Here is a 114274-nt window from a genome sequence, read left to right as displayed (position 1 = left end):
TGATCGAGACCGAGCCGGACGGGAACTCGCGGCAGGCCGCGCGCTCGAAGGCGGCCGGAGCCTCGAAGAGCCGCCCGCCGGACCCGGCCACGACCGGATCGACCACGAGGCGCAACTCGTCCAGCAGACCGCGGGCGAGCAGGCCGCGCACCAGGGTCGGGCTGCCGGTGACCAGGAGCGTGCCGTCCAGCCCGGTCACCTCGTCGAGGCCGGAGAGCGGCGTCGAGTTCGCCCACTCCAGCCGGACGTCCGACGAGGTGACGACGTACTTCTGGAAGGCGTTCATGCGGTCGGCCATCGCGCCGTCCGCCGTCGGCCAGTAGGCGGCGTGGTCCTCGTAGGTGCGGCGGCCGACCAGCAGGGCGTCCGCCTCGTCCATACCCGCCATGACGGCGCCGTCGACCTCGTCGTCGTGGAAAGGACCGTGCCACTTCTCCGGGCCTTCGACGACGCCGTCGAGCGTGCTGAACAGTTCCGCGACGATCTTCCTCATGACGCTGCTCCTTCGAGAACGGGGGCCTGAGCCGGGACTTCGGCGGGGCCGGGGACGGGCAGATGCCGGAGCGTCCGCGCGACGAGCACGGCCACGGCGGCCAGCAGGACCGCGCAGACCAGCGCGATCACGTGCAGTTCGGTGGTGAACGCCGCGCGCGCCTCGGCGACGCCCGACCCGTGCGCGACGGCGTGGGCGAGGCCGTCCCGGGCGGCGGACGGCAGGCCGGGCGCGGCCCGGTACACGATCGTGCCGACGCTGCCGAGCAGGGCGACGCCGAGGGCGGAGCCGAGCTCGCTGCCGGTCTGCGACAGCCCTGCCGCCGACCCGGCCCGCTCGGGCGGCAGTGAGCCGAGGACGATGGTGGTGCCGACGCTGATGAGGGGGCCGCTGCCCAGGCAGGTGACGGCGAACCCGGCGGCCAGCGCCGTCGCGTCCGCCGCCGTCGCCACGGCGAGGAACCCCGCGACCGTGACGGCCATCCCGCCCGGCAGCAGCAGCCCCGGCCGGACGCGGCGGCCGAGCAGCGGCGCGGCCTGGAAGGACGCCATCGCCGCGAGCATGCCGGGCAGCATCACCGCCCCCGTCTCCAGCGGCGACAGGCCGTCCACCAGCTGGAAGTGCTGCGCGATGAACGTCATGGCGCCGCCGGACACCAGGGGGAAGACGGTCAGCGCCGCCATGACGACCGCGAAGACCCGGCCGCCGAACAGCGAGACGTCCAGCAGCGGGTCGGGCAGGCGGCGCTGGCGGCGGACGAACAGCACCCCCGCCGCGACCCCGGCGGGCAGCGCGGCGGCCGGCAGCGGGTGCGGCCCGTGCGCGGCCAGCTCCTTGAGCCCGTAGACGACGGGCAGGATCGTCGCCAGCGACAGCAGGACGCTGGCCGCGTCGAGCCGTCCGCCCGAGAGGTCGCGGTGCTCGGGCAGCAGGAACGGGCCGGCCAGCAGCAGCGGGACCATCGCGGGCACGCCGAGCAGCAGCACCGAGCCCCACCAGAAGTGGTCGAGCAGAAGCCCGCCCGCCAGTGGCCCGACGATGGCGCCGAGCGTGAAGCAGCCCGCCCACACGCCGATCGCGCTCGCCCGCTGCCGGGGATCCGCGAACATCGTCGTGATCATGCCGAGGGTGCACGGGGTGAGCGCGGCCCCGGCGACGCCGAGCACGGCGCGCGCCGCGATCAGCGCGGCCGGGCTCGCGGCGGACGCGGCCAGGCACGAGGCGATCCCGAACGCGGCGGCGCCGGCCAGCAGCAGCCGCCGGCGGCCGATCCGGTCGCCGAGCGCGCCCATCGTCACGAGGAACCCGGCGACCATGAACCCGTACACATCCATGATCCACAGCTGCTCGGTGCCGCTCGCTCCGAGGGCGATGCTCAGCTCCGGCAGCGCCATGATCATGACGAACATGTCCACCGAGACCAGCAGCGCCGGCAGGGCGAGGACGGCCAGCGCGATCCATTCGCGGCGTCCGGCGCGGGGCGGGGTCATCGGGCGCTCCCCTCGTCGGCGGGGATCTGGTCGACGGGGACGCCGGCGGCCCGCAGGCGCCCGGCGTAGGCGCGCCCGTCGTCGTCCGGGCCGGTGACGACGGTGGCGTCGGCGACCCCGGCCAGGTCGGGCGCGAACCCTTCGGGCAGCCGGGGGCGCACGAGGATCTGGCGTTCCAGCGGCGGCCAGCCCTCGTCGCGGGCCAGCAGGGCGAGCCCGGCGGCGATGGCCGCCCCGGCTCCCCGCCCCGCGACGACGAGGCGCGCGGGCGCGGCACCGAGTTCGGCGGCATGGTCGGCGGCCCAGCCGAGCGCGGCGGCCGCGTCGTCCAGCGCGCCGGGCCGGGCGGCGTCGAGTTCCGGGGAGAGGGCGACGGCGTGCGGGCCGAGGCCGTCCGGTGTCCCGTCGAAGTGCAGCAACAGGCGCGTGTCGTCCGTACCGGACCAGCGCACACCGGCCCTCAGTGGCCCGGACGCGCCGCGCAGGTGGATGTCCACCCGTTTCGTCGTGGTCATGGCATCGACCGTGGCAGCGCGGCCTGTCCTGAGGGAAAGGCCGTTCGTGCATGACGGTCGTGCGTGAACGGCATCACCACGGCGGGCGCGGCCCGGCGACAATGGCGGCATGCCGGACGACACCCCACCGCGCGTGCTCAGGCTGCCCCAGGCGCCCGACGCGATCGAGCTGCGCCATCTGCGCGCGTTCGTCGCCGTCGCCGAGGAGCTGAACTTCGGCCGCGCCGCCGGGCGCCTGTACCTGTCGCAGCCCGCGCTGAGCCGCCAGATCCAGGGCCTGGAACGCCTGGTCGGCTGCGACCTGCTGAACCGCTCGACGCACCGGGTGGAGCTGACCCTCGCCGGCGAGGCCCTGCTCGACCGGGCGAGGACCCTGCTGGCCGGCGTGGACGACGCGATCGCGACCACCCGCTCGATCGGCGGCGAGGCGTCCGGCCGCGCGGGCAGGCTGTGGCAGCCGATCGCCGACCGCAACCGCCTCGGCGGCGACCTCGGGGAGATGGGTTCCGAGTACGAGACCATGCTCGCCGGGTTCGAGCCGCCGCCGGGGGTCGCGGTCAGGCCGGTGAAGGCGGGCGGCGTCCCGGCCCTGCGGCTGGCGCCGCCGGACGCCTCACCGTCGCGCGTCCTCCACCTGCACGGGGGCGGCTTCGTGATGGGCTCGGCGTACGGGTACCGGCCCCTGGCGGGGGCGCTCGCGGCGGCCGCCGGGTGCGAGGTGGTCGTCCCGGACTACCGGCTCGCGCCGGAGTTCCCCTTCCCGGCGGCCCTGGACGACGCGGCGGGCGCCTACCTCTGGCTGCTCGAAACGACACCGCCCGAGCAGATCGTGATCGCCGCCGACTCCTCGGGGGCGAGCCTGGCCCTGTCCCTGCTGCTCGCGCTGAAGGACCGGCGCCTCCCCCTGCCCGGCGGCGCCGCCCTGTTCTGCCCGTGGATCGACCTGGCCTGCACGGTCCTCGAAGAGGAGCCGGCCGGCCCCCAGCCCGTGGTGACCGGCCGCGTGATGCGCCAGTGCGTCGAGCACTACCTCGCGGGGCACACCCTGGACGACCCGCTGGTGAACCCGCTGGCCCGCCCGGACCACCTGCGGGGCCTGCCGCCCCTGCTGGTCCAGGCGGGCACGGGCGACCACCTCGTCGGCCAGGCCCGCCGCCTGGCGGAGGAGGCCTGCGAGCAGGACGTGGACGCGCGCCTGGAGCTCTACCCGGTGGCCACCCACGGCTTCCACCTCTTCTGGACGTTCCTCCCAGAGGCGGCCCGAGCCCTGGACCAGGCAGGACGCTTCATCCGCGACGTCACCACGCCGTCCGCCCAACACCGAACGGGCTCCTGAAGAGGGCCGCTCCTGGCCGGCGCCGGGCGATCGTCACCGCTTCAGCAGGGTCCGCATCGTGGCGATCTCGGCGGTCTGGGAGGAGACGATGTTCCCGGCCAACTGCTGGGCGGGCGGGAACTGCCCGGACGACCGTTCGATCCCGGCCATCGCCACGGCGCCCTCGTGATGCTCGATCATCATCTTCAGGAACGCCTTGTCGAACGCCTCGCCCCTGGCCGCCCCCAGCTCCTTCATGTCCTTCTCGCTCATCATGCCGTCCGTGCCGCCGTGGTGCATGCCGCCCATGCCGCCCGGCGGGGGAACCGGGGCGTCCCAGCTCTTCAGCCACGCGCCGAGCTGCTGGATCTCCGGTGCCTGCGCCTTCTTGATGTCGGCGGCCAGGGCCTTCACCTGCGCCGACGAGGCGCGGGTGGCGGCGAGGCCGGCCATCTCGATCGCCTGCCGGTGATGCGGGATCATCATCTGGGCGAACATGACGTCCTGGCCGTTGTGCGGTCCGGCCTGCCCGCCGCCCGGCGACGCCGAGTGGCCTGGCATGGAGTGAGAGGGCATGGGGTGGCCCGTCGAGCCGCCGTTGTCGTCGCCGTCGCCACAGGCGGCCAGCGCGATCGCCAGGGCCGGGACGGTGAGGAGCGCGAACGCTCGCTTCATGGTGGTGAGCCTTCCGTGTCGAGTGCTGTGATCGGTGGTCGGCGGCGGCGCCCGCTCTCGGGCGCCGCTGGACCTGTCACAGCCTCAGCACGCTCAATCGGTGCAGGGACGGTCTCGGCGGCGGCCGTCCGACCAGCAGGATCCGGGTCCGTGTCAGCCTCGACACGGCCACCGGCGGTGTCCTCCGCAGGCACAGCGTGAGAAGAGCCGTGACGAGCACGAGCAGCGTCAGCATGGCCAGGCAGACCTGGCCGCCGGGATGGTCCGAGTGGCGGTCGGAGTGATGGTCGCCGGACCGGTCGCCCTGGGGCGGGCGGTGCCCCGTCACCGCTCCGGTGACGGGGGCCGCGTGCCCGGCGGCCATGGACGGCAGCGGAACGCCGCTCATCTCGACCGGGCTCGACGTGGCTTGGAAGCCGTGCATCGCCAGCAGACCGAGAAGCACGAACAGGCCGGACGCAAGCCGGAGGACGTCGCGGCGCAACGACCGCCTCAGCCGTCCCGCCCGCCGTCCGGTGTTCGCGCCGTCCCGTCCAGGGCGGCCGCCGACGTGCGTTCTCATCCCGGAGACCTGGGTGGCGAAGGGTGATCGGCCGTCGGCGGCCGGGCGCCGGGCAGCATCTCGGGGGTCAGGCGACATCTCGGGGGTCAGGCGACACGGACTCCGCCGGCGAACGGGCGGCCGGCGAGGGGGGCGATCTTGACGACGTCGCCGGTCTGCGGCGCGTGGACCATGTTGCCGTTGCCGATGTACATGCCCATGTGGTGCAGGTCGCTGTGGAAGAACACCAGGTCGCCGGGCTTGAGCTGGCTCATGCTCACGTGGGTCCCGGCGTTGTACTGGCTGCCGGTGTAGTGGCCGAGGGTGATGCCGACCTGCGCGTAGGCGTACAGGGTCAGGCCGGAGCAGTCGAAGCCCTTGATGTTGGCGCCCTGCGCGGTGCCGTAGCTCGGGCCGGACGCGGTGCCGCCGCCCCAGGAGTAGGGCACGCCCTGCTGGGCCAGGGCGGCCCGGACGGCCGTCATCGCCTTGGCCGAGGCTCCGCCGGAGCTGAGGTTGGGGATGGAGCCGGGCCGCGCGCCCGCGGTCTTGAAGGTGCCGAGCTGCTTCTCGACCTTCTTGAGCTTGACCTGGAGTTCCCGGCGCTTCTTCTTCGCCTCGCCGGTGAGCGCGCGCACCTGGGCGGCGCGCTGCTCGGCGGCCTTGCGGGACCGGTCGGCGCCCTGCATCACCTGGAGCATCTGCGTGATGCGGGTGTCGTTCTGCTTGGCGAAGTAGTTGAGGGTGGCCGACTGGTCCAGGACGGCCTGCGGGTCGGAGGACGAGGCGAAGGTGATGGCCGGGTCCGCCGGGCCGTTCTTGTAGCTGTCCGCGGCGATCTTCGCCATGCGTTCGCGTGCCTCGTCCAATGCCTGCTTCTGGCGCAGGGCGCTGCCCTTGGCGAGTTTCGCGGCGTGCTCGGCCTGCTTGAGGCGTTCGCGCAGGCCGTTGTACTGCTCGCTGAGCTTCTCGGCCTCGTCGGCGAGCTTCTCCTGTTGCGCGGTCAGTTGCTTGCGCGTCGGCTTGGGCTCGGCGTGGGCGGGCGCGGGCGCGAGGAGCCCGGCGGACAGCGCGAGGGCGGCCGTCCATGCCGTGCCGGTGCGGATCCTGCGGCGGGCTGTCGTTCGGGGGCCGGCAGCTCGTCGCTGCATGCGGTGTCCTCTCCTGTACCGCCTACCGGGTCAGCTGACGGGTTCGGGCCGGAGTCGCCCTACCGTCCTGGTGGGACGGATTCACCCCTGAAGATCGGGTCCCCGGTTCCCCGGACGGAGCCGTCCGCGGGATTCGGCGCGGTCGCCGGCCGTCCCCGGCGGGGACGTCGGACCGTGACCTCCTACGGAGCGTAGGAGGTTTACGGTCGGTTCGCCACCGAAGCGGAGGATTTCCCCAAAAGCCACATACCGCCTCAGCACGTCGCGGCGAGCTCGGCGATCGCCACGGCCCCGGCCAGGAGCGGCGCGGCCACCGCCGCCACCACGAAGAGACCCGCCGCGAGCCGGACGGCGCGCCGCGGCCTCGCCCGAGCGGCGCCCTCCAACCGCAGCACCCGCTCCATCAGCGCACCGGCGGCCAGCGCGCCCGCGGCCCCGAGCGCCCCCGCGACGGCGGGCGCCGCCGAAAGCCGGCACAGCGCGCCGACCAGCGGCTGCGTGCCGTGGGCGCGGACCGCGGCGTCGTCCGCGGCCATCTCCAGCAGCAGCGGCAGCCGCGCCTTCGCGCGCCGGACGGTCGGCAGCCACGGCAGCATGGCGTGGACCAGGTCAACGGCCAGCAGGAGCACGTGGTGGCGCTGGCGCAGGTGCGCCCGCTCATGCGCCAGGACGGCGCCGAGCTCTTCGGCGCTGAGCACCTGCTGGGCCCCGGTGCTGACCACGATCGCGCGGTGCCGGGACGGCAGCGAGTACGCCACGGCCACGGGGTGGTCGAGGACGAGGACGTCCGGGTGGCGGCGGTCCTCGCGGGCGACCAGCCGCAGCATCTCCCGGTGCCGCCGGCGGTGGCGCACGGCCCGGCCGAGCCTCGGCAGGCCGCGGGCGAGCACGGCGGTGCAGGCCGCGACGAGGACGGCGGTCGCGACGGCCGCGGCGGCGGTGGCGATCCGGCCGTGGTGGGGCAGGCAGTCGCGCAGCCGGGACAGGAATCCGTGGCCCGGGCCCGGCGGCGCGAGCAGCGCCGCCGCCGCGATCCCCGCCGCGGCGATGCACGTTCCGGCGAGAGCGGCCGCCCAGCAGGCGACGGCCGTCCCGGGGCCGACGGCCGAGCGCCTGAGGAGATCCAGAACGGGCCCCGCCGCGCACCCCAGCACGACCACCGAAACGACCAGGCCGGTCACCAGGACGATCACGCGGTCACGCGTCCTCGCCGGCGGTCCGCCGCCGCAGGGCGTCCAGGAGGTGCCGGGCGTCCTCCGGCGGGACGCTCTCGGCGAACCTCACCAGGATGGCGCCGTGGTCCGCGGCCTCGCTCAACGCGTCCAGCATCAGCTCGACCGCGTACTCCTCCCGCGGCCGCGTCGGGCCGTAGCGGAAGGCCGGGCCGTCCTGCGTGCGCCGGAGGAGGCCCTTCTGCGCCAGGCGTTCGGCCACGGTCTGCACGGTGTTGTAGGCCAGCGCCTTCTCCGCGTCCTCGTTCAGCTCGGCCAGCAGTTCACGGACCCGCAGCGGACGGGGGGCCGCCCAGAGCACGTCCATGATGGAGCGTTCGAGCGATCCTCCGAGTGCGGACACGCGGTCACCTCCGTCCCGCCCACATTCTGCCGGACGTCTCCCGCGAACCGGCCCCCTGGAGCGGGGTTTCTCCAGCGTGAGCGGGGCCCCGGCGGCCGGGCATCCACCAGTTGGCCCTGCCGCACAGCTCCATCACCGCGGGGACGAGGACCATCCGGACGACGGTGGCGTCGACGAACACGGCGACGGCCATGCCGAGCCCGATCTGCTTGACCGAGACGTCGGGGCCGAGCAGGGACGTCGAGAAGACGGCGATCATGATCGCGGCCGCGGCGGTGATGACCTTGGCGGTGCGCGCCAGGCCGCGGGTGACGGCCGTCCGGGTGTCGCCGGTGCGCTCGTACTCCTCCCGGACCCGCGAGATCAGGAAGACCTCGTAGTCCATGGACAGGCCGAACAGGAGCGGGAACATCATCATCGGTACCCAGGTGGTGATCGGCATGGCGGTGGGGAAACCGAGGGCCGAGCCGAGCCACCCCCACTGGACGACCGCGACCAGCACGCCGTAGGCGGCGCCGATCGACAGCAGGTTCATCACCGCGGCCTGCAGCACGATCGTGACCGACCGGACCAGCGCGACCAGCAGCGCCAGGGACAGGGCGACGACGACCGCGATCATCAGGGGCAGGCGGGAGCCGACCTCCTCGGCGATGTCGATCGCGCCGGCGTTCGGGCCGCCCACCTGGACACCGCCGCCGCCCGGCGCCCCGGGCAGGACGTCGTCGCGCAGCCGGTGCACCAGATCCGCGGTCGCCTCGTCCTGGGCGCCGCTCTCGGGGAAGGCCATGAACGTGGCCGCCCGCCCGTCCTTACTGATCCGGGGCGGTGTGACGGAGGCGATGCCCTCGGTCCGGCCGACCGCGTCGACGACGGGACGCAGATCCGCGTCCGCGGACCCGACCCGCGCGGCGAAGATCAGGGGCGCGCCGTAGCCGGGCCCGAAGCCCTCGGAGAGAATCGTGTACGAGGTGTGGCTGCTCCGGTCGTGCGGCTGGACGCTCGCGTCGGGCAGGCTCAGCCGCATCGACAGCACGGGGGCGGCCAGCACCAGCAGGCCCGCCCCCGCCAGGACCGCGGCGGCCAGCGGCCTGCGCTGCACCACGGCGGCCCAGCGCTCGGCGGGGGCACGGCGCTCGCGGGAACGCGGGCGGGACGCGCGGCGCGGCAGCCGCAGCGAGTCGATCCGGCGACCGGTGAAGCCCAGGAGCGCCGGCAGCAGCGTCACCGCGGCGACCATCGTGACCAGCACCGTCACCGACGCGGCGATGGCCACGCCGGTCATCAGCCGCTGCCCCATGACGACCAGTCCGAGCAGCGCGATCACCACGGTCGTGCCGGCGAACAGCACGGCGCGTCCGGCGGTGGCGATGGCCTTGGCCGTGGCGCCCTCGGGGTCGTCGCCGTCCTGCTGGGCCTCCCGGTAGCGGGTCACGATGAACAGCGCGTAGTCGATGCCGATGCCGAGGCCGACCAGCGCGGCGACGAGGACCGTGAAGTCCGGCGCGGGGACGAGGTGCCCCACCAGCTTGATCAGGGCGATGCCGCCGAGGATCGCCGTCAGTGCCGTCGCGATCGGCAGGCCCATCGCGACCAGCGAACCGAAGGAGACGAACAGGATCACCGCCGCGGTCAGGAGGCCCACGCCCTCGGCCGGGCCCTGCGGGGCGTCTCGGCCTTCTCCGCCCGCTCACCGCCCAGCCCCAGTGTCACGCCGTCGCCGGAGGCGTCCTTGACCGCGGCCACCAGCGGCTCGACGTCGGACCTCTTCGCCTCCTCGTCGGTCAGGGGGATGGTCGTCCGGGCGATGCGGCGATCCCGCGTCACCAGGCTCCCGTCCTGGTACGGCGAGGTCACCGGCCCGGTCACCGGCGAGGCGTCCAGATCGGCGATGACCTTCTCGATCCGCTGCCGGGCGGCGGGGTCGTCGATCCCCTTCGCCGCCCTGACCGCGAGGGTCAGGGTGTCGCCCCGCCGGTCGGGGAAGTGCGCCTCGATCAGCTTCTGCGCCTTGGCGGATCCGGAGTCTCCGCCGGAGAAGTCGTTGTCGGACGGGGCACCGTAGCCGAAGCCTGCGAACGCCACGGCGAGCACGCCGACGAGCCAGGCCAGGAGGACCAGTCGGCGGCGCCGGTGGCAGAAGCGGGCCAGCGCCGCGAGGGCGCCGTCCGGTCGAGGGGGTACGGAGTGATCGCTCATGGCGGCGATCGTCGCGCCGGCGGGGCGGCCGCCGCGTCTGACGGCGGACGGCGGTGCCTACGCGTTCGGGCGTACGCCGTGCCGGGGTCCGCTACACCTGACGGAGGAGCGGGTCGCGCGCCTGAGCGCAGGAGCGTCCGCGCACCGCGACAGTAGGATCCCGGCATGGAACGCCGTACCGGGACGTTCTCCCTGCGCGCGGCGACGCACGACACGCTGCTCGCGCTCCTCGTCACCGTGATGCAGGTCCAGGGAACGGTCGCCCGTGTCGCCGCCGAAGGGGCGACACGGCCGCTCGCCGACCTGGGAGACCTCGGATACGCGCTGCTGGTGGTGAGCGGCCTGGCCGTGGCCGTCCGCCGCCGCCGGCCGGTGCCGGTGTTCGCCGTCACCGCTCTCGCCAGCCTGGCGTACTACGGTCTCGGCTTCCCCGACGGACCCGGCTGGCTCGCGCTCTTCGTCTCCCTGTACACCCTCGTGGCCTACGGCGACGGACGCCGGTCACTGGTGATCGCCGGTGCGGGGATCAGCGTGCTGGCCGCCGTCTGGCTGTACACGGCGGCCGACATCGAGCCGCGCGCCGCCATCGGCTGGGTGTTCTTCCGCGTCGGCGCGTCGGTCATGAGCGCGGCTCTCGGCGAGTCCGTCCGGTCCCGCCGGGTGATCGCGGCCGACGCCGAGAAGCGCGCGGAACTGGCCGAACGGACCCGCGAGGAAGAAGCTCGGGCGCGCGTGGACGCCGAACGCCTCCGGATCGCCCGCGAGGTCCACGACACCGTCGCCCACGCGGTGGCGATCATCAACGTGCAGTCCGGGGTCACCGCGCACGTGCTCGACAAGCGTCCGGAGCAGGCGCGCGAAGCGCTGCGGACCATCGAGCAGACCAGTTCGCGGGCGCTGCGGGAGATGCGGGCCGTCCTCGGCGTCCTGCGCGACGACGGCGACGGCCGCGCACCGCACCCCGGCCTGGACCAGATCGCCGAGCTGACCGCCAAGGCCCGCGAAGCCGGGCTGGACGTCACGCTGGAGGCGTCCCCTCCCGCGGCGCCGCTGCCGAGCGCGGTGGGCAACGCCGCCTACCGGATCCTCCAGGAGTCGGTCACCAACGTGATCCGCCACGTCGGCCCCACCCGGGTGACGGTCGCGCTGACTCCCGGGACCGACGCCCTGGAGATCCGCGTGACCGACGAGGGCCGCCGCACCGCGAACGGCGGCGCGACCGCCCCGGGCGACCCCGGCCACGGGATCCTGGGCATGCGCGAGCGCTGCCGGCTGCTCGGCGGCGAGTTCGACGCCGGCCCGACTCCGGGCGGGGGGTTCGAGGTGACGGCACGGCTCCCCCTCGCACCGACCGGGCCGCGACGGGAGGCGGCACCTTGAGCGCGCCGTCCACGGCGCCGATCAAGGTGCTGCTCGCCGACGACGAGGGGCTCGTGCGGTCCGGGTTCGCGCTGCTCATCGACGTCGAGGACGACATCGCCGTGGTCGCGGAGGCGACCGACGGCCTCCAGGCCGTCGAGATGGCCCGCGCCACCCGCCCCGACGTCGTCCTGATGGACATCCGCATGCCGAGGCTGGACGGCATCCAGGCCACGGCGCGGATCACCGCGATGCGCGGGCTGGAGGACGTCCGGGTCCTCATCCTCACCACCTACGACACCGACGCCTACGTCTTCGAGGCACTGCAGGCCGGGGCCAGCGGCTTCCTGCTGAAGGACGCCGGGCCGGCGGAGCTCCTGCACGCCATCCGGGTGGTCGCCGCCGGAGAGGCCCTGCTCGCACCGCGCATCACCAGGCGCCTCATCAGCAAGTTCACCGCGTGGCACACGGTGTCCGCGAACGCGCGGGACCGGCTCGCGCCGCTCACCGACCGCGAGCGGGAGGTGCTGGCCCTGATCGCACGGGGGCTGAGCAACCAGGAGATCGGCGCCGAACTGTTCATCAGCCCGGCCACCGCGCGCACCCACGTCAGCCGCACGATGACGAAACTCGGAGCGCGCGACCGCGCCCAGCTTGTCGTCATCGCCTACCAGACGGGCCTGGCAACCCCCGACGCATGACGACGAGCGGCGGAGAACGACGCCGGGCACGGCCGCGGTCGCCCGGTCCGCCGCGGCCGGAAACCGTATGGGAGTATCCCCATCAGATGGGTCTCTGGTCGGTGGTGCGCTGGGTGCGTGCGGCAGGCTTCGCCGCCGCGTGCGCCGGCCTCGCCGCGCTCGGGCACCTGGCCGGCGGCGGCGGCTTCGACCGGTCCGCGACGCTGGTCGGCTTCCTTCTCGTCCTCGGTCCCGCGCTGGCGCTGACCGGCCGGGAGCGGACCTTCGCGTCGATCGTGCCCGCCACCGCCGCTTCGCAGGTCGTCCTGCACGTCCTGCTCATGCGCGCCGCCGGGCATCCTCTGGTGGCGGCTCGCCCGGACACCGCCGCCATGGACGGCGGCGGGGAACCGATGGCCCACAGCGGCGTTCCCGGCCTGGGCATGCTGCTCATGCACGCGGTGAGCGTGCTGGTCACGTCCGCTTGGCTGGAGTGGGGCGAGGCGCGGCTGTGCGCCCTCGTGCGGGTCCTGGCCGGCTGGGTCCTGCGTCCACTGGTGTTCCTGCTCGTGTTCGCGGCCGGACGCTCCCCCGGCGTCCGGCGGCCCGTACCGCGCGGTCGCGCCGATGAGCGGGCCCCGGTTCAGGCCGTCCTCCGGTACGCCGTGGCCCGTCGTGGGCCTCCCGGGGTCGGGAACGCCCTGGGCGCCACCGCGTGATCCGTGACTTTCTGATCTGAGCGCTCTCAGGGCGACGCATGTCGCCGGGCTCGGCACGACGCCGCCCGGATGTCTTTTCGCATCCCTCCGAGGAGTCGTCGACGACTCCGGCTGGAAAGAGAGCATGCTCATGAACCGTCCCCTTCCCTTGCGCGCCCTCGCGGCGGCGATGTCCGCCGCGCTCACGACGGTGCCGGCCGCCGCCTGCGGCGAGTCCCCCGCCGACGCCGGTTCCGGTGCGGCGTCCGTGACCGGACCGGCGCGCAGGACGTCCTATCCCCTGTCGTTCGACAACTGCGGGACCAAGGTCAGCTTCACCCGGCCGCCGCGGCGGGTGCTGATCCTCAACGGCACCTCGGTCGGCGAGGTGGAGAGCTTCCTGACGCTCGGGCTGGAGAAGAGCGTCCTGGCCAACGCCCAGACCTACGGCGTGTCCGACGACCCGTCCATGATCGCCCGGATCCGGGCCCTGCCGACCGGCGGGCTGACGATGAACAGGAACTTCGACGTCCCCGCCGAGCAGGTGCTGAGGCTCAAGCCCGACCTCGTGGTCTCCACCTGGTCAGGCGGGTTCGACGCCAAGCGCGGATTCGCCACCCGGGAGCAGCTCGCCGCCGCGGGGATCACGTCGCTGGTCAACCCGGTCAACTGCGCCAACGGAAAACCGGACGCCACCCAGGCCGAGAAGAGGGCGTACAGGGCCCAGTCGATCAACTCCTCGCTGGAGTTCATGGCGCTGCTCGGCCGGATCTTCGACGTCCAGCAGCGCGCCCTCGCGGTGGTCTCCGGTCTGCGCGCCCGCGTCGAGGCCGTGCGCGCGAGGACGGCCGGCAGACCCGCCCGGAAGGTCGTCATCGCCTACCCGGGCATGTCCATGATGAACGCCAACGGCCTGCCCGCGGTGATGACGGGAGGCGTCTACGACGACGTCATCAAGGCGGCCGGAGGGGTCAACGCGTTCTCCGGGCGCGGTGAGGACGCCACCCGAACCCTCAACAAGGAGCAGCTCGCCACCGCGCAGGTGGACGTCCTGGTGGTCGGGCTGTTCACCCCGGAGGAGAAGGGCGACGCCGAGGCCGCGAAGCTGTTCGCCGCCTACCCGCGGTGGAACGCCGCCAAGACGCGGACGTACACGGTCGTGTCCGACAGCGTCTACCTCGGCCCCCTCAACGCCCTGGGCGTCGAGAAGATCGCCAAGGTGATCGGCGATGCCTGACACCCTGACCCGCGAGGCGCCGGCCCGCGCCCGCGGGCCGCACCTCGTCTCCGGTGCCGGGACGGGTCTCCTGCTGGCCGTGCTCGGCACCGCCCTGGTCGCGTCCATGGTGCTCGGGATCTCGGTGGGCTCGGTGAACCTCCCGTTCGGGAAGGTGTGGAGCGTCCTGTGGGCCCATCTGTCCGGGCGGGGCGACACCGCCGACCCGCTGCTCGGCCAGGTCGTCTGGGACATCCGCACACCCCGCGTGCTGCTGGCGGCGCTGGCCGGCGCGGGCCTGTCCGTCGCGGGCGCCGCGCTCCAGGCGCTGGTCCGCAACCCGCTCGCCGACCCCTACGTCCTCGGCGTCTCCTCCGCGGCCTCCCTCGGGGCCGTGCTCGTGCCGGCGCTCGGCGGCACCGCGCTCGGCGGCGCGGCCGGCGCGCTGGGCGTGACCGGTGCCGCCTTCGGCGCCGCGCTGCTGTCGGCGCTGCTGGTGTACCTGCTGGCCCAGCGCGCGGGACGGCTGCTGGACTCGTGGCTGGTGCTGACCGGCGTCGCCGTCGGGTACCTGTGCACCGCCGCGACGACGTTCGTCCAGCTCCAGCTCAACCCGACCGAACTGCAGGGGATGATGTTCTGGCTGATGGGCAGCGTGGCCGGCGCCACCTGGACCGATCTCGGCCTTCCCACCGCGCTGATCGCGGCCTGCCTGGCCTACCTGATGCTCCAGGCACGTCCGCTCAACGCGCTCCTGGCCGGGGAGGACGCGGCGACGGGGATCGGCGTTCCGGTCGCGGCGCTGCGCGTCACGCTGCTGCTGATCGGCTCGCTGCTCACGGCCACGGTGGTGAGCGTCGTGGGCGGCATCGGGTTCATCGGCCTGATGGTCCCGCACATGGCCCGGTTCGTGGTCGGCTCCGACCATCGCCGCGTCCTGCCCGTGGCGCTGCTGGCCGGGGCGGTGTTCATGGTGCTGGTGGATCTGGCGGCCCGGATCGCCGACCGTCCCAACGAACTGCCGGTCGGGGTCTTCACCACGGGGCTCGGCGTCCCGTTCTTCCTCTTCCTGCTGCGCCGCCGCGCCTCCGGAGGCACCCATGCGCCTTGACCTGCACGGCGTGAGCGTCCGGATCGACGCCCGCCCCATCGTCGCCGACGTGCACCTGAGCGCGGGATCGGGCGAGTTCGTGGCGCTGGTCGGTCCGAACGGCAGCGGCAAGTCCACCCTGCTGAGGACGGTGTACCGGTCGCTGCGACCGTCCGGCGGCGTCGTCCGTCTCGGCGGCGAGGACCTGTGGCGGATGTCGCCCCGGCGGGCCGCGCGGCGCCGCGCCGTCCTGCCGCAGCACGGCGAGGTCGGCGGCGACTTCTCGGTCGCGGAGGCCGTCGCCGTCGGCCGGACGGCGCACCGGCGCCCGCTCGACCGCGAGAGCGGGGCCGACCGCTCGGCGATCGCGGACGCGCTGAAGCGGGTCGGCATGGACTGGGCCGCCGACCGGCCGGTGTCGACCCTCTCGGGAGGAGAGCGGCAGCGCGTGCTGCTGGCCCGTGCCCTCGCGCAGGAGGCCCCGCTGCTGATCCTGGACGAACCCACCAACCACCTCGACGCCGGCGCGCAGTTCGCCCTGCTCGACCTGATCCGCTCACTCGGGCTCACCCTGCTGGCGGCCCTGCACGACCTGGACCACGCCGCCGCCTACGCCGACCAGGTCGTCGTGCTGCGCGACGGCGTGGTGGCCGGGCACGGCCCGCCCCTTGAGGTGCTGACACCCGAGTTCATCCAGGACGTGTTCGGAGTACGCGCGCACATCGGCCCGCATCCCCTCACCGGCCGTCCCCACATCGCCTTGGCCTCACCCGAGCCCTTCAGCACGCCAGGAGGTCCGTGATGGCCCGTTAGCCCGAAGACCGACGCGCGCCCATCGCCGCAGCGGTCGGGATGCTCGGCCGCCCCCTCGTCGTCCCCGCCCGGCGGGGGTACCGGGCCCCGCGCCGCGGGATCGGATCAGCTCGTCGGGGACGGGGGGCGCGGGGTGAAGCGTACGAAGGGGATCTGCCGGCCGACCTGGCGGTAGTCCTCGACGCCGCCGTCGACGGCGAAGCCCATGAGCCTGCAGAGCCGGCGCGCGGCGGTCGGGTGGCGGGGGGCGTACCGGGCCATGATCTCGCCGCCCTCGCCGGTCGGGATCGGGGAGGCGGTCGCCTGGACGCGCCTCCCGCCGATCTGGAGGGTGACGTCCGGGTTCGCCGTGACGTTGCGGTACCAGTCCGCTCGGGGGCCGAAACCGGAGGCGGCCACGTAGCCGTGCGCGTCCTTCTGGACGACCTCGATGACGGCCTGGCGCGGCAGGCCCGAGACGCGGCCGGTGTGCGTGAGCAGCATGACGCGGCGTCCCAGCAGCGGCCCGAGCCCCAGACGGTACAGCCGGATCGGCAGCCGCCACAGCAGGCGGTGCAGTCCGGCCGGCGGAGCGGGCCTGTCGATGATCTCCATGTTCAGTCCTTCACCAGGTCGGGGCCGGGGCGTCGGGAACGCTCATGCCCGGCCCTCCAGCAGGTCGGACGCCGCGGACAGGGCGTCGCCGACCGGGAGGTCGCCGTCGATCATGTAGTGCAGCATCACCCCGTCGATCGCCGCGGTGATCAGGGTGGCCGCGCCGGACAGGCGTCCCCGCGGCCAGTCCGGGTGCAGCGCCCGGAGGCGGTCCGCGATCCGCGCGCGGGCCTGCCGGAGCTCGTCGCGCAGCACCGCGCCCAGCGCGGGATCGCGCATCGCGCCCACGATGAGCTCGGCGGCCAGCCGTGACCCCGGCTCGTCGGCCGGGGCCTGGGCCAGCAGGTTCCGCATCGTCTCCAGCGCCGCGCGCTCGTCCGGCGCCGCCAGGAGCTCGGCGACCATGGGCCCGACGATCAGGTCCGTGGCCTGCCGGAAGATCGCCGCGTGCAGCCCGGCCAGCCCGCCGAAGTGGTAGTGGATCAGGCCCGGGTTGGTCCCGGCGCGCTCGGCCACCGCGCGGGTGGAGACGCCCGGCCAGCCCTCCAGGTCCAGCAGCGCGATCCCGGCGTCCACCAGCTGCCGCCGCCGGCGGTCCCCGCGCGCCGAATTTGGTCGATTGGCCAAGTTGGTCACTTGGCCAAGTTAGCACGGCGGGGCGGCTCCGGCCGGGACGTGGAAAGCCCGCCGCTGAAGGCGCGGCTCGCGCCCGTCCCCGGCCTGGACACGTGGCGGCAGTGGGTCGCCGAGTGGGACGCTGCTCCCGGCTCCCACACGCTCCGCTGCCGCGCCACCGACGGGACCGGTCACACGCAGCCCGGACACCGCGCCCCGCCGTTCCCGGACGGTGCCACGGGGTGGCATTCGGTGGTGGTCACCGTGGCCTGAACCGTCCGTCCCCTGCCTGCGACCAGCCCCAGCACCGCGACCGATCGACATCCGGTCCGCCGGAAGTTTCCGACAAAGGAGTTCACCGTGTACCGCAACCGCATCGTCGCCGGCGTCCTCGCCGCGACCGCCCTCGCCACCGGCGCGACGGCCTGCTCCGGCGACGACAAGGACGACGCCGCGGCGGCCCCGGCCGGATCGTCCGCGCCGGCGGCCTCGCCGAGCGGCGTGCCGGGGGCCGGCATACCGTTCGGGCCCGCGTGCTCGGCCGTCCCGGCGTCCGGCAAGGGCAGCTTCCAGGGCATGTCCACCGACCCGGTCGCGACCGCCGCGTCCAGCAACCCGATGCTGTCCACGCTGGTCGGCGCCGTGAAGAAGGCCGGCCTGGTCGACACGCTCAACGGGTCGAAGAGCCTCACGGTGTTCGCGCCCACCAACGACGCGTTCAAGAAGATCCCGAAGGCGACGCTCGACAAGGCCATGGCGGACAAGAAGACGCTGACGAGCATCCTCACCTACCACGTGATCGGCCGGCGGGTCTCGCCGGCCGGGCTGGGGACGGGCGACTTCAAGACGCTGAACGGCGCCATGCTCAAGAGCAGCGGCTCGGGCGACTCCTACACGGTCGGCGAGGACGCGAACGTCGTCTGCGGCAACGTCCAGACCGCCAACGCGACCGTCTACATCATCGACAGCGTCCTCATGCCGCCCAAGTGACCCCGTCTCACGGCCGGGACCCGGGCATCGCCAGGGTCACCGGCCGTGCGGGGCGCGGCCGGGCCAGGGTCTCGCCGTGGAGGAGATCTCGACGGTCGCCTTTCAGGAGGCGTCCTGGCGCGCGTTCGGGACCAAGGGGGAAGGCGGCGCACCGGCCTGGTCGGCGGCGACCTTCGCGAAGGCGTGCCGGAGCGTAGGGCTGATCACGATGTGCGCGTCGAGGCCCGTGCGTTGCAGGATCCGGTGGCACACCGGGCTCGGGCGGCTGAGGACCAGCCGGCCCCGCCGGGCCGTGACGGTCTTCCAGAGTCCCACCAGAGCCCCCAGGCCGGAGGAATCGCAGAACGCCACATCCTGGAGATCGAGGATGATCCGCCAAGCGGCCGACGCGTGAGAAAGCACATGTTCCCGGAAGGCGTCCGCCGTGAGGTAATCGATTTCACCTTCGACGCGTACGAGAATGCAGGTGTCGCGGTTCTCGACGCGTATTCGGAGTCTGTCGTGAGGGTCGCGCCACAGCCGAAGCGACGTGTGATTCCCGTCTTGTACCGCGTCCATCACCAGACTCGACCTCCTGTCGAGGCGAAGCTACCCCGGAACGCCGAGGGCATTCATGGGCGCCGATCATGAGGCGCCGATCACGCGGCTGACCTGGTCGTTCTCCCGCCGGACGGCGGCCCGCGGAGGAAGCGGAACGAATCTTTGCCTTTCGGCAACTGTCTTGTTGTGGTTAGGGTGGCGGTGAGGACGAGGTCCTCGTTCGGCGGCTCAGCTGAGGAAGGAAGTGGTCCCGCCGCAGGCTGCGACGTGATGGAACTGACCCAAGGCACAGACGGCGCTCAGCGCGTTCTCGACCCGGCGCTGGGACCCGGTCCGTATCCCGCGCTCGCCGTGAATCCGAGCGGTACCGTCATCCGGCTCAATGACGCGGCGCGCCTCCTGCTCGGCATGAATCCGGGCGCCCTCCTGGACGACGCGGCGCCCGCCTGGCTGGCCGACGCGCACCATGCGGTGACCGGCGCCCCCCTCTCCGATGTGACCGAGGCCGATCTGTCGCAGCCGGGCATCTCGCGCCCGGTCGCGCACGGCTCGATCGGCGACCGGGCCTTCGAGGCCCACGGCGTGCCCGACGAGAGCCACGGCGCCCCCGACACTCCGCCGGGCCCCGGGCCGGGGACGGTCTGGTGGCTGTTCGACGTCACCGCGCACCGGCGGCTGGAGCGAGAGCTCGCCGACGAGCGGGAACGCACGGCCTTCCTGGCGGAGGCGTCCAGCCAGTTGCTGGCGTCGCTGAACTTGGAACGGTGCATGGAGGTGACCGTCCACCTGGCGGCGCGCTACCTCGCCGACGCCGCCCTGGTGATCGCGCCCGGTTCCGGGCGCGCCCACCCCGTCTCCTACTGCGGCCCTGACGGCCAGGTGGACCATCAGGAGCTCGTCGTGGACCCCGCGGAGGTGCCGGGGCTCGCGGAGGCGATGCAGGGGTTCCCTCCGATGCCGTCCCGCTGGCTCGACCCGGCGGCCGCGCCTCCCTGGATCCTCCGCGCCGATCTGGGCGACCTCGCCGCGATGGTGGTGACCGCGCTTCCGGGGCACGGTGTGCCCGCGGGGGCGCTGGTGCTGCTCCGGCGCGGCGGGCGGCACGCGTTCTCCGACGGCGAGGAGATGATCGCCCGCCTGTTCGCGGCACGGGCCGGAGCGGCGATGTCGGCCGCCCGCGTGTACGCCGAGCAGGCGTCCATCACCGAGACGCTGATGCGCGAACTGCTGCCGCCGCGCACCCGGGAGCTGGGCGAGGTGGAGCTGGCGGCCCGCTACCGGCCGTCGGGCGCCGGAGAGCGCGTCGGAGGCGACTTCTACGATCTGCACCCCGCGGCCGAGGGCTCCGACCCGGAGCAGGAGTCGCTGGTCGTGCTCGGCGACGTGTGCGGCAAGGGCCTGGAGGCCGCCGTGCTCACCGGCAAGATCCGCAACACGCTCCGGGCGCTGCTCCCGCTGGCCGACGACCACAAGCGGGTGCTGGAACTGCTGAACGGGACGCTGCTGAACAGCGAGTCCACCCGCTTCGTGACCCTCGTGCTGGCCTCGGTGCGGCGGGAGGGCGGTCATGTGCGGCTGCGCCTGACGAGCGCGGGCCACACCCGCCCGCTGATCGTGCGGGCCGGCGGGGAGGTCGAGACCGCCGACACGGGCGGGTCGCTGATCGGAGTGCTGGACAAGATCACTTCTACGACCGCCACCGTGCTGCTGGAGCCCGGCGACACGTGCCTGCTCTACACCGACGGCATCACCGAGGCCTTCGGCGGCCCGCTGGGCGACGAGATGTTCGGCGACGAGCGGCTGAGCGGCGAGCTCGCCCACTGCGGGGGCATGCCCCCGGAGGCCCTCGTCGAGCGGGTGCACATGCTCGCCTCCGAATGGGTGGGCACCGGCAAGCACGACGACATGGCCGTGGTCGCCATCACCGCCCCCCGGCGCTTCCACCTGAGCGCCGTAGGGGGGCAGGGGCCGGGGAGGTTCACCGCGTGAACGGAACCACGGAGCACCAAGGGCCTTCCTCCGAGCTCGCCACGGCGACGGACGGACTCTGGGACGCCGTCATCGCGGGCGACGAGTACGCCGCCGCCGACGCCGTCACGACCGCGCTCGACCGGGGGGCGGACGCCGAGACCGTCCTACTGGAGATCATCGCGCCGCTCCAGGCCCGGGTGGGCCGGGAGTGGGCGGCGAACCGGCTCACGGTCGCGCAGGAGCACACCGCGACGGCGATCAACGAACGGTCGATCGCGGCGCTGGCGCACCATCCGGCGGTGCGCAAGGCCCTGGAACGGCATGGCGAGAGGCCGCGCGGCCGGGTGGCGGTCGCGTGCATCGACGGGGAGTGGCACGCGCTGCCGGCGCGGATCCTGGCCGAGGTGCTGCGGCTGCGCGGCTGGCAGGTCGACTACCTCGGCGCCCAGGTGCCGACCCCGCACCTGATCGCCCACGTGCACCGGACGAACCCGGCCGTGGTGGCGCTGTCATCCTCGATCGCCACCCGGCTGCCCTCCGCGCACGCCGCCGTCACCGCCTGCCAGGCGACCGGAACCCCCGTCCTGGTGGGCGGCGCCGCGTACGGGCCGGACGGCCGGTACGCCGCCCTGCTCGGCGCCGACGGCTGGGCCCCCGACGCCCGCTCCGCCGCCGACCGGCTGGCGGAGGGGCCGCTGGGCAAGCCGCCGCCCGTCCGCCAGGTCGTCGACGACCTGCCGCACCTGGCCGACCAGGAGTACACGCAGATCACCCGGACCGCGCGCGGGCTCGTGCGGTACGTGGTGACCGAGCTGCCGGCCCGCTTCCCGGCGATGGCGGACTACACCGACCGGCAGCGCCGCCACACCGCCGAGGACATCGCCCACATCGTCGACTTCCTCGGGGCCGCCCTCTATGTGGACGACCCCGAGCTGTTCACCGGGTTCATCGGCTGGACGGCGGGCATCCTCGCCGCGCGCGGCGTGCCCGCCCGCAGCCTCCTGCCGGGCCTGGATCTGCTGGCCGAGCAACTCGTCGACTATCCACGGGCCACGGACCTGCTCTCCCGCGCCCGCGACACCCTCCGGCACCCACTGCCGGAAGCCGCCGCCGAAGGAAGGAATGCTTGACTTCCTCCTCCGCCTATAGGCGGGAGGTTCCAGCGGTCGCCCGCCGGTCTTCCTGCTTCGCCGACGACCGCCTCGTCCGGGAGGAGTCCCGTTGAGGTCTTACGCCGTCTCCACAGGCGGATGCCGCCAGCCCGGCGGCCAGGATGTTGCGTGCGGCGTTCACGTCGCGGTCATGCACGGCGCCGCACTCGCACGTCCACTCGCGGACATTGAGCGGCAGCGTCCCGCGGACCGTGCCGCAGGTCCCGCACAGCTTGGAGGAGGGGAACCAGCGGTCGACCACGACCAGGTCGCGGCCATACCAGGCGCACTTGTACTCCAGCATCGTGCGCAGCTCGGCCCACGCCGCGTCCGAGATGGCGCGTGCGAGCTTGCGGTTCTTCACGAGGTTGCGGACGGTGAGGTCTTCGATCACGACCGTTTGGTTCTCACGGACGAGACGGGTCGACAGCTTGTGCAGGAAGTCGCGGCGCCGGTCGGCGATCCGCGCGTGCACGCGGGCGACCTTGCGGCGGGCCTTGTCCCGGTTCGCCGACCCCGCGGCTTTGCGCGACAGGTTCCGCTGCGCCTTGACCAGCCGGGCGCGCTCACGGCGTTCGTGCCGGGGATTGGCGATCTTCTCCCCGGTGGACAGGGTCGAAATCGTCGCATCGGTGGGGTAGAAGCGGTACCTGAACGCCCGCCTGACCTGCCGCGCCATACCCCACGTTCTAGCAGCCTCGGCGCTGACCAACCCGACGAACGCCCAAACGCCCGGCTTGCCTGTTCTGCTCCCCGGAGCCCGTTCCCTGCCCGGCCTGAGGACCGGGGCACCCACGGAGGAATTTGATGACCGCCTTTGTTCCCGATACTCCGCTGCGCGTCGTCGCCACCCTCTCCGGGACGCACGCGCTGCGGATCGAGATTGAGGGTGATCTGGACTTCTACACCGCCGACACGCTGGTGGCCACCGTCCGGACGCAGATGGAGGACAACCCCGACGTCCGCGAGCTGGAGCTCGCCTGCGGCGGGATGGGCCTGTGCGACTCGGCGGGCCTGGCCGCGCTGCTGATGGTCCGCCGCCGGACGTCCGCGGCCGGCGTCCACCTCGTGCTGACCGGCCGGAGCGCGCGGCTCGACCGGCTCCTGGACGTCACGGGGACGCTGCACCACCTCACCGGCGACCCGGCCGAGACGGCCAAGGACCAGGTGCGGGGGCAGGACCAGGAGCAGGAACTGCCCCGGCAGTGACCTCCTGACGACCGCCGGAACTCCGGACTAGGTTCTGTTCAGGTAGGCGAGGACGGCGAGGACGCGGCGGTTGCCGTCGCCGTCGTCGGGAATGCCGAGCTTGCCGAACATGGAGGTCGTGTACTTGCTGATGGCGCTCTCGCTGAGGAAGAGGCGGCGGCCGATGGCCTGGTTGGACAGCCCCTCCGCCATGAGGCCCAGCACGGACCGCTCGCGGTCGGTGAGCCGGTCGAGGCTCCGGTCCGCGGGCCCGCCGGTCAGCAGCCTCGCGATGACGGCCGGGTCCATGGCGGTCCCGCCGGCCGCGACGCGCTCCAGGGCGCCGATGAACTGGTCGGCGTCGAACACGCTCTCCTTGAGCAGGTAGCCGACGCCGCCGGAGCCGTCGCCCAGCAGCTCGCGGGCGTACAGCTGCTCGACGTGCTGGGACAGGATGAGGACCGGCAGCCCGGGCGTCTCGCGGCGGGCGGCCAGGGCCGCGCGCAGGCCCTCGTCCGACTGGTCCGGCGGCATGCGAACGTCGATCACGGACACGTCCGGACGCCACGTCCGCAGCGCGTCGAGCGTCTCGGGCCCGGTGGACGCCGTGGCCACCACCTCGTGCCCGCACGCCTCGATCAGGCGGACCATCCCGTCGCGCAGGAGGTAGAGGTCCTCGGCTACAACGATGCGCATGGCACCGCCATCGTCGCACGGGTCGGGCCGCCCGGCGGGCTGGTGATCTCCAGCGTGCCGTCGAAGACCGCCAGGCGGCGGCGCAGGCCCGCGAGCCCGCCTCCGTCCCGGGGCTCGGCCCCGCCCCGGCCGTCGTCCTCGACCTCGATGGCGATGCCCGCGTCGTCCTGGACGATCGACACCTTCGCGCGGGCGGCCCGTGCGTGCCTGACCGCGTTGGTGAGCAGCTCGGCGACTCCGAAGTACAGGGCCGATTCGATCGGCGGGTCCAGGCGGGGCCGGGCACCGGCGCCGACGGCCACCTCCAGGGGGAGGTCCAGGGCGAGGGCGCGGACGGCGTCGAGGAGCCCGCGCTCGGTGAGCACCGGCGGGCTGATGCCCTGGATCAGCTCGCGCAGCTCGGTGATCGACGTGGCCGCGTCGACCCGTGCTTCGCGCATCACCGCCTTCGCGCGGCGGGGGTCGGTCTCCATCAGCTTCTCCGCCGTCGCGAGGGAGAGCCCGAGCGAGACGAGGCGGGCCTGCGCCCCGTCGTGCAGGTCGCGCTCGATCCGGCGGATCTCGGCGGCCTGCGCGACCGTGGTGTCGGCGCGCTGGGCCGTCAGCTCCCGCACGCGGTCCGCCATCACCATCGCGGGCGAGGGGCGAAGGAAGCGTGCCGCCACCGGCGCGAGCGGCCGCCAGGCGTACGGGGCGGCGGCGACGGCCGCGACCAGGCCCAGAGCCCCGGCGAGGCGCGGGACGGGCCCCGGCCGGCCCAGCCCCAGGACCACCAGGGCCAAGGCGGCCGGCGGGAGGGCCGCGACCACGCCCGCGGTGAACGGCGCGATTCCGATGAACCGCAGGTCACGCCAGTTGGCGGGGTCCTTCCACCGGATCCTCCACTTCTGGTCCATCAGGGCGTCGCGGCGAGTGCGCTCGTAACCGAAGCCGTTCCACCAGTACCCGGTGGACAGCTGCATCACCGGGCCGGGCCGCCGGTACCCGGGCGGGATCACGGTGCCCGTCCAGCGCGCGACGAGGAGGCGGACCGTCCAGCAGAGCGGACGGGCCAGGACGAGTGTTCCCGCACAGATCAGCACGAACGGCGCGACCCATGACCACGGGTTCGCCGCGCCCCAGAAGATCCCCAGCGCCACGGCGGCGGCCCACAGGGCCGGGACGGTCATGCAGATGACGGTCACGACGCATGCCCGCACGAATCCCACACCGGCACGCACCGCCCATGCACCCGCCTGTCGCATGTTTCTCCCTCTCGGTTCTCGTTGGCGCTTCCACTGTGCACCGTCCAGAGCCCGCGTCCGTCCTGGTGAGACCAGGAGTGGGTCTAGCCCCACCCCTCTGTAGGCCCAGGCCGACACGCCAGGCTCCCGGGGTGGCCGGGACGCGGCGTCAGGTGGGCGAATGCGGCGCGGCAGAGGTGTTCGGGGGGCGGGTGACATCCGCGAGTGCTTCGCCGGTGGTCGTCCGGTAGTAGAGGACGGAGCGTCCGGCGCGGCGGCGGTCGATCAGGCGGGCGTCGAAGAGGACCCGGAGGTGGCGGCCGACCGAGCCGAGGCCCTGGCCGGTCAGCGCCACGAGCTGCGTGGTGCTCAGCGGCGTGGCGAGCAGGGCGAGGACCCGGGCGCGGCCCGGGCCGAGGAGGCGTTCGAGCGCCTCGGGGACGGCGGCCTCGCCCGCGCCCGCCAGCGGGGCCGAGCAGGGGTAGACGATCGCGTACCGGTCGGGGTCCGGCTCCTCCCAGGCCACCCAGCCTCCGCGCGGCGTGACCGGGACGAACAGCAGCCGGGCGCCGGAGATGTCGTGCGGCGGGTAGTCGTGGACGTTGATCTGGAGGCGGCCGTCGCCGAGCCAGCGCATCCCGGGGCGCATGTCGTCGAGCGCGGCGGCCCAGCCGCCCTGGCTCAGCTGCCCGGCGCGCGCGACGGCGTCGGCCTCGATGACGCGGCGGCGGCGCTCCCAGTCCGGCTCGACGGTGTGCGTCCACACCCACTCCAGCAGGCCGGCGATCCGCTCGGGCGCGTCGGGGCGGCGCAGCTCGGCGGGCAGCGGGCCGCCGAACGAGACCTCCAGGTCGGCGTGCGCCCGTTCGGGCGGGGTCCGGCGGACGACGGCGAGTTCCTCGGGGAACGGCGGCGAGCCCACGCCCGGGTGCGGCGGCGTCAGGAAGTCGGCGATCCACCTGGTCCTGGTGCCGAGGGCGGCGTCCAGCAGCGCGGCGGTGACCGGGTCGCCCCGCAGCATGCGCCGGTAGGCGGGCAGGTGGACGTCGAGCCAGGCCCGCTCGCCCGGGTGCGCGGCGGCGTTCTTCTCCAGGAGCTTCACGCAGGCGGTGGTCTCCGCGAGGGCCGAGATCACGAACCGCCCGCTCGCGAGCGTGTCCGCGTTGACCAGCCACACACCCATGTTTCGCCTCCCTGCGAAACATTACCGGCCGCCCGGCGGCGGCCCCGAGTCTGTCGATCATGCGCACCTATCGGGATCTCTTCCGCGCCCCGGAGTACACGCCGCTCTTCGCGTCGTTCACGGTCCAGGCGTCCGCCCAGACGGTCAGCGGCCTGGCGCTCGGCACGCTGGTGTACGACGCGACCCGCTCGCCGCTGCTGTCGGCGCTGAGCATGTTCGGCGGCTCGTTCGCCCAGATGGCCGGTGCGCTGACGCTGCTGTCGGCCGCCGACCGCCTGCCGCCGAGGACCGCGCTCGCCTGCATGGCGCTGCTCTTCGGCGCGGGGACGGCCGTCCTGGCGGTTCCCGGCCTTCCGCTGGCGGCGCTGTTCGCCATCGTGCTGGGCCTCGGCCTGGTCGCCTCGCTCGGTAGCGGCGTCCGCTACGGCCTGCTGAGCGAGATCCTGCCCGAGGAGGGCTACCTCCTCGGGCGCTCGATCCTGAACATGGCGGTGGGAACGACGCAGATCTGCGGCTTCGCCGTCGGCGGCGTCCTCGTCGTCGCGCTCTCGCCGCGGGGCACCCTGCTCGCCGGCGCCGCGCTCTACCTGCTCACCGCGGTGGTGGCGGTCACCGGCCTGAGCCGCCGCCCGCCCCGGGCCGCCGGGCGCCCGAGCCCGGCGGAGACCTGGCGCACCAACGTGCGGCTGCTCTCCTCGGCCCCGCGCCGCTGCGCCTACCTGGCGATGTGGGTGCCGAACGGCCTGATCGTCGGCTGCGAGGCCCTCTTCGTCTCCTACTCCCCGCATCACGCGGGGCTACTGCTCGCCGTGGGGGCCGTCGGCATGCTGGTCGGCGACACCGTGACGGGCCGGTTCGTCCCGCCGCGCCTGCGCGAGCGCCTCGGCCCGCCCCTGCGGCTCCTGCTGGCGGCCCCCTACCTGCTGTTCGCCGTGGACCCGCCGCTCCCCCTCGGCGCGGCCGCCGTCCTCCTGGCCTCCGTGGGCTATGCGGCGACGCTGCTGTTGCAGGAGCGCCTCATGGCGCTGACCCCGGTCTCCCTGCACGGGCACGCGCTGGGCCTGCACGCGTCCGGGATGCTCACGATGCAGGGCGTCGGCGCGGCGCTGGCGGGCGGGGTGGCCCAGGCGACGTCGCCCACCGCCGCCATGGCGACCATGGCCGCCGCCTCGGTGGCCGTCACCCTCGCCCTGGCCCCGGGGCTCCGTCCCCTTCCCGCGCTCCGGCCCGCGACCTGAGCGCCGACGCGGCCGGACGGCACGGGATCTCCACACGATCCGCACACGACGGACGCCACCGGCGCGGCGGCGCGGCGTCCAATGAGACATGCGCGTGAAGATGATCCTCCCGGCCCTGACCGAGGCGACCTCGCCGTTCTTCCGTCCGATCAAGTACTCGCTGTTCCCGCCGCTCGGGCTGGCCACGCTCGCCGGGTACCTCGACCCGGACGACGAGGTGACGGTGACCGACGAGCACGTGCAGAAGGTCGACACCTCCGACGAGCCCGACCTCGTGGTGATCCAGGTCTACATCACCTCCGCGCGGCGGGCCTACGAGCTGGCCGACCTGTACCGCGCCCGGGGCGTCCACGTCTGCCTGGGCGGTCTGCACGTCACCTCGCTCCCGGACGAGGCGGCCCGGCACGCCGACACGATCTTCTGCGGGCCCGGCGAGGACACCTGGCCCCGCTTCCTCGCCGACCTGCGCGCCGGGCGCCCGGCGGCCCGCTACGACTCGTCCGAGCGGACGCTCGCCGCGCTGCCGCCGATCCGCCGCGACCTCATCGCCCGCGAGCGCTACCTCGTCCCGAACTCGATCGTGGTCTCGCGCGGCTGCCCGCACGTGTGCGACTTCTGCTATAAGGAGGCGTTCTTCGAGGGCGGCAAGTCGTTCTACACCCAGACCGTCGACGCGGCGCTCGCCGAGATCGACCGGCTGCCGGGGCGGCACCTGTACTTCCTGGACGACCACCTGTTCGGCAACGCCCGGTTCGCGTCCGCGCTGTTCGACGGGATGCGCGGGATGGGACGGCTCTGGCAGGCGGCCGGGACGGTGAAGGCGGTGCTGAACCCCGGGCTCCTGGAGAAGGCCGTCGAGTCCGGGCTGCGGAGCCTGTTCGTCGGCTTCGAGACCGTCAACGCCGGGAACCTCACCGAGCAGCGCAAATGGCAGAACATCGACCGCGACTACGGCGCGGTGGTCCGCCGGCTGCGCGACAACGGCGTGATGGTCAACGGCAGCTTCGTGTTCGGGATGGACGAGGACGACCCGTCGGTGTTCGACCGCACCGTCGAGTGGGCCGTCGGCCAGGGGATCGAGACGGCCACCTTCCACATCCTGACCCCTTATCCCGGCACGCGCCTCTACGGCCGCATGGCCAAGGCCGACCGCCTCCTGCACTCGGACTGGGACCGGTACGACACCCGCACGGTCGTCTTCAAGCCCGCCAAGATGACCGCCCGGCAGCTTGAGGACGGCTACTGGCGCGCCTACCGCGACTTCTACCGCTGGGGTTCGATCCTGCGCGGCGCCGCGACCAAGCCGACGCTGCGCGGCAAGGCCAGGCACGCCGCCTACGCCGGCGGCTGGAAGAAGTTCGAGCCCGCCTGGGACCTGGTCATCCGCGCGAAGCGGGCGGGCCGCGCGCTGCCGCTGCTGGAATCGGTCCTGTCCGGCTTCGGCAGCCGTCCGGCCGGTTCCGAACCCGGCCGGGAGCCGGAGCCGGTTTCCGTATCCTGATCCCTTCGCCTGGAAGGGCGACGTCCGCGCGCCGCCCGCTCCCCGCACAACGCGGGGGACGGGTTTTGCAGGTTTCCTACAACTACAGCGGCGCAGCGTGCGTTGTCGGCGGCATGGCGCCGCCGCCCTCTGGGCGGAAAGGTGAATGTGTCCGGGTGCGCCGTGCCCCGGGAGCCGCACATCGTCTGGCAGCTCACGTCGTCCAACGGCGCACATCGTCTACAGGAGGGCTCGGTCGGGTGTTCAGTCGTGTCGCCATCGTGAACCGGGGTGAGGCCGCGATGCGGCTCATCCACGCCGTACGGGACATCGCCGCGGAGAGCGGGACGCGGATCGAGACCGTCGCCCTGTACACCGATGTCGACCGGACGGCCACCTTCGTCCGCGAAGCGGACCTGGCCCACGACCTCGGGCCCGCGTCCGCCCGGCCGTACCTGGACCTGGAGGTCCTGGAGCGCGCGCTGGTGGAGACCGGCGCCGACGCCGCGTGGGTCGGCTGGGGCTTCGTCGCGGAGGACCCGGCGTTCGCGGAACTGTGCGACCGGATCGGGGTGACCTTCGTCGGGCCGAGCGCGGAGGCCATGCGCCGGCTCGGCGACAAGATCGGCGCGAAGCTGATCGCCGAGGAGGTCGGCGTCCCGGTGGCGCCGTGGAGCCGCGGCGCGGTCGAGACCCTGGACGAGGCGGTCGCGGCGGCGGCGCGGATCGGCTACCCGCTGATGCTCAAGGCGACCGCGGGCGGCGGCGGGCGCGGCATCCGCGTGATCACCAGCGAGGCCGAGCTGGCCGACGCCTACGAGCGCACCAGCCAGGAGGCGGCGCGGGCGTTCGGCAGCGGCGTCGTGTTCCTGGAGCGCCTGGTCACCGGCGCCCGGCACGTCGAGGTCCAGGTCATCGCGGACGGGGAGAGCGCGTGGGCGCTCGGCGTGCGCGACTGCTCGGTGCAGCGCCGCAACCAGAAGATCATCGAGGAGTCGGCGTCGCCGGTGCTCGGCGCCGAGCAGACCGCCGAGCTCAGGGCGTCGGCCGAGCGGCTCGCCGTCGCGGTCGGGTACCGCGGCGCGGCGACCGTCGAGTTCCTCTACCACCCCGGCGACCGCATGTTCGCGTTCCTGGAGGTCAACACCCGCCTCCAGGTCGAGCACCCGATCACCGAGTCCACCACCGGGATCGACCTGGTCAAGGCGCAGCTGCACGTGGCCTCCGGCGGACGGCTCGAAGGCGCGCCGCCGGCGGAGCGCGGGCACGCGATCGAGGCGCGGCTGAACGCCGAGGACCCCGACCGCGACTTCGCCCCCTCGCCGGGCCGCATCGCCCGGCTGGACCTGCCCGCCGGGCCGGGCATCCGGGTGGACACCGGTGTCAGCGAGGGCGACACGATCCCCGCCGACTTCGACTCGATGATCGCCAAGATCATCGCCTACGGCCGCGACCGGGACGAGGCGCTCGGCCGGCTGCGCCGCGCGATGACCCAGACCACGGTGATCATCGAGGGCGGCGCGACGAACAAGAGCTTCGTGCTCGACCTGCTCGACCGGCCCGAGGTGATCGACGCGAGCGCCGACACCGGCTGGATCGACCGCGTCCGCGCCGAGGGCGACCTCGTCACCCACCGGCACTCCGCCGTCGCGCTCGCGGCCGCCGCCATCGAGGCCTACGAGGAGGCGGAGGGCGCCGAGCGGCGGCGCCTGCTGTCGACGGCGTCCGGCGGGCGCCCGCAGGCGCGGCACGAGAGCGGCCGGCCGCTGGACCTCAAGCTGCGCGGCGCCGGCTACCGGGTGCGGGTGGCCCGGGTCGGCGCGGACCGGTTCCGCGTCGCCGTCGAGGCGGGCGGCGAGGTCCGCACCGCCGACGTCGAACTCGAACGCTTCGACCGGCACCTCGGCCAGATCACCGTCAACGGCGCCCGGTACCGCCTGCTCACCGGCACCCACGGGCCGGTCCACTTCGTCGAGGTGGACGGCGTGGCGCACCGGGTCAGCCGCGACGAGGGCGGCGTCGTCCGCTCGCCGGCGCCCGCGCTGGTCGTCGCCACGCCCCTGGAGGTCGGCGCCGAGGTCGAGGCGGGCGCGCCGGTGCTGGTCCTGGAGAGCATGAAGATGGAGACGGTGCTGCGGGCGCCGTTCAGGGCGCGGCTGAAGGAGTGCGTCGTCACCGTCGGCAGCCAGGTGGAGACGGGTGCGCCGCTGCTGCGGCTGGAGCCGCTCGCCGACGAGGCGGAGGTCGCGGATGTCGCGGCGGCCGGGACGGTCGAGCTGGACCTGCCCGCCGCGCCCGGGGCCGTCCCGGCCCGCAGGCGCGCCGCGCGCGGCCAGGAGGACCTGCGCAGCCTCCTGCTCGGCTTCGACGTCGACCCGCACGACGAGCGCCGGACCCTGGACGACTACCTCGCCGCGCGCCGGGCCGCCGCCGCGGACGGGCACCGGCCGATGGCCGAGGAGCTCGGGCTCATCGACGTGTTCGCCGACCTCGCCGAGCTGAGCCGCAACCGGCCGGCGGGCGGCGACGGCACCGACGGCGGCCACGTGCACAGCGCCCGCGAGTACTTCCACACCTACCTGCAGAGCCTCGACGTCGAGCGGGCCGGGCTGCCCCAGGCGTTCCAGGCCAAGCTCGCCAAGGCGCTCGGCCACTACGGCGTCACCGACCTGGAGCGCTCCCCCGAGCTCGAGGCGGCGGTGTTCCGGATCTTCCTGGCCCAGCAGCGGGCGTCCGCCGACGCCTCGGTCGTCGCGACGCTGCTGCGCGAGTGGCTGGGCGAGCCGCCGCCGGACGAGGCGCAGCGCGAGTCCGCCGGGCTCGCGCTGGAGCGGCTGGTGGCCGCGACCCAGGTCCGGTTCCCCGTGGTCTACGACCTGGCGTGCGGCGTGGTGTTCGCCTGGTTCGCCCAGCCGCTGCTGCGCCGCAACCGCGCCGCCGTCTACGCCCGCGTCCGCCGCAACCTGCGGCACCTGGACGCGCACCCGGACGCGCCGGAGCGCGACGAGCTCATCGCCGAGATGGTGCGCAGCACCGAGCCGCTGGTGCGGCTGCTCGGCCAGCGGCTCGTCCGCGGCAACCGCAACAACGCCGTGATGCTGGAGGTGCTCACCCGGCGGTACTACGGGAACAAGGACCTCACCGGCGTCCGCACCCGGGAGGCCGGCGGCTGCGCGTTCGTGGTCGCCGAGCACGCGGGCTCGCGCCTGGTCTCCTCCGCGGTGAGCTTCGACGCGCTCGGCGGCGCGCTGCGCGGCCTCGCCGAGCTGGCGGCCGGCGACGAGGCCGTCGACGCCGACATCTACCTGTCCTGGGAGCGGCAGCCGGAGGACTTCGACGCGATGGCCGCCGCGCTGCAGGAGGCCGTCAGCGCGCACCCGCTGCCGCCGCAGGTCCGCAGGCTCACCGCCACCGTCGCGGGCAGCAGCGGCGCGGTGATGCACCACCACTTCACGTTCCGCCCGGCGGAGGGCGGCGGGACGGATGAGCGGAGCGATCCGGGGGGTGTGGGGGGTCGTCCCCCCACAGGGGGCATGGCCGAGGAGCGGCTGATCCGCGGCCTGCACCCGTTCATCGCGCAGCGGATGCAGATGGAGCGGCTGCACAAGTTCGACCTCACCCGGCTGCCGTCCTCGGACGAGGAGGTCTACCTCTTCCAGTGCGTGGCGCGCGACAACCCGTCCGACGACCGGCTCGTCGCGTTCGCGCAGGTGCGCGACCTCACCGCGCTGCGCGACGGCGACGGCAGGCTGCGCTCGCTGCCGACGGCCGAGTACACCCTCGCCACCTGCCTGGACTCGATCCGCCGGGCGCAGGCGCGGCGGCCGTCCAAGAAGCGCTTCCCGACCAACCGCATCGTGATCTACGTCTGGCCGACGAGCGACCTCACCCGCGCCGAGCTGCAGCGGCTCGCGGGCCGCATGCTGCCGACGGCGGCGGGCGCCGGGCTGGAGGAGGTCCTGCTCATCGCGCGGCAGCGCGACCCGCGGACGGGCGAGCCGGTCAAGGTCGCCGTCCGGGTCTCCTTCGACGCCACGGGCGGCACCCGGCTGACCGTCGGCGCGCCGTCGGACGCGCCGGTCGAGCCGCTGGACGGCTACCGGCAGAAGGTGCTGCGGGCGAGCAGCCGCAACACCGTGTACCCGTACGAGCTGACGGACCTGCTCGGCGACTTCGTCGAGCACGACCTCGACGACGACCACGCCCTGGTGCCGGTGGACCGGCCGAAGGGGCGCAACAGCGCGGCGATCGTCGCGGGCGTCGTCACCAAGCGGACCCGGCGGCACCCGCAGGGCGTCACCCGGGTCGTGCTGCTCGGCGACCCGACCAAGTCGCTCGGCGCGCTGTCGGAGCCCGAGTGCCGCCGCGTGATCGCCGCGCTGGACCTGGCCGAGCGGATGCGGGTGCCGCTGGAGTGGTACGCGCTGTCCTCGGGCGCCCGGGTCTCGATGGACTCGGGCACGGAGAACATGGACTGGGTGGCAGCGGCGCTCAAGCGGATCGTCGAGTTCACCCAGGACGGCGGCGAGATCAACGTCGTCGTCGCGGGCATCAACGTCGGCGCCCAGCCGTACTGGAACGCCGAGGCGACGATGCTCATGCACACCAAGGGCGTCCTGATCATGACGCCGGACTCGGCGATGGTGCTCACCGGCAAGCAGGCGCTCGACTTCTCCGGCGGCGTCTCGGCCGAGGACAACTTCGGCATCGGCGGCTACGACCGGGTGATGGGGCCGAACGGGCAGGCGCAGTACTGGGCGCCGAACCTCATCGCCGCGCGGGACGTCCTGATGTCGCACTACGACCACACCTACGTCGCGCCCGGGGAGCCGGGGCCGCGCGGCGCCGGCACGACCGACCCCGTCGACCGCGACGTCTCCGCCTTCCCGCACGTCCTGGAGGGCAGCGAGTTCACCACGGTCGGCGAGATCTTCTCCGCCGCGGCGAACCCGGACCGCAAGAAGCCGTTCGACATCCGGACCGTGATGCGGGCGCTGTCCGACCAGGACCACCCGGTGCTGGAGCGCTGGGCGGGCATGGCCGACGCTGAGACCGCGGTGGTGCAGGACGTGCACCTCGGCGGCATGCCGGTGTGCCTGCTCGGCATCGAGTCGCAGTCGGTGCCGCGGCGCGGCTTCCCGCCCACCGACGGCCCGGACGCCTACACCGCGGGCACGCTGTTCCCGAAGTCGTCCAAGAAGGCCGCGCGGGCGATCAACGCGGCCAGCGGCAACCGGCCGCTGGTGGTGCTGGCGAACCTGTCGGGCTTCGACGGCTCGCCGGAGTCGATGCGCCAGCTCCAGCTGGAGTACGGGGCCGAGATCGGCCGCGCGATCGTCAACTTCCGCGGCCCCATCGTGTTCTGCGTGATCTCCCGGTACCACGGCGGCGCGTTCGTGGTGTTCTCCAAGACGCTGAACCCGAACATGACCGTGCTCGCGCTGGAGGGCTCGTTCGCGTCGGTGCTCGGCGGCGCCCCGGCCGCCGCGGCGGTGTTCGCCGCCGACGTCAACGCCCGGACCGCCGCCGACCCGCGGGTGCGGGACCTGGAGGCCCGCGTCGCGGCGTCCTCGGGCCCCGGCCGCGCCGCGCTGACGGCGGAGCTGGACGAGCTGCGCGCGACGGTCCGCACGGAGAAGCTCGGCGAGGTGGCAGCGGAGTTCGACCGCGTGCACGACATCCGGCGCGCGGTCGAGGTCGGCTCCGTCGACGCCGTCATCCGCGCCGCGGAGATGCGCCCGCGGATCATCGAGGCCATCGAGGCCCGTCGGGGGTGACCCCGCGCCGCCGGGGACCGGCCGGCCCCCGCACCGTCAGCGGTGCGGGGGCGCGGCCGTCTCGGGCGTCACCAAGATCATGGCCAGGTGCGGCTAGGAGATCCAGCCGTTGGCCTGCGCCCGGTCGAGGACCTCGTCGGCCTCGCGGGTGTCGAGCATCTCCAGACCGCGGACGGCCCAGAACCGCAGCGACGCGTCGGGGCTCTCCAGCTGGCCGCGGAACACCTCCAGCGCCTCCGGCGACCGGGCCTCGGCGATCAGTTCGAGCAGCCAGCAGCGCAGGCCGGGGTCGTCCCGCTCCGCCGCGAACTCCGCGATCAGCTCGCCGACGTAGGCGTCGGCGTGCTCGCGCAGGAAGTCGAAGGCGTCCTCCCGGACCCGCGGCTCCCTCGTCCGCATGAACTGCATGGCCTGATCGAAACGCCGCCGCGACATGCGCCGACCCTATGACCGCCTCCCGACAGAACGCACCCCGGCGAACGCGCCGGGCCGCGGGTCAGCGGATGCCCTTCCAGAGGTCGGACAGGAGGGCGGACAGGTTCTGGATCGTGTCGCCGTGCCGCTCGGCGAGGGCCTGCTCGTGCGCGCGGGCCAGCGCCTCCAGCCGCTCCAGCTTGGCGCGGCCCAGGTCGGAGACGTGCACCGACACCCGGCGGCGGTCCCGGCTGGAGTGGGACCGGTAGAGGCAGGCGGAGTCGACCAGGGCGTCCACGAGCCGGGTCAGGGTGGGGTGCGGGATCTCGACGATGAGCGCCAGCTCGCCCATCGAGACGTCGTCGGCCTCGGCGAGGGCGCGCAGCACCCGCCACTGCTCGACCGTCGCGCCCTCCTCGTCCAGGCGGGCGCCGAGGTCGCGGGCCAGGGCCCGCTGCGTTCGGGTGAGCAGGTCGACGAGTTCGGTCTCCGCCGTGCGCGCCGCCGCGCCGTGCCGCTCGACCACCCGGTGCCTCCCTCGCCAGCCGCCCGTGGGGAGAGCATACTTGGCCTGGTCATGAAGGGTTCGGCGGTCATGCGCGCGGTGGTGCGGGACGGCACGGGGTTGCTGGTCACCGGGCCTGACCCCGCGGTGCTGCGGCTCGGGCTGCTGCTGCCGCTGTCGGGACCGCTCGGCCTGACCGGGCCGTCCGGGCTGAGCGCCGCGTGCCTGGCCGCGACCGAGGTCAACGCCTCCGGCGGGGCGGCGGGACGGGCCGTCGAGCTGGTGCCGGTGGACGCCGGGCGGGCGCCGGGCGCGGTGGCGGGCGAGGCCCGGTTCCTCGCCGACGCCGGGCTCGTCCAGGCGTTCGTCGGGTTCCACACGAGCGACGTGCACCGGGGCCTGGAGGCGGCGCTCGCCGGGCAGGTGCCGTACGTGTTCACGCCGCCGCACGAGGGCGGGCCGCGGCGGCAGGGCGTGGTGCTGCTCGGCGACTCGCCGGAGCGGCAGCTCGGCTCCGCGCTGCGCTGGCTGAGCACGCGGCTGAGGCTGCGGCGGTGGGCGCTGGTGGGCAGCGACTACATCTGGCCGCGGGCGGTGCACCGGACGGCGGCGCGGCTCGTCCGGTCGGCGGGCGGCGAGGTGGTGCTGGACCGGCTCGTCCCCTTCCCGTGGGCGGCCGGGGACGACCCGGAGGCCCTCTTCGAGGAGGTCGTGCACGCGCTGGCGCGGACGCGCGCGGAGGCGATCCTGCTCAGCCTGGTCGGCCGGGACCTCGCCGTGTTCAACCGGGTGTTCGCCGCCTCGCGGCTGTCCGCCGGGGTGGTCCGGCTGTCGGGGGCGCTGGAGGAGAACGTCCTGCTGGCCGCCGGCGGAGACGACACCGGTGAGCTGTACTCGGCGATGCGGTCGTTCGCCGGGCAGGGGGACGAGCGGCAGCTCGCGCTGGCCGAGCGGTACCGGACGGTGTTCGGCGAGGTCGCCCCCGTCCTCGACGCCTACGCGGAGGGCTGCTACGACGGCGTCCACCTGCTGGCGGCGCTGGCCGCCGCGGGCATGCTGACCGCGCGGCACGGGCGGCCGGCCTCGGCGCGGCTGCTGGCGGGCGCCGACCCCGTCGCGCGGGGCGCCTGGTCGGCCGCGCCGCTCGGCCCGCCGCGCCCGGAGGGCTACCTGGCCAGGGCGGACGGCCTGGACCTCACCGTCGTCACCCGCCTCTGAGATCTGTGCGCATCAAATCTTTTCATTTGAAAAGATTGCCTCTAGGGTTCGCGGAGCGGGAACGACCCGCGTCCTCGGCTGAGGAGGAAGCATGGCCGTCGACCCAACGCCGCCGGAGGGCATCGAGCGCTACGGGTACGCCCAGGAGCTGCGGCGCTCCCTCACGTTCCGGGACCTGGTGGTCTACGGACTGATCTTCATGGTGCCGATCGCCCCGTTCGGCATCTTCGGCAGCGTCTTCGAGGGCTCGGGCGGCATGGTCGCGCTCGCCTACGCCATCGGGATGCTGGCCATGCTGTTCACCGCCGGCTCGTACGCGCAGATGTCGCGGGCCTTCCCGATGGCCGGGTCGGTCTACACCTACGCCGGGCGGGGCATCGCGGCGCCGGTCGGGTTCCTGTCCGGCTGGATGATCCTGCTCGACTACGTGCTGGTGCCGGCCCTGCTCTACCTGATCGCCGGCGTGGCGATGAACTCGCTGGTGCCGGACGTCCCGGTGTGGCTCTGGCTCATCGCGTTCGTCGTGCTCAACACCGTCGTCAACTTCTTCGGCATCGAGATGACCGCCCGGATCAACCGGATCATGCTGGTCGCCGAGCTGGCCGTCCTGGCGGTCTTCCTGGTGGTGGGCCTGGTGGCGCTCGCCCAGGGCAAGGGCCACGGCGGGGGCGGCCTCAGCCCGATCTACAACGGCGCGACGTTCTCGTGGGGGCTGGTGTTCGGCGCCGTGTCGATCGCGGTGCTGAGCTTCCTCGGCTTCGACGGCATCTCGACGCTGGCGGAGGAGAACCGCGAGTCGGCCCGCGCCATCGGACGGTCCATGGTGGCCTCGCTGCTGCTGGTCGGTGTGCTGTTCATCGTCCAGACGTGGGTGGCCTCGCTGCTGGTGACCGATCCCGACAGGCTGGTCGGCGAGGGCGACCCGGACGGGACCGCGTTCTACGACGCCGCGCGGGTCGCGGGCGGGGCGTGGCTGGCCAAGCTGACCGCGCTGGCCACCGCGATCGCCTGGGGCTTCGCCAACTCCCTGGTCGCGCAGGCCGCGACGTCCCGGCTGCTGTACGCCATGGCGCGGGACCGGCAGCTGCCGAAGTTCCTCGCCAGGGTGCACCCCCGGCGGCAGGTCCCGGTCAACGCGACCCTGCTGGTCGCGGCCGTCTCGCTGGGCCTCGGCCTCTACATGGAGCAGCGCGAGGACGGCATCACGCTGCTCAGCTCGCTCGTCAACTTCGGCGCCATGACGGCCTTCCTGGTGCTGCACGTCTCGGTCGTCGTCCACTACGTCGTCCGGTCGGGCAGCCGGGACTGGTGGCGCCACCTGGTCGCGCCGGCGATCGGCTTCGGCATCCTCGGCTACGTGGTGGTCAACGCGAAGGTCGCCGCGCAGGAGCTGGGCTTCCTGTGGCTCGGCATCGGGCTGGTGCTGCTGGTCGGGCTGCTGGTCACCCACCGCCGTCCGGCCCTGGCCGGCATCGCAGAGGAGGACGAGAAGTGACGTTCGACGTGGTCCCGCTGAGGGACACCGAGCCCGGTTTCGCGTTCGGCGGCCGGGAGGCGGCGCTCACCGTCGCGCCCGGCACCGTCGTGGAACTGACGACCGAGGACTGCTTCGGCGGCGCCGTCCAAGGGGTGGACGATCTGCCGAGCCGGGTGTGCACCTTCCCCTACCTCAACCCCGTCACCGGCCCCATCGCCGTCGCGGGCGCCGAGCCGGGCGACGCCGTCGCGGTGCACTTCGTGGACATCCGCCCCGCCCGCGACTGGGCGGTCTCGTCCACCTTCCCGCACTTCGGGGCGCTGACCGCGACGCACACGACGGCGATGCTGCACCCGGCCCTGCCGGAACGGGTGTGGATGTACGACGTGGACGCCGCGCGCGGGATCTGCCGCTTCCGGGCCCGCGCGAGCGACCTGGAGATCGAGCTGCCGCTCGATCCCATGCACGGCACCGTGGGCGTGGCCCCGGCCGCCAACGAGGTGATCATGAGCATCACCCCCGGCGCGCACGGCGGCAACATGGACACCCCGGAGATGCGCGCGGGCACCACCGCGTACTTCCCGGTCAACGTGCCGGGCGGCCTGGTCTCGATCGGCGACGGCCACTGCCGCCAGGGCGAGGGCGAGGTCTGCGGGACCGCCGTGGAGGCGGCGATGAGCACCGTGGTGGTCGTCGACCTGATCAAGGGTGCGGCTCCCGCCTGGCCGCGTCTGGAGGACGACCTCCACCTGATGTCGACCGGCTCGGCCCGCCCGCTGGAGGACGCGTTCCGGATCAGCCAGCACGACCTGGTCGGCTGGACGTCCTCGCTGCTCGGCCTGGACGAGCTGGACGCCTACCAGCTGGTCAGCCAGGCGGCGCTCGCCCCGGCGGGCAACGTCGTCGACACCAACTACACGATGCTCGCGAAGATGCCCAAGACCGCCCTGCCGGGCGTCTCCGCATACGACGGCGTCCACGCGCGCCTGCGCGGCACCGCCGAGAGGTACCTTTCCCAGCGCTGACGACGTCAGGGCCCGGCCTTCCACCTTCATCACCCTCCGTGTTCGTATAATGCCGATGCGTTGCGACGTTCGGGGGCGGAGCGCGGCCGCGCGCTCCGCGGGAGGGGTGTGCGTCTTGAGGACGAGCTGGAAAGTGGCGGGGGTGGCCGTCGGGACGGCCGCCGCCGCGGTCGTGTCCGCGGGGTGGTCGGCCGGGGCCTCCGGAGCCGGAGCTTCCGGAGACGGCCGGTGGAGGCTGGTCGCGCATGAGGAGTTCGACCGGCCGCTGCGCGTCGACGGGTCGCCGTGGCGGCTCGACCCGCAGGGGCCGCGCAGCCCGTGGGCGGTCGACGCGTTCGACGACGACGGGGCGGCCTGGAAGAAGATCAGCGGGCCGCTGTTCGAGCGGCAGATGAAGACCCTCAACGTGTTCCGCAAGCGCGTCGCCTTCGGGCGCGAGGGGTGGCTGACGGCGGAGGTCGCCGCCGTCGACAAGGACCGCGACGGGCGGCCCGACTCCCGCCCCGGGCTGTCGGCCGTGACGCTGCCGGGCGGGCACAACGTCGCGCGGATCTCCGAGCCGAAATGGGACGCGGGGGTCCTGATCCGGCCGACCCGCCCGCTGCCCCGGTACTACCGGGTGGAGATGACCCTGCGCGGCATCCAGTTCGGCGGCAAGCGGGGCGGCACGTTCGACTACAACGGCAGGCACAACGGCTACACCAGGGAACCGTGCAAGACCCGGTACCCGTGGACGTTCCAGGGCGCGCTGCCCGGCAAGTCCCGGTGCCAGTACCCCGACGTGACGCGGGAGAACGGGTTCTACTACCTGACGATCCTCGACCACGCGAACCCGGCGCCGCACGGCAACCCCGGCATCCACTTCCGGCGCAAGGTCATCATGGACGGCTACTACAGCGACGACGCCCGCTGGAAGAACGCCGCGACCTGCAACCCGAAGACCCGCACGATGTACCGGACGTTCGACGGCACCTTCAACGGGATCAACGCACTGTTCCCGCGCGGCGACCTGTTCCGCGAGACCGCCAACAACAACATCAGCAACGAGTACTACGCCAAGACCGCGTGCGGGGAGGCGTCCATGGACCGGCGGTACGGGCCGGGCGGCCGGTTCGAGGGGCACCTGACCAGCGCCGAGCTGCGGCCGGAGCTGATGCCGAAGGCCGCCTACCGGTTCGCCATCGAGCGCGACCGCACCGGGTACACGCTGGAGATGAGCGGCCCGTTCCTGCACACCGGGCAGACCACGCTGCGCGTCCACCACGGCTTCGTGGAAAACGGGCGCCCGATCTGGCACTACAACCAGACGCCCGGCGAGTACGACGGCCGGTTCGACCGCAGGCTCGTCCACAAGGGCCCGGCCGGGACGTACACGACCGAGCACAACTGGCCGAAGGGCTCGGCCTACCCCGACTCCTTCATCATCGGCGACCCGCACCTGAACTACTACGAGGGCGAGGCGTTCGTCGACGACGTCCGCCTCTACATCCCCAAGAACCAGAGGTGATCCGCGCCGGCGGGGCGCGTTCCGCCGGCGGCGGGACGCGCCCCGTCGTCGGTCAACAGCGGCCGCCGTTCAGCAGCGGCCGATCCAGGAGCACTCCACCTGCGGGGCGTTCCCGGAGACGCGGAACGTCCGGACCGCGGAGGGGTCTCCCCCGGCCAGCCGGATCGCGACCCTGTCCTCGATGTCCTTGGGCGCCGCGCCCTGGTAGCCGTTCAGCACGACCGAGAAGACGAGCCGCCGCCCGGACGGGTCGGTGACGTAGCCCGACAGGGCGGAGGCGCCGGTCAGCGTCCCGGTCTTGGCGTGCACGTTGCCCGCGGCCGGGGTGCTCACCATGCGCGATCGCAGGGTGCCGCCGTCGAGGCGGTCGGGGTCACCGGCGACCGGCAGCGCCCGGTACCAGGTGCCGAACCACGGCGCGTCCTGCGCCTTCCTCAGGAGGGTGCCGACGTCCTGCGCGGTCGTGCGGTTCTTGCGCGACAGCCCGGATCCGTCGGCCATCTCCAGCCGTGCGGCGGGGACGCCCTGGCCGCGGGCGTACCGCTCGACCACGGGCAGCCCCGCCGTCCAGCTCCCCTTGCCCGCCTTCTCCCGGCCGATCGCCTTGACCAGGGTCTCGGCGACCATGTTGTTGCTGAGCTTGAGGAACGGCACCATCAGCCGCGACAGCGGCATCGAGGAGCGGGCGGCGAGCGCGGCCGCGCGCTTCGGGGTCCTGCCGCGCTCGGTGGCGCCCTTCACCTGGACGCCGTGCGCCCTGAGCGCGCTCCGGAAGACGTCCGCCGCGTACAGGCTCGGGTTCTCGACCGTGCGCAGGGTCGTGTAGGGCGCCGCGCCCGCCGGGTGGGAACCGCTGACCACGATGGTGTCGGTGCCGTTGGCCCGGTTCACCGCCAGCGTGGACGGCGTCCCAGGACGTCCCGTGACCGCCCTGTTGTCGATCTTGACGGTGCCGGTGGCCGGGGCGAGACCGACCGCGACCGGTGCGCCCTCGGCGCCGCCCGGCTTCACCGACACCTCGACCGAGCCCGCGTCGAAGTCGTCGTTCGGCGCGACGGTCAGCGCGGACGTCTGCGCGGCGTAGTAGTACTGCAGGTCCGTCGGATCCCAGTGCGAGGGCGTGCGAACGGCGTCGAACCAGGTGTCGTCCGCGACGAGGTCGCCCTCGACGCGCCGGATGCCGCGCGCCGCCACCCGGGCGGCGAGCCGGTCGTAGTCGGCCGCCCGCGTCGTCGGGTCGCCGGTGCCCTTGAGGTAGAGGTCGCCCTTGACGGACGATCCGGACACGGCCCGGGCGTACACGCCGGTGCGGAACCGGTACCCCGGCCCCAGCAGCGACAGTGCCGCACCCGAGGTGTAGAGCTTCATGTTCGAGGCGGGCATCACCGGCGCCGTCGCGCCGCGCGAGTAGCGGACGGCGCCCGTCCGGGCATCGCGCACCACGGCGCCCACGGTGGCGCCCTTGAGACGGCCGTCGGCGAGGATGGCGTCGAGGTCCGTGCCCAGATCTCCCTTGGCGGAGTCTCCCTTGGCGGCGGCCGTGGCCGCGGGGTGCATGGCGGGAGCGGCGAGCAGGGACGTCCCGGCGACCAGGACGGACGTGATTCGCACCAGTGGTCCATGCATGGGGTGTGAGCGTAGGGCAACGGCCCTGCGGCGGCAGGGGAACGACACGGCCGGCATCAGTCCCCCGCGTAGACCAGAGTGAGCTCGCTGGAGAAGTACTCGGGCAGGCCGTTCCACGGGTTCTTCGCTACCGGCCGCTCACCACATCGCGTCGAGCAGTTCCGCGACCGCGCCGGCGTCCGGCGGCCGGGGGTTGGGATAAGGGTCGGCGGCCACCCGCCCGGCCATCTCGGGGAGCCGTTCGCGGGGGACGCCCAGGGCGGACAGGCGGGTCGGGCCCCGGTGCGCCCGTGCCAGCGCGGCGACGACCGCGACCGGGTCCGGCCCGGCCACCCGGGCGAGCCGGGCCGAGGCGGCGGGCGCCGACGGCAGGTTGAACGCCATGACGTGCGCCAGCAGCATCGTGTGCAGCTCGGCGTGCGGGAGGCCGAACGCGCCGCCGAGGACGTGGGCGAGCTGGTGGTGCAGCCCCATCCGGGTCTGCGCCAGGCAGATCCCGGCCAGCCACGCGGCCGACTGGAGACGTGCGCGTCCCTCCGGTCCGGTCAGGTCGTCCAGCACCTCGGGCAGCGCGCCCAGGATGCCGCCCGCGGCCTCGGTCGCCAACGCGTCCGTGACCATCGTGGCGTCCGGCGCCCACAGGGCCTCGACGGCATGGGCGAGCGCGTTCATCGCGCTGGTCCGGGTCAGGCCGGACGGCATGCCCAGGGTGAGGCGGGGGTCGTAGACGACCGTGCCGGGCGCCAGCGTCGGGGCGCGGCGCGTGGTCTTCACGCCGTCCTCGGTCTCTCCCAGCACGGGCGTCATCTCCGAGCCCGCATAGGTGGTCGGCACCGCGACCTGCGGCATGCCCGTGCGTGCCGACACCGCCTTGGCCAGGCCGATCGCGGAGCCGCCTCCGACCGCGACCACGCAGTCCGCGCCCGCGGCCGCCTCCATGGCGCGCACCGTCACGGCGACCGGGGTGTGCGGGGACGGACGGTCGAAACGCGCCGCGAGCCGGGCCCCGAGCGCCCCGGCGATCCGGTCGGCGGGCCCGGCGGCGGACGGCGCCGCGACCAGCAGCACCCTCCCCGCCCCGATCCGCGCGACCTCGTCCGCGACGAGCTCGCTCGCACCCGGCCCGATCAGGACGCGGGACGGCGGCGTCTCGTGGACGACGACCTCGTCCGCAGTGCTCATGAAGTCCGGCCCGACAAAAGGATCATGCTAACTCTCCTGTACGGCGCTGGGCGCTCCTCGACGGCGCAACCTCTCTCCTATCCAGCGCCGCCGGTCTCTCACGCGACACACGTCGTCCCGTGATGCCGCCCTGACCAGGCGACACGCCCCGGCGCGGGCGCCCGCTCAGCCCGCGCGCCCGGCGATGCGGCGGAGCAACGCGACGAGCTGGTCCCGCTCGTCGCCGTCGAGACGGCCGAAGAGCCGCTCGCCCACGTCGCCGCCGGCGCGCCGCCCGCCCTCCAGCGCCCTCGTCCCGTCCGGGGTCAGGCTGATCGCGTGGGCCCGGCGGTCCTGCGGGGCGCGCTCGCGCCGGACCAGGCCGCCGCCCTCCAGCTCGTCGACGATGCGCACCATCGTGGACTTGTCGATGCCGGTGAGGTCGATGAGGCGCCGCTGGCTGGACGGCCCGTACATCTCCAGGGCGAGCAGCATGCCGAACCCGCGCACGTCGATGCCGAGGGGTCGCAGTTCGTCGTTCATGCTCGCCCGGCTCCGGTTGTGCGCGGAGGCCAGGAGCATGCCGAGCCCCACGTGCCGGACGGCGGGGTCGCCGTCCTCGGACAGGAGGCGTTCGAGCAGGTCGTCGAGCATGGGACCAGTTTAGGGGCTTCTGATATAGTCTCAGATGAGACTTTCTCATAAGAGAAAGCATGGTGGGCGGCGCATCGAACGAGTGAGGGAGACGCCCATGCCCGAGACGACCCGCCGACGCGCCCTGCAGGTGACCGGCCTGGCGATGGCCGCGGCCGCCGTTCCGGCAGGCGAGGCGGCCGCCGCCACCCCCGGGCGGTCGCGCGGCAGGATCGACACCCACCACCACGCCGTCCCGCCCCGGATGCGGCGGTGGGCGGTCGAGCAGGGCCTCCTCCCGCCGACCGGCGGGCCGTCCTGGGCCCAGTGGACGCTGCCGGACACCCTGCGGACGATGGACACCAACGGCATCGCCGCCGGGGTGGCCTCCGCGCCGGTGCCCGCCGAGGTGTTCCTGGACCGGAAGGTCGCCGCCTCAGGCGTCCAGGTGTGCAACGAGTCGCTGGCCGAACTGGCGCGCGAGCACCCCACGAGGTTCGGCTTCTTCGCCAACGTGGCGATGCTCCACCCGGACCTGGCCGTGCGGCAGCTCGCCCACGCCCTCGACGACCTGGGCGCGGACGGGGTGCTCCTCAACACCTCCGCCGGCGGGCACTACCTCGGGGAACCGATGTTCGACCCGCTGTGGGCCGAGCTCGACCGGCGCCGCGCGGTCGTGTTCACCCACCCGGTCGCCCCCAAGGGCCTGGCCGAGGCGCCGGGCGTCGGGGACTGGCTCGCCGACTACCTGCTCGACACCACCCGCACCGCGCTCAACCTGATCGCCGCCGGGACCCTCGACCGGTACCCGGGAGTGTCGGTCATCCTGTCCCACGGCGGCGGGTTCCTTCCGTACATGGCGGGCCGCGCCGAGCGCTCGGCCCGGGAGGACGGCGGTCCGCTCCCGGCGAGGATGCGCCCGGCGCTCCGCCGGTTCCACTACGACACGGCCCTGCCGGTGTCCCCGTACGCCACACCGTCCCTGATCGCCGCGGCCGGCGCCGACCGCGTCCTGTTCGGAACCGACTGGCCCGCGAACTCCGCCCGCGAGGTCGCGCTCAACACCCGGGACCTCGACCGCGACCCGGTGCTGGACGACCGCGCCCACCACGCCGTCGACCGGGGGAACGCCCTCCGCCTGCTCCCCCGGCTGGCCGAACGCCTTACCTGATGCGGACGGGAAGGGTGCGGGGGCCGCGGACCTGGCCGGCGGCCCAGGTGACCGCCGCCGGGTCGGCCAGGCTGAAGGACGGGACGCGTTCCAGCCAGACCTCGAGGGCCACGCGCAGTTCCATGCGGGCCAGGTGCGAGCCGACGCAGCGGTGGATGCCGAGGCCGAAGGCGGCGTGCCGGTTCACCTCGCGGTCGATGGCGATCTCGTCCGCCCGGTCGAACTGCTCCGGGTCGCGGTTGGCGGCGGGGAACGACAGCAGGATCCAGTCGTCGGCCTTCATCTCGACGCCGCGCCAGGTCATGTCCTCCCGCACCAGCCTCGCCATCGTGACGGGCGCGAAGGCGCGCAGGAACTCCTCCATCGCGGTCGGCACCAGCGACGGGTCCGCGACGAGGCGCTCGCGGTCCGCGGGCGTCTTCGCCAGGTGCCACAGCGAGGCGCCGATCGCGCTCCAGGTGGTGTCGATCCCCGCGATGAGCAGCAGTGCCATCGTCCCCGAAACGTGGGACCGTTCGAGCTTGCGCCCGTACAGCTCGGCTTCGACGAGGTAGGTGGTGAGGTCGTCGCGCGGGTCGGCGACGTGGTCGCGGATCTGCTCCAGCAGGTAGTCGAACAGCTTGTCCATGCGCGCGATGCGCTCGTCCGGCGGGAGGTTGACCCCTTCGAGGGTGTTCTCGACGAACTCGCGGAACCGGGGCCCGTCCTCGGACGGGAAGCCGAGCATGTCGGCGATGACCCGGATCGGGATGTGCTGCGCGTACTCGTGGGCGGCGTCCACGATGTCGCGGCCCTCGAAGGAGTCGATGAGCTCGTGGCAGTACGCCCTGGTCGCGGGCTCCAGCCGCGCCACCGCGGACTTCGTGAACGCCGGGAGCAGCAGCTTGCGCGCGTCGTGGTGGAACGGCGGGTCGGAGGAGATCGGCGGCGTGACCCCGACCGGCGCCACCTCCCGCGGCGGCCGGAAGTTGCTCATGACGACCGAGCGGGAGGTGAAGCGCTCGGTGTCGTAGGCGATCGCCGCGACGTCCTCGTAGCGGGTCGGCAGCCAGCCGCCGCCGAACCGCTCGGTCCGCGCGACCGGGCAGCGCCGCCGCAGGTCGTCCTGGATCGGATACGGGTCGCTGGCCCATTCCGGTTCCAGGTGGGAGAAGTCGGTCGCCCAGTCGGAGACCGGGCCCGTGACGACCTCGTTGCGCGTGCCGAGCGGGCGGCTCTCCCGCTCCTCCTTGAAGCTCTTGCCGAAGCGGTCGTCCGCGGTCATCTCACGCCTCCCCGAGAACGTCGATCGCTCGCTCGGGACAGTTCGCGCCCGCCAGGCGGGCCTCGTGCTCCCCGCCCTCGGGGACGGCGCCGTCCCCGAGGACCGTGCCGTAGCCCTCGTCGTCCTCGCCGAACAGGCCGGGGGCCAGGTCGTAGCACCGGCCGTGCCCCTGGCAGCGTTTCGTATCGATCTGCACCTTCACTGTGTTCCTCCCGTGTAGGGCGGCGGCGGGGCGGGGCGGCGCGAGCGCGGCCACGATCCGCGCGAGCAGCGCGGCCCACTCCTCGTCCCCGACGGCGTGCATGTCCGGCGGGATGAGCGCGCTCCCCATCCCGAGCAGCAGGCAGAGGTGGGCGAGCGCGTTCGGCGACAGCGCCGGGTCCATCTCCTCGCCCGTCTGGGCGATGCGCATGAGCCCGGCGAGCCAGTCGCCGCGCTCGCCGACGTAGTCGCGCATGGGACGGGCGACCTCCTCGTCCCGGCGGGCCGCGACGAGGGCCTCCACGACGAGGTGGGCGCGGGCGTCGCGGCGCTTCGGCAGCCATCGCCCGGTGGCGAGCAGCAGCTCGACGACCGGGCGGTCGGGGTCGGCGTCGAACAGGTCGGCCAGCAGCCGCCGCCCGTGCGCGCGGAGCGCGGCCACCAGCAGCTCGGCCTTGGAGTCGAAGTGCGCGTACAGGGCGCCGTTGCTGACGCCGGCGGCCCGCGCGATGTCGGCGACGCGCGTCCCGTCGTAGCCGCGCCGCGCGAACTCGTCGGCCGCGGCGCTCAGCAGCCGTTCCCGCGTCTCCGCACGAGTGACGCCCGCAATACGCCCCATAACGGAATTAAACGAGCGTTCATTTGACGGGTCAAGGGGCCGGCGCGACTCGCTCTCTGGCTGGCCGGCGGACACTGCGCCCTCATCGCACGGACGCAGCGTCCGTAGGCGTCACCGCACGGCGGAGGAGTAGGACTCCGCCTTCTCCCTCCTGCCGACGGTGAAGAATCCGATCAGCGCGGCGAGCGCGGCGACGGCCTCCCCGGCGAAGCTGATCGTCTTGTCGGCGTACCACTGCGGGTCGTACATCCGGGGGATCGGGCCGAGCTGCCCGAAGTCGACGAAGTAGTACAGCAGCACGGCCCCGGCCGCGCTCGCCGCGACGACGAACGCGATCGCGTACGTCCACCTCCGGGCCCAGAAGAGCACCAGCAGGGCCGCGACGGCCGCCGCGATGGCCTGGCCGCGGAACAGGTCGTCTCCCGGGATGACATCGCTCGGAGTGTTGGGCCCGGGGGCCATGTCGGGCGCGAAGCGCCAGTGCACGACGGCGTCGGCCGCGAGTCCCGCGGCCACGAGTACACGAAGAAGGATGCCCATACCCATGACACGGTGATACCCGGCCGGCGGATCAACCTGGCAGAACATTTCGCCCTGGCCGGGCCCGGCCGCGTCGAGCCGTCCGCCCGGCCCGTCACTCGGGGAGGGTGCCGGCGCGGCGGGCCCTGACCCGCCGCCAGCTCCAGTAGAGGAGCCCGAAGAGGATGAAGCCGGACAGGATGAGCCCCGAGCCCGTGCTCCATCCGCTGAGCGGAAGCTCCTCCACGAGCCCCCAGGCCACACCCGCGCCGATCAGCGCGAGCCCGGTGAGCACGGAGCCCGTGAGGCGCCACCACGACGTCACGCTCTCCTCGGCCGCCTGGATCGCCCGCTCCCGGACGGGCTCGACGTAGCGGTTCACGGCCGGGAACTCCCGGGAGAGGATGAGCAGGCCGGCCAGCACGAGCAGCAGCCCCGGGCCGGGCAGCACGAGCAGCGCGACACCGGCCACCAGCACCGTGCCGCCGGCGATGATCACCACCCCCTGCCGGGTGGACCTCCCGTATCCCATGCCTCTCCCGTCCTCCCGCCCCGCCGGGGGCCCGTCCCCCGGCCCCTGCCCCGGCCATCGCTTCAGGTAACGGCCGCCGCCTCGGTAACGGGCGTGTACCCGTCCCTGAGGATCTTGCGCGCGGGACGCCCGGCGAAATCCGCGGCGCCCGCCCGTGACGCCGCGGCAGCGCGCTGTGACTCCGAGGGTTCTGGACCGTTTCGTTAGGTATGCTCCACGAGCCCCTCCCAGGATCAGAGATCTTTCATGACACAGACACCCGAGGCGTCCGTCGTGGCGGTTCCCGACTCCGCCGAGGCGCCGGTTCCCGACTCCGCCCCGGCGGCGGCACCCCCCGCCGAGCGCACGCAGGACAAGCCGCGGACGCAGGGCGGCGCGGCTCCCCGAGGACGCGACCCGCACCTGGACAACGCCAAGTTCCTGGCGATCCTGCTCGTCGCCGGCGGGCACGGGCTGTCGGGACTGCGGGACGTCCCGCTGGCCGCGGCGCTCTGGAACTTCATCTACCTGTTCCACATGCCGCTGTTCGTCATGGTCAGCGGCTACCTGTCCAAGCGGTTCACCCTCACCGACGACAAGGCCGTGCGGCTGGTCGGCTCGACCGTCGCGCCGTACCTGATCTTCCAGTGCGCCTACAGCCTGTTCGCCTGGGGCGTCGACGGGCGGGCGTTCCAGTTCGACGCGCTGGACCCCTACTACCTGACCTGGTTCCTGCTGGCGCTGTTCGTCTGGCGGCTGCTCACCCCGGTGTGGCGGCGGCTCAGGTTCCCGCTGGCGACGGCCGTGCTCGTCGCCCTCCTCTGCTACATGTCCGACATCGGGAGCACGCTCGACCTGTACCGGATCCTCGGGCTGGCGCCGTTCTACGTCCTCGGGCTGACGCTGTCGCCGGAGGTGATCCAGATCGTCCGGCGGCCGTGGGCGCGGATCACGGGCGCCGCGCTCCTGGCGGCCGCGCTCGCGGGCGCGTACCTCACCCGGGACCACATGAACGCGCGCTGGCTGAACTGGGACACGGCCAACGGCGACCTCGGCGTGGACGAGCTCACCGGAACCGTGATGCGCGCCGGGCTGATGCTCACCGGGACCGTGCTCATCCTGGCCTTCCTCGCGGTCACCCCGTCCCGCCGCACGTGGTACAGCGACCTCGGCGCCGCCACCATCTACGGCTACCTGCTGCACGGTTTCCTGACGCGGCTGTTCACGTTCGAGGGCTGGCAGAAGCTCGCCTGGTTCGACACGGTTCCCGGCGTCCTGTCGGTCGTGCTCGCCTGCTTCGTCATCGTCACGGTGCTGAGCACCTCCCCGGTGCGCCGCGTGACCCGCTGGGCCGTCGAGCCCGACATGAGGCCGCTCTTCGGCCGGTGACGACCGGACGCCCGGGACCGCAACGATCATGGTCCGGGGCGCCGCAGGCCCCTTCACGCAAGGGTTACAGGAATCTGGAACGTTGGTGAATTCGCCTCAAAGTTCCACAGACCGGGTACAGTTAGGCGGCAGTTCCCCCCTGTGCGGATCACCAGCCCTGCGAAAGCCGTGCCGCCCGCACCCCCAGATCCCACGGGTGACTGCATCACGTTCGGTTTTCGGCCGCCGTTCCGGCTGCCATGAAGAATAAGGACGGTCGCATTGGTCATGGCGCCGCAGGGTGAGCATCGCGTCGTAGCCGTCATCCTTGCGGGTGGCAGCGGACAGCGGATGGGTCTCAGCACTCCCAAGCAGCTCCTCAAGATCGCCGGGAAGACGATCCTCGAACACACGCTGGGCGTGTTCGAGGAGGCCCCCGACGTCGACGAGATCATCGTCCTGATGAACCCCGGGTTCATCCAGGACGCCGCGGACTGCGTGCGGAAGGCCGGCTGCACCAAGGTCAAGGCCGTGCTCCCCGGCGGGACGTCCCGGAACGCCACCACGCAGCTCGCCCTCGACGCCCTCGCCGACCACCCGGCCGAGACGACCAGCGTGCTGTTCCACGACGCGGTGCGCCCGCTGCTCTCGCAGCGCATCATCCGCGACTGCGTGGCCGCGCTGCGCGAGCACCGGGCGGTGGACGTCGCGATCCCGTCCGCCGACACGATCATCCAGGTCGACCAGGACGTCATCGTGGACGTCCCGCGCCGGGCGAACCTGCGCCGCGGGCAGACCCCGCAGGGCTTCCGGCTCGCCACCATCCGCGACGCCTACGAGAAGGCGTGGCGGGACGAGAACTTCGAGGCGACCGACGACTGCACGGTGGTGCTGCGCTACCTGCCCGGCACTCCGATCTACGTCGTCCCCGGCGACGAGCACAACATGAAGGTCACCGAGCCGGTCGACATGTTCGTCGCGGACAAGCTGTTCCAGCTCGCCTCCTCCGACGCCCCCGACCTGACCGAGGACGAGTACGCCGAGGCCCTCGGCGGCAAGACGATGGTCGTGTTCGGCGCCAGCCAGGGCATCGGCGCCTCCATCGCGGAGCTGGCCCAGCGGTTCGGCGCCCGCGTCTTCGGCTACAGCCGCGGCGCCACCCGCACCCACGTCGAGCGGCCCGACGACGTCGCCGGCGCGCTCGCGCAGGCCTACTCGGCGACCGGCCGCGTCGACTTCGTCGTCAACACGGCGGGCATCCTGCGGATCGGCCGGCTCGACGCCATCGACCCCGAGGCGATCGAGGAGGCGCTGCGCGTCAACTACCTCGCGCCGATCCACATCGCGCGGGCGTCGTACCCCTACCTCGCCAAGACCGGCGGGCAGCTGCTGCTCTACACCTCCAGCTCCTACACCCGCGGGCGCGCCGACTACAGCCTGTATTCCTCCGCCAAGGCCGCCACGGTGAACCTCACCCAGGCGCTGGCCGACGAGTGGTCCGGCGACAAGGTGCGGATCAACTGCATCAACCCCGAGCGGACCAGCACCCCCATGCGGACCGCGGCGTTCGGCCAGGAGCCCCCGCACACCCTGCTGAGCGCCGACCAGGTGGCCCGCACCTCCCTCAATGTCCTGCTCTCCAGCCTCACCGGGCAGGTCATCGACGTGCGTCGTGAAGACCCCCTCCTCGGCGGCCGTTCCGGCTGACACCCCACCCCCGCACGCGCCCGCTCGGCCCGGCGGGCGCAGGTCCCCCCTTCCCCTCTCCCCAAATGCGCCATCCCTCAGGCGCTGACAAGACGGAGGTGTGCCGTGCGGCGTCTCGTCTCCCGGTACTCAACTCTCATGCGGTACTCATCGGTGCTGGCGCTGCCCGTCACGCTCGGGCTGCTGATCGGGGCCGCCGCGGCCGGGTCGCCCTGGGCGTTCCTCGGCGCCGCCGTGCTCTGCTACACGGCCGAGTTCGCCCTCGGGCGAACGCTGCCGGACGCGGCCAGGCCGCTGCGCTGGGGCCAGATGAACCCGGGCGCGCGGGTGCTGGTCCGGCAGGCGGCCCTCGTGCTGCTGCTCGTCCAGTCGGGCGACGCCGGCAGGCCGACCGTCGTCCTGGCGGCCATCGGCCTCCTGCTGGTCGACTGGATCCGCGCCGCGACCCTCGCCGGCGCGGTCGCCTCGCGGCGCGTCAACCGGCTCCCCTTCGTCACCCGCAACCTCGGGCAGGGCGAGCCGGCCTCCCCCGTCCCCGGCGCCGCCTGGCAGGCCCGGCTGACGCTCCTGCTGGAGAGCCAGGCCGACCTCCTGCCGCTGCTGTTCGGAACCGCCGGGCTCCTGCTCGGCCTCCCGGCCCTGGTGGTCGCCGGACTCCTCGGCACCGCGGCGGCCGCCATCGCCGTCGCGGCCGCGCAGGCGCCGCGGCTGCGCCGGATGCGCGCCCTCCTCGACGCCGAACGGTCGGGCCGCGACGTGCAGCGCCGCGTGGACCACTACAAGCCCGAGATCGTCCTGTACTTCACCGGCCCGCCCACCACCGTCTACCAGGCCAACATGTGGCTGGAGACGCTGGAGCGGCTGGACCGCAAGGCGATGGTCCTCGTCCGCTCCCCCGAGGTCGTCGGCGCGCTCGCGCCCACCCGGCTCCCCGTCGTGTGCATCACGCGGGCCGAGGACATGATGAACTTCGACCTCGGGACCGTGAAGGTCGCGCTCTACCCGGGCAACACCGGCAAGAACCTCCACCTGCTCCGCGAGGAGCACATCAAGCACGTGTTCGTCGGGCACGGCGACAGCGACAAGGGCCCGAGCTCCAACCCCGTCAGCAAGGTCTTCGACGAGGTGTGGGTGGCCGGCCCGGCGGGCCGCGACCGCTACCACAACTCCGACGCCGGGGTGCGCGACGAGGCCATCGTCGAGGTGGGCCGCCCGCAACTCGGCGAGATCACCACCGAGCCGTCCGGCGGGCCCGTCCCCACCGTCCTGTACGCGCCCACCTGGGAGGGCTGGGACAGCGAGCACGGCTACAGCTCCCTGCTCGGCATGGGCGAGCGGATCGTCCGGACGCTGCTGGAGCAGGGGCCGCGGCTGCGCGTCATCTACCGGCCGCACCCCTACACCGGCCGGCGCCTGGCGGAGGCCGCCGCCGTGCACGCCCGGCTCATCCGGATGATCGAGCAGGCGAACCGGAGCGGCGCGGGCGGCCACCAGGTGGTGACCGGCGCGGACGCCTCCCTCTACGAGTGCTTCAACCGCTCGGACATGCTGATCACCGACATCAGCAGCGTGATCTCCGACTACATCCCGAGCCTGAAGCCGTACGTGGTCGCCAACCCCGACGGTATGGACGAGAACCTCTTCAAGACCGAGTTCCCGTCCGCGTCGGCGGCCTACCTGCTGAGCCCCGGCTGCGGCGAACTGACCGACATCCTCGCCGTCGCGGCGACGCCCGGCCAGGACCCGCTGGCCGCGGAGCGGCGCACGCTCCGCGACTACCTGCTGGGCCCCGAGCAGCCGGACGCCATGACGCGGTTCGCCGCCGCCGTCGACGCGCTCGCGCAGGCCGGCCCCAGGTCGACGATGTACGAAATCCCCCGGCGAGCGGTCACCGCGGCCACCGAGCACGCCTAGAGTGGCCTTCACAGTCACCTCCCGAGCGTAGAGGGGCCATGAGGCAACCCCTGGTCAGCGTTATCGTCCCGGTCTACCAGTGCCGGGACACGGTGGGCGGGGCACTGGAGTCGGTCTTCGCCCAGTCCCTGCCCGCCGAGCAGGTCGAGGTCATCGCCGTCGACGACGGCTCGACCGACGGCGGCGGCGAACTGCTGGACGAACTCGCCCGCACCCACGACCGGCTGACGGTCCTCCACCAGCCGAACTCCGGTGGCGCGGGCGCGCCGCGCAACCGGGGCCTGGAGCTGGCGTCCGGGACGTTCGTGTTCTTCCTGGACGCCGACGACCGCCTGGCCCCGGAGGCGCTGGAGCGCATGACGGCGATGGCCGAGCGCAACGGCACCGACGTCGTGCTCGGCAAGCAGGTGGGAACCGGCGGCCGCAAGTCGCCCAAGGTGTTCGCCCGCTCCATCGAGCGCACCCACGTGCTCGACCCCGACTGCGACCTGTTCGGGCGCATGTCGATGGCCGCGCTCCAGCTCTTCCGCCGGTCCCTGGTCGAGGGCGCGGGGCTCCGCTTCACCGAGGGCCTGGTGGCCCACGAGGACCAGCTCTTCACCGCCGGCGCGTACCTGAACGCCGGCGGCGTCTCCGTCCTGGCCGACTACGACTGCTACTACTGGGCCGCCCGCGAGGACGGCTCCAGCGCGACGCAGGGAGCGGGCGCCCCGCCCGCCGACCTGTACGCGATCATCGCCCAGGCGATGCGGCAGGTCGCCGACCACACCGAGCCGGGCGAGACCCGGGACCGGCTGAACCGGCGCTACCTGCGGCTGGAGGTCTTCGGCCGCCTCGACCGCCTCTACCTGGACTCCTCGCCCGACGACCAGAAGATCACCCTCGCGGGCTGCCGCGAACTGCTGGAGGAGTGGTACACCCCCGCCCAGCAGGAGCTGGCCCTCCCCCTCCACCGGGTGATCGCGCACTGCGTCCTGCACGATCTCGACGACGAGCTGGTGGAGGTCCTGCGGTTCCGCCGCAGCGGGACGCGGCCCCGCCTCCACCTGGAGGACGGGCGCGCCTACGTGAAGTACCCGTTCTTCCGCGACCCCGCCGTCCGCATTCCCGACGCGTGCTTCGCGAGCCCCAAGCCGCTGGCCGTCCGGCCGACCCTGGCGCGGCTGGCCTGGGATGACGGCGCCCTGATGGTCGGCGGCACGGTGCTCGTCCAGGACGTGGACGAGGAGAGCCCGGCCGTCCGCCTGCTGCTGACGGACGGCGACGGCGCCCGCCGCCCGGTGGAGTGCGAGACCGTCCCGGCCGCGCCCGTGGACGACGGCGTCGAGGTGTCCTTCACCGCCGCTCTCGGCCCGCGGGCGGCACCCCTCCGGAACGGCGGCTGGACGGTCCAGATCGAGGTCTCGCTCAGCGGGCACGTGCGGACGCTGCCGCTGGTCAAGCCGCGCGATCTGCCCCTCCCCCGGGCGGCCCTGGCGGGTGCCCGCCTCCTGCGCCCGAGGCAGGAGCGCGACGGCGGGCCCCTCGCGCTGGAGATCGGCGGCGCCCTCACCTCCGCCGACTTCCGTGACGTCGAGGTCGGCTGGGGGCCGGGGCGGCGGGTCCGGGTGCAGGCCGACGCGCCGCCCGTCCTCGGCGACGGCCCCGCGATGAGCGTCGTGCTGCACCACGCCGACGACGGGACGACGATCCGCGCGGTGCTGGAGGCCACGCCGGACGACCCGTCCCGCCTGCGCGCCGACCTCTCCCTCGCGGGCGCGCGTCCCGGCCGCTGGCGGGCCCGCTTCGCGGTCGACGGCGTGGGCGATCCCGTCCCGGTGCGCCTGCCGGCCGAGGGCGGCGGCGTCCTCGGGCCGGTGACCGCGTCGCTGGTGCCCCCGCGCCGCGTGCACGTCAAGATGGACCGCAGGACGGCGACCGTGCACGTCACCGCGCCGCTGGCGTCGCTGGCGAGGCGCACCTGGCGGCGGCTGCTCCCCGGCGGGGGCACGAAGCCGCGGTCGTGACCCGCATCCACCCGCTGAACCTTCGCATGGAAGGCACCGAATGAGTCACCGCATCCTGCCGAGCGCCCAGGTCGACCCCGGCGCGGAACTCGGCGACGGCACCACCGTGTGGGACCTCGCGCAGATCCGCGAGGGCGCCCGGCTCGGCACGGGCTGCATCGTGGGACGCGGCGCCTACGTCGGCACGGGCGTGCGGATCGGCGACAACGTCAAGCTGCAGAACCACGCGCTCGTCTACGAGCCCGCCGTGCTGGAGGACGGCGTGTTCGTCGGTCCCGCCGTCGTGCTCACCAACGACCGGGAGCCCCGCTCGGTGGACCCGGACGGCAGGCTGAAGCGCGGTGACGACTGGGAGGCGGTCGGCGTCCACGTCGCCGAGGGCGCCTCGCTCGGCGCCCGCAGCGTGTGCGTCGCGCCGGTCCGCGTCGGCCGCTGGGCGATGGTCGCCGCGGGCGCGGTGGTGACCCGCGACGTCCCCGACTTCGCGCTGGTCGCGGGCGTCCCCGCCCGCCGGATCGGCTGGGTCGGCAGGGCCGGCGCCCGGCTCACCGAGCGTTCCGACGGGACGTGGGAGTGCCCGCGGACCGGTGAGATCTACGTCGAGGCGCCCGCCGGCGACGGCTCGGAGACGACCGTCCTGACCGAGAAGGGCTGAAGCCGGAGCAGGCGGCGGGCCCGGTCAGGGCTTGGCGTCGAGGCTGCGCACCTGCCGCGTCGTCACGACGAGGTCGGGGTGCAGGCGGGCCAGCCGGCGGCCGAGCGGCACCGACGTCCGGTCCATGACGACGACGCGGACGAGCCCGCCCGTGTCGATCTCGCGCAGGACGCGCCGCCGCGCGATGCGGGCCAGCAGGTGCGGCCGGACGTGCCGGTAGAACGGCACGAAGAGCCGCCGGTGCACGGCGCGGGAGACGCGGCTCCGGAGGCGGTCCAGGCGGGCGCCGAGAGGGCCCGCCCGCGCCACCGGCCGGACGGCGATCCGCGGCGCCCTGATCACGACCGTGTGCTCCAGCCAGGGCAGCGGGTGCCGGGCCTCCGCCTTGTCGAGCCGGTGCAGGCGCACCCGCTCGTCCAGGTTCGCCCACCCGTCCGGCTCGGCGGTCACCACGTCGACCCGCGCGCCCTCCTCCGCGAAGTACCCGGCCAGCCCGATGACCCTCTTGTGCTGGCGCTTGGGCGGCACGTTCGGGACGGGGTCCATGGTCAGCCTCGGGTCCATCGCCAGGACCAGCACCTTCGGGGGTCGCGCGCCGTGCACGTCGCCGTCTCCCAACATGATCACCCGCCCACGCCGCGCCGGCGGGCGGCCAGCTCGGTGAGCCGTCCCACGAGCGGCTCCAGCGTCACGTTCCGTTCGAAGCGGTCCGCGTAGGCGCGGGCCTCCGCCACCTGCCTCTCGTCCAGGCCGGCCGCCGCCTTCGCCGCCGCCACCATCGAGGCGGCGATGTCGGCCGGGGCGAGCCCGCCCGGGTTGAACCACAGCGGGTACCCGCGCAGCAGCTCCTCGGCCGCCGACCCGGGCGTGTGGACCGACACGATGGGACGTCCCGCCGCCATGTACTCGAAGATCTTCCCGGAGGTGACGTAGCGTCCGCCGCCGTTGAGGAAGACCAGCACGTCGGAGTCCTGGTAGACGTCGGCGAGCGCCGTCTTGGACACCGGCCCGCGGTGGTGGACCCCGGGGGCGAGCACGTGCTCGTCGTCCTCCCCGCCGTGGGCGAGCTCCGCCTGCTCGGCCACCGCCGCCCCGCCCCCGACCTCCTGGGCGCTGACGGCCGCGGCGGCCGCTTCTGCCGCGGCGGCGAAACGCTTGCGGAGCTTGTCGTCGGTGCCCTGGAAGAACCCGAAGTAGCCGTAGAAGTCCAGGGTGGCGGCCCGCATGTCCGAATGCGCGCGCGCACGGGAGAACCCCTCGATCAGCTCCTCGATGGGCTGCTTGTCGGTGACCGTGCCGACGAAGGAGAAGCGGGGCGCGTGCCCGTCCGTCGTCGCGCGGGCGGCCGGGGGCGGCGCGGCGCTCTGCGGGAGCGTGTCGGCGTCCCACCCGTTCAGGACGGTCATCATGCGGTCCGCCGCGCGCGGGTAGCGCTCGGCGTGCCAGGCGCGCTGGGCGTCGTTGACGTACAGCGAGTTCGCCGCGGACCGCAGCACCCGGCGCTCCCAGCGCCAGGCGGGATGCCCGTCCTCGAACATCGGCTCCTCGCTGAACTGGTCGAGGGTCCAGGAGTCGCGGTAGTCGATGACGTAGGGGGTGCGGGTCAGCTTGTGGAACAGCCAGGCCGCGGCGAACGACGAGTACGGGTTCCCCGTCGCGAGGACCACGTCGAACCTGCGCCGCGCGTGCATCCGCAGCGCGCGCCGGACCGAGTCGCGAGCCCAGGACGCGTAGTGCTCCGGGAAGACGTGCTTCTGCCCCCACGTGTACAGCGACTGGGCCAGCTGGGGGAACGTCCCCCGGAACCGGCTGTACTCGCGAAGGTCCGTCTGCCAGACGAACCGGTTCAGGTCCGGCCGCACCAGCGTGATCCGCGGGTCGACGGTCTTCGTCAGCCGGTCGTCGACCGAGCCGATCGTGTCGTACAGGAACGGGAGCGGCGCCGCGAAGACCGTGACGTCCCAGCCCAGCTCCGTCAGCCGGTTGGCGGTCGCCCGTGGCCGGTACACGCCGCTCGCACGGGACGGCGGGAAGTAGAAGGCCAGGTAGAGAAGGCGTGGGCGGCGTTCGGTCATGGCGTCATCCTCTGGCGTTGCCTGCCGGGGACCTTTCATGAGCGACGGAGTAGGAGAGCGTCGCTCCGGCGCCCGCGATCGTGTCCGCGAGCTCGGCGACGGTCACCAGCGACTGCGGGTCCGCGATGACGACGAGGTCGATGGAGCGGGCGTGCAGCAGGTCTCGCTCGACCGTCCGGCGGCGCACCGCACCGGCGTCGCGCCGGTAGCGACGGGCCAGCCGCCGGTCGATGGGCCGGGCGACGCGCCTGCGGTACGCGGAGTCGATCCGCTTCCCGAGCCCGCGCAGCGGCCCGGGAAAGCACACGCGCAGCAGCAGCCCCGGGATCCGGTACAGCGGGATCCGCACCGCGTCGGGGCGGTAGCGCCGTTCGAGCGCGGACAGCTCGACGGCGTCGACACCGTCCGGGAGCGGGTCCTTCGCCCACGTCGAGGACTTGCGCACCAGCACGGCTGCGCTGCCCCCGTCCGCGACGACCTGCGCCGCCTCCCGGACGACCGCGGGCCGGCGGGAGGCGCCGAGCGCCACGAACAGCACGTTCACGCTTCTTCTCCCCCGTTCGCGGCACCGTCGTTCGCGGCACGCGCGGCCGCGCCCTCCGGGAACCAGTGCCGGTGGTGCGCTTCGGCCACCGTGCGGTACCCGAAGCGCCCGTCCAGGATCTCGCGGGCCTTCGCCAGGTCGAGGCCGTCCGGGAAGCGGTCGCGCAGGCGGCGGTACCCGGCGACGATCGAGCTCGCGTTCTCCTCGACGTCGATCATTTCCCCTGCGGCGGCTTCTATGCCGGCCAGTGTGCGTTCGGGGCCGCCGCAGCGGGTGACCAGTACCGGCAGGCCCGCCGCCACCGCCTCGATGATCGTGACACCGAAGGTCTCCCACCGGGCGGGGTGGACGAGCAGGTCGTGCTCGCGCATGAGCCGCGCGGCCTCGTCGGGGGCGACGGCGCCGAGGAACGACACCGCGTGCTCGACGCCCAGTTCGGCGGCCCGCTCCTGGAGCCGCCGGGCGAGCACGCCCGGCCCGGCCATCGTCAGCGTCAGTCCCGGGTCGTCGGCGAGGCACTCGGCGAACGCCTCCAGCAGCCAGCCGACGCCCTTGCGCTCGACCAGCGTGCCGACGTACAGCCAGCGCCGCAGCTCGGTGACGGGACGCTCGCGCGGCTCCCCGAACGCGATCGGGTTGGAGATCATCTCGATCTTGTGGGCGAGCGCCGGGAACGCCTCGGCGAGGGTGTCCCGCAGCACGTCGGTGACCACGAGGAAACCGGTACAGCGCTCCAGGACCCGCTCGTACATCTCCCGGGAGTCGGGCTGCTCCAGGACCTTGTCCAGGAAGGACGCGTGCTCGGTGACGAACACCCGCGCGTCCGGGCGGGCGTTCTCCAGCGCCGTCCAGCCGCCGCGCAGCCCCACGTGGGCGTGGACGACGGGCGCCGGGATCGGCTCGCCGCCCAGCGCCTCGCGCAGCCACCGGGCGTGCTGCACGGCGAGTTCGGCGAAGGTGTAGTCCGGCACCGTCGGCACCGGGACGCGCACCAGCCGGGAGCCCGCGACGTCGGGCGCGGGGTGCAGCGCGACCGGCAGGAGGCGGCGATGCGCCGCGCGCGCCGCCTCGACCTCCTCCGCGGGCCGCCTCATCAGCCACGCCTCGGTGTGGTAGACGGTGACGTCGCCGCAGCCCGGGGCCGTCGCCTCGACCATCGACCGGACGAAGGACCCGGCCCACTCCTGCATCGGGTTCGGATACCAGGGCGTGACGACGGCCACGCCCGCGCCGACTCTCCCGTCCGCCGCCACGTCAGTCCTGCGCGCCGATGAGCTGGTCGTCCGGACCCGCCGGGGGCGCGCCCGGGGCGCGCCTCGCGGCGGACGGCAGCAGCTTGGCGTAGACGCCGTCCAGGATCTCGGCCTGCGCCTCCCACGTCCACTCGTGGAGCAGGTCGGGCCGGTCGTCGTACACGGCGCGGTACCGCCCCGGGTCGCCGAGGACCGCCTCGACCGCCCGCACGTAGTCGTCGAGGTCCTCGGCGTGGAAGACCTCGCCCTGCCCGGTGGCCTTCGCCATGTCGCCCATCGCCTCCACGTCGCTCACGACGATCGGCAGCCGGGCGTGCGAGTACTCGAAGAACTTCGTGATCAGCGCGATCTCGTGGTTGGGCCAGTGGTGGATCGGGATCACGCCGATGTCCGCCGCCGCCAGGAACGGGACGACCTGGTCGAACGGCACGTACGGCACCGTGTGGACGCGGTCGGCGACGCCGAGTTCGGCGGCGCGGGCGACCAGGCCGCGGACATACTCGGACCCCGCCGAGGAGACGACCAGGGCGACGTGGAGCCGGGGCAGCCGCGGCAGCGCCTCGATCATGATGTCGAGGCCGCGCTGCGGGGCGGCGGCGCCGCTGTAGACGGCGATCGGGGTGTCCGGGCCGACGCCGCACATCTCCCGCATGTCGGGGACCGGATCGGACGTGCTCGGCTCGCCCCCGGTGATCGGGGCGTTGAGCACGACGGTCGGCCTGCCGCGCAGGCCGTGGCGCTCGATCAGCCGGTCGGCGAGCGCCTCCGAGACGGTCACCACCGCGTCCGCGTCGCCCGCGTACTCGCGCTCGTACGCGCACATGGCGGGATGCCAGCGCGGGTCGGAGCCCCAGGGGCGGATGCCCGGCAGGAACTCGTGCGCGTCCCACACGAGCTTCACCGTCCGGCCCTTCGCGCGGGCCCGCCGCACCGAGCGCGCCGCGACGCCGAGCATGCGGAAGTCGTTGGCGTGGACGATGTCGGGTTCGAGCTTGTCGATGACCTTGCCGTAGGCGCTGTCCCAGTCCCACAGGTTGCGTTGCAGGACGCGCCACGCGCGGTCGCCGAGGACCTTCATCCAGAAGTTGATCGCGAGCCGCTCCATCGGCGCGCGCGGGTTGCCGCGGGCCGCGGCGAGCGACTCGGTCTGCCGCACCCGCAGCGCGACCCACCGCGACTGGAGCTTCGCCGTGACCCGCCGGGCCAGCAGCCACACCTTGCGCGCGGGGCCGCGGGACTTGCGGTCGAGGCGCGCCGCGGCGAGGTCGGCGCGCCGGGACTGCACGAGCCGCCGCCGGTAGTCCGCCACCTTCGGGTGCCCGTACGCGAGCGGGCGGCGCAGCATGGCGCGCAGGACGCCGTGCCGGTCGCGCAGGAGCACGTGCTGCACCGGCAGGAGGCGCACGCGGGCGCCGCCGAGGTCCCACGAGCGGCGCCTCTTGCCCCTCGCGCTGCCGAGCAGGTGCACCTCCCAGCCCGCCTCGGCCATCGACTTCGCGGCCTTCTGCACCCGGGAGTCGCGCACGACATCGTTGTCGACGAGCATGACGACGCGGCCGCGCGACGGCGCACCGGGAACCGTCCCGTCTTCGATTTGCATTCGATTCTCCAGTTGCGGTCGGCCGGGGCGCTTGCGCGGACCGGCCCGAGCGGTCAGCGAGGCGTCTACGAACCGGTCCGAGCGTCCGGGGCGCCGATGACGACGCGGTGTACTCCGGGCCAGCGGGCGGCGTCGGTGACGCGGCGGCCGTCGACCAGCGCCTTGACGCCCGGCAGGTCGTCCGCGCCGAGTTCGCGGTAGGCGGCGTGGTCGGCCTGCACGATCGCGGCCGTGACCGACTCGCCGCGGTGGGGCGGCAGGCCCAGGGCCTCCAGCTCCTCGGCGGTGTACAACGGGTCGGACACGTACGGGACGGCGCCGCGCCCCCGCAGCGCCTCCACCGTGGGGAAGACGCCGGAGAACGCCGTCTCCTTGACGCCGCCCCGGTACGCCGCGCCCAGCACGAGGACGCCGGCGCCGGTCAGATCGCCGTAGGCGTCGGCGAGGAGGCCGACGGCGTACTCGGGCATGCCCGTGTTGGCCTCGCGGGCGGCACGGACGACGGTCGCGTCCGGGTCGTTCCACAGGTACATCCGCGGATACACCGGGATGCAGTGGCCGCCGACGGCGATGCCCGGCTGGTGGATGTGGCTGTACGGCTGGGTGTTGCAGGCCTCGATGACCTTCATGACGTCCACGCCCGCCGCGTCGGCGTAGCGGGCGAACTGGTTGGCGAGGCCGATGTTGACGTCGCGGTAGGTCGTCTCGGCGAGCTTGGCGAGCTCCGCGGCCTCCGCGGAGCCGAGGTCCCAGACGCCGTTCGGGCGGTCGAGGTCCGGCCGCTCGTCGAAGTCGAGGACCTGCTCGTAGAACTCGACGCCGTGCCGGGCGGACGCCTCGTCGACGCCGCCGACGAGCTTGGGGTAGCGGCGCAGGTCGGCGAACACCCGTCCGGTCAGCACGCGCTCCGGGCTGAACACCAGGTGGAAGCCGGCGCCCGCGGTGAGGCCGGAGCCCTCCGCCAGCATCGGGGCCCAGCGGTCCCGGGTGGTGCCGACGGGCAGCGTCGTCTCGTAGCTGACGAGCGTGCCGGGTCGCAGGCCCTGCGCGATGGAGCGTGTCGCGGCGTCCATCCAGCCGAAGTCCGGGACGCCCGCCCCGTCCACGAACAGGGGGACGACCACGACGACCGCCTCGGACTCGGCGACCGCCGCCGCCGTGTCGGTCGTCGCCGTGAGCAGCCCGGCCCGCACCGCCTCGCCGAGGTGGACGTCCAGCTCCGCCTCGCCGGGGAACGGCTCGCGCCCCGCGTTGACCTCGGCCACGACGCGTTCGTCCACGTCGGCGCCGATCACCCGGTGGCCCTTGCGGGCGAACTGCACCGCGAGCGGGAGACCGATCTTGCCGAGCGCGACCACGCAGATCCGCATGTGCTACCTACCTCCAAGGGACGTCACGCGCCGGACCCGCTGGGCGACGGCCTGGGCCGGACGTACCGGACGTGTCTCGATCATCGTGCCGTGCCGGTCGTCGCCGGCCACCGCCAGCCGGTAGGGCCTGGCCCGGTGCCAGAAGAGCTCGCCGCGCGGGCCGGGCACCACGGACGCCCCCACCGGCACGGTGATGTCGTGCGTCTCCCCGGCCGCCCGGACGATGAGCCGCAGCGCGTGCCGGTGCTTGCCGGACGCCGCCGTGAGCGCCGCCGGGATCCGGGCGGTGACGTGCAGGCCGTCCTCGCGCGCCTCGCGGGTGGTGTGCTCGTCGAGGTCGAGGGTCTCGCCGCCGCCGCGGGGGGCGAGCGCGAGCCGGACGGTCGCGGGGTCGCCGGCCTCGGGACCGGTGAGCGGGGTCCGGACGGTGATCTCCACGGTGTCGCGGTCGGGCCGCACGGCGACCGTCCGGGCCTCCTGGGACAGCCGCTTGCGCATCCCCTTGGTGATCTCGAACAGGTCGTCCGCCAGCTCCGGGCGGGGGTCCTCGAAGCCCTGGTAGGCGAGGTGGGTACGGCCGTCCTTGAGCGCGATCAGGTAGGAGCGCTCGGCGACCCCGTCCCGGATCGCCTCGCACAGCAGGTCGACCTCGCCGAGCTGCGCCAGCCGGAGCCGCGCGCGGCGGACGATGGGCAGCGTGAAGAGGACCTCGTCGGTCACGTACCGCTCGACGAGCGTTCCGATGCGGGCGCAGACGTCCTCCTGCGTCGCGCGGTCGAGTTCGAGGAACCCCTCCCGCGTCGGCATCGTCAGCTCCCAGCGGGTGTGCCGCCTGAGGATCGCGTCCCGCTTCGGGCCGGGTTCGATCAGGTCGGCGACGACGCCGAAGAGGCTCTCCGCGCATTCGAGCCGGGTGTGGACGTCGACGGCGCCCTGCGTGATGTTGCCGCCGTCGTCGCGCAGCACCGCGTAGTAGCAGGTGTAGTCGGCGAGGACGGAGATCCGCCGGGCGCGCACGCACGCCTCCAGGGTGAACGGCTGGTCGCTGCCGATCCGCATGTGCTCGTGGAACCGCAGCTTGTGCCGCTCCACCAGCTCGCGGCGGAACAGCTTGCAGTTCGACAGCACCCACGGCAGTACCGAGTCGTACAGGTCGATCTCGGGGCGGTTCTCGGCGAACAGCTCGGGACGCCGGACGGCCCGCCCGTTGACGCCCTCCATCTTCCCGACGAGGACGTCGGAGCCCCATTCGTCGGCCGCCGTGACCATGCGCTCCAGCGCCTCGGGGCCGAGGTGGTCGTCGGCGCCGACGAAGTACACGTAGCGTCCGGTCGCGACGTCCAGCGCCCGGTTGCTGGGGGCCGCCGGGCCGCCGGAGTTCGCCTGGCGCAGGACGGTGATGACGTCGGGGTGCTCCGCGGCGAACCGGTCCAGCTCGGCGCCGCTGCCGTCGGTGGAGCCGTCGTCGACCGCGACGACCTCCATGCGGTCCGGGCCGATGCTCTGCCCGACCAGCGAGTTCAGGCAGTCGGTCAGGTACGGCATCGTGTTGTAGACCGCGACCACGACGGTGACGTCGGGGACTCCGGCATCTCGGTCAGACGCCATCCAGCACCTCCGCGAGCTGTAGTGTGACGGTCTCGCCGAGGCGGGCGGACTTCAGGACGGCGGCCGACACCTCGACCGTCCGCAGGCCCTGCCGCAGGGTGACGACGTCGCCCGGGGCCGACCCGCCGGGCCCGGCGAGGACCGCGTCGCGGAAGCGCTCGTGCTCGACCAGCAGCGGCTCGCGCTTGGGGATCGCGTACCGGATCATGTCGCCCTCGGAGACGCCGCGGAACGCGCGCAGCGCCTCCCACTCGGTGTTCATCTCGCCGTTGGCGTAGAAGGTGAGGTCGGCGGTGAGCGTGTCGGCGATGAAGCAGCCGCGCTCGCCGGTGACCACGGTGGTGCGCTCCTTGAGCGGGCTCAGCCAGTTCACCAGGTGGTTGACCATGGAGCCGTCGGTCAGGCGCCCGACGGCGGCGACCATGTCCTCGTGCGGACGGCCGCTGCGCGCCACGGTGTGCGCGGAGATCGACACGTAGTCCTGGCCGGTGACCCACCCGGTCAGGTCGATGTCGTGGGTCGCGAGGTCCTTGACGACGCCGACGTCGGCGATCCGGTGCGGGAACGGGCCCTGGCGGCGCGTGACGACCTGGAACACCTCGCCCAGCTCGCCCGCCTCCAGGCGGGACCGCATGCTCTGCAGCGCCGGGTTGTAGCGCTCGATGTGGCCGACCCCGGCCACGAGCCCGCGCGACTCGAACGCCGTCACCAGCCGTTCGGCGGCCTCCACCGACTCGGCGAGCGGCTTCTCGATCAGCGCGCCCACGCCGCCCTCGGCGAGCGCGAGCCCGATCTCCTCGTGCAGCGCCGTCGGGCACGCGACCACCGCGTAGTCGATGCGGGCCTCCAGCAGCTGCTGGAGGGACGGCACCAGCGGCACCCCGTGCGGGGTTCCCTCGGGCCGCCCGGCCGGGTCGACGATCCCGACGAGGTCGACGCCGTCCAGCCCGGACAGCACCCGGGCGTGGTTGCGCCCCATCACGCCGAGCCCGATCAGGCCCACCCGCAGCGGCGCGGTCACGACGCCGCCCCGGCGGCGTTGACCGCGTCGGCCACGCGCGCCAGCTCGTCGTCGGCGAGGGACGGGTGCACCGGCAGCGACAGCACCTCGGCCGCCGCGCGCTCGGTCTCGGGCAGGTCCCAGCGCGGGTCGGGGGCGCCGTCCTTCAGGAACGGCCTGAGCCGGTGGACGGGCGTCGGGTAGTAGACGGCGCTGCCGACCTTCCGCTCCTCAAGGCGTCCCTGGAAGGCGTCCCGGTCGCCGGCGACGCGGACGGTGTACTGGTGGTAGACGTGCCGCACGCCGGGCGCGACCGGCGGCACCGCGGCGCCGGTGATCTTGGCGTCCAGGAACCGGGCGTTGGCGATGCGGCGCTCGGTCCAGCCGGGCAGCCGCCCCAGCTGCACGCGGCCGATGGCCGCGGCGACGTCGGTGAGCCGCACGTTGGCGCCGACGATCTCGTTGGCGTAGCGCTGCTCCATGCCCTGGTTGCGCAGCAGCCGCAGCGTCCGGGCGGTCTCCGCGTCGGCGGTGGTGATCATGCCGCCTTCGAGGGCGTGCATGTTCTTGGTCGGGTAGAAGCTGAAGCAGCCGATCGTGCCGAGGGCGCCCACCGGGGTGCCGCCGTGGGCGGCGCCGTGCGCCTGGCAGGCGTCCTCGACGACGGCGAGGCCGTGCCGCTCCGCGATGGCGCCGACGCGGTCCATCGCCGCCGGGTGCCCGTACAGGTGCACCGGCATGATGGCGGCGGTGCGGGGGCCGACCGCCGCGGCGACGGCGTCCGGGTCGACGCAGAACGAGCCGGCCTCGATGTCGACGAAGACCGGCTCGGCGCCGACGAGGCGGACGACGTTGGCCGTGGCCGCGAACGTGAACGAGGGGACGATCACCTCGTCGCCGGGGCCGACGCCGAGGGCCATCAGGCTCAGGTGCAGGGCCGAGGTCCCGGAGTTGACCGCGACGCAGTGGCGGCCCGCCACCAGCGCGGAGAACTCCTCCTCGAACGCGGCGACCTCGGGGCCCTGCACGACCCGCCCGCTGCGGAGCACGCGGACGGCCGCCTCGATCTCCGCCTCCCCGATCACGGGACTCGCCGCGGGGACGGGCCTTTCCGATTCCACGGGCATGCACGGGCTCCTTAGGGCGAGACGACGAGCAAGGGCTTCCTCGCGGGGAACAGATCGCGACAAAGATGCGCACTCTCGGCGGAAGCCTCGTCTGACGGACGGATTCTAGCCAAGTCAGACCGTGGCGAGGACGTTTGCCGATCTATCTCCCCCCTCAGAGACCTCCCATGAAGACGCCGGTCCAAAACCGCTGCCGGTCCGGATCGGCTCCGAACAGGTACGTCGCCTTCAACTTGGGCGGCAGCATCGGCGCGAGCCGGGCGGCCGCCTCCGCGTGGTGGCGGAGTTGCGACAGCTCGGCGTTGGCGAAGACGCGGTGCACGATGTCCGTCGCGTCAGAGCCCTCGTCCCCGGCCGCGCGGAGCCGTTCCGCCCAGCCGTCCAGGTCCGCGGCCAGTTCGCGCAGGCCGGTCACCTGCCGGCGGGCCAGCCGCGCCTCAAGGGCGGTGAGCGGGACGGGCGCGTAGTCGCCGTCGCCCAGGTACATCTTGCCGATGTCCATGGGCAGGCCGGTGCCGTGCAGTCGGATGAGGCGCTCCAGGGTGCGCTTGGTCATCCATTGCCGTCCCTCGTCGTCGATGTCGTTCTTCCACCACTCAAGGACGGTCTCGGCCACTCCACCGTAACGGGAAATGAGCCATTCGTTCGCCGGAATGTCATCTGGCTCGATTTCCAGCGAGACGGTGAAGCGGGACGCCTGCGCGATGGTGTTGCGTGACACGAGCAGCTTGCGGCCCAGGTAGTACGGAGGATTCTGCAAGGCGATCTGGGCACGGAGACCCTTGATGCGCCGTCCGGCCAGAGTCCACTCTTGCGTGACCTCCATGAGGCGGGCGAACGTGGCCTTGTCCTTGGGCCGGTTGTACTCGTCCCAGACGATGGCCTTGTCACCGGGCTCCAGGAACGGACCCGACAAAAGGTTGTCGAGGGTTCCGTCCAGGGTCGGGACGGGCGCGCACAGGTCCTCCACGTTGGTGACGGGCAGCGAGAAGTAGAGCGGGTCCGCGCCGAGTTCGTCCCGGACGACCTCCTTCACCACCTCCGTCTTGCCGCAGCCGGGCGGTCCCTGGACGAGCACGGCCCAGCGCCGCTCGATCGCCGCGCGGACGACCCGGCGGACGGCGTCCGGCACGTGCGCCGGGTCGGGGACGTCGGCCCCGGCCCGCCGCAGCTCGGCGGCGATGCGGCCGAGGATCTCGGGGGCCTGGTCGGCTCCCCGCTTCCTGCCCGAGGTGACGAGCGGCAGGCGGCGTCCGTCCACGAGGGGGAGGCCCCAGGCGAGCGGGAACCCGGCGAGCGCGCAGTCGATGACGTGCTCCAGCGTGCGCGGCGACAGCAGCCTGCGGAGCTCGGCGGGCAGCGACGCCCACACCCGGAACACGCCGGTGAGGTCGACGCCGCGGAACCTGCGCGACAGTGCGGCCCGCCACGCGGTGTCGGCGGCGGTGACCCGCAGCGTCGCCATCCGGTCCAGGACGGCCGGATCCGTGCGGAGGGCGGCGGTCTCGGCGAGCGTCTCGTTGTCGGTCAGGAACACCCCGACGCAGCCGAGCGCGCGCAGGTCGTGCTCGCCGAGCGTCCAGTTGCAGGCGATCTGCATGAGCTGCGACTGGATCGTCGCGCCCGCCTGGAGCGAGTCGTCGATGAGCAGCACGAAGGGCCTGCCCGGCTTGAGCTGCCGCATGACGAGCTGCCGCAGCACCAGCTCCCCGTCCTGCCGGACGGGCGCGTTGACCAGCAGGTCGTCCGGGGTGAGGTTCGCGGCCGGGACGTAGACGAGCGCGGTGTCCTCGCGGCGCCGGACGTGGTGGAAGAACGTGGAGGTCTTGCCGATGCCGTGCTCGCCGAAGACCTGCCCGGTGATCCCCAGCTCGATCATCGTGTCGATGAAGCGGGCCAGCCGCGGCCCGTCCGGCATGCTCATGCGACCAAGTACAGCGGTCCGGGGATGCCCGGATCACCCGAATTAACGGCGAGTCCCGCCGCCCCTCCCCGGCCGCGGCCCAGATGTGCCGCTCCTGTCGTATCGGCCCGCTATCGTTCCTGCGTCCAGACGGCACGGGGCAGGACGGGAGCGCGCCATTCACGGGGAGAGGACGTGACCGGGGACGTCCGCACCGCGGATCACCATCCGGTCGGCGGGGGACCCGCCCGCCCGGTCCGCCGGCGCCGGCGGGAGCACCGCCGGCTGGACCTGCGCCGGCTGCTGGCCGAGGAGCCGGCCGACCCGCAGGTGGTCGAGCAGGCCCGCCGGCGCAAGGAGTCCGTACTGCTGAGCTTCGGGGTGGGGCAGAGCGTGGTGGCGTCCTGGCTGTACGCCAAGTGCCATCACCACGTTCCGACCACCGCGATCCCCACCGCCGCCGTGGCGGCCGTCGGCGACGGGAGCTGCGCCCTGCTCTACAACCCGTACTTCTTCATGCGGCTGGACTACGACGGCGTCAGGTTCGTGCTGTTCCACGAGGCCCGGCATCTGATGCACCGGCACCTCTACGTGGACGAGGAACTGCGTTCCGACCCGGTGTTCACGATGGCCGCCGAGGTGTCCATCAACCATGTCGCCCTGCGCCGCCTCGGACGGTCCAGCCTGCCCACGATCCCCGTGCACACGGCAGGGGGCGCCGCGGGGGCCGGTCCGGCTGCCTGCGGCGAGGAGCGAGAGCCGGTCGGCGTCGACCCCGACCTGGTCTACGGGGCGTACCAGGAAGATCTTCGGCGGCAGGGGCTCGCCCCGCTCGCCTACGACGAGTTCAGCCACACCGATCTCACGGTGTACGGCGAGTTGCGCCGGATGAAGGCGCTCAGCGAACCCGCCGCGGCGTACTGCGTCCACCTGAGCGGCGATGACCCCGGCGAGACCGACGAGACGCGGGACGGGGACCGGGCCGGGCTGCGGGACCTCCCGCTCGACCCGGAGACCGTGGAGCGTCTGGGCGACGACGTCCTGCGCGAGGTGATGCAGGCCGCGCTACGCGGGAATCCGGCGGCGCGCGGCGAGCTCCTCGATCTGGCCGACCGCACCGCGGACGGCGGGGAGCGGCTGGAGCGGCTGTGGGGCGGCCTGGGTCTGGACAGACTGCGCGGCGTCACCCCGAAGACCCGCAAGGTCGACTGGTGGCAGCGGTGGCTGACCGACGTGCTCGCCTCGAAGCTGAGCGAGAGCGACCGGCTGGTCTATCCGAGGAAGCACGGCGCGATCCTGCTGGCTTTGGGCCACGACCCGATGCTGGCCCGGCGTGGACCGGAGCGGACGAAGGTGGTGCTCATCGCCTTCGACACGTCGGGATCGATGCCCGACCACGTGATCGATTGGCTGACCACGCTGGTCGGCAGGACCGACGGGGTGGAGAGCCACTGGCTCGCCTTCGACGGTGCCGTGACGCCGTTCGTCCCCGGGGAGCGGGTGGTGGGCGGAGGCGGCACCGATTTCCAGAACGTCGTCGACTACGCCGAGGGCCGGCTGGAGGTCGACGGAAAGCGGTGCGAGACCGAACCCGACGCGATCATCATGGTGACCGACGGACACGCGCCGCACGTCACCCCGGCCTCCCCCGACCGGTGGATCTGGCTGATCACCGACGGCGGCGACGACTGGCCGGACCACCACCACCCGCCGATGGCCTGCCACCGGGTCACGTCCGGGCCATGACCGAGGAGGATCGAACAGTGGCGGCTGACGAGGCCGGGGAACGCTCCGCGGAACGGCGGTGGAAGCCCACCGCCACCTATCCCGACCCACCGGAGGACGGGCCCGCCGCGAAGCTGGAGAAGTTCATCGACGCGATGATCTCGACCGGGCAGACCGGGCAGATCTTCGGCGAGCACGGCATCGGCAAGACCTCCACCTTCGTCTCGTACGTACCGAAGCGCTTTCCCGGCACCACCCTGGTCGTCGTGCCCGCCGCGAACCTCTCCCCCGACGACCTGCTGGTGAACGCCCCGGTGCGCGACGACCGCAGCGGGGAGCTGGTGCTCCGTCAGCTCGTCATGCGGCAGCTCGTCCCGGGCAACCCGTTCGTCCTGCTCATCGACGACTCGTTGCAGGCCGGCAACACGGTGCAGTCCCAGTTGATGCAGATCGCCTGCAACTGGAGCCTCGGCGAGTACGACCTGCGCGAGCTCGGCTGCGTCGGGGTGTTCCTCACCGACAACGAGTCGCTGGCCGAGACCAGCGTTCGCCGGTCCGACCCGGCGATCCTGGACCGAATGGTCACCATCCAGCTGACCGCGAACGACACCGCGTGGAGGCAGGCGCTGGCCGAGCGCTATCCCGACTGGGATCTGCGCGAGGTGTTCCGTGACTGGGCCGGGCTCAGCCCGGAGCTGCGCCGCCTGTTCTCGCCGCGCACCCTGCAGCATGTCCTGGACTGCGCCCGCGCGGGCTTCCCACTCGCCTGGGGGCTGCCGATCCAGAACGGCCGCCGGCTGGCCCTGGCGGAGGAGGGCGGGGACGGCCGGCCGGGCCGGGACCGCACGGCGGAAGTGCTCGACGGCGTCGCCGCGGCGGTCGGGGCGAGTAACCCCGCCACCGTCCCCGACCCGGTCCGCCGCATCCTGCGGGCCGCGATGAGCAACCGCTGGGCGGTACTCCTGCAGGGTCCGCCGGGGTGCGGCAAGACGGAGATCACCAAGCAGATCGCCCGGGAGGAGACCGGCCACGAGCCCGTCTACTTCTCGCTGCCGGTGACCAACGTCGAGGACCTGTGCGTGCCGGTGCCCACCCCGGACGGGTCGCTGGAGGCGATGCTCGCCCGGTCGCTGCTCGCCCCGGGGCCCAAGGTGCTGATCTGGGACGAGTACAACCGGCCGAAGGACAAGGCGGCCTTCGCCAAGCTCATGGAGATCACCCAGGAGTGGACGCTCGCCGGTCGGCGGATCCCCGGCCTGCGGGCACAGGTGGCACTGCAGAACCCTCCCTACCATCTCGGCCGCAAGATGCTGGTGGCCGGCAACAACGTGGCCCAGGCCAGCCGGTTCACGATCAGCTACGAGGTCCATCCGGACGACATCCCGGCCAACGAGTGGCTGATCTCGACCTACGGTGAGACGGCCGAGACGGTCCTGGAATGGTGGAAGAACGACATCGACGACGAGGGCCGGGACTGGATCACCAAGCGCACCATGGAGCGGCTGATCAAGCTGCATCAGGCGGAGATGCCGTTGCGGCCTGCACTGATGTATCTCGGCGACGGCGAGTACGCCCCGGTGCCGCTGTCCGGGCTGGAGGCCCGCCTGGCCGACCGCCGGCAGATCGGCCTGGCGGAGATCGCCGAGAACTGCTCCGGCTGGGCGGCCCGGCTGTCGAAGGCGGCCGAGACGTCGCAGGAGGGCACCGACGACACCGACCTGGTCCACCAGGTGTTCTCCAACGCCGAGGTGTCACAGCTGGAAAGGCATCTCGACGTGGTGGCCCGGCTGCTTCCGTACCTGCCGCCGAAGCTGCGGGCCACCTACCTCGTCGGGCAGACCCGGGAAAGGCAGCGCTTCTGGGTGGCGGCCCTGGCGCGGATGGCCCAGCTGTCCGTGCCCGGACCCGCCGCAGACGGCCACGGCCGCACGCCCGGGCCACAGCCGACCAGGGCCTGAACGGCGAACGGTCTGCCAACGGCCGCGCCCGGTGACCCGCCTGCGCGGTCGCCGGGCGCGGCGCCTACACCGTCGAGTGGTCGCGACGAGTCTCCTCGTCGTCTTCAGCCTCTCCTGGGTCTTCGGCCTCGTCGTCTTCGGCCTCGTCGTCTTCGGCCTCGCCTGTTTCATCGTCGTCTTCGGCGCATCCGCAGCCGCACTCCTCGCAGTCGGCCTCGCACACGCACTCGTCCTCATCGCAGCCGCAGTCACACTCGCAGGCGCATTCGCAGTCGGCCTCGTACTCGTACTCGTCGAACTCGTCCATGTCGATCGGACGGATCATCGGCACGGTCACGGTGGACTGCTCGTGCTTCGCCGTCCAGGTGTTGCGGAAGAAGTCGAACTTGAGGTGATAGCAGTCGGCGGACTCGGCGAACAGGATCGGCGGAACGAGGAAGTGCGCCACGTCGACCGTGGACGCGGCGGTGATGAACTTCTCCGCGCTCGGGAACCGGGGGCCGCCCTGGCAGGAGGCGAAGTTCACCGGCGCCGGCGTCTCCTTGCCGAGAACGTGGATGCGGTTGCCCTCGACGACGAACATGTCCGGGTCGAGATGGACGTCCTCGCCGAGCATCAGAATGGGCGCGGGCAGGACGTCGGCCTTCGCGGAGTCCTGGGCGCGCGTGTAGTGCTCGATGATCTCGGCGTTGCGCGTGGTCTCGAAATGCGGGCCGATCACATCCCCGCTGCAGATTCCACAGGCGCAGTCGGGCAGGTCGTCGGTGGAGGGCGCCTCCGGAGCCGGGAACAGCATGGACTTGTCGAACGGCACGACCGGCGACTCACCGCGCCTGTCGCCGAGGAAGGCCGGGATCCAGTCGGTGTGGTCGGCCTCGATCACCTCCGTGTCGCACAGGGCACGGAAGGCCTTGTCGCCGAGCTTGCAGTTGAAGTAGTCCAGAAGCGTGATGGCGGCGCACTCGGCGAGGGTCGGCCCGTCGCCCTTCGCGAACCAGAAGTCATAGCCGTTCGCGACGAAATGGACACCGCGGAACTGCTTGTGGACGAAGGGCTCGCGCCCGGCACCGGCGGTCAGGCCGTTCCAGTGCGCGGCGGCGACCTGGTTGTAGTAGGCGTCGGCATGGCGGGCGAGTTCGGGGGCGAAGACGCTCTCGCCGGTCAGGTAGCAGGCCTTGCTGAACAGCGCGCCGATCTCGGGATCGTGCGCGACCTCCGGATCGGTGAAGACGAGCTCGGTGCGCAGGAAGACCTTGCGGCCGTCGCGGTAGGGCGCGCCCTCGTGCTCGTACCGCTGATCGAAGATCACGCAGGTGAAGGGCTCGATCGTCTCGATCGCGGCGCCGTCTTCGAGGGCGAGGGCGGGCTCGGCCGAGCCGCCGGTGAGATACAGCAGCACCGTGTACCGGGAGACGTGCCGGCGCGAGGCGTCGTAGTAGGGGGTGTCCCGATGGCGGTGGAAGTTGGCGTCGCCCGGCTCGAAACGGTTGCAGCGGAACACCGGATTCACATGCGAGAAGCCGTCGAGCGCCGGCCGGGGCATCGCCTTGGCCACCGCGTCGGTGAGGGCCTCGGCCAGCAGCGCCGAGTGGAAGATGAACCGGTCGCCGCCCCGCGAGCCCGCGTTCAGCGGCGGGACGTACAGGTCCAGCGAGTCGAGCTGCTCCAGGCAGGCCCGGGCGGTGTCGGGGAGCCGCAGCGAGAACGTCTGGACGCCGTCGGCGACCTCGTCGCGCTCGGCCAGCTCCAGCTCCAGCTCGACGCCCGCGAACCGATGGTCGAGCGGGAGGATGTTCTCGAACGTGCGGAACGAGAACTCGCGGGGATCGACGAAGACCGCGGCCAGGTACGGCGCGTTCTCGCTCGGCCGTGCGAACAGCTCCCGTACACCGGCGTCGATGCGTTCGGCGTCGACGAACCGCACCGCCTTGAACCTCGCCGTCGGGTGCCAGCTGACCGCCAGCCCGTCGATCGTCGTCACGGGCTCGGCGTCGGTCGCGTCGACCAGGGCGCGGTAACGGTCGGCCTCTTCGGCGGGGGCCCGGCCGTTCGACAGGGCGAAGAAGCCGTCGCGGAGTTCGACGCTCACACATTCCTCCAGTAGCTGCGCAGTCCGGCCGGGAGTCGGGGTGCGTCGGCGAGCATCTTCGCGCCGACGTCGCCGACGTCGTCGCGGTACAGCAGCAGCCGCTCCAGGGAGCCGATGAAGGGCGCGGCGAGCAGGGCCTCCACCCCCTCCGCACCGATCTCGTTGTAGCGCAGGTCGAGCTCGACCAGTCCGATGAGAGGACGCAGCGCGCGCAGGCCTTCGGCGGTGAGCAGGTTCCGCTGGAGGTGCAGGCGGCGGACACCGGCGAAGCCCGGGGACGCCGCGAGGGCGGCCAGGCCGGCGTCGCCGACGCGGCTGTACCGCAGGTCGAGGATCTCGGTTCGGCCGCTCCCCGCCGAGGCGCCGGGGCCGGACGCCTCAAGGCGGAAGTACGTCGAGACCGCGAGGGCCTCGGCTCCGAGCGCGCCGATGCGCAGGTACGAAAGGTCGAGTTCGACGAGCCGGCCGAGGTCGAGCGTCGCCAGGGCACCGGTGTCGATGGACGAGGACGGCTCCGGCCGCAGGGCCTCGGACGGGTCGTCCCAGTCGAGGTCGTCCTGCTCCTGGGCGTCGGAGGGCGCGATCCGCAGCGCGGTCACGAAGGGGGCGTGCATGACCTGCTCGATCACCACGGGCGCGTTGTCGGACCATACGACGGAGACCTTCGTGGCGAACCCGTACCGGCGCTCCAGGACGGTCGCCCCCTCCGGGAGGGCCGCGTCCCAGCTCCGCCGGTGCTCGTTCACGAGCGCGGCGATCTCGCGGTCCAGGGCCTCGCGATCGGCCGGGCGGGAGCGGTCGCGGCGCTGCTGGAGCTCGATGAGGGTGCCGCGGGGGTCGCCCTGTTCCCGGAGCCGGTCGCCGTAGACGCGCCAAGAGGCGAGGTCGCCGGGGTCGTCCCGAAGCGTCTGTTCGAGGGCGGCGTCTTTCATCGGACAGACGCTAACAGCCGGGGGCGACAGGCTTCGCGCGGTTCGGGCGCACCCGCACAATTTGTGATCTTGACTGAGTTTCGGCCCGGGACGGCCGGCCGCGGCCCGGTCCGCCTGGAGCCGAGGAACGTCCGGAGGGCGAGAGCGAGAGCCTCGATGCACGACGAGGAGTTCGCGGGTCTTAAATGGTGCGCATGCGCGACGACGATGTGCGGACCTGCCTGCGCGTCCTGGCGGAGCTGGCGGACGCGCCGGACGGCGACCCCGACATGGCGCGGGTGCGGGCGGCGGCCGGCGCCTTCGTGCGGCGGACCCGCGAGCGCGAGCGGGCGGCGGCCCGGCTGCGGCGCGCGGCGGCCGACGCCCGGATGCTGGCCGCGACCGCCACCGGGGCGGCGGGACGCGTCGAGGGCGCGCCCGCCGAGCCGCCGCGCGAGGCCGTCCCGTCCGGGACGGTGACGGGCGGGCTGCGCGCTTGCTACGTCTGCAAGGCGCACTTCCGGGAGGCGGACGCGTTCTACCACCGCCTCTGCCCGCCGTGCGCGCGAGAGCACCGGCGGCACCGGCACGCGCGGGCCGACCTCGCGGGACGCCGCGCGGTCGTCACGGGCGGGCGGATCAAGGCCGGGTTCGAGCTCGTGCTCAAGCTGCTGCGGGACGGTGCCGCCGTGACCGCCCTGACCCGCTTCCCCGCCGACGCGCGCCGCCGCTTCGCCGAGGTCGCCGACCGGGCCGAGTGGCACGACCGCCTCACGGTCGTCGGCATGGACCTGCGGGACGTCCCGTCCCTCGTCCGGTGGTGCGACGGGCTCGTCGAGGCGGGCGAGCCGCTCGACATCCTGGTGAACCTGGCGGCGCAGACGCTGCGGCATCCGCCGGAGTCGTACGCGGAGCTGCTGGCCGGCGAGGGGCCGCCGGGCGGGGAACTGCCGGCGGGCGAGGGCCTCCCGGCGCCCGGCCCGCTGCCCGTACCGCTCTGGACCGGCGCCGTCGACGTCGCGGGCCTGCTTCCCGACCCGTCCCCGGTCAACTCCTGGACCCGGCTGGTGCACGAGGTCGATCCCGTCGAGCTGCTGGAGGTGCAGCTCATCAACGTGACGGCGCCGTTCGTCCTGCTGGGACGGCTGCGCCCCCTCCTGGAGCTCTCGCGGCATCCGCGGCGGTACGTGGTGAACGTCTCGGCCGTCGAGGGGCAGTTCGACCGCGTGTACAAGGGCGCCGAGCATCCGCACACCAACATGGCGAAGGCGGCGCTGAACATGCTGACGCGCACGGCCGCGTCCGAGCTGGCCGAACACGGCGTGCACGTCACCAGCGTCGACCCGGGCTGGTTCACCGACCAGCAACCGGAGCCCGCGCGGGCGCGCCGGACCGCCGCCGGGTTCCGCCCGCCGCTGGACGTCGTGGACGCCGCCGCCCGGATCTACCACCCGATCGTGAGCGGCGAGCGCGACGGCGACCCGCCGAGCGGCTGCCTGCTGAAGGACTACCAGGTCGTCAACTGGTGACCGGTCAGGCGGAGACGGCTCCGGCGGTCGCGAGCAGCTCGGGCAGCGTGCCGACGAACCCGTCCTCCAGCAGCTTCAGCGCCACCATCCACGCTTCGGGCCGCCCGCCGAGATGCCGGTCGACGTGCTCGGCGAGGCGGCGCAGCACCCGCGGGTCGGGCATGCCCTCGACCTCGCCGAGGAGCGGGTCGACGTCCACCGCGGCGAGCACGGCGTCGACGTGCGCCGCCGCGAGCACGGCGTCGGCGGTGACCTCCCGGTCTTCCGCGAACAACCGTCCCGCTCTCTCGCCGTAGGCGAGCACGGGGTCCCAGTGGTGGCGCACGCCGGGTTCGCGGAGGCGGCGCGTGCGCCCGTGGCCGGTCTCGTCGACGAACCGCGGCGTGAGGACGACGTCCTCGTCCAGCCCGAGCCGCGCCCTGACCTGCGCCGTGCCGCGCAGGCCCGGGATCCACAGCGTCTCGGCGACCACCCGCAGCGTCCTCTTCGGGACGGTCGCGGTGACGAACTCGGCGGTCAGCGTCCCGGCGGCGAAGCCGTTCCCGGCGACCTTGACGATCACGTCCGGGCCCGCCCCCGCCCCGGCGAGGTCGGCGAGCACCTCGGGCGCCGGGTCGGGCAGGAGGGCGGCCACGTCCGGGTGGTCGGCGACGACGATCCGGACCAGGTCGAGCGGGGCGTCGGTGCGCCTCGCCACGAACCGGGCCGCGCGCAGGGGGAACGGTCCCTCCGCCGCCCGGCGCCGCGGCTCGTCCGCCAGCACCGCGTCCCAGCCCACGCGCGGGACGCAGGGATGGCGGCGGTTCACGACCGTCCGGACGAGCGGCGTCCCGCGCCACGGCTCGCAGCCGTCCACGTCGGCGATCTCGGCGACCGAGCGGAGGAACTCGGGACGGCGCACCCGCTCCGACAGCTCCCGCAGCCGCCGCTCCCCCTCCGCGCTCGCCAGCGCCGCCTGCGCGTACGCCAGCACGCTGGGCTCGGAGTCCTCGGGGCCCCACCGGAACGCGGGCAGCCGCCCCTCCTCGACGAGCTGCCGGATCTCGTGCCGCCGGTCCGCCTCCAGGAGCGTCCGGCAGGCCAGGACGGCGCCGTGCGGATCGGCGCCCGCACCGAGGTAGAGCAGCGCGTCCCCGGCCAGCTCCGGGTCGGCCGCGCACAGCAGCGCGTGGTCGAGGGGCTCCTGCCCGCGCGTGGACAGCAGGGTCTCCCGCACCTCGGCGGGCAGCGGCAGCGGCGTCACGCCGTCCCGCCGGGAGGTCTGGTGGGCGAGCTGGCGGCGCAGGTTCCGCGGGATGCGCCCGAGCGCGCTCTCGGCGGTCAGCAGGGCCGCGTTGACCTCGGGGGCGTCCAGGTCGAGCAGCCGCCCCAGCAGCTCCGGCGGGTCGCCCGCGAGCACCGCGTGCTGGACGAGCAGGTCGAGGTCACCGGGCCGGCCGCGCCGCAGCAGCGCCTCGAGGACGACCCGGTTCGGCCTCCCGAAGCTGCGCACCGCGTACTCGACGCGGCGTTTCGGGAGATGGCCGAGCAGCGCGTCCATCTCGCCGGGCGTCGCGAACCGGAGCAGCCCGGCCGTGCAGCGGGCGATGTCGAAGGCACGGGTCGTGGGGTGGGGGGCCATGGGCCGTCACCGTAGCGAAAGATCACTCCGGCCGGACCCGGTGGCAGGCCATTCCCCGCCGCTCCGGCCACTCGTCGCCCCCAGAGGTGATGAGCCAGATCCACTTCCCCGGGTCGGCCGGGACGATCGGGTCGGCGTACCCGTCGGTCACCACGATGACCGCGTCGGCGGGCTCGTCCCGTCCCTCCACGTGCCGCCGGACGGCCTCGAAGTCCGTCCCGCCCCCGCCGCGGAGCGGTTCCCCGGGCCGGAACGGCTTCACCGAAGCGTCGAAGGCGACCCACTCGGCCTCGGTCCCGTCGATCCGGCCGACCAGCTCGCCCAGCCACTCCACGAGGCCGTCCGGCATCGACCCGGACGTGTCCAGCGCGATGACCAGCGACTTCACCCGCTGCTGTCCGCGCCGCGCCAGCATCGGCTCGTGCCCGAGCGCCGCCAGCACGGCCCCGCGCTTCTTCGGGTAGACGAGCCGCTCCCCCTCCTCCAGCTTCGAGGCGAGCACGTCCACGAGCCACCGCTGCCACCACTCCACCCGCCGCGTGGCCGACGTGACGCCCCGGAGCGCGTGCGCCCCGAGGTCACCCCAGATCTTGTCGACGCCCTCCGAGGCCCCCTCGGTCCGCCCCAGCAGGTCGAGCAGTTCGTCGCGCGCCACCCGGTCGCCCCGCCGCGCGGCGATGAGCACGCTCCGCAGCACGTCGTCCCCGACCCGTCCGACCGTCTCCTGGTCGAGCGCGTCGACGAGCACGTGGACGCATGCGGCCTGCCCGACGCCCGACGGATTCCGCATCCGTCCGAGCTCCCGGTAGACGCTCATGTCCGTCTCGACCCACTCCTCGAACGGAAGCGGCTCGACGCCCTGCTCCCGCAGGTCCTCCGCATAGGACGCGTGCACGCCGCGCGGCGAGATCCCCACGGGCGCGCCGCCGATCTCGGGCAGCCCGGCTCCGAGCCGCGCCATCGCGACATGGTTGATCGTGACCTCGCACGCCAGCGTGAACACCGGGTCGCTCCGCAGGTCGGCGTCCGCGAAGAGGTGCCGCTGGACGAGGTGCCGGGCCTCGTGGAACAGGACGAACCGCACCCCTTCGCCCCCGATCCCCACGAAGAACTCGGGGTTGTAGAGGAGCAGGCAGGACCCGTCCCCGGAGGCGACCACGGCCGCCGTGTCCACCGCCGTGGTGGGCAACTGGTGGTGGCACTTGCTGAACAGCCACGACGCGACGGCGCTGTGCGTCATCCCCAGTTCGAGCAGCGCCCGCTCCTTCAACCGCCGCGCCGCCTCCACGACCTCCTCGTCGGCGGGCCGCCACCGCTCCAGCGCCCGCCGATCGGCCAGCTCGACGACCGGCACCCGCGGCCGCCCGACCTCTCCGTACCCCACCCCCCAAGCCTCACGGCAACCCGCGCCCCGTTCCACAGATTTACGGAGACCCGAGGGTTCGGGCGGGCAACCCGGCGGCGTGGCGCATGGCGGCTCGTGCGCGGGTCGCGGCCGAGGGGTCGCCCAGGAGCTGGATCTCCTGGTTGGCCGCCATCGACAGGCCCATCAGCGTCGTGGCGACCTCCTCCGCGGGACGGTGCGAGCCCGGCAGCGCGGCCTGGGCGGCGGCGACCTCGCCCGCCAGCGTCCGGCGGTTGGACGCGACGAGCTCCCGCAGCCGGTCGCGCAGCGGCCCCGGCCGCCCGTCGAGCTCGGACGTGGCGGCCGTGATGAAGCAGCCCCCGGGGAACGGGCAGTCGGCCAGGTAGTCGACCCACCCGCCGATGAGCCGTTCCAGGCGTTCCGGCCCGGCCGGCAGGCCCTCCAGGGGTCCGGTCACCGCCGCGCGGAAGACCTCGCAGGCCTGGTCGAGCGCGGCCATGAGCAGCCGCTCGCGCGACCCGAACGGACCGACCAGGCCCGCCTTGCTCATGCCGAGCCGCTGCGCCAGCGAGCCGACCGTCAGACCCTCCAGGCCCAGCCGGGAGGCGTCCTGCACGGCGGCGCTCACGATCCGCTCGCGCGTCCGGGCCGCTTCGGCCGCCGAGTGACGAGGTGACATGCCCACCAGGATAGCGAACGGGCGTACGCTATGGTTTTGGCGAACGCCCGTTCGCCAAAGATGGGATGCGACATGACCGACCTGCTCAGCCTCGACGCCACGGCACTGGCCCTCATCGGACACGACGTGGCGGTGATCCCCGACACCGCGATGGCGGACCCGACCCCCTGCGAAGGCTGGACGGTCGCGGACCTGCTCCACCACATGAACGAGCGCCACGAGGCCATCGCACGGACGGTCCTGCCGCCCCTCGAACCGGGCGGCGACCCGCGCGACGGCTTCGCCCTGATCGCCGCCCGCTGCCTCGCCGTGCTCGAACGGGCGGGCGAGACCGTGACCATGCCCCGGCTGGGCCCGCTGTCGACCGAGTGGGTCCTCGGCATCCACATGGTCGACATGCTGGTCCACCGCTGGGACCTGGCGCGCGCGCTCCGCACCACGCTCACCGTCCCGTCCCGGATCACCGAGGCCGCGCTGCCCCTCGCCCGCGCCAACACCGCGCCCGGCAGCCCTCTCAACGGGCCCGGCGGCGCCTACCGCCCGCCCCTCGCCGAGGACCCGTCCCGTCCCGCGATCGACAACATCGCCGCCCTCCTGGGCCGCGACCCGCACTGGGCCCCGCCGGCCTGACCGGATCAGCCGTCGCCGAGGAGGAGCCGGCCGGCGCGTTCGGTGACCTCGCCCCGGGTGCGGGCGCCGTGGTCGGCGGCGAGGAAGTGGCTGCCGACCAGGAGGCAGAAGGCGAGCATGCTGCGGGCCTCGACCTCGTCGGGGTCCGAGCAGAAGGTGCCGAACAGCTCGCGCAGGTAGTCCATGCGCTGGTTGTCCACGCGGCGGACGCGCTCGGCGACGGCCGGGTCGCGGCGGGCCCAGTCGCGCATCGCGAGGTCGATGTGCAGGTGGTCGCCCGCCCGGGTGAGCATGCCCGCCCGCCGGATCTTCGCGCGGGCGTCGCCGCCCTCGCGCTCGACCCGGTCGCGCATGTCGTTGACGGACTGCCGCTCCCAGTGGTCGAGCATGGCGCCCAGCAGGGCCTTGCGGTCGGGGAAGTGGCCGTAGAAGCCGCCCTTGGTGACGCCGAGCGCCTGGGCGAGGGCCTCGACCCGGACCGCGTCGGGCCCGCCGGCGGCGAGGGCCTTCAGGCCCTGCTCGATCCAGCTGCTGCGTGGCGTGCGCAATACGGCGGGCATAGCCCATTATCGCCTCCCCCTCCAGAGGCGATTCATACGGTGCCGTATATTTGAACGCGAGGCGGGTGCGCCCGCCGGACGGACGACGGAGGAGGTGGCTTGGCGTTGACTTCCTCTCCCGCCTGAAGGCGGGGGATTCCGGCGGTCGCCCGCTGGGTTTCCTGCTTCGCCGACGACCGCCCCGTCCGGGAGGAGTCCCGTTGAGGTCTTACACCGTCTCCACAGGCGGACACCGCCAGCCCGGCGGCCAGGATGTTGCGCGCGGCGTTCACGTCGCGGTCATGCACCGCGCCGCACCCGCACGTCCACTCGCGGACGTCCAGGGGCAGCTTGGTGCGGATCGTGCCGCAGGTTCCGCACAGCTTGGTGGAGGGGAACCAGCGGTCGATCACGACCAGGTCGCGCTCGTACCAGGCGCACTTGTACTCCAGCATCGAGCGCAGCTCCGCCCACGCCGCATCAGAGATGGCACGGGCGAGCCTGCCGTTCTTCAGCAGGTTGCGAACGGTGAGGTCCTCGATCACGACCGTTTGGTTCTCACGGACGAGACGAGTCGACAACTTGTCCAGGAAGTCGCGGCGCCGGTCGGCGATCCGCGCATGCACCCGGGCGACCCTGCGGCGGGCCTTGTCCCGGTTAGCCGAACCCGGAGCTTTGCGGGACAGGTTCCGCTGCGCCTTCGCGAGGCGGGCGCGGTCACGGCGCTCGTGCCGGGGGTTGGCGACCTTCTCCCCCGTGGACAGGGCCACCAGGGAGGTGATCCCGGCGTCGATCCCGACCGCTGCGTCCGTGTCCGGAGCCGGAGTGATCGTGTCCTCGCACAGCATCGAGACGAACCAGCGTCCGGCGCCGTCGCGGGACACCGTCACCGTCGTCGGCTCCGCGCCCTCGGGGAGCGGACGCGACCAGCGGATGTCCAGCGGCCCGGCCATCTTCGCCAGTGTGATGTGCCCGTCGCGCCAGGTGAAGGCGCTGCGGGTGTACTCCGCCGAAGAACGCGACCTCTTGCGCGATTTGAACCGCGGATAGGCGGCCCGCTTGGCGAAGAAGTTGGTGAACGCGGTCTGCAGATGCCGCAGCGCTTGCTGGAGCGGGACGCAGGACACCTCGGCCAGGAAGGCCAGTTCCTCGGTCTTCTTCCACTGCGTCAGCAGCGCGGACGACTGCGTGTAGGAGATCCGGCGCTGCTCGCCGTACCAGGCCCGGGTGCGCTCCTTCAGCGCCTTGTTGTACACCAGCCGCACGCAGCCGAACGTGCGCGACAGCTCGGCCGCCTGCTCGCTCGTGGGATAGAAGCGGTACTTGAAGGCCCGCCTGACCTGCCGCGCCATGACCCACGTTCTAGCAGGCCCGGTGCAAGCCGACCCGGCGGACGCCGAAACGCCCCGGCTTCCCCCCCGGCCTGCTCCGCAAGAGCCCGTTTCCTCCCCAGCCTGAAGGCCGGGGCATTTACGAAGGAGAACCGATGAAGCTCCCCGCGAGCGCGCACACCGACCGTCCCTGGCGGATCCACGAGATCGCGCCCGACTTCCGGCTCGAGGACGTGTGGGCCCTGCCCGCCACCGGCGGCCCGGACGACTTCCCGAAGCTGGTGGAGCAGATGACCTCCGGCGAGGCGAAGCTGCCCGGCATCGCCGGCGTGCTCATGGAGCTCCGTTGGAAGCTCGGAGAACTGTTCGGCCTGGACAAGCAGGACGCCGGGCTCGACGCGCGGGTGCGGACGCTGAGCGACCGGCTGCCGGACGATCTGCGCGAGCACTCGGGGCCCGCCCCCGGCTCACTGCCGTTCCGGTCGCTGTACCTGACCGGCGACGAGTGGGCGGCGGAGATGGCCAACCGGACGGTGCACGGCGTCATGCACATCGGCTGGGTCCCGGACGGCTCCGGCGGCCACCGCGCCCAGATGGCCGTACTGGTGAAGCCGAACGGCCTGTTCGGCAGGGCCTACATGGCCGCGATCCTGCCGTTCCGCCACGTGCTCGTCTACCCGTCGCTGATACGCACGATCGGTCGCGAGTGGCGGGCCGGCCAGGCGAAGCCGGCCTGACCGGCGTCGAGCCCGCCTGACCCCGGGCATGGAGGCGGCCCCGTCCCTGCGGGGGCAGAAAGGGACGGGACCGCCGTGCCGCGCGGGACCGGGCGACGCCCGCCCGCGCGGCGGCTCTCAGTGCTCGTTCAGTGCTCGGCCGCCTGCTCGGCGCCCGCGCCCGTGAGGGAGCGGACCTCGATCTCGGCGTACTTCTCGGCGTTGAACTCCTTGCTGAGCATGGTCCCGATCCAGCCGCACAGGAAGCCGAACGGGATGGAGATGATCCCGGGGTTCTCCAGCGGGAACCAGCTGAAGTCGGAGTCGGTGAACAGGGCCTTCTCCGAGCCCGACACCACCGGCGAGAACGCCACCAGGAAGATGGCCGAGCCGAGGCCGCCGTAGATGGCGGAGACGGCGCCGGTGGTGTTGAACCGCTTCCAGAACAGGCTGTACAGGATCGCGGGCAGGTTCCCCGACGCCGCGACCGCGAAGGCGAGGGCGACGAGGAACGCCACGTTGAGGCGCTGGGCGTAGATGCCGAGGACGATCGCCACGGCGCCGATCACGAACGCGGAGATGCGGGCCACGCGCACCTCGTCCCGCTCCGAGGCCTTGCCCCTGCGGAACACGTGGGCGTACAGGTCGTGGGAGAAGGACGAGGACGAGGCGAGGGTGAGGCCCGCCACGACCGCGAGGATCGTCGCGAACGCGACCGCCGCGATGACCGCGAGCAGGATCGTCCCGCCCGCGTCCCCGAAGACGATCTCGCCGATCCGCTGGGCGAGCTGCGGGGCGGCGGTGTTGCCGGCCGGGTTGGCCTTGGCGATCTCCTTGGACCCGACGAGCGCGGCGGCGCCGAAGCCGAGGACCAGGGTGAGCAGGTAGAACACGCCGATGATGCCGATGCCCCACAGCACCGACTTGCGGGCGTCGCGGGCGGTCGGGACGGTGTAGAAGCGGATCAGGATGTGCGGCAGTCCGGCGGTGCCGAGGACGAGCGCGAGGCCGAGGCTGACCAGGTCGAGCTTGCCGCTCAGGCCCTGCTCCGCGGTGGCGTAGCGCAGCCCCGGCTCCAGGAACTCGCCGCCCTTGCCGCTCTGGTCGGCGGCGTCGTTCAGCAGGCTGGACAGGTTGAACCCGAACTTGCCCAGCACCAGCAGCGTGATGAGGGTGGCGCCGGTCATCAGCAGGACGGCCTTGACGATCTGGACCCAGGTGGTGCCCTTCATCCCGCCGAACACCACGTACACGATCATCAGCACGCCGACCAGCGCGATCGTCGCGCCCTTGGCGAAGTCGCTGGTGAAGCCGAACAGCAGCGACACCAGGGCGCCCGCGCCGACCATCTGCGCCAGCAGGTAGAAGATCGACACGATGATGGTGGAGACGCCGGCGGCGGTGCGGACCGGGCGGGGGCTCATCCGGAACGCCAGCACGTCCGCCATCGTGAAGCGGCCGGAGTTGCGCAGCAGCTCGGCGACGAGCAGCAGCGCCACGAGCCACGCGACGAGGAACCCGATCGAGTACAGGAACCCGTCGTAGCCGTACAGGGCGATCAGCCCGGCGATGCCGAGGAACGAGGCGGCGGACATGTAGTCGCCGCCGATCGCGATGCCGTTCTGCGCGCCGGAGAACGACCGCCCGCCGGCGTAGAAGTCGGTGGCGTTGCGGGTGTTGCGGCTCGCCCACACGGTGATCGCCAGGGTGGCCGCGACGAAGACCAGGAACAGGATGATCGACAGGGTCTCGTTGCTCATGGGGCGTCCTTCGCGGCCGGGGCCGACTCCGCCTCGATGCGGGCGCGGATCTCGTCGGAGACCGGGTCGAGGCGGCGCTCGGCGTGCCGCGCGTACAGGTAGGCGATGAGGAAGGTGGAGACGAACTGCAGCAGCCCGAACACCAGGGCGACGTTGACGGCCCCGAACAGCTCGGTGCCCATGAAGTCCCGCGCCCACCCGGACAGGACGACGTACAGCAGGTACCAGGCGAGGAACGCCGCGGTCATCGGGAACACGAAGCGACGGAATCTGCGCCGGAGTTCCTGGAACTCCGTGCTGCCCTGGAACCGTTCATAGACGGTGCCGGTGGCGCTCTTGTCGACGGACACGCCCACCCCTCCTCGGTTGTGACGCCGGTCACGCGCAACCGTAAAGATCCTGCTGGGAGCGGACGAGGGGTCGGCGGCAAGGCTGCGACCAGCCGCCGTTCGCGGTCGACCAAAGGTCGCCCCCGTCGCCGAACGGTCGTTCTCGCGCGACGAACGGTCACACCCGCTTGGGCCGCCACGTGCCCCGGTCGACGTCGAGCGACTCCGGGGTGTGCAGGCGCACCATCATCCGCGCGACGCCGCGCGGGATCCGTCCCGGCGTGCACAGCGACACGAGGATCATGACGGTGAACGCGATCGGGACCGTCCAGGCCGCGGGCTGGGCGAGCAGCGCGCCGAGCAGCCCCGGCGGCGGCCCGGCGGCGATCGTCACCACGACCGCGGTCCCGGCGAGCGCGCCGCCGAGGACGAGCCCGGCGAGCGCGCCCGGCACGGTGAGCCGCCGCCACCAGACGCCGAGGACGAGCAGCGGGCAGAACGTGGACGCCGCGACGGCGAACGCCAGCCCGACGACGTCCGCGACGGCGAGGGACCGGGCCGCGATCGCCAGGCCCAGCGGGACGGCGAGGGCGAGCAGCGTCCCGACGCGGAACGAGCGGACGCCGCCCCGCAGGATGTCCTGCGCCAGCACCCCCGCGACCGACACGGTGATGCCGGACGACGTCGACAGGAACGCCGCCACGGCCCCGCCCGTCACCAGCGCGCCCAGCAGATCGCCGCCGAGCCCGCCGATGAGCCGTCCGGGCAGCGTGAGGACGACGGCGTCGGCCCGTCCGGTCATCAGCAGCTCGGGGGTGTAGAGGCGTCCGAGCACCCCGTACAGGGCGGGCAGCAGGTAGAACGCGCCGAGGAGCGTCAGCACCACGACGGTCGTCCGGCGGGCGGTGCGACCGTCCGGGTTGGTGTAGAAGCGGACGAGGACGTGCGGGAGCCCCATCGTCCCGAGGAACGTGGCGAGGATGAGCGAGTAGGTGGCGTAGAGGGAGTGGTCGCGCCCGTCCAGCGGCAGCGCCCACTCCCGTCCGGTGGTGGCGGGGCGCCCGCTGACGTGCGGGACGTCGGCGCCCGCCGGGAAGGTCACGGACGTGTCCTTGTCGAAGCGGTGCCGCCCGGGCCCCAACGCGAGAGGGGAACCGGAGTGGGCGCGCCCGTCCACCCGGCCGTCCGCGGTCACCTGGACGGGCGTCGTGACCTCCACGGTGACCGCCATGCCGACCGAGACGGTCGTGCGCTCGCCGAACCGCGGAGGGACGTCCGACGAGAGGCCGGGCGCGCCGTCGTACCGCCACGCCATGAGCAGGAACACCAGCGGCACGGCCAGCGCCGTCAGCTTCAGCCAGTACTGGAACGCCTGCACCATCGTGACGCTGCGCATGCCGCCGGCCAGCACGTTCGCCGCCACGACGACCGCGACGAGGACGCCGCCCGTCCACACCGGCGCGCCCGTGACCGTGCGCAGCACCAGCCCGGCACTCTGGAACTGGGGCAGGAGGTACAGCCAGCTGATCAGCACCACGAACACGCTCGCGACCCGGCGCACCGCCATGGACTCCAGCCGCGCCTCGGCGAAGTCCGGCAGCGTGTAGGCGCCGGAGCGGCGCAGCGGCGCCGACACCAGGACGAGCAGGACGAGGTATCCGCCCGTCCAGCCGACGGGCAGCCACAGCATGTCGGCGCCGTAGGCGAGGATCAGCCCGGCGATGCCGAGGAACGAGGCGGCCGACAGGTACTCCCCGCCGATCGCGGAGGCGTTGCGCAGCGGCGTCACCGTCCGGGACGCGACGTAGAAGTCGGACGTGGTGCGGGAGATCCGTACCCCGAGCACGCCGACGAGCATGGTCGCGACGACGACCAGCAGCACGCCCGCGAGCCCGTACGCGGCGCTCACGGCCGGTCGGCCCGGTCGACGAGGTCGGCGAAGTCGTCCTCGTTGCGCTCGGCCTGCCGGACGTACCACCAGCCGCAGGCGACGAACCACGGGTAGATCAGCCCGCCGAGCAGCACCCACGGCAGCGGCAGCCCGAGCACCTCCTGCTCGCGCACCGCGGGGACGAGCGCGAACAGCAGCGGCAGGCCGAGCACCACCACGGCGAGGACCAGGCACAACCGGGCCGCGAGCCGCCACTGGGCGCGCACCAGCGACCGCATGTACGCCTCGCCGAGCCCGGTCTGCTCGTCGATCTCCCGCGTCACCGGGTACCGGGGCCGCCGGACGGTCCGGGTCCGCGGCCCGGTGACCAGCGTCCGCCCGGGCGCGACGTCCCGCGCGTCCGGCCCGCTCAGGGGGACCGCCTCGCCCGGCGGACGAGCAGGTCGCGCAACTCGCGCACGTGCCGGCGGGCGACCGGCAGCTCGGCGCCGCCCACGATGACGGTGCAGCGTCCCGTGTCGAGCCGCAGCTCCGTGATCGCCGCCAGCGCGACGAGATGGCTGCGGTGCACCCGGACGAACCCGGCGCCGCTCCACCGCTCGCTCAGCGCGGCGAGCGGAATGCGCACCAGATGACTGCCGCCGGACGTGTGGAGCCGCGCGTAGTCGCCCTGCGCCTCCACGTACAGCACCTCGCCCGGCGTGACGAACCGCGTCACCCCGCCCAGCTCGACCGGCATGGCCTCCGGCTCGGACGGCTCCGGCGCGACCTCGTCCTCCCGGACGGCCTCGGTGACCCGCCGGATCGCCACCGCCAGCCGCTCCGGCCGCACCGGCTTGAGGATGTAGTCGGTCGCCTTGATCTCGAACGCGTCCACGGCGTGCTCCTCGTAGGCCGTCACGTAGACGATCTGCGGGGCGCGGGCGAACTGGGCGAGGACGCGGCCGAGCACGGTGCCGTCCAGGCCGGGCATCCGGATGTCGAGGAAGACGGCGGCGACGGGGCGCCCCTCGGCGAGGGCCCGGTCGAGCTTGCGGAGCGCGGCGGCCCCGTCCCGGGCGGTGTCGATCTCGCCGATGCGCGGGTCGGCGCGCAGCAGGTGGACGAGGTCGTCGAGCGCGGGCGCCTCGTCATCCACCGCCAGGACACGCAACACCGCACCGTCCTTCCGCCGCCATTCGCCACATTCCAGTCAAGTACCGGCCGGGCGTCAAGAGGCCGTGACGCCGGGCCGGTACTTCGGCACCCGCACGGTGACCTTGGTCCCGGCGCCCGGCCCGGTCTCCACGGCGAGGCCGTACTCGTCCCCGTACACCTGCCGGAGCCGCGTGTCGACGTTGGCGAGCCCGATCCCGGCGGCGTCGTCGGCGGACGGCTCGGGCCGCTCCCCGGACAGCAGGCGGCGGACGTCCTCGGGATCCATGCCGATCCCGTCGTCCTCCACACTGATCACGCAGTCGGCCCCGGCGTCCTCCGCGATGATCGTGATCACCCCGGGCTCGGACCGGTCCTGGAGCCCGTGCCGGACGGCGTTCTCCACGAGCGGCTGCAGGCACAGGAACGGCACGGCCACCGGCAGCACCTCGGGCGCGATCCGCAGCATCACCCGCAGTTCCTCGCCGAACCGGGCGCGCTGGAGCAGCAGGTACCGGTCGATCGACCGCAGTTCCTCCGCCAGCGTCGTGAAGTCGCCGTGCCGCCGGAACGAGTACCGCGTGAACCCGGCGAACTCCAGCAGCAGTTCCCGCGCCCGCTCCGGGTCGGACCGGACGAACGAGGCGATCGTCGTCAGCGAGTTGTAGATGAAGTGCGGCGAGATCTGCGCCCGCAGCGCCCGCATCTCCGCCTCCATCAGGAGCGTCCGCGAATGGTCCAGATCCGCGAGTTCGAGCTGGGCGTCCACCCACTGCGCGACCTCCTCGGCTGCGCGGATCAACCCCGCCGGAACGTCCTCCCCGTAGGCGGCCAGCGTCCCGACGACCCGGTCATCGGTGGCGAGCGCCACGACCACCACGCGACGGATCGGGCAGTCGAGCCGGTCACAGTCCACATCGTGCACCTGCGTGCGCCCGTTTCCGCGCGTGACCTCGGCGTGCTTCGGCCCGTCCACCGCGTGATGGTCGTGCTCCCCGTCCCAGGCCAGCAGCCGCTCCCCATCGGTGATGGCGAGCGCCTCGCACCCGAGCAGCGCCCGCAGATGCCGAGCCGCCTTCTGCGCCCCCTGCTCGGTCAACCCGCCCCGAAACGCCGGCGCCGCCCGCGAAGCGGTGTGCAGGGTCTCGAAGGTCGCCCGCCGCTCAGGCCCCCCGAGATCCCCCCGCCGCCGATGCCGCCGCCACAACCACGCCGGAACCCAGGTGAGGACCAACGTCGCGGCAACGGCAACAACCACGCTCATCCGACAAACCTATGCCGAACCGGGCTCTCTCACCCCTTCTCCTCCACCTCGCCTGCCTGGGCAAAACTTCAACTATCTCAGCACGTAGCCCGTGTGACAAGCCCCACAATCGCCACATTCTTCTTCCCTGAAGCTTGCCGCCCGACGCCGCACCGGACAGTCCTGCGTGAACGCTTGGCCGCACCTCAACCGCGGACCAGCAAACAAACTGGGGAGTTACAAACGTGCTTTTGATGGAGCCGAAGCTCGAGCCGCAGTCCGACCTGCCGCCCGAGACACCGTTCGACCAGCAGCCCGAGTCCTCCAACCTTCCGATCTGCATGGGGGACTGCCCTTCGAGCCCGGATGGCAACCACAATCTGGTGGACCACCACACGAAGGGCTTCAAGATCTGCACGTACTGCAGTGGGGTCTACTACGGGTAAGCAACTGCTTTCAAAGCTCTCATCCCGATGAATTTCGGGAGCTCCTATAAGGGTCCTGGCCGCTATGCGGCCAGGACTTCCTTTTTGTCATGGCCGCTCGGCTCATGTCTGGGTCTGGAACCAGCGCAGAGTGTCGGGCAGGGCGCGGTGGAGGGTCGCGAAATGATCGGTGCCAGTGCCGGTGCCGTAGTCCACGACCTGCGGCCGGGTCCCGTGGGCGCGGAGAGCGCGGACGCAGTTGCGCGTGTTGCCGAAGGTGACCTGCTCGTCGCCGGACGCGCCGTAGAGCCTGGTCGGGACGCTCGGAGCCCAGTCGCAGGTGCCGTCGGCCGCACGGATCGCCCGCAGGAGGGCGCCGGAGGGGTGATCGAGCCGGCGCAGGTAGCGCGGGGTCACCAGCCGATCGGGACTGGCGGGGAGTTGCGGGAAGATGTCCGATTCATCATGGCTCCCGTCGAAGAGCCGTTCCACGGTGGTGTCATAGGGCGCCTGGAAGACCTCCGAGGGCGCCTTGTACAGGTGGTGGAGCCGGTTCCAGGACACCGTGGCGTAGGCGAGGTTGAACGCGGACACGCGCGGGTCCAGCGATCCCCGGGCGCGCAGGGATTCCGGGAGCTGCGCGCGCCGCAGGTCGTACGTCCCGCTGATCGGGGCCAGCGCGCCCAGCCGCAGATAGGAGTCGGTGCCGCTTTGCAGTCGGCGTCCCAGCGCCATGGCGGCCTGGCCGCCCTGCGAGAAGCCGGTCACCAGCACCCGCCGTTCCAGTCCTCTGCCTTGCCGGGCGGCGACGGCGCGGGCGGCGCGGAGCATGTCCAGCGATGCGGACGCTTCCGAGGCGGCGTCCAGGTAGGGGTGCGCTCCGGGCCCCTCGCCAAGACCGAGGTAGTCGGGGGCGACACCGGCGTATCCGGCGGTGGCGTAGTAGATCGCCGCGATCCTGCTCTGGCCGTCCGCGGCGACCGAACCGGCGGTACTGCGGCCGGCATGGGTTCCATGGGTGAAGCTGACGGCCTGCAACGTCCCGGCGGTGTCGCTGGGCAGGACGACGACGCCGCTGGCAACGGTGGGCCGGCCGGTCGCGGAGACGGTGCGGTAGACGACCCTGAAGCCGCTCACCCCACTGCGCGGCGGCGGAGACGTCAGCCCCTCATCGCCCAGGTAGTCGCGGACCTGCGACCGCGACATGCCGACCACCGGCGTCACCGAGACCACCGTCCCCCGCCCGCCGGTGACGTCCGACCGTCCGGCCGCAGCCGCGGCATGTTCTCCGGGCTGCGCGGCACAACCCGCGCCCGACACGACCAGCGCGGCACCGATCAGGACCCGCGACACGCGCCTGCCCACGAAGCTCATTTCCATGCCCATGACGCTAGGAAGCAGGGTGTCTTCACACCATCGGCCTACACACCCGGAAGCCGGTGAACTCAGGCCCCTCAGGCGGTGTACCCAAACACACCTCTTCGGCTTGCGGTGCTACTTGAAGAAGCCGACCACTCGTTGTCGGTGCTCATGGGGCGACTTCCTCCACAGGCGCGGGGTCGGATTCTTTCCCCGGCGCGGTCTTCGCCGCGTCGGGCTTGAGCGCAAGGGCGATGAGCCCCCCGGCGGCGGTGACGGCCGCGGCGGCCCATCCGGCCGTGTGGAGGCCGTCCAGGAGGCCGGGGGTGGCGGGGCCGGTGGCGCGGCCCGCGGTGGCGACGGCGACGAAGACCGCCAAACCCATGGCGCCGCCGACCTCCTTGGCAGTGCTGGCCAGCCCAGAGGCGACGCCCTGCTCATGAGGCGTGATTCCGGCGCCGGCCGAGGCGAACAGGGCGACGAAGGCGACACCGCCGAAGACGCCCCAGATGAGGCTGCCGGGCATCAGCGTCCAGAATCCGCCCTCGGCCGGCATCCCGGCGACCAGGACGGCGATCCCCGCTCCGGCGCCGAGCATGCCGATGCTGAGCGTGGTGCGGACGCCCCACCGGCCGAGCATCGCCGGGGCGATCTTCAGGGCGGCGGCCATGCAGACGACGGTGAGGGGCAGGAACGTCAGCCCCGCCTCCAGGGCGCTGTAGCCCAGGACGGGCTGCAGGTAGGAGGTGAGCACGTAGTAGCCTCCGCCCAGGGTCCCCTGGAACACGGCGATCACCGCCATGGTCGTGGCCAGGCCGCGATTGCGCAGGAGTCGCGGCGGGACCAGCGGGTCCCGGGTGCGTGACTCGACGACGAGCAGCGCTCCCAGCAGCGCGGTTCCGGCGGTCAGCGCACCAGCGCCGCGCAGCGACCCCCAGCCGTGCTCCGGCCCGCTCGCCAGGCCGAGCACCAGCAGCACCGAGCCCGCGGTCGCCAGCAGCGCGCCCGGCAGATCGAACCCGCCGAAGCCGGAGACGCGGGGCGGATCGGTTGCCAGCAGCCGCAGCGCGGCCAGTGCGGCGCCGAGGGCCAGCGGGACGTTCACGAAGAACACCCACTCCCAGCCCAGGTAGTTGGTCAGCACGCCGCCGAGCAGCGAACCTGCGGCCAGACCGGCGCTGCCCGCCATGCCCCAGGCACCGAGTGCCCGGTTGCGTTCGGGGCCTTCGGCGAACCCCCTGTAGATCAGCGCGAGCGTCGCCGGGGTGAGCAGTGCCCCGCCGACACCTTGAACGGCGCGGGCGGCGATCAGCACACCGGCGTCCGGCGCGAGGCCACCGGCGAGGGAGGCGACGCCGTACAAGGCCAGACCGAGCATGAACATGCGGCGCGGGCCCAGCCTGTCGACGGCCCGGCCGCCGAAGAGCAGGAGCCCGCCGAGACCGACGGCGTAAGCGCTGACCACCCACTGCACCGACGCCGCGGTGAAGCCGAGCGCGCCAGCGACGTCGGGCAGCGCCACATAAACGATGTTGTAGTCGAGAGCGACGATGAGCTGGGTGGACGCCAGCAGCGCCAGCCTGAGGCCGGCACGTGTCGGCGGCCGGGACGGGGCCTGTTCCACGAAGTTCTCCTTCACAGCGTTGATTTACTACACGCCGTTCAACTTTGCCACGGCGGACAGTACTACAACGCTGTAGAGTGTCAAGCGTGAACGATCAGACGACGAGCCGACGCGACCGGCTGCGCGCGCAGGCCAGCGCGGAGATCAAGACGATCGCGCTCGAGCTCATGGCGGACGGCGGACCCGACGCCATCTCGCTGCGGGCCATCGCCCGCCAGATGGGCATGACCGCGGGCGCGATCTACAGCTACTACGCCACCCGCGACGACTTGATCACCACGCTGATCAGCGACGTCTACACCTCGTTGGTGGACGCGGCGGAGGCCGCGCGTGACGCCGTGCCCGCCGACGACCCCGGCGGACGGATCCTGGCCTGGGCTCAGACCGTTCGTGAATGGGCCCTGGCCAACCCCGAGGGCTTCCGTCTGGTCTACGGCGACCCGGTGTCGGGCTACCAGGCGCCCGACGACGGACCCGCCAAGGAGGCCGAGCAGCGCGCCTGCACCGGCCTCACCGGCCTCATCGCCGCGATCTGGGCGCAGGCCGAGCCCTTGCAGCCGGGCCTGCGCCGCTATTCATGGAAGGACTTCGACCCCGGCCTGGCAGCCCACATCCAGGCGAAGTTCCCCGGCCTCCCGCCGGCCGCCGTCGCGCTCGCGCTCCGCGTGTGGGGCCGCATGCACGGCCTGGTGGCCCTGGAGATCTACGGCCACCTGCGCACGCTCACCCACGAACCCGCCACCATCTACCGCGACGAGATGATCGACCTCATCGGGTCGCTCGGCATCGCACCACCCGCCTGATCGTCGTAGCCGGTGGCCACAGGGTGGGCCACCGGCACCGCCCGTCGCCCCGTCCCTCGAAGGGCCCGCGCGGCCGGGCCGGTGTTCCCGGCCTGAGCGGCGCGTCCGGCATGCTGGCGTTGAGCGCTTTTGGAGGCCCCGTGAACCCGATGCCCGAACGCATGTCCGACCACTGGTGGTGGCTTCCGGGGATGCGGCCTGGACGGAGGATGCTGCTCTGGCACATCCTGCCCGACGGGCAGCCGGAGGTGTTCGACCTGGTCCGTCGTTACCAGGAGAAGCTCGCCGGGGTGGACGGGCTGGATCTCGTTCCTGCCGAGTGGCTGCACATGACCACGCAGATCGTCGGGTTCGAGGACGAGATATCCGGCGAGCAGGTGGAGGCGCTCACCGCGGGGGTCGCCGGTCGTCTGGCCGCCCTTGAACCGATCGAGGTGGAGGTCGGGCGGCTGTGGGTTCACAGCGAGGGGGTGGCGCTCGGCGTCCGTCCGGGGCGCGGGCTCGATCCGGTCCGGCAGGCGATGCGCCAGGCCGCGGCCGAGACCGTGGGTGTGCACCCGCTCGACGGCGAGCCGGGCTGGACACCGCACATCTCCGTCGCCTACAGCAACGCCGACGGGCCCGCCGCGCCCGTCATCGACGCTCTCGACCTGCGCCCCGAGCCGGTCCCTCTGCGGGTGACCGCCGCTTATCTGGTCGCCCAGGTGGGGGACGGGCATCTGTACCGGTGGGAGCGGCTCGCAGAGGTCGCGTCGGGCGGTTGAGGGTCACGGCGTGCGAGCTGACGCCCGCCGGGTCGGCCCGGCGGGCATCAGGTTCGCGGTCAGGGAAGGTCGAGGGCGGTGGCCAGCTGGTCCAGGTGAAGGTCTGCGTCGCCGAAGGCCAGGGACGCCGCAAGTGCGTGTTCGGAGAACAGGTGCAGGTCGTGCTCCTGGGTGAAGCCGATTGCGCCGTGCACCTGGTGGCCCAGGGCGCACACTCTTTCGTACGCCTCGCTCACCCATGCCTTGGCCATCGCCACCTGCTGCTCCGCGTCGCGGTTCACCGACAGGAGCCAGATGGCCTCGTAGGCGGTGAAGCGGGAGCCCAGGACGTCGATGGCCATGTTCGCGCAGTGGTGCTGGACGGCCTGGAACGAGCCGACGGCACGGCCGAACTGCTCGCGTTCTGTGGCGTACTGGACCGTCATGTCCAGGACGTGTTGCGCGGCTCCGACCATCTCGGCGCAGGTGGCGGCCGCGCCGAACAGGGAGATCGCGGCGGCGGCGTCCGCGCCCAGGGCGGCTTCGCCGGGGACCCACAGGCCGTCCAGTTCGGCTTGGCAGGGACGGTCGTGGCCGATCGTTCCGAGCGGTTTCAGGGTGACGTCCGCGGCGTCCACCCAGAAGGCGTGCGGCTCGCCGTCCAGGCGCGCCGCCAGGAGGATGTGCTCGGCGGACGCGGCGAACGGGACGAACGTGGCCGTGCCGTCCAGGACGTAACCGGAGTCGGAGCGTGTCGCGACCGGCCCCTCCCCTGGGCGGTCCCACGGGAGGGGCGCGGCGGTCACGATCTGGCCGTCCGAGATGGCGTTCAGCCAGCGCTCCTTCTGGGCGGACGTCCCGAACCGCGCGACCGGCATGCCGCAGCAGGCGACCGAGGCCAGCAGCGGGCTCGGGACCTGCGCGTACCCCAGTTGCTCGAACAGCAGGCAGACGTCCAGGAAGTCGCCGCCCACGCCGCCGTGCTCCTCGGGGAAGGCGAGGCCCGTCCAGCCGAGCTCGACCATCTCCTTCCAGAGCGGCGCCGAGTACCCGGCCGGGTCGCCGCCGAGGGCCCGCGCGCCCGCCGCCGCGGCCTTGGACTCCAGGAGTTCGCGGGCCGTGGCGGCGATCAGCTCCTGGTCCTCGGTCAGGCTCAGGTCCATGGCGGCGGCACCTTGTCCGAGCGGACCCACACGCCCGGCCGCTCCTCCCAGAACAGCTGGACGAGGATGCCGCCGGTGTGCTTCGGGTGGACGAACGTGTGCTTCCAGGCGGCGCCGTCGGTGACGCCCTCCTCGTCGTCGAAGGTGGGGACGCCGTGGTGGTCGCAGGCCGCCAGGGCCGCGTCCCAGTCGGCCACCTCGAAGGTGACGTGGTGGGCGCCCGGGCCGCCGCGCTCCAGGAAGCGGTCGATGAACGAGTCCTCCCCGCGCGGCATGATCACTTCCCAGCAGATCGTCGAGCCGGGGATGTTCAGGACGAGGTCGGCCATGTCGGGGTGCTCCTCGTCCGCCGTCCGCCAGACCTGGACGAATCCGGCGAGGTCGCGGTACCAGCGGGCGAGGACGTCCCGGTCGTGGAAGGCCTGGCAGATGTGGTCGAGCGTCACGACGCCGAGCGACGGGCCGTCCGGTCCGGACGGCCCGGACGGCTCGGTGACCGAGGCGGCGGTGTCGCCGCACATGTCCAGGCCGCCCGGCCCGCGGAGCCGCCACAGCACGCCGGGGCCGTGCTCGGGCGGGCTCAGCGACGCCTCCAGCCAGCGTCCCCACGCCCAGTCGGTCGGCTTGATGGCGCGCACTTCGAGTTCCGCGCGGACGGCCTCCAGGTCGGGCACCTCGGCGCCGACGTGGTGCAGGCCCGGGCGCCCGTTGTGCTCGTCGAGCCAGGTCTGCAGCGACGCGCCGTCTCCGGCGGGCGCGACCACCTCCCACGCCTGCCCGCGGCCTCCCGGGATCTCCAGCCGGGCGCCGCGCACGCCCTCGGCGGGGTTGTCCCAGCTCCGGACGCGCCGGAACCCGAACAGCCCCTCCAGCAGGGCGACCTGCGTGTCGAGGTCGGGGGTCACCTGCGCGACATGATCGATGCGGTAGATCTGCACGGGTCCTCCTAGCTCGGGTGGGGTTCGATCCAGTCGTAGCCGTAGGTGACGAGTTCCTTGACGAGCCGCAGGTTGTAGCGGTTCATCGCCGCGATCCGCTCGGCCAGCTCGCCGATCCGCTTGTCGAACTCCTCCGCCGGATACACGTCGTTGACCAGGCCGAGGCGCAGCGCCCGCTCGGCGTCGATGCGGGCGCCGGTGAACAGCAGCTCCTTGGCGCGGGCCTTGCCGATCCGTTCCGGCAGCCGCTTCACGCCGCCCCAGCCGGGCGCCGACCCGCCGAACTCGGGCTGGTCGGGGTCGCCGTCCTCGGTCATCTTCGGGCGGTACGGGGGGCGCGCCGACAACGTGATCTCGACGAGCCCCATCTTGGCGTTGTCGGAGGCGATGATGAAGTCCGCCGCGAGCGCCAGCTCCAGGCCGCCGCCGACCGCGTACCCGTGCACGGCGGCGATCACCGGGACCGACAGCCGCTCCATCATCGCGAACGTCTTCTCGCCGAGCCGGCCCTGCTCGATCCGCTCGCGCGGGGTCAGCTTCTCCGACCAGGACAGGTCCATGCCGGCGCAGAACGCGCGCTCGCCCGCGCCGCGCAGCACCACCACGCAGACGTCCTCGTCGTCGTCCACGCGGGTGAAGATGTCGCGCAGCTCCGTCATCGTGGTGGGCGTCAGCGCGTTGAGCTTGTCCGGCCGGTTCAGCGTCAGCCAGGCGACCCGCTCCTCGATCCGCAGGTCGACCGTCTCGTAGGCGTTCTCGTCGGGCATGTTCGTGCGCTCCTCCCGTGTTGGTCAGCCGCGGGGCAGGTTCAGGCCCCGGGTGGCGATGACGTTGCGCTGGATCTCGGTGGTGCCGCCGAGGAAGGTGGACGCGACCGAGTCCCGGCGCATGTGGGTGAACACCGCGTCGAGGGGCGCCCCCTCGCGCTCCCACAGGGCGGCGGACCGCCCGAACGCCAGCGCGCCCGTCCGCGCGAGCCGCTGGTGCAGCTCGGCCCCGAACAGCTGGTTGACGGACGCCTCGAAGCCGGGCTCGTCGCCCGCAGCCTGCCGCGACACGGTGTAGCGGGCCAGGTTGTACAGGACGGCGATCTCGGTCCGCCGGCGCGCGATCTCCTGCCGCAGCGCGGGGCCGCGCCGGGCGTGCCGCTCCCCCTCCGGCGACCTGAGATGGGCCACCAGCTCGGCGAGGGCCTGCTCGTACTTGATGGTGGCGCCGATCCCGGCCCGCTCGAAGCCGAGCGCGGACATCGCCACGTACCAGCCGCGGTTCTCCTCGCCGACGCGGTTCGCCACCGGCACCCGGACGCCCTCGAAGAAGATCTCGCAGAACGGAGCGGTGCCGCGGATGTCGGTGATGGGGCGGATCGTCACCCCGGGCGCGTCCGCCTCGACGAGCAGGAACGTGATGCCGCGATGGGGACGCTCGGCGGACGGGTCGGTGCGGACGAGCACGAAGAGCCAGTCGGCGTACTGGCCGAGGGACGTCCACACCTTCTGGCCGTCCACGACGTACTCGTCCCCGTCCCGGACGGCGCGGGTGCGCAGCGAGGCCAGGTCGGAGCCGGACTCCGGCTCGGAGAAGCCCTGCGCCCACGTCGCCTCGCCCGCCGCGATCGGCGGCAGGTGGACGGCCTTCTGCTCGTCGGTGCCGTGGACCAGCAGGGTCGGGCCGAGGAGGAACGCGCCGATGCCGTTCACGGTCGGCACCCGGGCCCGCATCATCTCCTCGTGCAGGACGAACTCCTCCAGCGCGGACAGGCCCGCGCCGCCGTACTCCCGCGGCCAGTGCGGCGCGATCCAGCCGCGCTCGGCCAGCGCCGCCGCCCACGCCCGCGCGCCCTCGCGGCGCTCGGGGTCGTCCGCGACCCGGTCGACCGGCCAGTTGTAGCCGGCGACGTCCTCGGGTTCGAGGCTCTGCTCCTCGTCCCCCGCCGGACGGTAGGACGCGGGGAACCGCTCCTTGACGAAGGCCCGGACCTCCTCGCGGAAGGCGGCCTGCTCCGGTGTGTCGTCCCAGTTCACGGGCTGCTCGCCTCCCGGTCCCAGGTGGTCGGGGTGATCCCGCCGTCGCCCTGCGCGCGCAGCCGGTACTTGGCGACCTTGTCCGTCGGGGTGCGCGGCAGCGCGTCGATGAACTCGACGTAGCGCGGCACCATCGAGCGCGGCAGCCGCTCCTCGCAGTAGGCCACCAGTTCCTCCGGGTCGAGCCCGGTGTCCGGTTGCACCACGACCGACACCTTGATGTCCTCGTCCTCCAGTTCCGAGGGCACGCCGATCGCGGCGCACTCCAGTACCGCCGGATGCCGGTTGATCTCGGTCTCCAGGTCGAACGCCGAGATGTTCTCCCCCCGCCTGCGGATCGCGTCCTTCATCCGGTCGAGGAAGTAGAAATACCCGTCGTCGTCGCGCCACACCCGATCTCCGGTGTGGAACCACATGTTGCGGAAGCAGTGGGTCGTGGCCTCCCAGTTGCCGTAGTAGCCGGTGGTGAGGACGAACGGCTGCTTCGGCCGCAGCACCAGCTCGCCCGGCTCCCCCGGCCCGACCTCGCGGTCGCACTCGTCCACGACGGCCACCTGGAACCGCTCCTCGTGCGCCTGCCCGCACGAGCCGAGCCGCCACTCCCCGTACGGGCTGCCGGTCGCGATGCCCGCCTCGGTGCTGGTGTAGGTCTCCACCGACCGGACGCCGAACCGCTCCCGCAGCGGCTCGTCCAGGTTGGACTTGCCCATGTAGAACGTCTCCAGCCGGTGGTCGCGGTCGCGGGACGTCGGCGGGCGGTTCAGCAGGATCGGGATCATCGAGAACACGCTCATGCACACCTGCGCGTCGAAGCGGCGCACGTCGTCCCAGAACCTCGACGCGCTGAACCGTTCGACGATCGCGATGGAGCCGCCGCCGAGCAGGGCCGAGAGCATGCCGTCCCAGAGCGCGGCGGCGTGGAACAGCGGCAGCGGGCAGTAGACCGTCTTGCCCCAGCGGTCCAGGAAGTCCAGCGAGTCGTAGGCGCAGGTCAGCGCGAGCGCGTGCGGGACCATCGCGCCCTTGGAAGGCCCGGTCGTACCGGACGTGTACATGATCGCCTGCATGTCGGCGAAGCCGACCCCGGCGTCCACCGGCCCGGACCCGTCGGCCGGGAGCGCGGACATCTCCCGGGCGGGCTTGCCGAGCCGGTCGAGCAGCACCCCGGCCGCGGCGGCGTCCCGCACGACGACCCGTTCCAGGGTGGGCAGGCGGTCGGCGATCTCGACGAGCCGCTCGGCGTACGGGCCGTCGACGACCAGCCAGCGGGAGTCGGAGCTGTCCAGGACGTGCCGGAGCAGTTCGCCCCGGTAGGCGATGTTGATCGGCACGGCGACCGCGCCCAGCCGCGCCAGCGCGAAGATGACATGGACGAAGTCGGCGCAGTTGGGCAGCATCACGCCGACGTGGTCGCCGCGGGCGATGCCGGCGGCGGAGAACGCGCGGGCCAGCCGGTCGGCGGCGGCGTCCACCTCGCCGTAGCTGATCTCTCCGTCGCGGAATCTGAGGAACGTCTGTCTTCGGTGAACCTGCGCCTGTGACCGGAGGACGTCCCCGAGGACGAAGCTCTCCAGCGTCTCCTTGCGCATCCGGACCTCCGCTGTCGCTGCGTGGCGTGGGGCGGCTCGATGGCTGGCGGCTCGGTGGCTGGGCGGTTTCGATGGGCGGCTCGACGGCGGGCGGGCGGACGGCGGCGCGGAAACGGCCAGCGGTGGTCCGCAATCAGACATTGCCTTAAATAGAGGAACACGAAACGCTAAATACGGCAATACTGACTTAAAGGCCACAAAGATGTTCAAGCGGTGAGCTACTGAGACGCCGGGTCACCACTGTGACGCAGGCCACACCATCGCGGCGGCCGGGTTTCGGACACGCGTCCCGGTAGGCGACGTACCCCCGATATGACGGAACGCCCGGTCGGGCATGGCCTGACCGGGCGTTCGCGCGGGACGGGATCAGCCGATGACGCCGGCGATCCAGCGGTGGTAGTGGCCGACGCTCGTGTAGATGTCGGGCGTCTCGCCGCAGACGTCGCCGACGCCGCGGGAGTCGACCCCGGTGATGACCCAGCGGCCCCTCACCTTGATCAGCAGCGGCGAGCCGGAGTCGCCGCCGCAGGGACCGCGGACGCCCTCGGGGTTGTCGGTGCAGATGTCGTGGTCGCGGTAGCCCCACGCGTCATCGCCGTTCGCGTCCACCTGGCACTTCAGGGTGGTCGGCGCGATCACCTTCGTGTCGAGCTGCTGCAACTGCACGGGGAGCTGACTCGGGTCGTCGTCACTCGTCGAGGTGTAGCCCCAGCCGATCTGCCGGACCGGCGTCCCCGGCGCGGGAATGGTCGTCGCCTGCCGGACGGGCGTCTGCGGCACCGCGGTGTCGAGGTGCAGGAGCGCGATGTCCTTCCCCTCGGAACGGTCGTCCAGGTACTGGTAGCCAGGGTGGACGACGATCCCCTTGAGCTTGGCGACGGTGCCGCCCTGCGTCCGGTCGTTGGACCCGACCCGGACATGGAACAGCCCCGGGTCCATCACCGAGTAGGGCGCCCCGTTCTGGCCCGCCTGGGTCACGCAGTGGGCGGCGGTGACCACCCACTCCCCGTCGATCAGCCCGCCACCGCAGCGGTGCGAGTCGGGGTTGCCGTTCCGCTCGTACTCCAAGGAGGCCATGAACGGGTAGGCCTGGTCGGCGGGCGTCCCACCGATGATCTTCGGCGTGGGCGGCGGCTCGTCGGCGTGCGCCGCGGCCCCGAGGCCGGCGACCGCCCCGCTCGCGAGCACCGTCCCGCCTGCCAGCACCACCGCGCCGGCGAGCCTCCGCCACGTTCCCGTCGTCTTCCTGTCGCGCGTCCGCAAGGACAGCTCCGATCGGTCGAGTTGATCTTGGCCCGAGGGACGCTACCGGCCGCGGCCGACCGGTGTCCGCAGGTCCGCGGCACAAGATCAAACAGCCCCAGGTCAGGGGTGCTGCACAAGGACTGCCAACGAATCCGGCCAAGGATCGGAGAATCTCGCCGAAAGCGATCGTGAGCTGCGCCTCTATCGTTCTGCCGTCCCCTCCGCCGAAGGAACGAGAGCGTCATGCAGAATCCGAAGGCACCCGAGCCCCGCTGGTGCTCGTGCCGCGTGCCGGACGTCAGTCGCAGGCAGGTCCTCGGCGGCCTCACCGCCGCGAGCGCGCTCGCCGTGGCCGGATGGCCCGGTCCCGCGCAGGCCGCGCCCCGCGGCCGCTCCGTGACGATCACCGTCATGGGCACGTCCGACCTGCACAGCCACGCCGTCGACTGGGACTACTACAAGGACGCCGAGTACACCGACAGCGGCGGCAACGTGGTCGGGCTGGCGCGCGTTTCCAGCCTGGTGAACCAGGTCCGCGCCGACCGCGGCCGCGACCGCACCCTGCTCTTCGACGCGGGCGACACGATCCAGGGCACCCCGCTCGGCTTCTACTACGCCTCCGTCGAGCCGATCACGAAGACCGGCGGGATCCACCCGATGGCGCGGCAGATGAACGCCGTCGGCTACGACGCCGTGGCCCTCGGCAACCACGAGTTCAACTACGGCCTCCCGTTCCTGGACCGGTGGATCGAGCAGATGGACGCGCCGGTGCTCGCCGCCAACGCCGTCCACGCGGGCACCCGCCGCCCCGCCTACCTGCCGTACATGATCAAGACGATGCGGGTGCGCGGCCTCCCGCCGATCCGCGTCGGGCTGCTCGGCCTCACCAACCCGGGCGTGGCGATCTGGGACAAGGCCAACGTCTCCGGCAAGCTCGACTTTCTGGACCTGGTGGAGACGGCCCGGCGCTGGGTGCCGGTCATCCGTGCGAAGGGCGCCGACGTCGTGGTCGTCAGCGCCCACTCCGGCGACAGCGGCACCTCGTCCTACGGCGACGCCCTGCCCGTCGAGAACGCCGCCGCCCTGGTCGCCGAGCAGGTGCCGGGCATCGACGCGATCCTGTTCGGGCACGCGCACCTGGAGATACCCGAGCGGTTCGTCACCAACAAGGCCACCGGCCGGACGGTCGTGATGAGCGAGCCGAAGTGCTGGGGCCAGCGCCTGTCGGTCTTCGACCTCACCCTCGTCCACGAGCGGGGCCGCTGGAAGGTCACCGGCAAGTCCGCGACGACCGTGAACAGCAACACGGTCGAGGAGGACCCGGCGCTCGTCACGCTCGTCAAGAAGCAGCACGACGCGGTGGTCGCCTACGTCAACAAGGAGGTCGCCACCTCCACCGAGGAGATGTCGGCGGCGGAGTCGTGCTGGAAGGACACCGCGATCCTGGACTACGTCCACCAGGTGCAGACCGCGAAGGTCAAGGAGGCGGTCGCGGGCACCGAGAACGCGTCCCTGCCGGTCGTCTCGATCGCCGCGCCCTTCAGCCGCGCCGCGACCTTCCCGGCGGGCAAGGTCACGATCCGCGACATCGCCGGCCTCTACATCTACGACAACACGCTGCTGGCGAGCATTCTGACGGGGTCCCAGATCAAGGCCTACCTGGAGTACTCGGCCCAGTACTTCAAGCCGGTCGACCCCGGCGCCCCGGTCGACCCGGCCTCGTGGACGAACGCGAACAACCGCCCCGACTACAACTACGACCAGTTCTCCGGCGTCACCTACAACGTCGACATCGCCGAGCCCGAAGGCTCGCGCATCACCGACCTGGCCTACGACGGCACGCCTGTCGCCGACGACCAGAAGTTCGTCGTCGCCGTCAACAACTACCGCCAGTCGGGCGGCGGCGGCTTCCCCCACATCGCCACGGCCCCGGTCGTCTACAACGCCCAGGTGGCGATCCGCGAGGCGATCGTCGAGTACGCGTCCGCCGCGGGCACCATCGACCCCGCGACGTTCCACGTCGAGAACTGGAAGCTCGTCCGGAACGGCACCCCCGTCTTCTGACGCGGATAACCGTTGGCGGTGACCCCGCCGAGGCGGCCATCGTGTGCTCATGCTCTCCGACGCACAGGTGGCCGCCTTCGTCGCCGACGGCTTCGTCCGCATCGAGGCCGCGATCGTCCGGGCGCTGGAACCATGACGTCCCGGGCCCTGCCGGACCCGGGACAGCTCACGGGGCGGGCGCGAAGGTGCGGCGGTAGGCGGTCGGGGGGACGCCCACCACCCGGGTGAAGTGGTGGCGGAGGTTGGCCGGGCTGCCGAGGCCGGAGCGCTCGGCGATCTGGTCGACCGGGAGGGACGTGGTCTCCAGGAGTTCGCGCGCGTGGTCGACGCGGATGCCGCACAGCCAGGCCATGGGGGTCGTGCCGGTCGCGGCGTGGAAGCGGCGGATCAGCGTGCGGGTGGTGACGTTGGCGCGGCGCGCCAGCGCGGCGACGGTGAGCGGCTCGTGCAGGCGCTCGCGCGCCCAGTCGAGGAGCGGGCCCAGTTCGTCCGCGTCGGTCAGGGGGACGGCCGCGTCGATGTACTGGGCCTGGCCGCCGGGACGGTGCGCGGGCATCACCAGGCGCTTGGCCAGGGCGCTCGCGACGGCGGCGCCGTGGTCGTTGCGGACGACGTGCAGGCACAGGTCGAGCCCGGCGGCGGTGCCCGCGCTGGTCAGGACGTCGCCGTCGTCGATGTAGAGGACGGACGCGTCCACCAGGACCTCCGGATGACGGGCGGCCAGCTGGCCCGCGTGCATCCAGTGGGTGGTCGCCGGGCGTCCGTCCAGGAGGCCCGCGGCGGCGAGGACGAACGCGCCCGTGCACAGCGAGACGATGCGGGCGCCGTTGTCATGCGCGGCGCGGACGGCGTCGACCAGGTCCGGCGGCTGCTCGTCGACGACGCTCGCGCAGGCGGGGACCACGACGGTGTCGGCGGCCGCGAGCGCGTCGAAACCGTGCTCGGCCTGCGGGGCGAAACCGGCGGTGGTGCGGGTACCGGGGGCGGCGCAGAGGCGGAAGTCGTACCAGGAGTCGGCGAGCCCGGGGCGCTCGTACCCGAACACCTCGCACGGGATCGCCAGCTCGAAGATCGGCACGCCTTCGGTGACGGCGACGGCCAATGTGTGCATGTCACTAATTTAGCGGTGATGGTCACTTCTGCCACTTGGGGTGGGGGTCGGTGCGCATCATGCTCGGACGCATGGACGACTTCCCCTCTGGACGAGCCTCCTTCGACCCGCCCGCGGAAGGCGCCGAGCGCGTGTGGCGGCAGGTCGTCGACCTGCTGCGGGAGGAGCGCGAGCGGATCGCCGGGCGGGACGTGAGCGCGCCTGTGGACGTGGGCGCGCTGCGGGACGCGATCGGCGCCTACGACTTCGTCCGTCCCGTCGCGCCCGGCACGGTGGTCGACGGGGTCGCGGAGCTGCTGCGGGCGACCACCGTCCACACCACGCATCCCCGCTACTTCGGGCTGTTCAACCCGACACCGACCCTCATGGGCGTGGTCGGCGAGACGCTCGCGGCGGCGTTCAACCCGCAGCTGGCCGCGTGGTCGCACGCGCCCGCCGCCGCGGAGATCGAGGCGCACCTGCTGCGCTTCCTGGGCGGACGGCTCGGCTACCCGCCTGAACGGGTGGCCGGGTCGTTCACGAGCGGGGGCGCCGAGGCGAACCTGACGGCCGTGCTGCTGGCGCTGACCCGGACCTGGCCCGAGTACGGCGAGAAGGGACTGCGGGCGCTGCCCGGCCGTCCGGTCCTGTACGCGTCGGCCGAGAGCCACCTGGCCTGGCTGAAGATCGCGCACGCCACCGGCATCGGGCGGGAGGCGGTGCGCCTGGTCCCGACCGGGCCCCGGCTGCGGATGGAGGCCGCACGGCTGGCCGAGCTGGTCGCCGCCGACCGCGCACGCGGCGACCTGCCGTTCCTCGTCGTCGCGACGGCCGGCACCACCGGCGCCGGGGCGATCGACCCGACGCACGACCTGGCCGACCTCTGCGCGGCCCACGGCCTCCGCCTGCACGTGGACGCCGCCTACGGTGGCGCCGCGGCCCTGTCGGACCTGCTGCGGCCCGCCCTGGACGGCATCGAGCGCGCCGATTCGATCACGCTCGACGCGCACAAGTGGCTGAGCGTCCCGATGGGCGCGGGCGCGCTGCTCACCACCGACGCCGAGGGCCTCGCGGAGACCTTCCGGGTCACCACGTCCTACATGCCGGACGAGATCCACGGCACCGTCGACCCCTACACCTCGAGCCAGCAGTGGTCGCGCCGGTTCATGGGCCTCAAGCTGTTCCTCAGCCTCGCCGTCGCCGGCCGCGCGGGCTATGCCGAGCAGCTCGAACACGACGCCGGACTGGCGGACGCGCTGCGCGACGGGCTCACCGCGACGGGCTGGGAGATCGTCAACGACACCCCGCTCCCCGTCGTCTGCTTCGCCGACCCGGGCGACGGGACGTGGGAGCGCCACGACGCGCTCGCCCGCGCGGTCGTGGGGAGCGGGCGCGCGTGGATCAGCCCCGTCCGGCTGGACGGGCGCGCCGCTTTGCGCGCCTGCGTCATCAGCCACCGCACCACGATCGCGGACGTCGAGGACCTCGTCGACGCCGTGACCAAGGCACGCACCTGAACCAGCAGGTCAGGGGATACGGGCGAGGGCACCTGCGACCGCGTTGCCGGCTGGTTCCAGCCTACTGGTCGAGAGGGGTGCGCCGGCTGGAGCCGGGGCCGTGCCAGTCCAGGCAGATGACGGTGGCGTCGTCGCGGAGTTCGCCGCCGCTGACCTCGTGCAGCGCGCGGGTCATGGACCGGACCGCTTCGCGGGGGTGCAGCCCGGAGCCGTCCGCGATGAGGGCGGGCAGGTCCAGGGCGGTGGTGGTGCGTTCGATCATGCCGTCGGTGAGCAGCACCACCCGGTCGCCGGGGGCCAGGTCGAAATCCTGCACCCGGTGACCGTCGGGGTTGGGCACACCGAAGGGCGGGTCGATATGAGGTTCGACCGTGGTGACGCGCCCGTCGCGCAGGCGCAGCGGCCAGGGATGGCCGGCGTTGACGAACAGGGCGCGGCCGGTGGTCAGGTCGATGCTCAGCAGTTGGCCGGTGGCGGTGGCGTCCTGCCCGTAGTCGGTCACGGCCCGGTCGGCCGCCCGAGCCTGTGCGGCCAGGCCGGCGCGCGAGCGGCGGGCGTTGCGCAGGGCGCCCACCAGCAGTGTGGCGAGCATCGCGGCGGGCACATCGTGGCCCATGGCGTCGGTGATGGAGATGTACAGGGTGTGCTCGTCCAGGCTGTAGTCGAAGGTGTCGCCGGCGATGTGACCGGCCGGCTCCAGGCTCCCGGCGATGGTGGCCTGGCCGGCCTCGCACGACAACGCGTCCGGCAGCAGGTTGTGCTGGATCTCGGCGGCCAGCGACACCGGCAGGCTGCGCCGTCCCCATTCGTACAGGTCGGTGAAGCGGCGGTTGGCCACCACGATGTAGGCCATGGCGTGCGCGGCCTGTGCGACGTGCATGCATTGCCGCTCGCCGGGCCGTTCCCGCATCGTCAGTTCCAGCACGCCGATCGCGTCGCCGCGGTTGGTCACCGGCGCCACCACCCGCCACCCGGGATCGAACCCGCCCGAGGGTCCGGGCGACTCGGTCACGAGGAGCCGCTGGGAACTGATCACCTGGTCGTACAGGCTGCCGCTCAGCTCCTCCCGGTCGTTCTTGCCCTCTCCGAACCGGACTTCGGCGGGCAGCCGCCACAACGAGTCGCCGGCGAAGTCGGTGAGCATGAAGCACACGTCCGAGGCGCCGAGCTGCTCGGCCAGGATGCGGCCGATCACCGCTGAGGATTCGACCGGCGGCGCCTGCTCCACCGCCGCCAGCAGATGCTCCAGTGCCACATCCTGTTCAGCCATCAAAACCCCCCTTCTCCAGTGTTTCCTTCACAGGCGGCTGATAACGGCCAAGGTCAGGTGCGGCGGGATCCAGGGCGGGAATTCCCCAGGTGTCGCCCCGGACTGCACCGGATCCGGCACTGCAGGCCGCTGGGGGGACGGGGCGCGCGGTTTCCGGATCCCGAAAACTTTGCGCGCGAATCGCTTCGCCGCGTAACTGAATGGTGAACTTCCGGGCAGGACACCGGGCTATGGAGAGGAGCAAGCCCGAGCCCGGCGAGCGGGACGAGTACCCCGGCACCGAGCCCGTGAGTCTCGTCAAGCACGGACGGCCGCACACCGACTGGATCGTCTACGGCGTCGCGGCCGTGCTCTCGGCCTCGTTCGTGGTCTGGGGCGGGGCCGACACCGGCGGCCTCAGCTCGGCCGCGGACACGATGCTGGGCTGGCTGCTGACGAACCTCGGCTGGCTGTTCGTCCTCGCCGCCACCGGCTTCGTGATCTTCTCGCTGTGGCTGGCGTTCAGCCGGTACGGCCGCATCCCGCTCGGCCGGGAGGAGGACGAGCCGGAGTTCCACACCGTCTCGTGGGTCGCGATGATGTTCAGCGCGGGCATGGGAATCGGGCTGATGTTCTTCGGCGTGGCCGAGCCCCTCACGCACTTCGTCGAGCCGCCGCCCGGCACCGACCCGGCGCAGAGCGAGGCCGCCATCGAGACGGCCATGGCGACCACGATGTTCCACTGGACGCTGCACCCGTGGTCGATCTACGCCGTGCTCGGGCTCGCGATCGGGTACAGCCACTACCGCCGGGGGCGCAGCCAGCTGATCAGCTCGGCGTTCGTCCCGCTGCTCGGCCGCCGCCGCGCCGCGGGCCCGGCGGGCAAGGTCATCGACATCCTCGCGCTGTTCGCCACCCTGTTCGGCTCGGCCGCCTCGCTCGGCATCGGGGCGCTGCAGATCCGGACCGGGATGCAGGAGGCGGGCTGGATCTCCTCGCTCGGCACCACCGTCCTCGTGCTGATCATCGTGGTGCTGACGGTCTGCTTCGTGGTGTCGGCGGTGTCGGGGGTCGCGCGCGGGATCCAGTGGCTGTCCAACATCAACATGGTGCTGGCCATCGTCCTCGCGGTCTTCGTGTTCGTGGTGGGGCCGACCGTGTTCATCCTGGAGCTGCTGCCCACCTCGCTCGGCGTCTACATCCAGGACTTCGGGCAGATGGCGTCCCGGTCCGGGGCGACGGGCGGCGAGCCGATGAAGACGTTCCTGTCCAACTGGACGATCTTCTACTGGGCGTGGTGGATCTCCTGGGCGCCGTTCGTCGGGATGTTCCTGGCTCGGATCAGCCGCGGCCGCACCATCCGGCAGTTCGTCGGCGGCGTGATCCTCGTGCCGAGCGCGGTCAGCGTGGTCTGGTTCGCGATCTTCGGCGGGACGGCCATCGACCAGCAGCGCAGGGGCCTGAACCCGTTCGGGAACGGCACCGAGGAGCAGATCACCTTCAACGTCCTCGGCCACCTGCCGTGGCTGGCGGTGACCGCGGTCGTCGTCATGGTGCTCGTGGCGATCTTCTTCGTGTCCGGCGCGGACGCCGCGTCGATCGTCATGGGCACGCTGTCGCAGCGCGGCTCGACCTCTCCGTCCCGCTGGGTCGTGATCTTCTGGGGCGCGATGACCGGCGGGGTCGCCGCGATCATGCTGGTGATCGGCGGGGACAAGGCCCTCAACGGCATCCAGAACATCACGTTCATCGGCGCGCTGCCGTTCGCGATCGTGCTGATCCTGCTGTGCGTCGCGCTGGCGAAGGACGTGCGCTCCGACCCGATGATGCGCCGCCAGCACAAGGGCGCCGAGGTCCTGGAGGACGCCGTCATCGCCGGCGTCACCCACCACGAGGGCGACTTCGAACTCCAGATCAGGCCGTCCGGGCGGGAGGGCGCGAAGGCCGCGGAGGACACCGCGGAGGACACCGCGGAGGACCCGCGACCCTGAGGGCCCGGGACGCGGTCACACGATCGGGCGCCCGTTCCTGATGCGGCGGCGGACGTCGCGGAGGTAGAGGTTGAAGGGGAACTCCCGGGCAGGGCGCGGCAGGGCGCGGTTGCCCACCGCCAGCACACGGACGAAGCGGTCGAAGCGCGCCTGGTCGCGGGCCGTCCAGGGGAAGCCGAGCTCGTCGCGGAACGGCTGGGGCAGGAAGCCGAGCGTCAGGAAGCGGTGGAACCGGCCGAGCGTCCAGTGGACGGGCGCGGGCAGGAAGCGCATCTCGGCGAGGTCGCGCAGGTAGCCGCGGGTGACGTCGTCCATCTCGATCTTCGCCAGGCCCGCCTGCCAGTAGGTCTCGAAGGCCGCCCGGTCCGGCGGCCACAGGTCCGGGGTGACCTGGAGGGTGGTGCCGAAGCGGGCACCGTGCCGGTACAGGTCGGCGGCCTGGTCCGGCGACGGCTTCCCGTACAGCATCGTGTAGATCATCTCGATGCCCACGTAGAGGCACGCGGCGACCCACAGCTGCAGCTCGCGGTCGAACGCGTTGTAGGCGACGGGCTCCTTCGCGCGGACGTGCCGGTGCGCGCGGTTCACCTCGCGGCGCATCGCCTCGCGTTCGGCCTCGGTGCCGAGCATGGCGACGGCGATGTAGCTGAGCGTGGTGCGGGCCCGCTTGACCGGGTGCTTGTCGACACGGCCGCTGTCGACCGTGCTCTCCGCGACGCCGTGCCCGATCGGGAGGCGGGAGAGCTGCATGACGACGTTGGACGCGGCGGCGGCCAGGGCCACCCCGCTGATCGAGTCCAGGACGACCTTCGGCGGCGTCTCCTCAACGGTCGCGGTCATGCCGGCCCCACCTCCGTACGGGCTCGCGCCTGCGCCCACATGTGATACAACGAGTCGAATTTTGTCTCACTGTGCCATTGTAAGTACGCACTTGCAAGGCGCCCGCGGCGAGAGCGCGCTCACACGCGGCCCGCACGAAGGCCGGGTCGGGCGACCCGGTCAGGGTCGACCGGGCCGGTCCTGAGCGGGTGACCCGGTCAGGCGTAGGGATTCTCCTTCGCCAGGACGCGGCCCGCGAACTCCTTCAGGGAGTCCAGGGCGCGCAGGTACGGCATCGGGCCGTAGGAGACGCGCGCGACGCCCATCTCCGCCAGCTCCGCGAGCGACGTGCCCGGGAAGTTGTTCGCGTTGACCGGGCCCGGTATCCCCTTCACCAGGGACGGAACGGCGTCCGGCGGCGCGGCGATCGGGTACACGCAGTCGGCGCCGGCCTCCAGGTACAGCCGTCCCCGCGCGATCGCCGCCTCGACCGGGTCCGGGACCTTGGCGACGAACGTGTCGGCGCGAGCGTTGATCACCAGGGCGTCCCCGGTCGCCGCCCGGACGGCCGCGATGTACTCCGCCTGGGTCTCCGGCTCGGCCAGTTCCCCGGCATAGGTGTCCTCCAGGTTGCAGCCCGCCGCGCCGATGGCGAGCAGCCGCTCGACCAGCTCCCCCGGCTGCAGCCCGTACCCGGCCTCGGCGTCCACGGTGACGGGGACGGTCGCCGCGCGGATGACGCGCCCCGCGGCGGCGAACATCTCCTCCACGGGCGCCCCTTCGTGGTCGGGGTGGCCGAGCATGGCGGACACGGCGGCGCTCGCGGTGGCGAGGGCCGGGAACCCGGCCTCCTGGACGATCTTCGCGCTCCCCGCGTCCCACACGTTGGGCAGCAGCAGCGGGTCCCCGGGTCGGTGCAGGTCCCTCAGGAGTGCGGCGTTGTCGGTCATGTCTGTCTCCTTCCTTCGCAAGAGGAACGGAGAACACGGCCGCGTTGTGACACCCGCCCCGGGCGACGGCCCCGTCCCGCCGTCCCGGCCATGGGTTAGCGTCGAGGTGATCATCCGCTTGCGACGAGGGAGTACGCAATGCAGCCGTGGTCCGCCGATCTCGCCGGCCGCCTCGAAGAGCACGTCGTCACCAGCGAGCTGCTTCGCGGCAACCCGCTGGACGACCCGCACGAGCGGCCGGTACTGGTGTACGTACCGCCCGGCTACGACGACGAACCGGACCGCCGCTACCCCAGCGTCTACGTGATCACCGGATTCACCGGGCATGTCGGGATCTGGCGCAACCGGATGCCGTACCGGCGGCCGTTCCCCGAGACGGCCGACGCGGTGTTCGCCTCCGGGGAGGCGCCGCCCGCGATCGTGGTGTTCGTGGACGCCTGGACCGCGCACGGCGGCAGCCAGTACGTCGACTCCCCCGGCACGGGCCGCTACCACTCCTACATCTGCGACGAGATCGTCCCATGGGTGGACGGCCACTACCGGACGCTCGACGCACCCGGGCACCGGGCGATCAGCGGCAAGTCCAGCGGCGGCTACGGCGCGATGATCACGCCGATGCTCCGTCCCGACCTGTTCGGGGCGCTCGCGACGCACGCGGGGGACGCCCTGTTCGAGTACTGCTACCTGACCGAGTTCCCCAAGTGCGTCCGGCACCTGCGCAAGTACGACGGCGACATCCGGCGCTGGTGGGACGACTTCAGGAGCCGCACCTCGTTCACCAAGCCCGAGGACATGGAGCTGCTCAACATCCTCGGCATGGCGCTGTGCTACTCCGCCCGCGAGGACGGCACGCCCGACCTGCCGTTCGACCCGGTCACCGGCGTGCTCCGGCCGGAGGTGTGGGATCGCTGGCTCGCCTGGGACCCGGTACGGATGGTCCCGGGGCACGCCGAGGCGATGCGCTCGCAGCGGGCGATCTGGATCGACGGCGGCACGCGCGACGAGTGGTACCTCGACATCGGCGCGCAGGCGTTCCACCGGGCGCTGCTCGACGCCGGCGTCGCCGAGGACGTGATCCACTTCGAATTGTTCGACGCGGGCCACGGCGCGATCGACTACCGCTACCCCCTGGCGCTCTCCTGGCTCTGCCACCGCATCGCCCCCTGACCCCGCCGGGCGGCCGGGCGTCTCAACGCGCGCGCCGCCCCCGCGGTTCCCTGCCGGACGGGCCGGGCCGACCTTTCGGCCCGGCCCGTCCGCGCTGCTCCGCCATGGAATTCCATTGGTTTCAGAGAGATGCCCAACAGTATTGAAAATCCAGAACTAAATGGATTTATTGACACCTTTCTCGAACCAGGGTGCACTTCGGGTCAGCTCATCCGGATGAGTCCCCCATCCCAACCCCCCGCCGGGCGGGCGGCGGTTCCTGGAGCGCTCTTACAAGGGCCTCCATGTGCCCACCCCCTCCGCCCGTCCGGCATGTGGAAGGAGCACCCCCGTGAGACACCAGACCGCGATCGGGGCGGCGGCCTTGTCCGTCGGCCTCGCCGTGGCGATGTCCTCGCCCGCCTCAGGTGCGACACCCCGCACCGCCCCCGCGGCACCGGCCAGGCCGGACCCCCGCACCGTCGCCGCCGCCTCGGCCGACCGCCTGGTCGCGGCGAAGCCCGCCGAGTTCAAGAAGGCCCCGAAGGACAGGATCGTCCGGCGCGGGGTCACCTCGGGCCTGCGCGGCCTCCAGTACGTGGCCTACGAGCGCACCTACGACGGCCTGCCCGTCTACGGCGGCGACTTCGTCGTCACCACCAACGCGAGCGGGGGCGTGCTGAGCACCTCCGTCGACCAGACCCGCACCCTCGACGTGGGGACCAAGGCGTCGGTCGGCGCGGCTCAGGCCGCCACGACCTCGCGCGCCCGCGTCTCCAAGGTCGAGACCGCCTCCACGCCCCGCCTGATGGTGCTCGCCGAAGGCTCGGGACGCCTCGTCTACGAGACCGTCGTCAGCGGCACCCAGAAGAAGGCCCCGACGAAGCTGCACGTGTTCGTCGACGCCAAGTCCGGCAAGGTCGTCAAGACCTACGACGAGGTCCGGGACGCGGCCGACGACCGCAGCTACTACCACGGCACCGTCGACCTCAGCACCGCCGCCACGTCCATGACCGACCCGCAGCGCTCCGGCATCCGGTGCGGCGGCCAGAACGGCTCCGCCTACACCGGCACCGACAGCGCCTGGGGCAGCGGCAGCGGCACGGACCTGGAGACCGCCTGCGTCGACGCCCTCTACGCGGTCCAGAAGGAATGGGACATGCTGGGCTCCTGGCTCGGCCGCAACGGCGTCAACGGCAGCGGCGGCGGCTTCCCGCTCCGCGTCGGCCTGAACGACGTCAACGCCTACTGGAACGGCAGCTACACCAACTTCGGCCACAACCAGGCCGGCACCAAGCAGGCCACCTCCGTCGACGTCGTCGGCCACGAGAACGGCCACGCCGTCTTCACCACCACGCCCGGCGGCGACAGCGGCGGCAACGGCAACGAGAAGGGGGGCATGAACGAGTCGGCCGGCGACATCTTCGGCACGCTGACCGAGCACTACATGAACGAGCCCTCCACCTACGACCCGCCGGACTACCTCATCGGCGAGGAAGTCGACCTGGTCGGCAGCGGACCGATCCGCAACATGTACAACCCGTCCGCGCTGGGCGACCCGAACTGCTACTCGTCCTCGATCCCGAGCACCGAGGTGCACGCGGCGGCCGGCCCGCAGAACCACTGGTTCTACCTGCTGGCCGAGGGCTC

97 protein-coding genes, 2 pseudogenes and 1 riboswitch (1 of these 100 cut by a window edge) are annotated in these 114274 nt (G+C 72.9%); of the genes and pseudogenes, 38 read left to right on the top strand and 61 right to left on the bottom strand.

The annotated features are described in order from the left end of the window. The 3 genes in view from AB0H37_RS27275 to AB0H37_RS27265 are tightly spaced (each overlapping or abutting the next) and all read right to left on the bottom strand, a layout consistent with a single transcriptional unit that may run on beyond the window. Positions 1-493: the 5' portion of a dihydrofolate reductase family protein gene (locus AB0H37_RS27275; RefSeq protein WP_179832150.1), read on the bottom strand. 20 nt of this gene lie to the left of the window's left edge; 493 of the gene's 513 nt are visible here — the first part of the coding sequence; the start codon lies at positions 491-493; the stop codon falls past the left edge of the window. Next, positions 490-1983 carry an MFS transporter gene (locus AB0H37_RS27270; protein WP_179832149.1) on the bottom strand — a complete coding sequence of 498 codons (1494 nt, stop codon included), beginning with the start codon at positions 1981-1983 and terminating at the stop codon, positions 490-492. The genes AB0H37_RS27275 and AB0H37_RS27270 overlap by 4 nt, the downstream gene beginning before the upstream one ends. After that, positions 1980-2498 carry an alpha/beta hydrolase fold domain-containing protein gene (locus tag AB0H37_RS27265; RefSeq protein ID WP_360616132.1) on the bottom strand — a complete coding sequence of 173 codons (519 nt, stop codon included), beginning with the start codon at positions 2496-2498 and terminating at the stop codon, positions 1980-1982. Before AB0H37_RS27265 ends, AB0H37_RS27270 begins: the two co-directional genes overlap by 4 nt. A gap of 109 nt (positions 2499-2607) precedes the next feature. On the opposite strand from AB0H37_RS27265, the gene AB0H37_RS27260 reads away from it, so the two are divergent. After that, positions 2608-3834 carry an alpha/beta hydrolase fold domain-containing protein gene (locus tag AB0H37_RS27260; RefSeq protein ID WP_329096030.1) on the top strand — a complete coding sequence of 409 codons (1227 nt, stop codon included), beginning with the start codon at positions 2608-2610 and terminating at the stop codon, positions 3832-3834. Between the two features lie 33 nt (positions 3835-3867). Here AB0H37_RS27260 and AB0H37_RS27255 read toward each other — a convergent pair whose 3' ends face one another. The 7 genes from AB0H37_RS27255 to AB0H37_RS27225 all read right to left on the bottom strand — a co-directional run bounded on the left by AB0H37_RS27255 (position 3868) and on the right by AB0H37_RS27225 (position 9951). Beyond that, on the bottom strand, positions 3868-4488 hold the full coding sequence (locus AB0H37_RS27255) for a DUF305 domain-containing protein (protein ID WP_360616130.1): 621 nt from the start codon (positions 4486-4488) through the stop codon (positions 3868-3870). A 76-nt stretch (positions 4489-4564) separates the two neighbouring features. After that, positions 4565-5050, bottom strand: a complete 486-nt coding sequence (locus tag AB0H37_RS27250) for a DUF6153 family protein (RefSeq protein ID WP_360616128.1) — start codon at positions 5048-5050, stop codon at positions 4565-4567. A gap of 86 nt (positions 5051-5136) precedes the next feature. Beyond that, complete coding sequence (locus AB0H37_RS27245; RefSeq protein ID WP_360616126.1) at positions 5137-6180, bottom strand: NlpC/P60 family protein; 1044 nt, start codon at positions 6178-6180, stop codon at positions 5137-5139. 3 nt (positions 6181-6183) lie between these two features. Beyond that, positions 6184-6329: riboswitch (cyclic di-AMP (ydaO/yuaA leader) on the bottom strand. A gap of 105 nt (positions 6330-6434) precedes the next feature. After that, positions 6435-7373, bottom strand: a complete 939-nt coding sequence (locus AB0H37_RS27240) for a M56 family metallopeptidase (protein WP_360616124.1) — start codon at positions 7371-7373, stop codon at positions 6435-6437. Positions 7374-7377: 4 nt separating this feature from the next. Continuing rightward, on the bottom strand, positions 7378-7755 hold the full coding sequence (locus tag AB0H37_RS27235) for a BlaI/MecI/CopY family transcriptional regulator (RefSeq protein ID WP_360616122.1): 378 nt from the start codon (positions 7753-7755) through the stop codon (positions 7378-7380). Positions 7756-7759: 4 nt separating this feature from the next. Beyond that, entirely contained in the window at positions 7760-9397 is a 1638-nt protein-coding gene (locus AB0H37_RS27230; RefSeq protein WP_360616120.1) for an MMPL family transporter, read from the bottom strand. Further along, positions 9385-9951 (bottom strand): hypothetical protein, encoded by a 567-nt coding sequence (locus AB0H37_RS27225; protein WP_360616118.1) that lies wholly within the window; start codon positions 9949-9951, stop codon positions 9385-9387. Before AB0H37_RS27225 ends, AB0H37_RS27230 begins: the two co-directional genes overlap by 13 nt. 165 nt (positions 9952-10116) lie before the next feature. Between AB0H37_RS27225 and AB0H37_RS27220 the strand changes: the two genes are divergently transcribed. The 6 genes from AB0H37_RS27220 (at position 10117) to AB0H37_RS27195 (ending at position 15796) form a co-directional block, all read left to right on the top strand. After that, entirely contained in the window at positions 10117-11331 is a 1215-nt protein-coding gene (locus AB0H37_RS27220) for a sensor histidine kinase (protein WP_179832141.1), read from the top strand. Further along, positions 11328-12011: a response regulator transcription factor gene (locus AB0H37_RS27215; RefSeq protein ID WP_329096047.1), complete on the top strand. Its 684-nt coding sequence runs from the start codon at positions 11328-11330 to the stop codon at positions 12009-12011. The genes AB0H37_RS27220 and AB0H37_RS27215 overlap by 4 nt, the downstream gene beginning before the upstream one ends. Before the next feature lie 86 nt (positions 12012-12097). Beyond that, on the top strand, positions 12098-12709 hold the full coding sequence (locus tag AB0H37_RS27210) for a hypothetical protein (protein WP_360616115.1): 612 nt from the start codon (positions 12098-12100) through the stop codon (positions 12707-12709). A gap of 130 nt (positions 12710-12839) precedes the next feature. Continuing rightward, on the top strand, positions 12840-13925 hold the full coding sequence (locus AB0H37_RS27205; protein WP_360616113.1) for an ABC transporter substrate-binding protein: 1086 nt from the start codon (positions 12840-12842) through the stop codon (positions 13923-13925). Further along, positions 13918-15015, top strand: a complete 1098-nt coding sequence (locus AB0H37_RS27200) for an iron ABC transporter permease (protein ID WP_360616111.1) — start codon at positions 13918-13920, stop codon at positions 15013-15015. Before AB0H37_RS27205 ends, AB0H37_RS27200 begins: the two co-directional genes overlap by 8 nt. Next, complete coding sequence (locus AB0H37_RS27195; RefSeq protein ID WP_329096055.1) at positions 15005-15796, top strand: ABC transporter ATP-binding protein; 792 nt, start codon at positions 15005-15007, stop codon at positions 15794-15796. The genes AB0H37_RS27200 and AB0H37_RS27195 overlap by 11 nt, the downstream gene beginning before the upstream one ends. 116 nt (positions 15797-15912) lie before the next feature. Here AB0H37_RS27195 and AB0H37_RS27190 read toward each other — a convergent pair whose 3' ends face one another. Beyond that, on the bottom strand, positions 15913-16401 hold the full coding sequence (locus tag AB0H37_RS27190) for a nitroreductase family deazaflavin-dependent oxidoreductase (protein ID WP_360616109.1): 489 nt from the start codon (positions 16399-16401) through the stop codon (positions 15913-15915). A 42-nt stretch (positions 16402-16443) separates the two neighbouring features. Continuing rightward, positions 16444-17037 carry a TetR family transcriptional regulator gene (locus tag AB0H37_RS27185; RefSeq protein ID WP_360616107.1) on the bottom strand — a complete coding sequence of 198 codons (594 nt, stop codon included), beginning with the start codon at positions 17035-17037 and terminating at the stop codon, positions 16444-16446. A 57-nt stretch (positions 17038-17094) separates the two neighbouring features. Here AB0H37_RS27185 and AB0H37_RS27180 point away from each other — a divergent pair. Beyond that, positions 17095-17289, top strand: a pseudogene (locus AB0H37_RS27180) (oxidoreductase); the annotation flags it as partial. Between the two features lie 87 nt (positions 17290-17376). After that, entirely contained in the window at positions 17377-18006 is a 630-nt protein-coding gene (locus AB0H37_RS27175; RefSeq protein WP_360616105.1) for a fasciclin domain-containing protein, read from the top strand. Between the two features lie 102 nt (positions 18007-18108). On the opposite strand, the gene AB0H37_RS27170 is transcribed toward AB0H37_RS27175, so the two are convergent. After that, the gene (locus AB0H37_RS27170) at positions 18109-18564 is read right to left on the bottom strand and encodes an STAS domain-containing protein (protein WP_360616187.1); all 456 of its coding nucleotides are present in this window, start codon (positions 18562-18564) and stop codon (positions 18109-18111) included. A gap of 252 nt (positions 18565-18816) precedes the next feature. Here AB0H37_RS27170 and AB0H37_RS27165 point away from each other — a divergent pair, with 252 nt between their 5' ends. Further along, positions 18817-20535, top strand: a complete 1719-nt coding sequence (locus AB0H37_RS27165; protein WP_360616103.1) for a PP2C family protein-serine/threonine phosphatase — start codon at positions 18817-18819, stop codon at positions 20533-20535. Further along, the gene (locus tag AB0H37_RS27160) at positions 20532-21647 is read left to right on the top strand and encodes a cobalamin-dependent protein (RefSeq protein ID WP_360616101.1); all 1116 of its coding nucleotides are present in this window, start codon (positions 20532-20534) and stop codon (positions 21645-21647) included. The genes AB0H37_RS27165 and AB0H37_RS27160 overlap by 4 nt, the downstream gene beginning before the upstream one ends. A gap of 13 nt (positions 21648-21660) precedes the next feature. Here AB0H37_RS27160 and AB0H37_RS27155 read toward each other — a convergent pair. Next, a pseudogene (locus AB0H37_RS27155) lies at positions 21661-22284 on the bottom strand (RNA-guided endonuclease TnpB family protein); the annotation flags it as partial. A gap of 191 nt (positions 22285-22475) precedes the next feature. Here AB0H37_RS27155 and AB0H37_RS27150 point away from each other — a divergent pair. Continuing rightward, entirely contained in the window at positions 22476-22877 is a 402-nt protein-coding gene (locus AB0H37_RS27150; RefSeq protein ID WP_360616099.1) for an STAS domain-containing protein, read from the top strand. A gap of 27 nt (positions 22878-22904) precedes the next feature. Here AB0H37_RS27150 and AB0H37_RS27145 read toward each other — a convergent pair whose 3' ends face one another. From AB0H37_RS27145 to AB0H37_RS27135, 3 genes are all read right to left on the bottom strand, one after another. Next, positions 22905-23552, bottom strand: coding sequence for a response regulator transcription factor (locus AB0H37_RS27145; RefSeq protein WP_360616097.1), 648 nt, complete (start codon positions 23550-23552; stop codon positions 22905-22907). Then, positions 23537-24796 carry a histidine kinase gene (locus tag AB0H37_RS27140; protein ID WP_360616095.1) on the bottom strand — a complete coding sequence of 420 codons (1260 nt, stop codon included), beginning with the start codon at positions 24794-24796 and terminating at the stop codon, positions 23537-23539. Before AB0H37_RS27140 ends, AB0H37_RS27145 begins: the two co-directional genes overlap by 16 nt. A 148-nt stretch (positions 24797-24944) precedes the next feature. Further along, positions 24945-25958 carry a winged helix-turn-helix domain-containing protein gene (locus AB0H37_RS27135; protein ID WP_329096073.1) on the bottom strand — a complete coding sequence of 338 codons (1014 nt, stop codon included), beginning with the start codon at positions 25956-25958 and terminating at the stop codon, positions 24945-24947. Positions 25959-26017: 59 nt separating this feature from the next. Between AB0H37_RS27135 and AB0H37_RS27130 the strand changes: the two genes are divergently transcribed. The 3 genes from AB0H37_RS27130 (at position 26018) to AB0H37_RS27120 (ending at position 34453) form a co-directional block, all read left to right on the top strand. Beyond that, complete coding sequence (locus tag AB0H37_RS27130; protein ID WP_360616093.1) at positions 26018-27196, top strand: MFS transporter; 1179 nt, start codon at positions 26018-26020, stop codon at positions 27194-27196. A gap of 88 nt (positions 27197-27284) precedes the next feature. Next, on the top strand, positions 27285-28697 hold the full coding sequence (locus AB0H37_RS27125; RefSeq protein WP_360616091.1) for a radical SAM protein: 1413 nt from the start codon (positions 27285-27287) through the stop codon (positions 28695-28697). 239 nt (positions 28698-28936) lie between these two features. Beyond that, the gene (locus tag AB0H37_RS27120; protein ID WP_329096077.1) at positions 28937-34453 is read left to right on the top strand and encodes a carboxyl transferase domain-containing protein; all 5517 of its coding nucleotides are present in this window, start codon (positions 28937-28939) and stop codon (positions 34451-34453) included. Between the two features lie 93 nt (positions 34454-34546). Here the strand turns inward: AB0H37_RS27120 and AB0H37_RS27115 are convergent, their stop codons facing one another. Next, the gene (locus AB0H37_RS27115; RefSeq protein ID WP_329096080.1) at positions 34547-34888 is read right to left on the bottom strand and encodes a HEAT repeat domain-containing protein; all 342 of its coding nucleotides are present in this window, start codon (positions 34886-34888) and stop codon (positions 34547-34549) included. A gap of 61 nt (positions 34889-34949) precedes the next feature. Then, complete coding sequence (locus AB0H37_RS27110; RefSeq protein ID WP_179832125.1) at positions 34950-35393, bottom strand: MarR family transcriptional regulator; 444 nt, start codon at positions 35391-35393, stop codon at positions 34950-34952. Positions 35394-35444: 51 nt separating this feature from the next. Between AB0H37_RS27110 and AB0H37_RS27105 the strand changes: the two genes are divergently transcribed. The 4 genes from AB0H37_RS27105 (at position 35445) to AB0H37_RS27090 (ending at position 40599) form a co-directional block, all read left to right on the top strand. Beyond that, the gene (locus AB0H37_RS27105; RefSeq protein WP_360616088.1) at positions 35445-36590 is read left to right on the top strand and encodes a substrate-binding domain-containing protein; all 1146 of its coding nucleotides are present in this window, start codon (positions 35445-35447) and stop codon (positions 36588-36590) included. Positions 36591-36681: 91 nt separating this feature from the next. Next, positions 36682-38085: an APC family permease gene (locus AB0H37_RS27100; RefSeq protein WP_360616086.1), complete on the top strand. Its 1404-nt coding sequence runs from the start codon at positions 36682-36684 to the stop codon at positions 38083-38085. Next, positions 38082-39092, top strand: a complete 1011-nt coding sequence (locus tag AB0H37_RS27095) for an acetamidase/formamidase family protein (protein ID WP_179832122.1) — start codon at positions 38082-38084, stop codon at positions 39090-39092. Before AB0H37_RS27100 ends, AB0H37_RS27095 begins: the two co-directional genes overlap by 4 nt. Before the next feature lie 142 nt (positions 39093-39234). Beyond that, on the top strand, positions 39235-40599 hold the full coding sequence (locus AB0H37_RS27090; protein ID WP_360616084.1) for a hypothetical protein: 1365 nt from the start codon (positions 39235-39237) through the stop codon (positions 40597-40599). Between the two features lie 69 nt (positions 40600-40668). On the opposite strand, the gene dacB is transcribed toward AB0H37_RS27090, so the two are convergent. The 3 genes from dacB to AB0H37_RS27075 form a co-directional block, all read right to left on the bottom strand. Continuing rightward, entirely contained in the window at positions 40669-42210 is a 1542-nt protein-coding gene (gene dacB / locus AB0H37_RS27085; RefSeq protein ID WP_360616082.1) for a D-alanyl-D-alanine carboxypeptidase/D-alanyl-D-alanine-endopeptidase, read from the bottom strand. Positions 42211-42363: 153 nt separating this feature from the next. Further along, the gene (locus tag AB0H37_RS27080) at positions 42364-43407 is read right to left on the bottom strand and encodes a maleylacetate reductase (protein ID WP_360616080.1); all 1044 of its coding nucleotides are present in this window, start codon (positions 43405-43407) and stop codon (positions 42364-42366) included. 165 nt (positions 43408-43572) lie between these two features. Continuing rightward, entirely contained in the window at positions 43573-44040 is a 468-nt protein-coding gene (locus AB0H37_RS27075; RefSeq protein WP_360616078.1) for a MarR family winged helix-turn-helix transcriptional regulator, read from the bottom strand. Positions 44041-44137: 97 nt separating this feature from the next. Here AB0H37_RS27075 and AB0H37_RS27070 point away from each other — a divergent pair, with 97 nt between their 5' ends. Beyond that, on the top strand, positions 44138-45190 hold the full coding sequence (locus AB0H37_RS27070; RefSeq protein WP_360616076.1) for an amidohydrolase family protein: 1053 nt from the start codon (positions 44138-44140) through the stop codon (positions 45188-45190). Here the strand turns inward: AB0H37_RS27070 and AB0H37_RS27065 are convergent. From AB0H37_RS27065 to AB0H37_RS27050, 4 genes are all read right to left on the bottom strand, one after another. Further along, entirely contained in the window at positions 45183-46454 is a 1272-nt protein-coding gene (locus AB0H37_RS27065; RefSeq protein ID WP_360616074.1) for a cytochrome P450, read from the bottom strand. The genes AB0H37_RS27070 and AB0H37_RS27065 overlap by 8 nt on opposite strands. 1 nt (position 46455) lies before the next feature. Beyond that, a complete protein-coding gene (locus AB0H37_RS27060; protein ID WP_229810234.1) occupies positions 46456-47274 on the bottom strand; it encodes a TetR family transcriptional regulator in 819 nt (272 codons plus the stop codon). A 111-nt stretch (positions 47275-47385) separates the two neighbouring features. Beyond that, on the bottom strand, positions 47386-47820 hold the full coding sequence (locus AB0H37_RS27055) for a hypothetical protein (RefSeq protein WP_360616072.1): 435 nt from the start codon (positions 47818-47820) through the stop codon (positions 47386-47388). 88 nt (positions 47821-47908) lie between these two features. Next, positions 47909-48325 (bottom strand): PGPGW domain-containing protein, encoded by a 417-nt coding sequence (locus AB0H37_RS27050; RefSeq protein WP_179832106.1) that lies wholly within the window; start codon positions 48323-48325, stop codon positions 47909-47911. A gap of 246 nt (positions 48326-48571) precedes the next feature. On the opposite strand from AB0H37_RS27050, the gene AB0H37_RS27045 reads away from it, so the two are divergent. From AB0H37_RS27045 to AB0H37_RS27025, 5 genes are all read left to right on the top strand, one after another. Next, positions 48572-49693, top strand: coding sequence for an acyltransferase family protein (locus AB0H37_RS27045; protein WP_360616070.1), 1122 nt, complete (start codon positions 48572-48574; stop codon positions 49691-49693). A 267-nt stretch (positions 49694-49960) separates the two neighbouring features. Beyond that, complete coding sequence (locus tag AB0H37_RS27040) at positions 49961-51379, top strand: bifunctional cytidylyltransferase/SDR family oxidoreductase (RefSeq protein ID WP_179832104.1); 1419 nt, start codon at positions 49961-49963, stop codon at positions 51377-51379. Between the two features lie 138 nt (positions 51380-51517). Then, complete coding sequence (locus tag AB0H37_RS27035; protein WP_329096107.1) at positions 51518-53293, top strand: CDP-glycerol glycerophosphotransferase family protein; 1776 nt, start codon at positions 51518-51520, stop codon at positions 53291-53293. A 38-nt stretch (positions 53294-53331) separates the two neighbouring features. Beyond that, positions 53332-55299 carry a glycosyltransferase gene (locus AB0H37_RS27030; RefSeq protein ID WP_360616067.1) on the top strand — a complete coding sequence of 656 codons (1968 nt, stop codon included), beginning with the start codon at positions 53332-53334 and terminating at the stop codon, positions 55297-55299. A gap of 40 nt (positions 55300-55339) precedes the next feature. After that, positions 55340-55954 (top strand): acyltransferase, encoded by a 615-nt coding sequence (locus tag AB0H37_RS27025; RefSeq protein WP_329096111.1) that lies wholly within the window; start codon positions 55340-55342, stop codon positions 55952-55954. Between the two features lie 24 nt (positions 55955-55978). Here the strand turns inward: AB0H37_RS27025 and AB0H37_RS27020 are convergent, their stop codons facing one another. The 10 genes from AB0H37_RS27020 to AB0H37_RS26975 all read right to left on the bottom strand — a co-directional run bounded on the left by AB0H37_RS27020 (position 55979) and on the right by AB0H37_RS26975 (position 68455). Next, positions 55979-56581, bottom strand: coding sequence for a hypothetical protein (locus AB0H37_RS27020; RefSeq protein WP_329096113.1), 603 nt, complete (start codon positions 56579-56581; stop codon positions 55979-55981). Then, positions 56578-58029, bottom strand: a complete 1452-nt coding sequence (locus AB0H37_RS27015) for a glycosyltransferase (protein ID WP_329096115.1) — start codon at positions 58027-58029, stop codon at positions 56578-56580. The genes AB0H37_RS27020 and AB0H37_RS27015 overlap by 4 nt, the downstream gene beginning before the upstream one ends. 4 nt (positions 58030-58033) lie before the next feature. Continuing rightward, positions 58034-58573, bottom strand: coding sequence for a hypothetical protein (locus AB0H37_RS27010; protein WP_179832098.1), 540 nt, complete (start codon positions 58571-58573; stop codon positions 58034-58036). Next, positions 58570-59826 carry a glycosyltransferase gene (locus tag AB0H37_RS27005; RefSeq protein ID WP_360616064.1) on the bottom strand — a complete coding sequence of 419 codons (1257 nt, stop codon included), beginning with the start codon at positions 59824-59826 and terminating at the stop codon, positions 58570-58572. Before AB0H37_RS27005 ends, AB0H37_RS27010 begins: the two co-directional genes overlap by 4 nt. Position 59827: 1 nt before the next feature. Beyond that, positions 59828-61426 carry a glycosyltransferase family 4 protein gene (locus AB0H37_RS27000; protein WP_360616062.1) on the bottom strand — a complete coding sequence of 533 codons (1599 nt, stop codon included), beginning with the start codon at positions 61424-61426 and terminating at the stop codon, positions 59828-59830. 65 nt (positions 61427-61491) lie between these two features. After that, positions 61492-62796 carry a nucleotide sugar dehydrogenase gene (locus AB0H37_RS26995; RefSeq protein WP_360616060.1) on the bottom strand — a complete coding sequence of 435 codons (1305 nt, stop codon included), beginning with the start codon at positions 62794-62796 and terminating at the stop codon, positions 61492-61494. 3 nt (positions 62797-62799) lie between these two features. Further along, entirely contained in the window at positions 62800-64404 is a 1605-nt protein-coding gene (locus tag AB0H37_RS26990) for a glycosyltransferase family 2 protein (protein WP_360616058.1), read from the bottom strand. Next, on the bottom strand, positions 64394-65425 hold the full coding sequence (locus AB0H37_RS26985; RefSeq protein ID WP_360616056.1) for a Gfo/Idh/MocA family oxidoreductase: 1032 nt from the start codon (positions 65423-65425) through the stop codon (positions 64394-64396). Before AB0H37_RS26985 ends, AB0H37_RS26990 begins: the two co-directional genes overlap by 11 nt. After that, positions 65422-66531 (bottom strand): DegT/DnrJ/EryC1/StrS family aminotransferase, encoded by a 1110-nt coding sequence (locus AB0H37_RS26980; protein WP_329096130.1) that lies wholly within the window; start codon positions 66529-66531, stop codon positions 65422-65424. The genes AB0H37_RS26985 and AB0H37_RS26980 overlap by 4 nt, the downstream gene beginning before the upstream one ends. Positions 66532-66685: 154 nt before the next feature. After that, positions 66686-68455: an AAA family ATPase gene (locus AB0H37_RS26975; RefSeq protein ID WP_329096132.1), complete on the bottom strand. Its 1770-nt coding sequence runs from the start codon at positions 68453-68455 to the stop codon at positions 66686-66688. 174 nt (positions 68456-68629) lie between these two features. Between AB0H37_RS26975 and AB0H37_RS26970 the strand changes: the two genes are divergently transcribed. Both AB0H37_RS26970 and AB0H37_RS26965 read left to right on the top strand, forming a co-directional pair. Next, positions 68630-70180: a hypothetical protein gene (locus AB0H37_RS26970; protein WP_360616054.1), complete on the top strand. Its 1551-nt coding sequence runs from the start codon at positions 68630-68632 to the stop codon at positions 70178-70180. 17 nt (positions 70181-70197) lie between these two features. After that, positions 70198-72117, top strand: a complete 1920-nt coding sequence (locus AB0H37_RS26965) for an ATP-binding protein (RefSeq protein ID WP_360616052.1) — start codon at positions 70198-70200, stop codon at positions 72115-72117. A 64-nt stretch (positions 72118-72181) separates the two neighbouring features. Here the strand turns inward: AB0H37_RS26965 and AB0H37_RS26960 are convergent, their stop codons facing one another. Then, positions 72182-74206 carry a hypothetical protein gene (locus tag AB0H37_RS26960; protein WP_360616050.1) on the bottom strand — a complete coding sequence of 675 codons (2025 nt, stop codon included), beginning with the start codon at positions 74204-74206 and terminating at the stop codon, positions 72182-72184. Further along, positions 74203-75138, bottom strand: a complete 936-nt coding sequence (locus tag AB0H37_RS26955; RefSeq protein WP_329096140.1) for a hypothetical protein — start codon at positions 75136-75138, stop codon at positions 74203-74205. Before AB0H37_RS26955 ends, AB0H37_RS26960 begins: the two co-directional genes overlap by 4 nt. 194 nt (positions 75139-75332) lie before the next feature. Between AB0H37_RS26955 and AB0H37_RS26950 the strand changes: the two genes are divergently transcribed. Next, positions 75333-76646: an SDR family oxidoreductase gene (locus AB0H37_RS26950; protein ID WP_360616047.1), complete on the top strand. Its 1314-nt coding sequence runs from the start codon at positions 75333-75335 to the stop codon at positions 76644-76646. A gap of 4 nt (positions 76647-76650) precedes the next feature. On the opposite strand, the gene AB0H37_RS26945 is transcribed toward AB0H37_RS26950, so the two are convergent. The 3 genes from AB0H37_RS26945 to AB0H37_RS26935 are packed head-to-tail and all read right to left on the bottom strand — an operon-like array spanning position 76651 to position 80312. Next, positions 76651-78267 (bottom strand): hypothetical protein, encoded by a 1617-nt coding sequence (locus AB0H37_RS26945; protein ID WP_360616045.1) that lies wholly within the window; start codon positions 78265-78267, stop codon positions 76651-76653. A 22-nt stretch (positions 78268-78289) separates the two neighbouring features. Further along, positions 78290-79651, bottom strand: coding sequence for a hypothetical protein (locus AB0H37_RS26940; RefSeq protein ID WP_360616043.1), 1362 nt, complete (start codon positions 79649-79651; stop codon positions 78290-78292). Positions 79652-79691: 40 nt separating this feature from the next. Beyond that, complete coding sequence (locus tag AB0H37_RS26935) at positions 79692-80312, bottom strand: TetR/AcrR family transcriptional regulator (RefSeq protein ID WP_360616042.1); 621 nt, start codon at positions 80310-80312, stop codon at positions 79692-79694. A gap of 72 nt (positions 80313-80384) precedes the next feature. Between AB0H37_RS26935 and AB0H37_RS26930 the strand changes: the two genes are divergently transcribed. Next, positions 80385-80942: a maleylpyruvate isomerase family mycothiol-dependent enzyme gene (locus AB0H37_RS26930; protein ID WP_360616040.1), complete on the top strand. Its 558-nt coding sequence runs from the start codon at positions 80385-80387 to the stop codon at positions 80940-80942. A 5-nt stretch (positions 80943-80947) separates the two neighbouring features. On the opposite strand, the gene AB0H37_RS26925 is transcribed toward AB0H37_RS26930, so the two are convergent. Together AB0H37_RS26925 and AB0H37_RS26920 are read right to left on the bottom strand one after the other, a co-directional pair. After that, complete coding sequence (locus tag AB0H37_RS26925) at positions 80948-81490, bottom strand: TetR/AcrR family transcriptional regulator (protein ID WP_360616038.1); 543 nt, start codon at positions 81488-81490, stop codon at positions 80948-80950. A 44-nt stretch (positions 81491-81534) separates the two neighbouring features. Then, positions 81535-82833 carry a transposase gene (locus AB0H37_RS26920; RefSeq protein ID WP_360616036.1) on the bottom strand — a complete coding sequence of 433 codons (1299 nt, stop codon included), beginning with the start codon at positions 82831-82833 and terminating at the stop codon, positions 81535-81537. Positions 82834-82967: 134 nt separating this feature from the next. Between AB0H37_RS26920 and AB0H37_RS26915 the strand changes: the two genes are divergently transcribed. After that, a complete protein-coding gene (locus tag AB0H37_RS26915) occupies positions 82968-83549 on the top strand; it encodes a DUF2867 domain-containing protein (protein WP_360616034.1) in 582 nt (193 codons plus the stop codon). A gap of 128 nt (positions 83550-83677) precedes the next feature. Here the strand turns inward: AB0H37_RS26915 and AB0H37_RS26910 are convergent, their stop codons facing one another. From AB0H37_RS26910 to AB0H37_RS26885, 6 genes are all read right to left on the bottom strand, one after another. After that, the gene (locus AB0H37_RS26910) at positions 83678-85288 is read right to left on the bottom strand and encodes a cation acetate symporter (RefSeq protein WP_360616032.1); all 1611 of its coding nucleotides are present in this window, start codon (positions 85286-85288) and stop codon (positions 83678-83680) included. Then, a complete protein-coding gene (locus AB0H37_RS26905) occupies positions 85285-85638 on the bottom strand; it encodes a DUF485 domain-containing protein (protein ID WP_329096160.1) in 354 nt (117 codons plus the stop codon). Before AB0H37_RS26905 ends, AB0H37_RS26910 begins: the two co-directional genes overlap by 4 nt. A gap of 157 nt (positions 85639-85795) precedes the next feature. Further along, positions 85796-87526, bottom strand: a complete 1731-nt coding sequence (locus tag AB0H37_RS26900; RefSeq protein ID WP_360616030.1) for a cation acetate symporter — start codon at positions 87524-87526, stop codon at positions 85796-85798. Then, positions 87523-87831, bottom strand: coding sequence for a DUF485 domain-containing protein (locus AB0H37_RS26895; protein WP_329096165.1), 309 nt, complete (start codon positions 87829-87831; stop codon positions 87523-87525). The genes AB0H37_RS26900 and AB0H37_RS26895 overlap by 4 nt, the downstream gene beginning before the upstream one ends. An 86-nt stretch (positions 87832-87917) precedes the next feature. Next, entirely contained in the window at positions 87918-88664 is a 747-nt protein-coding gene (locus AB0H37_RS26890; RefSeq protein WP_360616028.1) for a LytTR family DNA-binding domain-containing protein, read from the bottom strand. Positions 88665-88718: 54 nt separating this feature from the next. Continuing rightward, positions 88719-89741, bottom strand: a complete 1023-nt coding sequence (locus AB0H37_RS26885; RefSeq protein WP_360616026.1) for a histidine kinase — start codon at positions 89739-89741, stop codon at positions 88719-88721. 398 nt (positions 89742-90139) lie between these two features. Here AB0H37_RS26885 and AB0H37_RS26880 point away from each other — a divergent pair, with 398 nt between their 5' ends. Beyond that, complete coding sequence (locus AB0H37_RS26880; RefSeq protein WP_179832081.1) at positions 90140-90331, top strand: hypothetical protein; 192 nt, start codon at positions 90140-90142, stop codon at positions 90329-90331. Between the two features lie 102 nt (positions 90332-90433). On the opposite strand, the gene AB0H37_RS26875 is transcribed toward AB0H37_RS26880, so the two are convergent. Both AB0H37_RS26875 and AB0H37_RS26870 read right to left on the bottom strand, forming a co-directional pair. Further along, a complete protein-coding gene (locus AB0H37_RS26875; RefSeq protein ID WP_360616023.1) occupies positions 90434-91690 on the bottom strand; it encodes a hypothetical protein in 1257 nt (418 codons plus the stop codon). Between the two features lie 148 nt (positions 91691-91838). After that, positions 91839-93293 carry an MFS transporter gene (locus AB0H37_RS26870; protein ID WP_360616021.1) on the bottom strand — a complete coding sequence of 485 codons (1455 nt, stop codon included), beginning with the start codon at positions 93291-93293 and terminating at the stop codon, positions 91839-91841. A gap of 86 nt (positions 93294-93379) precedes the next feature. Between AB0H37_RS26870 and AB0H37_RS26865 the strand changes: the two genes are divergently transcribed. Beyond that, positions 93380-94096, top strand: coding sequence for a TetR/AcrR family transcriptional regulator (locus tag AB0H37_RS26865; RefSeq protein ID WP_360616019.1), 717 nt, complete (start codon positions 93380-93382; stop codon positions 94094-94096). Between the two features lie 149 nt (positions 94097-94245). Then, positions 94246-94860 carry a 2'-5' RNA ligase family protein gene (locus AB0H37_RS26860; RefSeq protein WP_360616185.1) on the top strand — a complete coding sequence of 205 codons (615 nt, stop codon included), beginning with the start codon at positions 94246-94248 and terminating at the stop codon, positions 94858-94860. Between the two features lie 59 nt (positions 94861-94919). On the opposite strand, the gene AB0H37_RS26855 is transcribed toward AB0H37_RS26860, so the two are convergent. From AB0H37_RS26855 to AB0H37_RS26830, 6 genes are all read right to left on the bottom strand, one after another. After that, entirely contained in the window at positions 94920-96002 is a 1083-nt protein-coding gene (locus tag AB0H37_RS26855; protein WP_360616017.1) for an acyl-CoA dehydrogenase family protein, read from the bottom strand. Then, a complete protein-coding gene (locus AB0H37_RS26850; RefSeq protein ID WP_360616015.1) occupies positions 95993-96940 on the bottom strand; it encodes a VOC family protein in 948 nt (315 codons plus the stop codon). The genes AB0H37_RS26855 and AB0H37_RS26850 overlap by 10 nt, the downstream gene beginning before the upstream one ends. Before the next feature lie 8 nt (positions 96941-96948). Next, a complete protein-coding gene (locus AB0H37_RS26845) occupies positions 96949-97707 on the bottom strand; it encodes an enoyl-CoA hydratase/isomerase family protein (protein ID WP_179832074.1) in 759 nt (252 codons plus the stop codon). Positions 97708-97731: 24 nt separating this feature from the next. After that, on the bottom strand, positions 97732-98964 hold the full coding sequence (locus AB0H37_RS26840; RefSeq protein ID WP_179832073.1) for an acyl-CoA dehydrogenase family protein: 1233 nt from the start codon (positions 98962-98964) through the stop codon (positions 97732-97734). Then, on the bottom strand, positions 98961-100553 hold the full coding sequence (locus AB0H37_RS26835; RefSeq protein ID WP_329096182.1) for an AMP-binding protein: 1593 nt from the start codon (positions 100551-100553) through the stop codon (positions 98961-98963). The genes AB0H37_RS26840 and AB0H37_RS26835 overlap by 4 nt, the downstream gene beginning before the upstream one ends. Positions 100554-100919: 366 nt before the next feature. Next, complete coding sequence (locus AB0H37_RS26830; RefSeq protein WP_360616012.1) at positions 100920-101816, bottom strand: serine protease; 897 nt, start codon at positions 101814-101816, stop codon at positions 100920-100922. 225 nt (positions 101817-102041) lie between these two features. On the opposite strand from AB0H37_RS26830, the gene AB0H37_RS26825 reads away from it, so the two are divergent. Further along, positions 102042-103862 (top strand): 5'-nucleotidase C-terminal domain-containing protein, encoded by a 1821-nt coding sequence (locus tag AB0H37_RS26825; protein ID WP_360616010.1) that lies wholly within the window; start codon positions 102042-102044, stop codon positions 103860-103862. 166 nt (positions 103863-104028) lie between these two features. Here AB0H37_RS26825 and AB0H37_RS26820 read toward each other — a convergent pair whose 3' ends face one another. Next, positions 104029-104973 (bottom strand): helix-turn-helix domain-containing protein, encoded by a 945-nt coding sequence (locus AB0H37_RS26820; protein WP_360616008.1) that lies wholly within the window; start codon positions 104971-104973, stop codon positions 104029-104031. Positions 104974-105044: 71 nt separating this feature from the next. Here AB0H37_RS26820 and AB0H37_RS26815 point away from each other — a divergent pair, with 71 nt between their 5' ends. Then, entirely contained in the window at positions 105045-106469 is a 1425-nt protein-coding gene (locus AB0H37_RS26815) for a pyridoxal-dependent decarboxylase (protein WP_360616006.1), read from the top strand. 61 nt (positions 106470-106530) lie between these two features. Here the strand turns inward: AB0H37_RS26815 and AB0H37_RS26810 are convergent, their stop codons facing one another. Next, entirely contained in the window at positions 106531-107739 is a 1209-nt protein-coding gene (locus AB0H37_RS26810) for a PP2C family protein-serine/threonine phosphatase (protein ID WP_360616004.1), read from the bottom strand. Between the two features lie 230 nt (positions 107740-107969). Between AB0H37_RS26810 and AB0H37_RS26805 the strand changes: the two genes are divergently transcribed. After that, positions 107970-109709 (top strand): BCCT family transporter, encoded by a 1740-nt coding sequence (locus AB0H37_RS26805; protein WP_360616003.1) that lies wholly within the window; start codon positions 107970-107972, stop codon positions 109707-109709. 15 nt (positions 109710-109724) lie between these two features. Here AB0H37_RS26805 and AB0H37_RS26800 read toward each other — a convergent pair whose 3' ends face one another. Then, positions 109725-110549 (bottom strand): oxygenase MpaB family protein, encoded by an 825-nt coding sequence (locus tag AB0H37_RS26800; RefSeq protein ID WP_360616001.1) that lies wholly within the window; start codon positions 110547-110549, stop codon positions 109725-109727. Between the two features lie 197 nt (positions 110550-110746). After that, a complete protein-coding gene (locus AB0H37_RS26795; RefSeq protein ID WP_360615999.1) occupies positions 110747-111478 on the bottom strand; it encodes an isocitrate lyase/phosphoenolpyruvate mutase family protein in 732 nt (243 codons plus the stop codon). A 138-nt stretch (positions 111479-111616) separates the two neighbouring features. Between AB0H37_RS26795 and AB0H37_RS26790 the strand changes: the two genes are divergently transcribed. After that, a complete protein-coding gene (locus AB0H37_RS26790; protein ID WP_329096202.1) occupies positions 111617-112645 on the top strand; it encodes an alpha/beta hydrolase-fold protein in 1029 nt (342 codons plus the stop codon). A gap of 331 nt (positions 112646-112976) precedes the next feature. Beyond that, a partial coding sequence (locus AB0H37_RS26785) for a M4 family metallopeptidase (RefSeq protein WP_360615996.1) occupies positions 112977-114274 on the top strand: 1298 nt, incomplete at its 3' end.

The organism is Actinomadura sp. NPDC023710 (assembly GCF_040639875.1).
GTDB lineage: Bacteria > Actinomycetota > Actinomycetes > Streptosporangiales > Streptosporangiaceae > Spirillospora > Spirillospora citrea.
This window is presented reverse-complemented; position numbering and strand designations above follow the sequence as displayed.

What these genes read in the sequence shown, in the direction of transcription:
- AB0H37_RS27270 (WP_179832149.1), bottom strand. Translation starts at nt 1,983, where the DNA reads ATGACCCCGCCCCGCGCCGGACGCCGCGAATGGATCGCGCTGGCCGTC.
- AB0H37_RS27265 (WP_360616132.1), bottom strand. Translation starts at nt 2,498, where the DNA reads ATGACCACGACGAAACGGGTGGACATCCACCTGCGCGGCGCGTCCGGG.
- AB0H37_RS27260 (WP_329096030.1), top strand. Translation starts at nt 2,608, where the DNA reads ATGCCGGACGACACCCCACCGCGCGTGCTCAGGCTGCCCCAGGCGCCC.
- AB0H37_RS27255 (WP_360616130.1), bottom strand. Translation starts at nt 4,488, where the DNA reads ATGAAGCGAGCGTTCGCGCTCCTCACCGTCCCGGCCCTGGCGATCGCG.
- AB0H37_RS27250 (WP_360616128.1), bottom strand. Translation starts at nt 5,050, where the DNA reads ATGAGAACGCACGTCGGCGGCCGCCCTGGACGGGACGGCGCGAACACC.
- AB0H37_RS27245 (WP_360616126.1), bottom strand. Translation starts at nt 6,180, where the DNA reads ATGCAGCGACGAGCTGCCGGCCCCCGAACGACAGCCCGCCGCAGGATC.
- AB0H37_RS27225 (WP_360616118.1), bottom strand. Translation starts at nt 9,951, where the DNA reads ATGAGCGATCACTCCGTACCCCCTCGACCGGACGGCGCCCTCGCGGCG.
- AB0H37_RS27220 (WP_179832141.1), top strand. Translation starts at nt 10,117, where the DNA reads ATGGAACGCCGTACCGGGACGTTCTCCCTGCGCGCGGCGACGCACGAC.
- AB0H37_RS27210 (WP_360616115.1), top strand. Translation starts at nt 12,098, where the DNA reads ATGGGTCTCTGGTCGGTGGTGCGCTGGGTGCGTGCGGCAGGCTTCGCC.
- AB0H37_RS27205 (WP_360616113.1), top strand. Translation starts at nt 12,840, where the DNA reads ATGAACCGTCCCCTTCCCTTGCGCGCCCTCGCGGCGGCGATGTCCGCC.
- AB0H37_RS27200 (WP_360616111.1), top strand. Translation starts at nt 13,918, where the DNA reads ATGCCTGACACCCTGACCCGCGAGGCGCCGGCCCGCGCCCGCGGGCCG.
- AB0H37_RS27195 (WP_329096055.1), top strand. Translation starts at nt 15,005, where the DNA reads ATGCGCCTTGACCTGCACGGCGTGAGCGTCCGGATCGACGCCCGCCCC.
- AB0H37_RS27190 (WP_360616109.1), bottom strand. Translation starts at nt 16,401, where the DNA reads ATGGAGATCATCGACAGGCCCGCTCCGCCGGCCGGACTGCACCGCCTG.
- AB0H37_RS27170 (WP_360616187.1), bottom strand. Translation starts at nt 18,564, where the DNA reads ATGGACGCGGTACAAGACGGGAATCACACGTCGCTTCGGCTGTGGCGC.
- AB0H37_RS27165 (WP_360616103.1), top strand. Translation starts at nt 18,817, where the DNA reads ATGGAACTGACCCAAGGCACAGACGGCGCTCAGCGCGTTCTCGACCCG.
- AB0H37_RS27150 (WP_360616099.1), top strand. Translation starts at nt 22,476, where the DNA reads ATGACCGCCTTTGTTCCCGATACTCCGCTGCGCGTCGTCGCCACCCTC.
- AB0H37_RS27145 (WP_360616097.1), bottom strand. Translation starts at nt 23,552, where the DNA reads ATGCGCATCGTTGTAGCCGAGGACCTCTACCTCCTGCGCGACGGGATG.
- AB0H37_RS27140 (WP_360616095.1), bottom strand. Translation starts at nt 24,796, where the DNA reads ATGCGACAGGCGGGTGCATGGGCGGTGCGTGCCGGTGTGGGATTCGTG.
- AB0H37_RS27135 (WP_329096073.1), bottom strand. Translation starts at nt 25,958, where the DNA reads ATGGGTGTGTGGCTGGTCAACGCGGACACGCTCGCGAGCGGGCGGTTC.
- AB0H37_RS27130 (WP_360616093.1), top strand. Translation starts at nt 26,018, where the DNA reads ATGCGCACCTATCGGGATCTCTTCCGCGCCCCGGAGTACACGCCGCTC.
- AB0H37_RS27125 (WP_360616091.1), top strand. Translation starts at nt 27,285, where the DNA reads ATGCGCGTGAAGATGATCCTCCCGGCCCTGACCGAGGCGACCTCGCCG.
- AB0H37_RS27115 (WP_329096080.1), bottom strand. Translation starts at nt 34,888, where the DNA reads ATGTCGCGGCGGCGTTTCGATCAGGCCATGCAGTTCATGCGGACGAGG.
- AB0H37_RS27105 (WP_360616088.1), top strand. Translation starts at nt 35,445, where the DNA reads ATGAAGGGTTCGGCGGTCATGCGCGCGGTGGTGCGGGACGGCACGGGG.
- AB0H37_RS27100 (WP_360616086.1), top strand. Translation starts at nt 36,682, where the DNA reads ATGGCCGTCGACCCAACGCCGCCGGAGGGCATCGAGCGCTACGGGTAC.
- AB0H37_RS27080 (WP_360616080.1), bottom strand. Translation starts at nt 43,407, where the DNA reads ATGAGCACTGCGGACGAGGTCGTCGTCCACGAGACGCCGCCGTCCCGC.
- AB0H37_RS27075 (WP_360616078.1), bottom strand. Translation starts at nt 44,040, where the DNA reads ATGCTCGACGACCTGCTCGAACGCCTCCTGTCCGAGGACGGCGACCCC.
- AB0H37_RS27070 (WP_360616076.1), top strand. Translation starts at nt 44,138, where the DNA reads ATGCCCGAGACGACCCGCCGACGCGCCCTGCAGGTGACCGGCCTGGCG.
- AB0H37_RS27065 (WP_360616074.1), bottom strand. Translation starts at nt 46,454, where the DNA reads ATGACCGCGGACGACCGCTTCGGCAAGAGCTTCAAGGAGGAGCGGGAG.
- AB0H37_RS27060 (WP_229810234.1), bottom strand. Translation starts at nt 47,274, where the DNA reads ATGGGGCGTATTGCGGGCGTCACTCGTGCGGAGACGCGGGAACGGCTG.
- AB0H37_RS27055 (WP_360616072.1), bottom strand. Translation starts at nt 47,820, where the DNA reads ATGGGTATGGGCATCCTTCTTCGTGTACTCGTGGCCGCGGGACTCGCG.
- AB0H37_RS27050 (WP_179832106.1), bottom strand. Translation starts at nt 48,325, where the DNA reads ATGGGATACGGGAGGTCCACCCGGCAGGGGGTGGTGATCATCGCCGGC.
- AB0H37_RS27045 (WP_360616070.1), top strand. Translation starts at nt 48,572, where the DNA reads ATGACACAGACACCCGAGGCGTCCGTCGTGGCGGTTCCCGACTCCGCC.
- AB0H37_RS27040 (WP_179832104.1), top strand. Translation starts at nt 49,961, where the DNA reads ATGGCGCCGCAGGGTGAGCATCGCGTCGTAGCCGTCATCCTTGCGGGT.
- AB0H37_RS27035 (WP_329096107.1), top strand. Translation starts at nt 51,518, where the DNA reads ATGCGGTACTCATCGGTGCTGGCGCTGCCCGTCACGCTCGGGCTGCTG.
- AB0H37_RS27030 (WP_360616067.1), top strand. Translation starts at nt 53,332, where the DNA reads ATGAGGCAACCCCTGGTCAGCGTTATCGTCCCGGTCTACCAGTGCCGG.
- AB0H37_RS27025 (WP_329096111.1), top strand. Translation starts at nt 55,340, where the DNA reads ATGAGTCACCGCATCCTGCCGAGCGCCCAGGTCGACCCCGGCGCGGAA.
- AB0H37_RS27015 (WP_329096115.1), bottom strand. Translation starts at nt 58,029, where the DNA reads ATGACCGAACGCCGCCCACGCCTTCTCTACCTGGCCTTCTACTTCCCG.
- AB0H37_RS27000 (WP_360616062.1), bottom strand. Translation starts at nt 61,426, where the DNA reads ATGCAAATCGAAGACGGGACGGTTCCCGGTGCGCCGTCGCGCGGCCGC.
- AB0H37_RS26995 (WP_360616060.1), bottom strand. Translation starts at nt 62,796, where the DNA reads ATGCGGATCTGCGTGGTCGCGCTCGGCAAGATCGGTCTCCCGCTCGCG.
- AB0H37_RS26990 (WP_360616058.1), bottom strand. Translation starts at nt 64,404, where the DNA reads ATGGCGTCTGACCGAGATGCCGGAGTCCCCGACGTCACCGTCGTGGTC.
- AB0H37_RS26980 (WP_329096130.1), bottom strand. Translation starts at nt 66,531, where the DNA reads ATGCCCGTGGAATCGGAAAGGCCCGTCCCCGCGGCGAGTCCCGTGATC.
- AB0H37_RS26975 (WP_329096132.1), bottom strand. Translation starts at nt 68,455, where the DNA reads ATGAGCATGCCGGACGGGCCGCGGCTGGCCCGCTTCATCGACACGATG.
- AB0H37_RS26955 (WP_329096140.1), bottom strand. Translation starts at nt 75,138, where the DNA reads ATGAAAGACGCCGCCCTCGAACAGACGCTTCGGGACGACCCCGGCGAC.
- AB0H37_RS26950 (WP_360616047.1), top strand. Translation starts at nt 75,333, where the DNA reads ATGCGCGACGACGATGTGCGGACCTGCCTGCGCGTCCTGGCGGAGCTG.
- AB0H37_RS26945 (WP_360616045.1), bottom strand. Translation starts at nt 78,267, where the DNA reads ATGGCCCCCCACCCCACGACCCGTGCCTTCGACATCGCCCGCTGCACG.
- AB0H37_RS26935 (WP_360616042.1), bottom strand. Translation starts at nt 80,312, where the DNA reads ATGTCACCTCGTCACTCGGCGGCCGAAGCGGCCCGGACGCGCGAGCGG.
- AB0H37_RS26930 (WP_360616040.1), top strand. Translation starts at nt 80,385, where the DNA reads ATGACCGACCTGCTCAGCCTCGACGCCACGGCACTGGCCCTCATCGGA.
- AB0H37_RS26920 (WP_360616036.1), bottom strand. Translation starts at nt 82,833, where the DNA reads ATGGCGCGGCAGGTCAGGCGGGCCTTCAAGTACCGCTTCTATCCCACG.
- AB0H37_RS26915 (WP_360616034.1), top strand. Translation starts at nt 82,968, where the DNA reads ATGAAGCTCCCCGCGAGCGCGCACACCGACCGTCCCTGGCGGATCCAC.
- AB0H37_RS26910 (WP_360616032.1), bottom strand. Translation starts at nt 85,288, where the DNA reads ATGAGCAACGAGACCCTGTCGATCATCCTGTTCCTGGTCTTCGTCGCG.
- AB0H37_RS26880 (WP_179832081.1), top strand. Translation starts at nt 90,140, where the DNA reads ATGGAGCCGAAGCTCGAGCCGCAGTCCGACCTGCCGCCCGAGACACCG.
- AB0H37_RS26875 (WP_360616023.1), bottom strand. Translation starts at nt 91,690, where the DNA reads ATGGAAATGAGCTTCGTGGGCAGGCGCGTGTCGCGGGTCCTGATCGGT.
- AB0H37_RS26860 (WP_360616185.1), top strand. Translation starts at nt 94,246, where the DNA reads ATGCCCGAACGCATGTCCGACCACTGGTGGTGGCTTCCGGGGATGCGG.
- AB0H37_RS26855 (WP_360616017.1), bottom strand. Translation starts at nt 96,002, where the DNA reads ATGGACCTGAGCCTGACCGAGGACCAGGAGCTGATCGCCGCCACGGCC.
- AB0H37_RS26845 (WP_179832074.1), bottom strand. Translation starts at nt 97,707, where the DNA reads ATGCCCGACGAGAACGCCTACGAGACGGTCGACCTGCGGATCGAGGAG.
- AB0H37_RS26835 (WP_329096182.1), bottom strand. Translation starts at nt 100,553, where the DNA reads ATGCGCAAGGAGACGCTGGAGAGCTTCGTCCTCGGGGACGTCCTCCGG.
- AB0H37_RS26825 (WP_360616010.1), top strand. Translation starts at nt 102,042, where the DNA reads ATGCAGAATCCGAAGGCACCCGAGCCCCGCTGGTGCTCGTGCCGCGTG.
- AB0H37_RS26820 (WP_360616008.1), bottom strand. Translation starts at nt 104,973, where the DNA reads ATGCACACATTGGCCGTCGCCGTCACCGAAGGCGTGCCGATCTTCGAG.
- AB0H37_RS26815 (WP_360616006.1), top strand. Translation starts at nt 105,045, where the DNA reads ATGGACGACTTCCCCTCTGGACGAGCCTCCTTCGACCCGCCCGCGGAA.
- AB0H37_RS26810 (WP_360616004.1), bottom strand. Translation starts at nt 107,739, where the DNA reads ATGGCTGAACAGGATGTGGCACTGGAGCATCTGCTGGCGGCGGTGGAG.
- AB0H37_RS26805 (WP_360616003.1), top strand. Translation starts at nt 107,970, where the DNA reads ATGGAGAGGAGCAAGCCCGAGCCCGGCGAGCGGGACGAGTACCCCGGC.
- AB0H37_RS26800 (WP_360616001.1), bottom strand. Translation starts at nt 110,549, where the DNA reads ATGACCGCGACCGTTGAGGAGACGCCGCCGAAGGTCGTCCTGGACTCG.
- AB0H37_RS26795 (WP_360615999.1), bottom strand. Translation starts at nt 111,478, where the DNA reads ATGACCGACAACGCCGCACTCCTGAGGGACCTGCACCGACCCGGGGAC.
- AB0H37_RS26790 (WP_329096202.1), top strand. Translation starts at nt 111,617, where the DNA reads ATGCAGCCGTGGTCCGCCGATCTCGCCGGCCGCCTCGAAGAGCACGTC.